Genomic DNA, 109,501 nt, shown 5'->3' on the forward strand with positions numbered 1-109,501 from the left:
GCCTCGAAATGCACGGCGGCGAAGCAGGCGACGTAATAGAGGACCGCCGGGATCAGCGCCCAGATCACCACCTGGCCGTAGGACACCGACAGGAACTCGGCCATGACGAAGGCGGCCGCCCCCATGATCGGCGGCATGATCTGGCCGCCCGTCGAGGCGACCGCCTCGACGCCGGCGGCGAAATGCGCCTTGAAGCCGGTCCGCTTCATCAGCGGGATCGAGATCGGCCCGTCGACCATGACATTGGCGACGGCGCTGCCCGAGATCGTGCCGAACAGGCTCGACGACACCACCGAGACCTTGCCCGGCCCGCCGGCCGTATGCCCGGTCAGCGACAGCGCGAAATCCATGAAGAGCTGGCCGGTGCCGGTCCGCTCCATGAAGGAGCCGAACAGCACGAAGATCATCACATAAGCGGCGGAGACGCCGAGCGGCGCGCCGAAGACGCCTTCCGTGGTCATGAACAGCTGGTCGAGCAAACGCATCGGCTCGACCCTGGCGACGAAGAGCCCATAGGCCAGGAAGACGATCGCGGTCAGCGGCAGCGCCCAGCCGATCAGCCGGCGCGTCGCCTCGAGCAGCAGCACGATGAGGATGACCGCCATCGCCATGTCGACCGGCGTCATGTCGTCGACATAGTAGATGCGGTTGACGATGTAGTCGTAGTTCCAGAACAGATAGGTGATCGGCGCCATCGCCAGCGCGAGCAGGCCGTAGTCGAGCAGCGAGGGCGCCGCATCGCTCCCGGCCCGCCGGTAGATCAGGAAGGTCAGCGTCAGCGCGAAGAGCAGATGCGTGCCGCGGAAGATGATCGCTTCCGGCGTGCCCTGCCCGCCGAGCGCCGGCGGCAGGATCACCCACATATGGTAGAGCGCCATCGCGACCGCGATCGCGGCCGTGACGAGCCGGATCACCCCGGCATGGCTGAAATCGAACCTGAATTCGGGCTTGGGAACGCTGATATCCACTGGCATGTCCCGGCTCTGGAACCGATCCGCGCACGGCGTGCGCGCCCGCACGGGGCGCGTTGGATCGGTGGCTTTAGGAGCGCGCGCCGGAGGCTCCGGCGCGCCGGGTCAGTCGGTTCGGTGAAGGAGCCGGCTGCCGCTCACTTGGCAGCGACGGTGATGCCCTTTTCCTTGTAGAACCGTGCCGCGCCGGGGTGGAACGGCACGCCGACATCCTCCGCCATGATCTGCGGCGTCAGGCCGGCCATCGTCTTGCTGGTCGCCGCCAGCGCCGGGACATTGTCGGCGATCGCCTTGGTCATCGCATAGACCTGGTCCGCCGGCAGCTTGCAGGAGGCGACGACATGGGTGGCGTAGCCGATCACCTTCACGTCCTCGCCCTGCTTGGGATAGGTGCCCTTCGGCACCGTCACCAGCGTGTAGCCGGGGTTGAGCTTCCTCATCCCGTCGAGATCGGCCGAGAGGTCGAGCAGTCTGATGTCGCGGGCCGAGGCGAGGTCCATCACCGCGCCGGACGGGATCGCCGTGCCGAGCGAGAAGGCCTGGGCGTGGCCGTCCTTCACCTGCTCGACCGAGTCGGTATAGGACACGAACGAGACCTTGACGTCGCTATAGCTCATCCCGTGCACCTTCAGGAGCTGGCCGGTGATGAGCTCGCCCGTGTTGCCGCGCGGCTGGGTGGTGATCGCCTTGCCCTTCAGGTCCTTGACCGTCTTGATCCCTGAATCGGCCGGCACCAGCATCTGGAAATACTGCGGATAGAGCGAAGCGATGTTGCAGATGTTCTCGTGCTTCTTCGGGAACGGCGCATTGCCGGCGAGCCCGTCGACGGTCGAGATCGAATTGCCGAAGCCGACCTCGGCCTTGCCGTCCTCGATCGCCCGCACATTGGCGATGCCGGCGCCCGGCAGCGACTGCACGGAAAGGCCGGGAACCGCCTTCTCCCACATGTCCTTGAGCTGCCCGCCCAGCGGCACCCAGACGCCGCCCTGCGGCCCTGTCATCAGACGCATCTCGGCAGCGGCGGCGGGCGCGGACAGCGCCGTCGCGGCTGCGAGACACAAAGTTGCACTGCTCAGTCTCGTCATCGTTTTTCCTCCCTTTTGAAACGATTGAACCTCGCCGCCTCTTATGGACGGTCGGGCGAACGCCGGCGGAACCGGCGCGACAATCATCGGGTCAAAGCTAGCGACTGAGGGCTGGCTGGCAAGTGCGGATATGGAAGTGCTCGCCGGCAAGCCGCCCGCCGATGCCGGCTTCGCGGTAGAGTGGAATTGGTGCCGTCGGCTTAAACTTTTCGAAATGGCGGCCGATCCATAACCTCATCGCCTTTCGCCAACCGCCGCAAAGTCTTCCGTGACCCTGGACTACCATTCGCTGTTGACGGCTTTTGCTCTTTCCGGCTGTGGATTGGCGATCACCTTTTTCGTGAGCTGGCTCGTTTCCAGGACCGAGCGCTTCCTGATCGCCTGGACCCTCGGCGTTTCGTTCATGGCCCTCGGCGTGCTGATCTATGCCTGGTACGCCCAGACGATGGATCCGGCCCTCGGCGCGCTCGGATACACGATCCTGCTGAGCGGCCTCGCCTTCGTCTACGGCGCCGGCCGGGAATTTCGCACCGGCATTCTCCCCTGGCGCAGCATGGCCGTCATGGCCGTCGCGTCGTCGGCCGTCATGGCAGGCCCCATGCTCGCCGGCTACAACGGCGTCGCCATCGTGATGCTCAATATCGCGGCGACGGTCATCCTGCTGGTCACGGCCTGGGACTACTGGATCGGGCGCGCGGAAGCCCGGCTGACGATCACGCTCCTGACGGTCCTCTACGTCGTGACGGGATTATCCTTCGTGCCCTGCGCGGCCGTGCTGCTGCAAGCCGGCGAATGGCACCTGTCCGCGGCTCCGTCGAACTGGGCCGAAGATCTCAATATCGGCATATGCCTGACCACGCTCGCCGGCATCGGCGCCCTTTCGCTGGCGCTCAACCAGGTGCGGCTGGCGCGCGGGCACAAGCGCGACGCCGAAACCGATCCGCTGACCGGCCTGCTCAATCGGCGCGCGCTGCTCGGCCGGATCGCGAGCGAGATCGAAGGCCCTGCCGCACTCGTCATTTTCGACATGGATCACTTCAAGACGATCAACGATGTCCATGGCCATCCGGCCGGCGACGATGTGTTGCGAGCCTTCGGGGAGATTCTGGCGCTGTCCTGCCGATCGCAAGGTCTGGCGGCGCGGCTCGGCGGCGAGGAATTCGCGCTGCTGTTGCCGGGGGCCTCGCTGGTCACGGCGGCGATCCTGGCCGATGGCGTGCGCACGCGCCTTGCCAAGCGCCATTTCACCGGACATAGCGGCTCGTTCAGCAGCACCGTCAGCGCCGGCGTTTCCTGTTCCGGGGAAACCGCCATCGATTTCGACGCGCTGCTGCGCGATGCCGACAATGCACTCTATGCAGCCAAGCGGAACGGCCGCGACCGGGTCGCCGTCAGTTCGGACGATATGGAACTCCTGGCGGACACCCGGTCGATGCCGGACGGTCAGCGCGGTCCGATCGATCTCGTCAGGCTCAAGAGCGGCTGAAACACCGACCGAAAGTGGCTGCTGGGCCAGGCCCGACTGCGTCTTGTTTCCGATGCGCTTCGATGCTTGCCAGCGCCGAGATCGGCCTCATCGGCAGATATCGATGTTTGGACCGATATCTGGCACCACGGTCCTGCCATCACTTAAGGCAGCGCGAAACTCGATCCTGCCCGCGGAGCAATTGATCGACTTGGGAAGCATGAGGACAAAACCGATTTGCTGCCGCTCAAGATCAGGCCGCGCCCACGACCTGGCGAGCGCTGGCCGCCTGCGCTTTACGGGATCGAGAATGAGAACCTGGCCGTTCTGGATGGCAGCGACGTGAGCACCCAAAGTCGGCTTCTCGAGATCGACCACATAGCCGCGAACAATCGACGTCCCGTCCGTCATCCGCTCGACGGCGTCGATTTCGGCCCTCAGAGAGGGCGAGACGGAGGGTTTGGCGGTCAAGACAATCCGATGAGCCTGCTGCATCGCAGCCCGCTTCTCCCGGGCGACGAACTCGGACACGACCGCCACTCCACAAAACGCAGCGATGAACCCTATGGCGGCTAGTCGAGCTCGACGATCGGACGCTCGAGCTATCATGCGCCGCGACCAACGATGAATACCAAGATCGAGCTGCGCCAGGACGAGCGAAAGCGCGACAGACGCAGTGATCCCGCCCAGCCAAACCGCCAGCGCTGGCATGCCAGGCAGGAGGACGATCATGAGCAGCCACATCAACGGCATATGGCAGAGGTAGAGCATGTAGCTCGCATCGCCGAGGCGCTCGCCGATCCGCCCCAGTACCGACTCTGGAGCCGTTTTCGGGAGGCAGATCGCGGCGGTCACGGTCATCACGCCAAGGAGGATGATCTTGAGACCGAGTTCGCCGGGCAGAATGTAGCCGGCAGCCAGAATTGGGGGGATCGCGATCAATATTGGCCGAGCTGGCAAGAGCCGGCGCCGCGCAAGGTCAGCGAGGATAAAGCCCAGGATGAAGGGCAAATTGATCGCCTGGAGAGGAAGCTCGCTTGCGATCGGCAAGGAGTCGTTGCGACCGACGCCATTCGTCCAAATTGCTAGTGTGACAACGGCCAACCAAGCGGTTGCAAACCAAACAGCTTGCCGGCGCAGCCCCAGAAAGGACAAAGCGGCAAGAGCGACGTAATAGCTCATCTCGTAGATGAGGGACCACTCGACAGCCAGAAAGTAGTCCCGGGCGCCAACGGGCGCGAGCGTCAAGCTTAGAAAGTCGATACCGCGCGTATGCCCGGCGGCGAAGAACGCCGCCCAAAAGAGGGCCACCACCAGCAGCATCGGCGGATAGATCCTTGCGATGCGTGCGATCAGAAAGCGAGCGGGATCATCCCTCTGGATCAGTTCTCCCATCAGATAGCCTGACAGCGCAAAGAAGACCGAGACGCCGTAAGCGCCCCACTGGCCACTAAAGACCTCTAGAAAGCTGTTTGAGCCGGTCGAGCGCTCGACGATGACGGATGCGTGGAAGAACAGCACGGCAAACGCCGCAATCGCGCGGGTATATTGCAGGCGCACGTTCCGCGCGATGCTTGCGGTCACGACGGGAGAGGTCGTATCGCCGCTTACGGGGTAACGGGCAGTGAGGCTCATTCGCAATCTGATCGGTTCGCAATGAGACGACGATAGACCACGAGCGGGCGCCAGAGAAAGCATATTTGGGCGCAATTGCGATCGCGCCTGCAACGATCCGGCAGCTCATTCGCTTGGTTTCGGGGGACGGCGGACCATCCCGCCACCGCCGTTCCCATCGCATGACGGCATCGCAGATCGCCATGCCGCAGGCACCTGTCAAAACAGCCGAGCTGCCGAGCTCGAACGGCGACAGGTCGAAGACCCCCATTCAGCGGGCAAAGCCCGAACAAATCTTTCCCACTTTCGAGCCGGGTTACAGGAGTGGGAAAAATCACGCGAAAAGCGAAATAAGATCAATGGCGACGGGAGTAGATGGTGGGCCGGGCCGGACAAATCTGCGAACACGTATGTTATTGAAATTCCACGATAATGCTTTGGATATTTATATCATCTGCGCAGCGAACCGGTCGCGAGTTGCTGTTACGATCCGCGCTCCCGTGAAGGAGCGACTCTGCTTGGCGATGGGGGGTTCATCGGTGGTGCCGTTTCGATCCGCGCTCCCGTGAGGGAGCGACCCTCCATCGGGTTGCGATGGGACGGACTGTGAATTGTCTGGAGGCGTCGCGCCTCGCCCGCAACGGGCGGGACTGGCATCACCTGATCGACCTTTGCGCCCTCTCTGGCGCCCTCGTCATTGATCTCGACGGCGTCTACGATCCGCGCCACGTCAACGACCGTCTCCTGCTGGGATTGAAGGGCAGCATGTCGGAGTACGAGCTCAGCCTGATGCGCCAGCGTGGGCTCGCCGCCCGCGACGCCAAGGCCGGCCGGGGCGAGCTGCGCTTCACGCTTCCGCCGGGCTATTGCTGGAGCGAGGCGGGGCGCATCGAGATCGACCCGGACGAGCATGTTGCCGAGGCGATCCGCCTGGTGTTCGCCAAGTTCCGCGAGCTCGGCAGCGCCCGACAGGTGTTCCTATGGGCGCGTCAGATCGGCATGCGGCTCCCGGTGGTTCGGCGCAACCTGACGCTCTGCCGGATCGAGTGGCGGCCGCCGGCCTATCACAGCGTCGTGCAGATACTCCACAGTCCCATCTACGCCGGCGCCTACGCCTTCGGACGGCGGGGAAATCGCATGCAGGTGGTGGAGGGACGGGCCCGCAAGACCAGCGGCCACCGGCGCGAGCGGAAGACCTGGAACGTGCTGATCCGCGACCATCACGAGGGCTACCTGAGCTGGGCCGAGTTCGAGGAGAACCAGATCATGATCGGCGAGAACGCCCACATACAGAAGCGCGCCGAACGCAAAGCGGCACGCGGCGGCCGAGCTCTGCTCACGGGGCTCGCGCGATGCGGCGCGTGCGGGCGCATGATGCGGGTGTTCTACGGTTCGCGTCCGAGCCATGCCCACCGCTACCAGTGCCGGGGCGACGATGCTCATGTCGGGTCAGGCTTGTGCATCGGCATCGGCGGTGGCCGCGTCGGTCGCGCCATCGCGGCGGCGATCCTCGAGGCCGTGTCGGATCGTGCGGTCGAGGCGGCGCTGCTGGCTGCCGACATCGCGGCCCAGGCCGGCGCCGAGACGGGCCGCGTCATCGAGCGCGAGCTGGAGGCGGCGCGGTACGAGGTGGAAATCGCCGCTAGACGTCACGAACTGGTGGACCCGGCAAAGCGCCATGTGGCGCGCGAACTTGAGGCGCGCTGGAACACGGCGCTTGAGCGCGTGGTGGCGCTGGAGCAACGACTCGCCGAACGGAACCGCGCCGTCTATGCGGCGCCAGCGGTCGATCGGGACGCGCTTTTGGCCCTCGCCAGGGATCTGCCGACGGTGTGGAATGCGCCCGCGACGGACGCTCGCATCAAGCAGCGCCTGGTCCACGTGCTCGTGCGGGAGATCATCATTAGTCTGGACGAGGCCGCGAATGAGGCGGTGCTGGTGGTGCATTGGTCCGGCGGACGCCACACCGAGCTCAGGGCGGCGCGTGTTCGAACGGGACGCTATCAGCCCGAACGCACTGCAGATGCGGCGGCGGTGATGCGCAAGCTGGCCGGCCGCTGGCCTGATCGCGAGCTTGCCGTAACGTTGAACCGCATGCGCTGCCGTGCGCCCGACGGCGGCACCTGGACTACGGTGCGCGCCAGAGAGCTGCGCGAGCGGCTCGCCATCGCACCGTTCGACGTCGCGGCCGCCGCCACGACGATCAGCGTCGACGCCACCGCGCAGCGCTTGGGCATCTGCGTCCTCTCGGTGCATCGTCTGATCCGCGAAGGCATCCTTCCCGCGACGCAGATCATGCCGGCGGCACCATGGCAGGTGCCGGTCGAAGCACTCGCCACCGAGGCCGTGCAGATAGGCGTACGGGGGGTGATCGCCAGACGTCCAAAAAATATCGAGCTATTACAATGGACTGACCTGCCGCAGCTGCCCGGCTTCTAAAGGAGACGACGCACAATGAAACGAGATCGCCGCGGCGCCCTCGGAAACAGAACAGATGTCCGCTCAGCGGATCACGGCGAAGCACTTCCTGAACCTGGAGCGACAAGCCCGGAAAGCCACGGCGCATGTCCGTGTAACCCGTCGCAAGCCAGACCCGCACCCCCGGCGGAACCGGGATTATCGCAGCGTCTCCAGGCCGCGTACAATCCGAAGTAACGCATCGACATCAACGCTTCCGTCGACGATGACACGCCGCCCGTTCGCCGTCACGATCTCGATCCGGCTGCCATCCGCCATCGGCGGGCTGGTCGTCGCCGCAACCTCCGGCACGATCACAGCCGGAATAAATCCAGCGTTCGAAGCCGGACCAAGCCGCCCGGCCCGTGCGGCATCGCGCCAGTCGTTCAACTGCGAGCGCGTGATCGCGTACTTGCGGGCTGTCGCCGAGCCCAGTCGCCGACCCGAATAGCTCTCCTCAACGATCCGCAGCTTCGCTTCATCGCTAAAGCGCCGCCGACCGCCCCTCTCAACGATCTCAAGCCGACTGATCGGTGTGTCTGTATAGACGTCCATACAGACACATTCTCACCCCCAAGCATCAATCCTCAAGGCGGCCGAGCTCGTAGGGATACCCTGGTAGCCTGCGGCGTCGTATAGCAATCCGCCGAGCGCCGAGCGTGATGGCGTGATCTGTGTCATGACCTTCCGCGAGGGCATCGTCGGCGTCATCGCCAAATGGATCAAGAAGCCGCTCTAATCTGAACTTATGGCTGCGGGACCCGATGGTAGACCTTAGGATGATCAAACGCGGTCGGCGATGACCATATCTGAAGCCTTTTCCGCTATCATCATCGTGGCAGCGTTGGTGTTGGCTGACGGAATGTTCGGCATCACAGAGGCATCTGCAATCCGCAGCCCGGCGGTGCCGACAACCCTGAGCTGCGGATCGACGACGGCGAAGCGGTCGTGAACGGGGCCCATCCTGCAAGTCCCCGTAAGATGAAACACGGTCGAGCCGCGCTGCCGGGCGAAGTCGAGCAATTCGTCGTCACTCTGGGCCTGCACGCCGGGTAACTCCTCGCAGTCAAAATATGGCCTGAGCGCTTCCGTGGCGAGAAATCGCCTTGCCATGCGGATGCCGGCGACGAGCACGCGGCGGTCGATCTCGTGGTGCAGATAATTTGGCTGCACGATCGGCGCATCGGCGGGCCGAGGTGAGCGCAGCCTGACATGGCCCCGGCTCTCCGGCCGCTGCTGCCAGGCCCCGCAGGTCACGCCCGGAAAATCGTCGAGAACCCCGACCGAACCCTCGCGATAGCTCGCCGGCGTGAAGGTGAACTGGAGATCGCTGTCGTCGAGCAGCGGGTCCGACTTGCCGAAGACATAGGCGAGAGACGGGTTGAGCGCGAGCACGCTCGGCCGGCGCAGCAGCCAGCGCGCCACTTCCGCGAACAGGCGCGGTCCGCGCGCCCGGTCATTGATCGTGTCGATGCCGCGCACGCGCGCCACCATCCGGATCGCGAAATGGTCCTGGAGGTTCTCGCCGACACCCGGGAGCACATGCGTCACCGGGACCCCGAGTTCGTGGAGAAGCGGCGCCGGGCCGATGCCCGACAATTGCAGCAGACGGGGCGAATTGATGGCGCCGCCCGACAGGATCAACTCGCGCCTGACGGCGACGCTGCGCGTCTCCTGCCCGCCCTCGCCCTGGGCATAGACGAGACCCGTCGCCCTCCCGTCTTCCAGCACGATACGCAGCGCGCGGGCATGGGTGCGCACCGTCAGGTTGGCTCGTGCCCGGATCGGGCGCAGAAAGGCACGCGCCGAACTGACGCGCCGGCCATGCTCGATCAGGCGCTGATAAAAGCCGACACCTTCCTGGCGTCCGCTGTTGTAATCGGGATTGAGGGGAACGCCGAGCGCGGCCACCCCGGCGACGAACGCGTCGCAGAGGGGATGGCTCCAGTCGATATCCGTGACCGGGAGCTGTCCTGCCTGGCCACGGCCAGCCATGCCCACGCGCCGCTCGCTGCGGTTGAAATAGCCCAGGACGTCGTTATAGCCCCAGCCGGTATTGCCCTTCTGCGCCCAGGTGTCGAAGTCAGCCCTCTGCCCACGATTGTAGACATGACCGTTGATCGAGCTCGATCCGCCGAGCGTCTTGCCGGCCTTGACCGCGATCCTGCGTCCGGCCGTCGCTTCGGACGGCTCGGTCGGAAAATCCCAGGTCAGCCGGGGATTGGTGAGCGTCTTGATGAAGCCCGCCGGAATGTGGATGTAGGGATTTCGGTCGGGCGGCCCGGCCTCGAGAACGCAAACCGAATAACGACCGTCCTCGCTCAGGCGGTTCGCCAGCACGCAGCCGGCCGAACCTGCACCGACGATCACATAATCGAAGCTCTCGCTCGCATCGCGCATCGTGTCGCCGCTCGCCGCAATCAGCCGGGAGTCTTCACGTCCGGGCATTCGCTGCGCGACAGCTGCTTGGTGGCATCCTCGGCCGGGACGGTGGCGAGAACATTGTAGTAGTCCCACGGCCCCTTCGAGTCCGCCGGCTTCTTGACCTCCAGCAGATAGTAGTTCTGCATCACCTTCCCATCGGCCCGGATATGGCCGTTCTTGATCAGCGGGTCCTTGATCAGCATCTCGCGCATCGCGGCCGAAACCTTGGCGGCATCGGTGCCGCCGGCCTTCTCGACCGCTTTCAGATAGTGCGTCACCGCGCTGTAGACCCCCGCATGATACATGCCCGGCGCACGCCCGTTGTTGCGCTCCATGAAGCGACGCCCCCAGGCGCGCGTTTCATCGTCGAGGCCCCAGTAGAACGACTCGGTCAGCAACGTGCCCTGAGCCGCCGGCAGCCCGAGCGCATGAACATCGCTGATGAACAGGACGAGGGCGGCCATCTTGATGCCCGCAGTGTTCAGCCCGAACTCCCGTGCCTGGTTGATCGAGCGCACCGTATCGCCGGTGCCGTTCGCTAGGCCGACGACATTGGCGCCAGCTGACTGCGCCTGCAGCAGGTGGGAGGCGAAATCCTGGTTGTTCAGGGGATGCCGCGCGCTGCCGACGACCGTGCCGCCCGCCTCCTTCACCGCCGCGGTCGCGTCGCGCTCCAGCGCATGGCCGAAGGCGTAGTCCGCAGTGATGAAAAACCACTTGTTGCCGCCGGCCTTGACCAAGGCGCGGCCAGAGCTCGACGCCATGGTGTAGGTGTCCATGGCCCATTGGGTCGCATAGGGCGAGCAGGCCGTGCCGGTGAAATCGGAGGATGCGCCGGCCGTGTTGAGGAAGACCTTGCGCTTCTCCTTGGTGAGAGCCTGGATGCCGAGCCCGACCGAGGAGACGGGCACGTCCACGATCGCATCGACACCTTCGGTGTCCAGCCAGGCACGCGCGATCGAGAGGCCGATATCGGGCTTGGCCTGATGGTCGGCGGTGACGAGCTCGATGGGCTGTCCGAGTGCCTTCCCGCCGAAATCCTCGACGGCCATGCGGGCAGCGACGACCGAGCCTGGCCCGGTGATGTCGGCATAGACGCCGCCCATGTCGCTGAGGACGCCGATCTTGACCTTGCCGTCCGCCGCCAGCGCTGCGCCTGGCAAGGCTGCACCAGGCACGGCCGCCAGCACAAGGCAGGCCGAAACAAATGAGGCTTTCATCGTCGTTCCCTCTCGCGTCCACCCAGGATCGACGGAGAATGCCAAGCCACCCCGTCGTTATGTTTCGAATAAATAGGCGTCAACGTCTCCGAGCTGTCAAGCCGATTGACTGGGGCTGCCCATTTTATTCGGCTTTTATGTCGGAGGAGCGCCAGGCACCCGCCGGCGGGCGTTGGTCGCTAAGCGCCGCGAGCCACGACGACCTTCGCGACCGACGGATGACGCGCGAGCCGTGCCGCGATGACATCGCGCCCGATGCCCTGCGGCGCCGCGACGACAAGCCTAATATCTGCCGAGGAATCGGGGCGGCTGGTGGCCTGCAGTTCGGTCAATGTCCAGCCGAAGCGCTGTGCATCGACCAGCAGCCGGACCAGGCCATCATAGGCGTCATGCACCGAGATCGAGAGTTCGACGCGGTCGGTCGACGGCAGCATCATCTCAGCATGTCCTTTTTGATCGCCGGCACCTCAACGCCGCATTTGACGGGCGTAGCAATCGCCACGCGACGAGCCAGCAACGCTGGGGCGCCAGCTTCATAGTATATATTCGAATAATATAACTTGGCGTCCCCCGATCAAGCGGAAGGCAGGCGCAGACCTGCAAACGAGATGCGGCCGGGACGCGCCGTTCAGGGGATCAGGATGGTCGAACCCGTGGTTTCTCGCGCCTCCAGCGCCCTGTGCGCTTCCGCGGCGTCCGTCAACGGCAAGCGCAACCCGATATCAACAGCCAGAACGCCGTCGGCGAGAGCCTCAAAGGTCTCGGACGCCAGCCTGTGCCGCCTCGTGGCGTCCCGCAAATAGTGGAACACGATCGGCCGCGACAGCGCGTTCGACTTCGCCGCGAGTTGCGAGACCTCGAAGGGAGGCACGGGTCCGGAGGACTGGCCGAAGTTCACGAGTCGGCCGAAATCGGCCAAAGCGGCCAGCGAGATCTGGAAACTGTCCCGGCCGACGGAATCATAGGCTACCGACACGCCACGCCCGCGGGTGATCTCGTTGATCCGCGTCGCCAGCCCTGCATCCTGGCTGGTCAGGACATGATGAGCGCCGCAGGCCAGCGCGATCGCTTCCTTGCGGGCATCGCCGACGGTCGCGATCACTGTCGCGCCGAGATGCCGCGCCCAGCGGCAGAGCAATTGGCCGACTCCGCCCGCCGCCGCGTGAATGAGCACGGTGTCGCCTGCTGCAACAGGGTATTCGTAGCGCAGCAGCATGCAGGCGGTGAGACCCTTCAGGATTCCGGCCGCGGCGATCTCGTCGCTCACGCCGGCAGGCAGCCTGAGGGCCAGCGAACTCGGCAGGTTCCGGGCCGAGGCATAGGCGCCGTAGCTGCCCGTGACGTAGCAGATGCGGTCGCCTTCCGCAAAGTCCGCGACACCCGGCCCGACGGCCTCAATCACGCCGCTCGCCTCGATGCCCGGAATGCCCGGCAGCGGCAGGGTGCGGTAAAGACCCGATCGCACATAGACGTCGTGGAAATTGACGCCGACTGCGGTGTGCCGGACGCGCAGTTCGCCGGGGCCAGGGTCGGCCAGCGCGACCTCCTCACAGCGCAGCCGTTCCGGGCCACCAAATTCGCGCAGGACAATTGCCGTAGCCATGGTTCGCAGCCTGCAATTTGTGAGGAAATTTCGTCGGCACCGAGACGCGGCCCGGAACCGTCATTCGCCTCAACCTGTAATCTTTATGCCGGTGCGGCGGGAGATTTCGCGGAACCTCGCGTTTTCCGCAACGACGATCTCGCGCGTGCTCTCGGGCGTGTTGACACCGCTCCAGGGCTCCATGCCCGCCTTCAGGAAGCGCTCGCGGGTGACCGGCTGGGTCATCGAGGCGGCGCTGGCCTTGTTCAACCTGGCCAGCACGTCGCGCGGCAGGCCGGCGGGCGCATGGATAAGGTAGTAGATGTTCAGCTCCATCTCCTTCAATCCGAGCTCGGTGAAGGTCGGAATGTCGGGAAACTGCGGGAAGCGCTTGGGGCTGGTTACCGCGAGCGCCCGCAGTGCGCCGCCCTCGAGCAGACCCGTCGCCGAACCGAGCGACGCCACTCCCCAGGCGGTCTCGCCGGTCGATACGCTGAGCACGGCCGGCGCACCGCCACGATAGGGCACATGACGCGACTGGTTGCTGGAGCCAACGACATTGCGCAGCAACTCGCAGCCGATATGCGGGATCGAGCCGGCACCGGAACTGGAATAGTTCAGATCGACCGATTTGGGCGAGCGCAGAACCTCCAGCGCCTCGGCGACCGTTTTCGCGGGGAAATTCGGGCTGACGATGAAAACCATCGGCGCGGTACAGACCGTCGCGACCCAATCGAAATCCTTGACGGGGTCGTACTTGATCCCGGTCTCGTGCATCGCCGGCCAGATCGCGAAGGACGACGATTCCGAGAGGAGCATGCTGTAGCCGTCCGGCTGCTGGCGCGTCAGCCAGGCCGCCGCCACAGTGCCGCTCGCGCCCGGCCTGTTCTCGACGACGATGCGCTGACCGCCCAGATCGGGCGTCATGCCCTCGACCATCAGCCGGGCCGCGACATCGGTCGAGCCACCCGGCGGATAGCCGTTCGACATGATCGGCGAGCGCGTCGGGAAACCCTGCGCAAGGGCATCGCCTGCCGAAAAAGCAAAGGCTGTCAGTCCGAGAACGCATTCGCGACGATTCATCAGGTCCCTCCCGAGAAAGGGTCGGCTGTTTGCCAACCTCGTTTTATAAGTTCGAATGATATAGAGCATGCCCTCCACGTCAACCCGTCCGGGCGCAAGCCTGCAGGCTCCGCCCGGACGGCGCCGCGCGTCTTCAGCCGCCGTGCTTGATCGCGATCATCTTCATCGAGGCAAAGCCGTACAGCGCCTCGAAGCCCTTCTCGCGGCCATGGCCGGACGCCTTGACGCCGCCGAAGGGCATCTCGACCCCGCCACCTGCACCGTAGTTGTTGATGAAGACCTGGCCGGACTTGATCCGCTTCGCCAGCCGAAGCCCGCGTCCCATATCGGCAGTCCAGACACCCGCCGCCAGGCCGTAGGGCGTACCGTTTGCGATCGCGACCGCATCGTCCTCATTCTTGATGCGGATCGCGACGAGGACCGGCCCGAAGATCTCCTCCTGCGCCAGCCGGTGCTCCGGAGGCACATCGCCGATCAGGGTCGGCCGGACGAAGAAGCCGTTATTGTCCGTCCGCGCGGCGATCTCCGTCTCGGCGAGGATGCTGAGCCCATCCTTGCGCGCGAGCGCGATATAGGCTTCGACACGCTCCTTCTGCTTGGCATTGACCAGCGGGCCGAGGTCGAGGTCGTCGGCACCCGCGCCGACACGCAGTTCACGGAAGCGCTTCGCCAGGTCCGCGGTGAAGCTGTCATAGATGCTGTCCTCGATAAGGACGCGCGAGCCGGCGCTGCAGGTCTGGCCCGCGTTCTGGGTGATCGCCTTGACGATGGCGGTCGCCGCATCAACGAGCGCCGCGTCCGCGAAGACGATCTGTGGGGACTTGCCGCCGAGTTCCAGCGTGACCGGAATGGTGTTGCGGGCGGCTGCGGCCTGGACCAGCATACCGACCTCGCGCGAGCCGGTGAAGCTGATATGCGAGATGCCGGGATGGGCGGCAAGCGCGGCGCCCGCCTCCTCTCCCAGGCCGGTCACGACGTTGAAAGAGCCCTGCGGAAAACCGGCTTCCTCCGCCAGCTTCGCCAGGGCGATCGCCGTCAGCGGCGTATCCTCGGCCGGCTTGAGGACGATCGCATTGCCCATCGCCAGCGCCGGCGCGACCGAGCGCCCCATCATCTGCAGCGGATAGTTCCACGGCACGATATGGGCGGTGACGCCATGCGGCTCGTAGATCGTCATGACGAGGTGGTCGTTGAGCGAGGGAATTGTCTCGCCATGCACCTTGTCGGCCGCGCCGGCATAATATTCGAAGTAGCGCGCGCAGGAGGTGACATCGCTGCGGGCCTGGCTGACCGGCTTGCCAACATCGTCGCTCTCCAGCCGCGCCAGCGCCTCGGCATCGCGGGTGATGAGTTGCGAAAGCCGCAACAGCAGGCGCCCGCGCGCGGTCGCGTTCAGCTTGCCCCACTCTCCGTCCAGCGCAGCCTGCGCCGCGCTTACCGCTGCATCGACCTCGGCGGCACCCGAGCGCGGAATTTCGGCGAGCTTGCGTCCGTCCGATGGACTGATCACGTCGATCATGCGCGCCGCCGATGTCCAGGCGCCGCCGATATAGTTGCTGTGCATGTTCATCCTGGTGTCCTCGTCCTGCGCCGTCTGAAAAGTCCGTGGCTTGCTATCGTTCGCCTTAGGCGGCCTGATCCATCGCCCTGCGAAAGGTCTTGGGCAGGCCGGCGCGGCTGATGCCTCCCGAGAAGCGCTCACCCGGCAGCCAGCCCTCGACCCTCCCGCGCAAAGCGATGAGAGCCGTGATGTCGACCCCGGTATCGAAACCCAACGCCTCGAGCATGAAGGCGGTGTCCTCGGTGTTGATGTTGCCCGTCGCACCCGGCGCGAACGGGCAGCCACCCAAGCCGCCCAGCGACGCATCGAAGCGGCGCACGCCGGCGTCCAGCGCGGCGGTGACATTGGCGAGGCCGAGGCCGCGCGTGTCATGGAAGTGAGCGGCGAGCGGCAATGTGCCGAGCGCGGCGGCGAGGCCATCGAACATTCGCCTGACCTGCCGGGGACTGCCATAGCCCACGGTATCGGCCGCCATGATCTCGTCGGCCCCATCGCGGGCCAGACTCTCGGCGATCTCGATCACCCGCTGTTCCGACACCTCGCCCTGAAGGGTGCAGCCAAAGGCGGTCGCGATGCCGCAGCCGAGAACGACCTGCCCGTCGAGCCCGCGTGCCTTGCGATCCGCCACGATCAGCCGGAACTCCGCCAGCGCCGCATCGGTGCTCCGGCGCGCATTGGCAAGGCTGTGCGCCTCGCTGGCCGAGACGACATAATTGACCTTGCGCAGGCCGGCATCGAAGGCGCGCGCCGCGCCCTTCAGATTGACGACGAGCGCCGAGATGGTCGTCCCCATCGGCTTCAACAGACCGGCGGCAACCTCAGCGGCATCGGCGAACTGGGGGATGATATGCGGTGGCACGAAGGAGGTCGCCTCGATCTCGGGCAGCCCGGCTGCCGCGGCCGTGCGGGCGAAATCCAGCTTGTCCTGCGTCGAGACGATGGTCTTCACCATCTGGAGCCCGTCGCGCAGGCCAACCTCGCGGAGAATGACCGGCTCGGCCATCGCGCTCACTTGCCCTGGAAGCGCGGAGCGCGCTTCTCGTTGAAGGCCAGCACGCCCTCGTGACGATCCTGGCTCGGCACCATCCGCGCATAGGCTTCGATCTCGAAGGCGAGCCCGTCGCGCAGCGACATCTGTAGCCCGCGATGGATCGAGAGCTTGGCCTGCCGGGTCGCGATCGGCGCATTGCCCGCGATCACTGCTGCCGTGGCCCGCGCCTCGACCAGCAGATCCGCCAGAGGCAGCACGCGGTTGACCAGCCCCCAGGTCTCGGCCTGAACGGCGCTGAAAGGCCGCCCGGTCAGAATCAGCTCCTTGGCCCGCCGCTCGCCCATCGCCCTCGGCAGCGTCTGGGTTCCGCCGCCGCCGGGCATGATGCCCAGCGTCACCTCCGTCTGCGCGAAGCGCGCATGGTCGGCGGCATAGAGGAAATCACAACAGACGGCGATCTCGCAGCCGCCGCCATAGGCCGCTCCGTTGACCGCGCCGATGATCGGCACCGGGCAATCCAGCAAAGCGCGCACCATGCGCTCGAACACCGCATGCTGGCGCTGCCATTGCTCGTCGGTCATGCCGCGCCGCTCCTTGAGGTCGCCGCCGGCGCAGAACGCCTTTTCGCCTTCGCCGGTCAGGACGATGCAGCGCAGATCCACCGGATCGAGCGCGATCGCCTCGAAGACTTCGACGAGATCGCGCCCCATCTGCGTGTTCAGCGCATTCATCACGCCGGGGCGGGCCAGCGTGACTTCCAGGATATGCGGCTCGGCGCGGGACAACCGCAGCGTTTCGAGATCCTGTGCGTGTATGCCTTGGGCGGTCATGCGTGAGCGATCCTTGTCCTGCGATCCGCGAAAGCGGTCAGCCCTGCGCCACGCCGTCGCGTAGCCGCATGAGCCAGCCCTCGATATTGGCGTGGCTTGCTAGGTTCTTTCCCTCATCGAACAGCGCCGCAGTCACCTGAGAATCCAGCTCCGGACACGCCCGTTGCAGGCAATCGACCCATTTCGCCTTGAGCTGCGGCGGCGTCAGCGGGTCCTGCTGCGAACCGGGCGAGGCGATGATCGTCCGCGACAGCGTCCCGCCCTGGCGCGGCGTCAGCGTCACCGTGACCGGCGCGCTGCCGAGATCGCTGCCCGTCTGCGCCTCGCCAGCCGCTTCCACCACGACGACGTCGCGCAGGCGCGCCTGGATATCCGGACGCAGGACCGCCGCATCCGCGAAGCTCTTGAGATCGATACGGCCATCGGCGAGGCTGGCGGCCACCGCATAGGGCGCGCTGAACAGGGCGTTGAGGCCATTCCTCGGGAAGGGATGGATCAAGGGCTTCGTGCCGCCCGCCGGCATGTCGACGCGCATGCTCTTGACGGAGGCCAGGTCGAGCCCGGTCTCATGCCGCAGGCAAAGCGTCGCCTCGATCATCTTGTGGAGCATGTAGCAGCAGGGATAGCGCTTCTGCTCGAAACCCGGCTCGACGATGGCGAAAGGCTGGCCGAGAACGAGACCGGCCGGCCAGCGATCGGTCTCGCCGCCGGAGAAGGCGCTGAGGAAGCCTTCGTCCTCGAACGGTTCGGCCGAGCCCTCGACCCCCGCCGCTGCAAGCCGCGCCGCCTTCAGCCCATTGGCAGCGGCGATGCCGACATGCAGCGACTTCACCATCGAGCCGAAATTCTTGCGCAGCCCCGAGGACAGGCTCGCAGCGATTGCGAGCGCATGCCGCGTGCGAGCCTCGTCGAGCCGCATCAGGCGGGCGCAGGCCGCCGCGGCGCCGACCGCGCCCAGTGTCGCCGTGGCATGGAAGCCGAGCGCATAATGCCGGAAGCCCATCGCCTGGCCGAGCCGGATCAGCACCTCGGTGCCGATGGCGAAGGCCTCCAGCAGGACGGCGCCGGACACGCCCTCCCGTGGGGCCGCCGCGAGCAGGGCCGAGAGCACCGGCGCGCTGGGATGGCACACCGTGAGCATGCTGACATCGTCATAGTCGAGCATATGGCTCGACATGCCCAAAAGCAGCGCCGCGTCATCCGAGCGATAGCCGGCTTGCGTCCAGAAAGACGGCACCGCCGTGGGCCGGGGATCGGGATCGAGCGAGGCCTTCAGCGCGCGCGCGCCGGGCTCGACACCGCCGGCGATGGTGACGGCAAGCGTGTCGAGCACGGCGCGGCTCGCCTGGGCAAGCACGGCCTCGTCCGCCCGTGCCGACATGACGAACCGCATGATCTCCTGCATCGCCGAGGAATGGATCGGCGCATCGGCCTGCTTGGTGAGTGGCATGGACATCGCAATCCCTCCGAGGAGTCTGGAATTTTGATCAATAGGAACGCGGCATCCCGAGCGCGTGCTGGGCGACCTGCGCCAGGATGAGGTTGTTGGAGATCGGCGCCGTGCGGAACAGCCGGGCCTCCTTCCATTTGCGCTCGACATGATACTCGTTGGCGACGCCATAGCCGCCGAAGGTGGTCATGCAGGCCTCGCCGGCCTCCCAGCTCGCCTCGGTGGCGAGATACTTGGCCATGCTCGTCTCGGTTCCGCAGGGCTTGCCCTGGTCGAACAGGGCCGCGGCGCGGTTGCGCATCAGTTCGGCCGCCTCAAGATTCATATGCGCCTTGGCGATCGGAAACTGAATGCCCTGGTTCTGGCCGATCGGCCTGTCGAAGACGCGGCGCTCGCTGGCATAGCGCGAGGCCTGATCGACGAACCATTTGCCGTCACCGAGCGCCTCGCTGGAGACCAGAAGCCGCTCGGAATTCAGCGAGTCGAGCAGATAATGGAAGCCCTTGCCCTCCTCGCCGACCCGGTCCTCGTCGCTCACTTCGAGATTGTCGATGAAGACCTCGTTGGTGTGGTGGTTCATCATCGTGCGGATCGGCTTGCCCTTGAGCGAGGCGCCGGCCTTGGCGATGTCGACGAGGAAGAGGCTGAGGCCCTCGGTTTTCTTCACGACCTCCTCGATCGGCGTCGTGCGCGCGATCAGCAGATACATGTGCGACTGGAAATAGCGCGAGGTCCAGATCTTCTGGCCGTTGATCACATAGCCGCCCGGAACCTTGCGCGCGAAGGTCTTGATCTTCAGCGTGTTCGAACCGGCATCGGGCTCGGTGACGCCGAAGGCCTGAAGCCGCACGCTGCCATCGGCGATGCCCGGCAGATATTTCTGCTTCTGCTGCGCGCTGCCATGTGCGAGCAGCGAGCCCATCGTGTACATCTGGGCATGACAGGCCGCGCCATTGCCGCCGGAGCGATTGATCTCCTCGAGGATGACGCAGCCTTCCATCACGCCCAGGCCGGAGCCGCCATAGGCTTCCGGGATCAGGGCAGCGAGCCAGCCGGCATCGGTCATCGCCTGGACGAAGGCCTCGGGATAAGCGCCCGCTTCGTCGCAGCCGAGCCAATAGCCCGGGCCGAATTCGCCGCACAGCTTGCGAACCGCCTCGCGGATCTCCTGCTGGGTGTCGGTGTAGTCGAAGTCCATGACTCGTCTGATCCCTATCGCCTGTTCAGCCGATGATTCCGCTTTCGCGAAGATGCGCGACCTGTTTGGCCTCGACACCGAGTTCCGCCAGGATGTCGGCGGTATCCGCGCCGAGACGCGGTGGCGCGCTCATCGCGCCACCGCGTCTGCCGTCGAGCTTGAGCGGCAAGGCCACCACCTGGTGATCCGGAGCATTCTCGATCGGCATGCCGGCGATCATGCCGGACGCTTCCACCTGCTCGTTCTCCAGCATCTGCGAGACGTCGTGCATCTCGCTGCAGGGCGCACCGCTGCGGCGCGAACGTGCGACGATCTCCTTGGTTGGAAGCGTCGAGGTCAGCGCCGTGATCGCGCCGCGCAGCGCCTCGCGATTGGCGACCCGCAAAGGATTGGTCAGGAAGCGCGGATCATCCGCCAGCGCCGCCTGCCCAAGCCCCTCGCAGACGCGGCGAAACAGCCCGTCATTGCCGGCGGCGATGAAGACATGGCCATCGGCCGAATGGAACAGCTCGTAGGGCGCGGTCATCGCCATCGCCGAGCCGAGCTTGCGCGGCAGCTTGCCCGTGGCGAGATAGCTCGCGACGAAGACAGTCATCCAATTCACCCCGGTATCGAGCAGGCTCGCCTCGACCGAGAGCCCCTGCCCGGTGCGCCCCCGCTCGATGATGCCCGCGAAGATGCCGAGCGCCGCCCACATGCCAGTGCCAATGTCGATCAGCGAAACCCCGACCCTGACGGGATCGTCCCCCTCGCTGCCGGTGACGCTCATGACGCCGGTAAAGGCCTGCATCAGCGGATCGTAGCCGGGCAGGTTCTTCAACGGCCCGGATTGCCCGAAGGCGCTGATCGCGCAGTAGATCAGGCGCGGATTGACGGCCTTCAGATCCTCGACGCCGAAGCCACGCGCCTCGGCACTGCCCGGCTTCATCGAATGAATGAAGATGTCGGCGCTCGCAGCCAGATCCTTGAGCAGCGCCACGCCGTCTGGCCTGTCGAGATCGATGCAGACGCTGCGCTTGTTGCGATTCAGCGCAACGAAGGTGGAGGACTGCCCGCCGATTTCGGGCGGGCGCCAGTCGCGCGTGTCATCACCACGCCCCGGTCGCTCGACCTTGATCACTTCGGCGCCGAAATCGCCGAGCACCTGTGTGCAGAACGGTCCAGCGACGTTCTGCGTCAGATCGATCACCCGCAATCCGGACAAGACGGTTTCGATCATGGGTCTTCCTGTCGTGGCCGCCTAGCGCTAGCCTCGCACGGGGAGGCTCCATTCATTCGACGAATAAGATCGCGCGGCGCAGAGATCAAGTGAACAATCGCATGATTGTCATTATAGTCGAATGAATATGGAACGGCGCCTTCCGCGCATGCCCCCCCATGGCGGACGCGACGGGGCCATCGGCGCAAATGCGCAATATGTCTGCTTGCCCCGCTTTGCTTTTCGTCCCCAGCCGCCTAGCATCGCGCTTTGGGGCAGCAAATCATTCGTCGTTATGGATCAACAGCAGCATTCGGGTTCACGGCACGCCGCGCTTGCGGCGGCATTGACGGAGGAGATCGGCCGCGCCGTTTATCCTCTCGGCTCCCGCTTCCCGAGCGAGCATGACCTGCAGGAACGCTTCGGCGTCGGGCGACACACGATCCGCGAGGCGCTCAAGGCGCTGACCGAGCAGGGCCTGCTCGGCCGGCGGCGCAAGACCGGGACCGTGGTGCTCTCGCACCGCCCGGTGTCGCATTACGTGCACAGCATGCGCGACATCCGCAGCCTGTTCGATTTCGCGCAGAGCACGACGCTCGATATCCGGCATGAGGGCTTCGTCTCGATGTCCGGCCAGAACGCCGAGGAATACGCGCAATTGCCCGACAAACGCTGGTTCAGGGTCGCGGGCCTGCGCTCGACCCGCCATGACGGCGCGGCGCTGTGCTGGTCGGAGGTAGCCGTCCCCGAGCGCTTCGCGCCCGACCGGGACGACGTTCATCGCGGCGACCGCGCCGTCTATCAGATCGTCCTCCAGCAATTCGGACTGAAGCTGGATCATGTCGAGCAGGCGATCACGGCCGCGACGCTTTCCCCCAAGCTCGCGACCTTGCTGAACGCACAGCCCAACAGCGCCGCGCTCGTGGTGAAGCGGCGCTATGTCGCCCACCCCAACACGATCTTCGAAATCTCTCACAACATCTATCCGGCCGACCGATATTCGATGCACAGCATCATCCGGCAACGGGCCTGACCGCCTTCAGGCGGAGCGGCGATCCTGGAGGATCATGTCCGCCGCCTTCTCGCCGATCATGATCGTCGGCGCATTTGTGTTCCCCGTCGTCAGGCAGGGCATGATCGAAGCGTCCGCGACCCGCAGGCCCTCGATGCCGTGCAGCCTCAGTTGCGGATCGACCACCGCCATCGCGTCGATGCCCATGCGGCATGTGCCGACAGGATGATAGATCGAGGAGCCCTCGCGGCGGGCGAAGCTCTCGATGTCCTCATCGCTGACCATGTCGCGACCTGGCCTCAGCTCGGAGACGTAATAGGGGGCGAGCGCCGGGGCGGAGAGGATCCTGCGGGCATGGCGCAGGCCGGCGCAGGTGACCCTCACATCCTCGGGGTCAGTAAGATAGCCGTAGCGAATTGTCGGTGCCACACCCGCATCGGGCGACGCGATCATGACCGAGCCGCGGCTCGCCGGGCGAGCGGCGCAGATCGCGACGGTCATGCCCGGCTCCCGTTCCAGCGCCAGCGCCTTCCCGAAGACGTAGCTCGCGGGGGTGAAGGAGAGCTGGATGTCGGGACTCTGCAAGCCTTCGCGACTGTGGCAGAACACCATCGCGCTGGTGACGCCGAAGGTCAGCGCGCCCCGTCCGGTCAGCGCGAACCTAGCCGCCTCGCGCATTAGCCGCCAGCCATGCGCCAACTCGTTGATCGTTGTCAGGCCCCGCAAACGGCAGACGATGCGCACCGCGAAGTGATCCGCCAAATTGGCGCCGACGCCCGGCAGGTCGAGCACGGGTTCAACGCCGAAAGAGCGCAGATGCGCTGCCGGGCCGACACCCGATATCTGGAGGATCTGTGGAGAGCCGATGGCGCCCGCCGACAGGATGACCTCGCCGCGCGCGCGGACCACGCCGGGCTGACCATGCAGGCGGTACCGCAGCCCGGTGCATCGGCTGTTCTCGATGACCAGGCCCTCGACCAACGCGCCGGTCAGGATCGTGACGTTGCGACGAGCCTCGGGCCGGGCGAGGAAGGTTCGGTAGGTCGAGCCGCGAAGCCGTCCGCGACGCGACATCTGCGCATGGCTCACTCCGTCCTGGCAGGCCCCGTTGACGTCGTCGTTGAAGGCAAAGCCCGCCTCCTGCGCCGCGGTGACGAAGCAATGGGTGAGCGGCAGGACGGTGCGATAGGGCTCGACCGGCATCGGCCCGCCTTGGCCGCGAAAGGCCGACCCTCCGCCGGTGCGGCAGGTCTCGGAGCGCTTGAACAGCGGCAGCACGTCGTCATAGCTCCAGCCCTGGCAACCGGCCTGCGCCCAGGCATCGTAATCCGCCGGATTCCCGCGGACATATAGCATGCCGTTGATCGAGCTGCTGCCGCCGAGCACCTTGCCGCGCGGCGTGTGGATCCGCCGATCGTTCGTGCCGGGCTCCGGCTCGGAGGCATACATCCAGTTATGCTTCGGATTATAGAGCTGATGCCCCACGCCGGCGGGAATCTGGATCATCGGATCGCGGTCGCCGCCGCCGGCTTCGAGCAGAAGCACGCTCGCGCCAGCCTCCGACAGCCGCGCGGCGATCACGCAGCCGGCCGAGCCCGCGCCGACCACGACATAATCCGCTTCCATGCGTCCGCCCTGCTGATTTCTTCTCGTTCTTTCGGCAGAATTGTTCAGGCGGGCAGGTCCCTGTCAAGCGCGGGGCGGCCCGCTGCAACACTATGAGTCGGTAGAAACCATCGAGCCGGGGAACGGCCTCGATGATTAATTCGACCTTTATGTGAAATTCCTTGCTTACGCCCCTGGCGCTTTGCTACGGATCAGACGCTTCCCCGTCGCCAACGGATGACCGGGAGGCAGGGACAAACAATTCAACCGCGCCAGGACGCGCGGAAACAAGCCCGCTAGAACGGGTGCGAACGGCGAGGAGACGCGATCATGACGATGACCATATCCGCCACCAATCCCGCGAGACCGCTGGGGAAGGCGCTTTTTGCACTGTCACTCTCCGCCGCCGTATTGATAGGCGGATCGAGCTGGGGACAGACCAAGGAGACGTTCAAGATCGGCATGCTCAATGAATGTCGGGCATTGTCGCGGACCTTTCCGGCCCCGGGACCCTGACGAGCATAAGGATGGCGATCGAGGATTTCGGCGGCAAGGTCCTCGACCGGCCGATCGAACTGGTCAGCGCCGACCATCTCAACAAGCCCGATATCGGCATCGGCCTCGCGCGCAAATGGTACGATGAAGACGTGCACGCGATCTTCGACATCGGCATCACCAGCGTCGCCATCGGCGTCCAGAACCTCGCCAAGGAGAAGAACAAGGTTGCGGTCTTCATCTCTTCGTCAAGTTCGGACCTGACGGGCAAGTATTGCGGTCCCAATGGGATCCACTGGCATCACAACAATTTCAGCCAAGCCTTTGGCGTGGTGAAGGCTGCCATCGATGCCGGCGGCAAGGACTTCTTCTTCATGACGGTGGACTATGCGTTCGGTCACAACATCCAGCGCGACACCACTGCGATGATCGAGGCCAACGGCGGCAAGGTCCTCGGCGCGACGCCCCACCCGTTCGACCGGACGGACTACTCGTCGGACCTGCTCAAGGCGCAAAGCTCCCGCGCCAAGGTCATCGCGCTGGCGACGACGAGCGTCCATGTCCCCAGCATCGTCAAGCAGGCCGACGAGTTCGGCATTCGCCCGGCGCAGATCGTCGCGCCACTCAGCATGACGCTCCACGATGTGAAGTCGATTGGACTCCAATCGGCGCAGGGCCTGATGGAGACGACGAGCTATTATTGGGACCAGAACGACGAGACGAGGACCTTCGCAAAGCGCTTTCAAGAGCGGTTCAAGAAAATGCCGAACATGAACCACGCGGCCGCCTATGGCGCGGTGATGCACTATCTCAAAGCCGTCCAGGCAAGCGGCACGGGCGACGGCAATATCGTCATGGCGAAGATGAAGGAAACGCCGATCAACGACTTTATGACCAAGAACGGCCGCATCCGTCCAGATGGCCAGGTTATGCGCGACCAGTATCTCTTGCAGGTCAAGACCCCCGTCGAATCCAAAAGCGAGTGGGATCTTTACAAGGTGCTCGCGACGGTGCCCGCTGAAGTGGCCTTTCAGAAGGCGGATCCGGCGGCTTGCTCATATGCCAAGTGATCACAGACATCCTGCGAACAAAAACGTCGGCGTTCGCTGCTGTGGCAGCGGGCGTCGCCTTCGGCGACGGCGTAGATGCCCCCATCCCGAGACCCCTGGGCCTGCTTACCGAGCACGGGGCAGGCTCTCAGCCCGATGCCTTTGCCATATCGAAGAGACCACTCGAAATCAGCTTTTCATAGGCGGAGAAGACATGCTGCGGCACTGCCTGCGGCCCGTCCTCGCCATAAGCGTAGCGGCGGCTGAGATAGCCGCGCGCGCCCATCAGCACATGCACGATGACCTCGAGTTCCTCGTCCGTGTAGTCGCCGACCTGCCCCGGCCGCCGCGCGCGCTTGAGCAGCCGGACATAAGCGGTTGAGATGTTGTCGAGATGGTGCCGGTAGCCTGTCGGTGCGAAGACCTCGGCCTCGTTCAAGATGCGCAGGAATTCGGGTGTTTCCTTCAGGAAATCGAAGAAGGCGCGAAACCGAGTCACCTCCTTGCCGAACTCCGAATCCGCCTTGTCGATCCGCATGCGGATGAAGGCGACCATCTGCTGCCCGATGACCGGCAGGAGCTGGTCGAGCAGCTCCTGCCGGTTCTCGAAATGGTTGTAGAAGGTGCCCTGGGCCACCCCGGCGGCGTCGGTGATCCGCGCGACCGAGGCATCGGCATAGCCATGGCGGCCGACCATCTTGGCGGCAGCCTCGAACAGACGACGTTTGACGTCGTCATTCTTCTCGCTGCGCGTCAGTTTCGCCGGGCGGTTGGCGGTCGCTGCCTTGGAGGTGCTGATGGCCATGCGTGCTGCGGGCTCGCTATCGGTGTACTGCTTGAACTAAGACCGAATTTCGTCGCGGAGAAGCCTTTTTAGGATCTTGCCGGACGGGTTTCGCGGCAGGCTTTCCCGAATGACGATCTCGCGCGGCGCCTTGAAGGCCGCGAGCTTCGCCCGGCAATGGCGGGTCAGCGTCTCCAGCGACAATTCGGCACCCGGCTCCAGCACGACGAAGGCCACCGGCTTCTCGCCCCAGCGCTCGTCGGGCGCGCCGATGACCGCGACCTCCCGCACCTGCGGCAGTTCGAAGATCACGCGCTCGACCTCCGACGAGGCGATGTTCTCGCCGCCTGAGATGATCATGTCCTTGAGCCGGTCGGTCAGGAAGAGAAAACCGTCCTTGTCGAGATAGCCCATATCGCCGCTGCGGAACCAGTCGCCATGGAACGCGGCCTCGGTCTTGGCCGGGTCGTTCCAGTAGCCGCGGGTGATCTTGGGCCCGCGCAGGCAGATCTCGCCGGTCTCGCCGGCCGGCAGCGCCCGCCCCTGCTCGTCGCGGATCGCGATCTCGACATGCGCCAGCGCCCGCCCGACGGAGCCGATCTTCTCGATCTCGCGCCCGGCCTCCATCAGCGTGTCGCCGCTGCAGGTCTCGGTCAGGCCATAGGCGTCGATATAGCGTGCGTTCGGGAAGCTCGCCGTGAAGCTGCGGATGCGCGCCTCCGGCGTCCGCTCGCCGCCGCCGATGACCCAGCGCAGGCTGCTCAGATCGAGCCCGCTCGCAGGCGCCGCGACCAGCATCGCGCTGGTCATCACCGGCGCGAGCCAGGCGCTGTCGAGCCGCTCGCGCGCGATCGCCGCCAGCGCGGCCTCTGCCGAGAAATCGCGCTGGATGCAGAGCATGCCGCCCATCCACAAAACCGCCAGGCCCGGCAGGTCGAAGGCGCCGACATGGTAGAGCGGGCCGGTGACGAGCAGGCGGTTCTCGGCGCCGAGCCCGAGCGCGAGGATATGGTCGCTGCACTTCCAGTAGAAATTCTCGTAGCTGTGCATCACCCCCTTCGGCCGGTCGGTGGTGCCGGAGGTGTACATCAGGCGAAACAGGTCGCCGGGCTTGCGCACCACGCGCGGCGCAGGCGCGGCGGCGGGCCCCGCCCGCGTACTGTCGGCCTGCGCGGCTGCATCGAGCAGCAGGACGGCCCCTGCCAGCGCGGCGGCGCCCGCGAGTTCCTCATCCGCGATCAGGAGCTTCGCGCCCGCATCCTCGACGATGTAGCGCACCTCGTCGGCCGAGAGCCGGAAGTTGATCGGCAGGAAGACGGCCCCGACATGCCCGACCGCGATGGCGATCTCGACGAAGGCCGCGCTGTTCTTCATCAGCACCGCGACGACGTCGCGCGCGCCGATGCCGCGCTCCGTCAGCCAGCCGGCCGTGATCGCGACGCGGCGCGCGAGCGTGGCGTAGCTGATGCGGGCCTCGTTGAAGATGATCGCGAGGCGCTCGGGCGTACGGCCGGCGTGAAAGTCGATGAAGCTCGAAAGATTGATCATTCCCGCCTGCCGCCTGCCCCGACTTCCACCCTGGCGCCAGCCCCTCGCAGCGGCCGGTCAAATCATTTTCTGGTTCATGACCCGTAATTCATTTTTCGCTTGACGTCACCACCCGTCGTCACGACTATCGCCCGCAACAGGGCCGGCAGCGAGAGCCGCGGCCCATAAAGCATGCCCGCCGCGCAAAGACGGAAAAGGGCCAGGGCGGAAGCAGGGAGAACATCATGAGCAAGCCATCATCGACCGCAATGAATCGGCGCGGTTTCCTCGCCGCGGGCGCCGTCGCCGCCGGCACGGTCTCGATGCCTTGGGTCGCCGGTGCACAGGCCAAGGTCGTCAAGGTCGGCTTCCCGACGATCCTGTCGGGACGCGTCGCGCAGGTCGGCACCTCGTCGCGCAATGCCGCCCAGATGGAGGTCGAGAAGGTCAACGCCGCCGGCGGCCTCGCCGGGCGGCCGATCGAGCTGGTTGTCCGCGACAGCAAGGGCCAGCCGCAGGAGGCCGCCCGCGTCGCCCGCGAACTGGTCAATTCCGACGGCTGCGAGATCCTGATCGACGCCGAGGCCTCGACCGGCGCCTTCGCCGTGCACGAGGTCGCACGCGATCTCGGCATCCTCTGCATCCACACCAACTCCGAAACCTCCTCGCTCACCGCCGATCCCAAGCTCAGGCTGCCGAACGCCTTCCGTTGCGCCCGCCAGGGTATCCACGATTCGGTCGTCGGCGGCAGCTACGCGGCCGAGATCGCTACGGCGAAGAACCTGACGCGCTGGGCGACCTGCTCGCCGGACTATGCCTACGGGCGCGACACCACCGGCGAATTCGTGATGTATCTGAAACAGTTCGCGCCGAAGGTCGAGGTGATCAGCGAAGCCTGGCCGAAGATCTTCCAGCCCGACTACACCGAGGCCATCACCAAGATTCTGCAGGCGAAGCCGCAGGCGCTCTATTCCTGCTTCTTTGGTGGCGACCTGACCTCCTTCATCGACCAGGCCGCGATCTATGCATTGTTCACGCAGATGCAGTTCTACGCCGTCAACATGGCCGACTACACGGCCCTGACGGTCGTGAAGAACCTGCCGGCCGGCATCCATTCCGGCAACCGCTACATCAAGACCTTCCCCGCGACGCCGCAGAACGCGGCCTGGGGCGACGCCTATCGCGCCAAATACGGCGAGTATCCGACGAACTGGGCCTGGCAGAACGCGCTGGGCGTCAACTTCCTGGCCGAGGCCGCGAAGAAGGCAAACTCGGCCGACGGCAAGAAGATCGCCGAGGCGCTGCGCGGCCTGAGCATCAAGTCGCCCTTCGGTGCCGACGGAATGGTCACGATGCGCGCCGAGGACCAGACGATCATCGGCTACGCCGTCGGCTGGGGCACGACCATCCCCAAGGAGCCCTATGTCCCGGAGATGAAGAGCGTTCCGTGGCAGCGCATCTTCGAGCTCGAGGCCGAGTGGAAGAAGGGGAAGGGCTTCGCCTGAAGCCCGGCCTCGGCGGCGGCAGCCGCCGGCTGCTCTTTCAAGACCAGTCAGGCTGCGTTCGCGCGCGGCCTGACCGCCCCTCTGTTGACGAGCGCGTGATGGATCTCAACGCCCTGACGGAATGCCTGTCCTCGACCTCCTGCATGGTCACCCAGGCGACCAGCGGCTTCATCATCGGAATGCTGCTGTTCCTGGTCGCGGTCGGGCTCACGCTCATCTTCGGCGTGATGAAGATCGTGAACTTCACGCATGGCGCCTTCTACATGATCGGCGCCTATCTCGCGATGACCGTGTTCCAGATGACCGGCAGCTACACGCTGGCGCTGCTCGGCGCGGCGGTCGGCGCCTGCCTGTTCGGGGTCGTCGTCGAGCGCTGCTTCATGCAGCGCATCTATGGCGGCAACGTCCTGATGCAGCTTCTGGTCTGCTACGCGCTCGTGCTGATCCTCGACGACCTCGTCCGCATCGTCTGGGGCCCCGAATTCAAGTCGATGGGCATGCCGGACGCCTTCCGGGTGCCGCCGCTCTTCATCATGGGCGGGGTCGTGCCGCCCTTCTATCTTTTCCTGATCGCGGCGGCGCTATCGATCGCGGTCATCCTCGGCCTCGCCCTCGCCCGGACGCGCTTCGGCAAGACGATCCGCGCGGCAGCTCACAACCCGGCGATGGTCTCGGTGCTCGGCATCAACACCGGCCTGCTCTTCACCGGGGTCTTCGCGCTCGGCTGCCTGCTGGCGGGGCTCGCGGGCGGGCTCGCCGCCCCGGTGCGGTCGCTGACCCCCGGCATGGGCTTCTCGATCCTGATCGAGAGCTTCATCGTCACCGTGATCGGCGGCATGGGCTCGATCCTCGGCGCGCTGGTCGGGGCGCTGCTGATCGGTCTGATCCGGACCTTCGGCGCGCTCGGCTTCCCCCTCTTCACCGAGGCGCTGATGTACCTCGCCATGGCGATCGTGCTGATCGTCAAGCCGTCGGGCCTGTTCGGACGCGAGGCTGCCTGAGATGACGCGCCCTGCCCTCCGCGACGGCCTGTTCGGCCTCGCCGCCTTCCTGATCCTCGCCGCGCTGCCGCTGCTGACGACGAGCAGCGCCCTGGTCGATTTCGTGATCCGCTGCGCCGCGCTCGGCCTGTTCGCGACCTCGCTGAACCTGCTCGTCGGCTATGGCGGCATGGTCTCCTTCGGCCACGGCCTGTTCTTCGGCATGGGCGCCTACAGCTTCGGCATCATCATGCAGCGGACGGGCATGCCGATCCCGCTCGCTATCCTGCTCACGATGGCGGTCGCGGCCGTCGCCGCGCTGGCGGTCGGCGCAATCTGCGTCAAACTGAAGGATATCTATTTCACCTTCGTCACGTTGGCGTTCCAGATGCTGGTCCACAGCATGATCATCGCCTGGGTGCCGGTCACCGGCGGCGACCAGGGCCTGCGCGGCGGCATTCCGCGCCCCTCGTTCCTCGGCATCAATCTCGCCGACCAGAAGCAGCTCTATCTCTTCAGCGCCGCCCTGCTGGTGCTGGGGCTGCTGGCGATGCGCCACATCGTCTCCTCGCCCTTCGGGTACACGCTGCGCCTGGTGCGCGACAACCCGACCCGCGCAGTCTTCCTCGGTGTCGACGTTTACCGCACCCGCCTCACCGCCTTCGTCCTGGCCGGCGTCTTCGCCAGCCTCGGCGGCGTCGTGATGAGCCTGTTCGTCTCGGGCGCCTATCCCGAATTCGCGTTCTGGACGATGTCCGGCGAGGCGGTGTTCATCGTCATGCTCGGCGGCACGGCGGCCTTCCTCGGCCCGATGGTCGGCACGGTGCTGCTGCTCCTGCTCAACGACTTCGTCACGCGCGTCGCGGAGCACCACGGCCTCGTGCTCGGCACGGTGATCCTGCTCTTCGCTCTGGGCCTGCGGAAGGGCCTGCTCGACTTCGTCATGGACTGGCGTGCGGCGCGCCGGACCCGTGCCCAGGCCGATGCCGACAGGATCGCGGGCACGAACACGATCGCCGGCACGGACAAGATCGAAAGGGTTGCAACATGAGCGAGGCGATGATCGCCGTCGTCACCGGCGGAGCGAGCGGTATCGGCGCAGCCTGCTGCCGCGAGTTGGCGAAGCGCGGACACAAGGTCGTCGTCCTCGACCGCGATATGGCAAGGGCCGAGAGCGTCGCCGCCGAGATCGGCGGCCATGCGCTGCTCGGCGATGTCGGCGACGAGGCTGGCCTCAAGGCCGTGGCCGCCCGCATCGAGGCCGACATCGGCCCGGTCGGGATCGTCGTCAACAGTGCCGGCGTGCTGCAGCCGCCGCTGCGGCCGACCGAATTGCCGATGTCGGTCTGGGACCATGTCGTCCATATCGACCAGCGCGGCACCTATCTCGGCTGCGTCGTCTTCGGCGCCGCGATGCTTCCCCGGCGCAGCGGCAGCATCGTCAACATCGCCTCGATCGCGGGCTCGCGCTCGATGGCGCTGCATGCCTATGCGCCGGCGAAGGCAGCCGTGATCTCGATGACCCGCTGCCTCGCGGCCGAATGGGGCCCTGCCGGCATCCGCGTCAACTCGGTATCGCCCGGCTTCACCCGCACGCCGGCACTTCAGGAAGCCATCGACAAGGGCGAGCGCGACGTCACCAACCTCGTCGGCAGCGTGCCGATGGGCCGCCTCGTCGAGCCCGACGAGATCGCCCGCGTCGTCGCCTTCGTGGCCTCGCCGGAAGCCTCCGCCCTGTCGGGCATCGACGTGCCGGTCGATTGCGGCTGGATGGCCGGCACCTCCTGGCACACCTATGGCGGCTTCCGCGATCCCGGGAATGGCCCTCATGCTTGAGATCACGAACCTCGTGAAATCCTTCGGCGGCGTGCGCGCCACGGACGATGTCACCATGACCTTCGAGACCGGCTCGCTGACGGCGATCATCGGCCCCAACGGCGCGGGAAAGAGCACCTTCTTCAACCTGCTCTCGGGCGCCTTCCGGCCAGACAGCGGCGATATCAGGCTCGACGGCCAATCGATCATCGGGCTGAGCATCGGCGAGATCGTGCGCCGCGGCATCGGCCGGGCCTTCCAGGTCGCCAGCATCTTTCCGTCGCTGACCGTGGAGGAGACCATGCTGGCGGCGGTCTCGGCCCATCATGGCCATGCGAGCCGGCTCGGCTCGCGCTTTCCGCTGGCCTCGACCCGCGCCCACGCGGCCCATTGCATCGAGATGGTCGGGCTCACGGCCAAGCGCGACACGCTCTCCTCGAACCTGTCGCATGGCGACCAGAAGCTGCTCGATATCGCGCTCGCGCTGGTGCTGGAGCCGAAGGTCCTGCTGCTCGACGAGCCGACGGCGGGCATGGGGCCGGAGGAGCGCTGGCGCGTGATCGAGAAGGTGCGCGAACTCTGGGAGCGCCAGAAGATCACGGTCGTCTTCATCGAGCACGACATGGACATCGTCTTCAAGATCGCGCCCTCGATCCGCGTGCTGAGCTATGGCCGCGTGCTGGCGCAGGGCACGCCGCAGGAGATCCGCACCAACCCCGCCGTGATCGAAGCCTATCTCGGCACCGAGCACGAGGCCGCAGCATGAGCGCCGGTTCAGTCCAAAGACCGGCCGTCATCGAGGTCGCCGGCATCGACGTCTTCTACGGCGCGAGCCAGATCCTGTTCGGCGTCGAATTCGCGGTCCAGGAAGGCCAGACCATGGCCCTGCTCGGCCGCAACGGCGCCGGCAAGAGCACGACGATGAAGGCGATCGCCGGTCTCGCCCCGCCGAAGCGCGGAGCGGTCAGGCTGTTCGGCGAGGACCGCACGCGACAGAAGCCCTACGAGATGGCGCGCGCCGGCCTCGGCTTCGTGCCCGAGGACCGGCAGGTCTTTCCCGAGCACAGCGTCGAGGACAATCTGCTGATCGCCCGGAAACCCGGCCCCGACGGCCGCGACGAATGGAGCCTGGAGCGCATCTACGAGGTCTTTCCGCTGCTGACACCGCTGCGCCAGCGCATGGCGGGGCGGCTCTCGGGCGGCGAGCAGCAGATGCTGGCGATCGCGCGCATGCTGATGGGCAACCCATCGGTGCTGCTGCTCGACGAGCCCAGCGAGGGGCTCGCCCCGATCATCGTGCAGCGCATCGGCGCACTGATCCGGACCTTGCGCGAGACCAGGGTGACGATCCTGATCGCCGAGCAGAACATGCATTTCTGCCTCGGCCTCGCCAGCGACGCGACCGTGATCGACAAGGGCCAGATCGTCTTCCGCGGCTCGATCGCGGAGCTCAAGGCCAATGACGACGTCCGCCAGCGCTACCTCGCGCTCTGACGTCTCGCACTCAGCTTCTGCCAGGGAGACCGGCCATGCCGACACTGACCCAGGATATTGCCCGTTTCGTCGCCGGACTGGAGGCGCAGAGCCTGCCGGCCGAGGTCACGGCGAAGGCGCGCGCCTGCCTCGTCAATGCGCTGGGCATGGCCGTCAACGGCTTCGATACCGCTTACGCCCCCGTCGCGCGCAGGGCGGCGATCGCGCTGGACGGAGAGGTCCCGAACGGAGCGACGCTGTTCGGCGACGGCCGGCGCAGCACCATTGGCGCGGCCTGTCTCGCCAACAGCGCGCTGTTTCACGGCCGCGCCCAGGAGGACACCTGCGGCGCCGCGCATTTCGGCACCATCCTGATCCCGATGCTGCTCGCGATGACGGAGGCGCGCGGCTACCCGCTCTCGCGGCTGATCCCGGCGCTCGTCGCCGGCTACGAGACCGGCGGGCTGTTCGAGAACGCCTTCGCCGGCCGCACGACACCAGCCGGCTTCCGCTCCTCGGCCGTCTATGGTTGCGTTGCGGCAGCAGCCGCAGCGGGCCGATTGATGGAGTTGAACGAGGACCGGCTCGCGGCCGCCCTGGCCAATGCCGTCTCGTTCACCGGCGGCGTCCTGCAGCCCTTCGCCGACGGCACCGACGAGTGGCGCTATCAGGTCGGGGTCGTCGCCCGCAACGGGCTGGCCGCCGCGGAACTCGCGGCCGCGGGCTCGGTCTCGGCGCCCCACGCCTTCGAGGGCCGCGCCGGCTTCATCCGCTGCTTTGCCGGCACGGAAGCCCCGGCCGATCTCGCCTCCCGCCTCGGACGGGACTGGTCGATCCTGCGCGTGACCTTCAAGCCTTATCCTGTCTGCGCCTTCAACCAGACGCCTGTGACCGGCGCGCTGGCCCTGCGCCGGGAGCTCGCCGGTCGGGAGATCGCGGCCGTCAGGGTGCGGATGAACCCCTACGAGACCGGCTATGCCGGCATGGACGCGGCCGGCCCGTTCAGCTCGATCTCCGGCACGCTGATGAGCATACCGTTCTGCATCGCGACGACGCTCGTCCATGGCGTTCCGAGCATGCGGCACATGACGACCTATGACGACGCCGCCGTGAACGGACTGGTCGCGAGGACGACGCTGGTGACCGATCCGGGCGTGCCGGTCCTGAGCGCCGTCATCGAGGCGGATACGGCCGACGGCGCGACGCATCTCCACGAGCAGAGAATGACCCCGGCCGACTACGCCTTCGATCGCGCGACGCTGCGCGAACTCCTGACCCGGACAGGTGCGGAGCAGGGGCTCGAAGCCGGGCTCTTCGAGCGGATCGAACGTGCCGTCGACGCGCTGCCGAACGGCAGGATCGAGGATGTCGTCGGGCTGTTCACGGCGATAGAGCCGCGCCGCGTCGCGGCCTAGGCGGTCGCAGGATCAAACCCGCCCTGTGACGACGATCTCTCTTTGCATAAAAATGAATTATGACTCATTACTCATATCATGGTAGTTCCGTGGCGTGGAATCGAGAGCCTCATGAGTGAGCCAACGACGCCGGGCCTGGCCGGCACCGGGCACAACGCTGCAGCGGAGCTGCTCGCGCTCTATCGCTCGCTGGTGCTGATCCGGCGCTGCGAGGAGCGGCTGAGCACGATGTTCGCCGATGGTGAGGTGCCGGGCTTCATCCATCTGAGCATCGGGCAGGAGGCCGTCTCGGCCGGCGTCATGGCGGCACTGACGCCCGAGGACACGATCGCCTCGACGCATCGCGGCCATGGCCACGCCATTGCCAAGGGGCTCTCGCTCGACGGCTTCTTCGCCGAATTGCTGGCGCGCGACACCGGGCTCTGCCGTGGCCGCGGCGGCTCGATGCATGTCGCGGACATGTCGGTCGGCATGCTCGGCGCCAACGGCATCGTCGGGGCCGGGCTCTCGATCGCGCTCGGCAGCGCGCTCGCGCACAGGACGCTGAAGAACGGCGCGATCGCAGTCGCCTTCTTCGGCGATGGCGCGCTGGCCGAAGGGCTGATGCATGAGTGCCTGAACATGGCGGCGCTGTGGAAGCTGCCGCTCCTGTTCGTCTGCGAGAACAATGGCTGGGGCGAGTTCCTGCCGACCTCGAAGCAGCTCTCCTTCACGCTGAAGGACCTCGCCGCCGCCTATGGCATTCCCCATGTCGCGATCGACGGCAACGACGTCGCGGTCGTCGCGGCGCATGCGGCGCGGATCGCAGCCGAGGTGCGCAGCGAGGGTCCCCGCGTGCTGGAATGCCTAACCACGCGGGTTCGCGGTCACTTCGAGGGCGACGCCCAGAAATACCGCGATCCGGACGAACTGGCCGCGCTGAGCGAACGCGACCCGCTGCACGTCGCCGCGAGCCGGTTGGCCGCGATGGGCGTGGGCGAAACCGCCCTCTCCGAGATCACGACCGAGATCGCGGCGAGGATCGAGGCTGCGGTCGCCGCGGCCCGCGCCGCGCCCGCGCCCTTGTTCGAGGCGGCGATGGCGGATGTCTACACCGGCGCCCAGCCCGTGCAGGGAGGCGTCTGATGGCCGAGATGCGCTATCTGCGGGCGATCAACCAGGCGCTTTCCGACGCGATGGCGGCCGATCCGAGCGTGATCCTGATCGGCGAGGACATCTCGGAGGCCGGCGGCGCCTTCGGCGCGAGCCGTGGCCTGCGCGAGCGCTTCGGCGCCGAGCGGGTGATCGACACGCCGATTTCAGAAGCCGCGCTGGCGGGTGCCGCCGTCGGCGCCGCCCTGAGCGGTCTGCGGCCGGTGGCCGAGATCATGTTCATGGACTTCACCACGCTGGTGATGGACGCGCTGGTGAACCAGGCGGCCAAGGCCCGCTTCATGTTCGGTGGCCAGCGTTCCGTGCCGATGGTGCTGCGCACCCCCCATGGCGGCGGCCTCGGCGCGGGCCCGCAGCATTCGCAATGCCTCGAGGCCTGGTTCGCGCATGTGCCGGGGCTGAAGGTGGTCTGCCCGTCGGACCCCGCCAGCGCCTATGGGCTGCTGCGCGCTGCGATCGCTGATCCCGACCCGGTCGTCTTCATCGAGCACAAGGCGCTCTACGCGATGAAGGGCGAGGTGCCCGACGATCTGCCGGTGATGCCGCTCGGACAGGCCGGCATCCTGCGCCAGGGCCGCGACGTCTCCATCGTCGCCTATGGCGCGGCGGTCCACACCGCGCTGACGGCTGCGACGCAACTGGCCGATGAGGACATCGAGGCCGAGGTCGTCGATCTGCGCAGCATCCAGCCCTGGGATGAAGCGACCGTGCTCGCCTCGCTCGCGCGCACGCACCATCTCGTCGTCGTGCACGAAGCCGTCGAGGCCTTCGGTGTCGGCGCCGAGATCGTCGCCCGCATGGTCGATATCGGCTTCGACGAACTCGACGGCCCGATCCTGCGCGTCGCCGCGCCGTTCATGCCGGTGCCGTTCTCCAAGGGGCTGGAGACGGCCTATCTCCCCTCCCCGGAGCGCGTCGCCGCCGCTGTGCGCCGCACGCTGGCCTGAAGGAATCCGTCATGTCTGGAACAGCCGAAAAATCGGACGCCATCCTCTACGAGCGCCGCGATGCCGTGGCGCTGATCACGATCAACCGCCCTTCGACGCTCAACGCGCTCGACATGGCGACGCTCGCGGCCCTCGATCAGGCCGTGGCGCGCGCGGCCTCGGATGAGGCCGTGCGGGTCGTCGTCTTCACCGGCGCGGGCGAGCGCGCCTTCGTCGCGGGCGGAGACATCGCCGATCTCGACAGCCGGCAGGGCCTGCCGCACTACCTCGAACTCGGCGAGCGGCTGCACGCGGTCTTCCGCCGGATCGAGACGCTGGACAAGCCGACCATCGCCGCCGTCAACGGCTGGGCGCTGGGCGGCGGCACAGAACTGCTGCTCTGCATCGACATCCGCATCGCCGCCGCCTCGGCCAAATTCGGCCTGCCCGAGATCAATCTCGGCCTCTTCCCGGGCGCCGGCGGCTCGCAACGCCTGATCCGCCAGATCCCGCTCTGCAAGGCCAAGGAGCTGATGTTCACCGGCGCACGCATCGATGCGGCGGAAGCCGAAAAGCTCGGCTTGATCAACCGCGTCGTGCCCGATGCTGAAGTTCTGTCTCAGGCGCTCGCCCTGGCCGGGACGATCGCGGCGAAATCCCCGCTCGTCCTTAAGCTGCTGAAGCGGACGATGTCGGACGGCCTCGACATGCCGCTGCCGTCGTCGCTGCGCCACGAGCAGGCGATGATCGGCCTCGTGCTCGACACGCAGGATGCGCATGAGGGTTGCAAGGCCTTCCTCCAGAAGCGCCCCGCCCAGTTCAAGGGCGCCTGAGATGACCGGGCCCGCCGCGATCGTCATGCCCAAGCTCGGTCTGACCATGACCGAGGGCCTGCTCGCCTCCTGGCGGGTCGGTCCGGGCGATACGGTCGCGACCGGCGACGTGCTCTTCGTCATCGAGACCGAGAAGATCGCGACCGAGATCGAGGCCCAGCATCCCGGCCGCATCGGGGACATCCTCGTCGCCGAGGGCGAAACCGTGCCGGTCGGAGCCGCGCTCGCGACCTGGGCGGATGGCGAGGACGCAGCACCCCCGATTCACGCTGCGGCCACGGCTGGTCCACACGCAGCGACCACGGTTGCACCGACGCCGCCCGCCACCCGACCCGCCGAGTCGCCCCGCCGCGACGCTGGCATGCGCATCGTCGCGACGCCTCTGGCCCGCCGGGTCGCCCGGCAGAACGGGATCGCGCTCGACCGGCTCTCCGGTTCGGGGCCGCATGGCCGCATCAAGCTCAAGGATGTCGAGGCGGCCCTGGCTGCGCCCGAAGCAATTCCCGCAACCGCGCTCTCACCGGGCCGCAACGCCGGCAGCCAGCGTCGCCCCGCCACGCCGATCGAGCTGGTGGTGGCGCGCCGGCTCTCCCAGGCCAAGCAGACCATCCCGCATTTCTACGTCCTGGCCGAGTCCGACATCACCCGCCTGCTCGCGATGCGCGAGGAGTTGAACGCGGCAGGCAGCCCGCAGCGCTTGAGTATCACCCATTTCATCATGGCCGCGGTCGGCCGCGCACTGGTTGCGCTGCCGCAGATCAATGCGGTCTGGGACGAAGGCGACATCGTCACGCTCGGCGGCAGCGATGTCGGAATGGCGGTGGACAGCCCCCGCGGCCTGATGGTCCCGGTCCTGCGCGATGCCGGCGCAAAGCACCTCGACGCGGTCGCGCACGGTTGCGTCGACATCGTCGGCAAAGCGCGGGACGGCCGGCTGACGACGGCCGACTGCGATGGCGGCGCGATCAGCGTCTCCAATATCGGCATGTATGGCGCATCGCATCTCGTCTCGATCATCAATCCCGGACAATCGGCGATCCTGGGGGTGGCCGCGACCAAGCCGGTCTTCCGGCCTGATGCTCAAGGCCAGCCGGTGCTCCGCCAGGAGCTCGGCCTCGTCCTGTCCTGCGACCATCGCGTCATCGACGGCGTGCGCGCCGCCCAGTTCCTCGACCTCGTCGTCAAGACGCTCGAACACCCGTTGCCGCTGCTGCGCCAGCCGACGCCCCAAGGGAGCCCGACATGAATTTCGATCGCAGCGACGAGCAGACCATGCTCGCCGACACGGCGCGGCGCGTGGGCGAGAAGTACGGCCTCGACTACTGGCGCGAGCTCGACGCCACGAAGGCCTTTCCGACGGCGATCTGGCAGGAGATCTGCGATGCCGGCCTCTGCGGCATCGCGGTTCCGGAGGAATATGGTGGCGCCGGCCTCGGCATGACCGAGATGGCTATGGCGATCGAGGCGCTCTGCGCCGCCGGTGGCGGCTCGACGCTGAGCCAGATGTTCATGTGCAATCCCGTCTTCGGCGGCGTCACCATCAGCACCTTCGGCACGCAGGCGATGAAGCGCGAATTGCTGCCCGACCTCGTCGCCGGCAAGGCGATGTTCGCCATGGCGCTGACGGAGCCCGACGCGGGAACCAACACGCTGGCGATGAAGACCTTCGCCAGGGCCGATGGCGATGGCTGGCGGATCAACGGGCAGAAGATCTGGATCACGGCGGTCCCGCAGGCCACGAAGATGCTCGTCGTCGCCCGGACGAAGAAGCTCGAGGAGGTCGGCCGCAAGACCGACGGCATCAGCCTCTTCCTCGTCGACGTCGCCCGCGACGGGCTGAGCCACCAGGCGATCGACAAGGTCGGCACCAACACGCTGCCGTCGAGCTCCGTCTTCTTCGAGGATGTCCGGGTCGAGCCGCACGAACTCGTCGGCACGCTCGATGGCGGCTTCCGCGAGCTGCTGGACGTGCTGAACACCGAGCGCATCGTCACCACGGCCGGCCTCGTCGCGACTGCGCAGCTCGCGATCAGGCTCGCCGTCGACTACGCCCGCGAGCGCAAGGTCTTCAACAACGCGCCGATCGGCTCCTATCAGAGCATCCAGTTTCCGCTGGCGGAGGCGCAGATCCAGCTCGAATGCGCGCGGCTGATGAACCACAAGGCGGCCACGCTCTATGACCAGGGCAAGCCCTACGGCTCCGAGGCCAACATGGCCAAATATCTCGCCGGCCATGCCGCCGGCCTCGCCACCGACCGCGCCATCCAGACGCTCGGCGGCATGGGCTACGCCAAGGAATACCATGTCGAGAGGCTGTGGCGCGACGCCCGCCTGTTCAGGGTCGCTCCCGTCTCCGAGGAGATGATCCTGAACTACGTCGCCCAGCATGATCTCGGCCTGCCCCGGTCCTACTGACGATGGCCGAGCCGAACAAAGCCGGGGCCGAGCCCGCCCTTCCTCTCCTGCTGCAGCCGCTGGCGCTGCGCGGGCTGGTGTTGAAGAACCGCATCGTCGTCTCGCCGATGGCGACCTACGGCGCCGTGGACGGGATGGCGAGCGACTTCCATTCGTACATCTGAGCCGCTTCGCACTGGGCGGGGGGGCTGGTGATGACCGAGGCGACGGCCGTGACCGAACAGGGCAAGATCACGCCCGGCTGCCGCGGCCTCTAGCGCGACGAGCAGATCGCGCCGTTCCGCCGTCTGACAGACTTCGTGCATACCCATGGCGCTGCCGCCGGCATCCAGCTCGGCCATAGCGGCGCCAAGAGTGCAGGCCAGCGTCCCTGGAACTACTATGGCCCAGTCGGCGAGGCTGACCTGCGCCGGCTTCGGCGAGAAGAGCCCGGAGCGTCTTGACACGGCGGTCACGGTGATGATGACCCTTTGGCGCATCGCCCAGACTCGCACGCCATCAACCGGAGCGGAATCCCCATCGGAATTCTTCAGTCGCCTTTAATCTACTAGGTTTCTAATGATGCGCCTATGTCTGCGTCACTGCAATAGTGGTGCGCAGTTGTGGCTGGCGATGTGTCACCTATATGAGGAAAATAGCTTCGGCCTTGCGCTGGTGCGCCAGGAAACGCTGAAGTTCGATCGGCGATGGCACCGTGAAATGACGAGAAAATGCCCCCGATCGAACAATCGATGCCATGTCCGGTCTCTCGACAGTCGGGTTCGCCGTCGAACTGTCTGTCTCGAACGCAAGGTCGTTGCCGGCCTGCCGGCGGAGCTCGGCCAGCGCACCGGTGGTGACCAATCGCAGCAATCCTCCTGCTAACATTGGGCGGTGGCCTATAGCGAACTGGTAGCAACGACGAAGGCCCTTCATCGCGAGGTTGACAGAGCAATAGCACATTCGGAATAGCGTACGCATGACACGCCCACCGCCCGATCAAAAAAGCTCGCCCTCTTCGCTTGGGTCACAGAGCTGGTTCGAGTTGGCGCGCGAGGTCAGTCAGGCCGCAGCAGGCAAAGGCTATGGCGGCCATGAGGAGGTCTACGCGGCCTTCGCCGCCGACCGGAAGCTCCACATCCAGTCGATCCGTCGGGCGCTGACCGCCTTGACCGGAATCAGCAAGGTCGCGGCCCTCGACCCCGGCCGCGCGGGGCGCTTGCGGGATCTGCCAGTCACCGTCGTCAACACGATCGCGCGCTGGATGGAGTACGACCGCAGGGCCGCCTTCGAGGCGATGGATCGCTATGAGGCCGGCGTCATCGGCACGCGCCAGATCGACATCGAGGAGCGCGAGGCCCGCAAGCGCAATGCGGACTTCTTTGCCCACATCACCCGCTATGAGGGCCTCTACGAGCTCGACGCCTTCGACACAGCCTTCGCCCATCTGCTGAAGGATTGGCGCAGCGAACCGGCGGGGCCCTTCGACGCGACGGGCAAGGGGCCGTTCTCGCGCTGCTTCCGGCATCGCCAGCGCGACGAGCGCTGCCTTCTTCTCGTCCCAGGACCATTCCCTCAGCCACGCGACTGGGAGAACGAACGCAACAGCATCATGCTGCAGGCCCAGGGTGCCGTCTCGATGGGGTACAGGGTGCTGATCGTGGTGCCGGCGGCTAACGGCATCAAGTCCACGCTCGAAGGCTGGCTGAACACCTTCGGGCTGACCGGCGACCGCATCGAGATCCTGGAGACGGAACTGCGTCAGTTGCCAAACGAGCCCGAGGACGCCGGCGCTCCCGCCCCGTGACGAACGCCATAGGACGGAGCGTCCGCCTGCGGCGCACCACCCTCGCCTGCGGCCTGCCTCCGGGCTGCCATCTCCTGCATCCGCTGCGCGCCGAACGCGAGCGGATCGGACTCGGGCTGGTTCTGGGCCTCCGGCCGCACGGATGAAGCCTGCACGTCGGGGGGCTGCTGGACCTGGCGATCCGCCGACGTCGCATCGTCACCTCCCTTCTGCGTCTTGTCATCCGCCGTCTCGCGCGGCTCGGCCGGCTCGATCACCGTGCGCGCAGCCGACGGCTGCAGCTTCGGCTTCTGCCTGGGCGGGGTCGCCTTCTTAGCTCCCCTCGCCGCCGCATCCACAGCTCGGCCGCGCCTCAGCAAGGCGCGCAGAACCTTAAGGTTATCCTCGGTCGCACCGCCCTCGATCTCGGCGGCCAGCACGGCCACAATCTCCTCGTCGCCGTAGTTCTTGTCCCGCAGCTCGGCGAGCAGCGAAGCGAGCGCTTCGCCCATCAGACGGTGGTCATAGGCGCGCGGCACGCCCTCCTTGAGCTTGAGGCTGGCGCGCTCGAACGCCTCGCGGTCGAACGTGAAATGGGCGGTGCTGGTACGGGCCATGGTGATCCTCACTTGGCAGATGCGATTTGTTGCTATTATCATTGCTCGCAACGATTCGCTAGCCCATCGACTCGTCACCGTTTCCGACATGGACCGGAACCGACAGGGGAACACAGGTATGAAGAAAGAAAGGAGGGGGCAAGCAATGCGTTTTGTAAACAAAACGCGGTCGTCGCCTGCGGCTGACGAGGCGGACGGTCGCAAGGCTCCTGGTCCGGTCAACAAGAAGATCGCAACCGAAGTCATCGGTACTCGGGTCGAAATCGGCCTTCTCAAAGCCATCCAGGACAAGGCGCGCCGCGATGGCGTCTCGCTGAGCGCCGCAGCTCGGGACGCCCTTCGCCTCTATGTCGATCACGCGCCGGCCACCTCGGATCGGCGACAGCGCGCAGCGTTACTCGGCGAGCTCATCCAGTTGCGCGCGAGCCTGAAGCAGCTCGTCGACCTGCATGAGCAGGACCGGCGTCAGGGTCTCCAGACAGATCCGGACGTCGAAAAGGATCTGATCCTCACAATCCAGGCGATCGAACAAGCGGTGCGGAGGCTTACCGCATGATCGTCGCGAAAATCCTCCGATCAGCTGGATTCGCAGACGTCATCAGCTACGTGCTGGGGCCAGACAAGGGTGTGAAGCCCGGGCAGTTTCAAGCCCGCAATATCGTCGATATCGGGCGCGCAGCACCGGAGATGGAGCTGATCGCGCGACGCAATCACAGAGCCGTCGATCCCTGCTGCCACATCATTGTGTCCTGGTCGAAGGACGAGGACGTCACGATTCCCCGACAGCTTCAGGCCGGACGTAAACTGTTGCGCGCGCTCGGTCTCTCCGACCACCAGGCGCTGATCGTGCCGCATTATGAACCCAAGGACGGCATCGTTCCAGGCCCGGACGGGCGCCACTACGAGATGCATATCGTCGTCAACCGGATCCATCCCGACGGCCATGCGGATCGGATGCCGCATTCGTTTGTGCGTGCCGAGAGGGCCGCCTATCGAATCTCTCAAGAAACGGGATTCGCCACCGTCCCGGGGCGGTTCAACAGCATCGGCATCGAGGGAGCCGGGATCGACAAACCCGGCCTCGGCGCCAAGATCGGCAGCATCAAGGGGCAGACGGGGCGGGCGACGCTGGCGGATGAGCTCCGCGATCGGCCCGGCGTGCTCGACCTGTTGCGTACCGCGCGGAAGGACAACTGGGTCTCGCTGCTGCGCGCATTCGCGGCGCAGGGAATTGTGATTGCAAGGCCTCCGGAGGACAATCGGGCGGCCAAGATGCGGGCTGGCCGCAGTCTGAAGCGCGCCGAAGAACTCGGCCCTGAATTCGCCTTCAAGCGCGGCCTCGTCATGATGGACGCTGCCGATCCGAGCCGGCACATCAAGCTTTCGTCCCTGGACAGCCCTTATGAAAAATGGGGCGAGACGGCGCTGGTCAAGGAACTCGGACCGGTCCCCGATGGGATGTTGGCAGCTGCAGCTGACGATGCGCGCCGGAAAGCGGCGGCCAAGAGAGTGCCAAGCGAACTGCGTGACGTTCCCGGACTGAACCCCCATCCGGTCGGCTATCGGGATTTCGCCATCGCAGAGCAGAAGGCCAAGCGACAGCTGGAAGAACAGATAGCTGCCGATCGCGTGAAGCGATCTGCAATCTATCAGGGCGCCAAGCAGCAGCGCGACAGCGCAATGCTCATCGCCCGCATGCGCCGCCTGATGCTGCGCGGGTTCTTCGGCCGCCGATCGCTCGTCGCGTCAGCCATCAACGCTCTTCTCGATCAGCGCCTCGACCTCAAGCTCGCGGCGGTTCGCAGCGAGCGCGACACCGCGCTGACAGCCCTGAAGGAAGCCGCGGCTCGGGAGAGGGTGGCCGTGCCGCGCTGGGCGGACTGGCGACGTCAGCCGCAGAGCGTCCAGCAGCCAGAAATCCCGCCCATACAGGAGCAACCACACACAGCCGCCACCTCTCCAGTGCGGCCTCGGCCAAATCACAAGCCTCCCGTCTTCGGCGCTGCGAACGTTCCATATCGCCGTCCGACATTCAAACCCGCGACACCACCCTCCCGTCCCAGGCCCACGCCCGGCCGGTGATCTCGTCAACCATAGGAGATATCCGAATGAACACGCAGAATCTTCCTTCCAGGCCCGGTCCGATTACGGTTTGCGCGCAACTCGGAGACGCCGCGCGCGTGATGCCGCCTTATCTTCAGTTCCAGACCCAGCCGAAGCGATACCGCGGCAGGGTGGCCACGCTGTCCGTATTCGGCGGAAACCGGGCGCTGGATGATGCGCTACGCAACGTCTGTCAGGACCGCGTCGTCGTGATCGATGCTCAGAGCCAGACCCTGACCTCGTTCTTCGGCCAGGCGCAGCTCGGCCACGCACTCGCCGGCAAGGTCCGCGCGATCGTCCTGTTCGGCGCGATCTGCGGCCCGAGCAAGCTGAAGGAGGCCGTCATTCCCATCATCGCGATGGGAATAACGCCCAGAATGGCACCATCCGGCAGTGGAACGCTGATCCGTCATCATTTCATGACGGAAATCGGCCCCATCCAGGATGAAGGCCCCGACAACGGCCAGCCCGGCGACTACATCGTCGGATCGGAAAACGGCCACGTCATCTGTAAAACCACCGACTATGCAAGGGTGTTCGGCCAGAACGCCCTGTAGTGGTGGTTGTCCTGCTCGGCCAAGGCGATTGCAAAGGTCCTTGGGCCGACGGCGCTGACCCAGCTGGATTCAGACCTGTCCGACGAGCCCGTCTGATCGCCCGTCGCGCGAAGCCAGGCCAAGAGGGGCAGATGGATGATGGGCGGAACCCAGTGAAGGGAACCCCCGGGGAACTGATGCAGACTCGTTTCGTGAGCAAGCGCATCGCCGGGCCTGACCACCCGACGATGGATGTCCTCTATGACCGATTACTCCTTGCCGCCCGGCGACGACGCGCGCCCCGAGGCCGACGAATTCGCCCTGTACACGCGAGCCTACCTCCAGCGGCATGCGCCAGCGATCCTGTTCAACATGTGGCGGCGCGCTCTGGCCCACGCCCTGCTGCTCGAAGCCCAGCCCGAGCGGGTCTATCCCGAGCACGGCGGCTTGAGCGCTCTGCAGCTCGGTGAAGGCGCGCGGGTCGCGGCCCGGCGCATGGCTCTTCTGCTCGCCGAGGCGCCGACCGAGATCGAGGCCGTCCTCGAGCTCAAGATCGCAAGCTACGAGACGATGGCCTTCGACGATCACGAATTCGCCCGCAGCCATACCGCGGTGATGATGGAAACGGCGATGCACCGCGATGCGGCGAAGATGGGCATCGGGCTCGGCAAGGTCCCGTTCGACAGCGTCGACCGGCACTGAGGAGCGAGCGATGTCCAACCTCCTGTTCTTCGATCTCGAGACCTCAGGTCTCGCTCCCGCCTGGGATGTCCCCCTCCAGGCCGCGTTCGTCCGCACGGATGCCGATCTCACCATCCACAGCGAGACCGTTCTGCAAGCTCGCCTGCCGGCTCATATCGTGCCGAGCCCCGACGCCCTCCTGATCACCGGGCTCGATCCCAACGCGGTCGAAACCGCGCCTCTGTCCCAGCTCGCTCTGGCACAGGCCATCGCGCGTCTTCTCGTCGAGACCGGCCCGGCGACCATCCTCGGCTTCAATTCGATGGCGTTCGACGAAGAAATCCTGCGCCACAGCCTCTTCCAGACGCTTCACCCGCCCTACGCCACCTCGCAGCCGGGCTTCCAGCGCGCCGACGTGCTGATCATGCTGCGCGCCGTCGCCATGCTCGAACCCGACGCGGTCACGATTCCACTGACGAGGGAGGGCAAACAGACGATGCGGTTGGGCCCGGTCTGCCGCGCCAACGGCATCGCCTTCGACGAATCCGACGCGCACGACGCCCGCAACGACGTGCATGCCACGATCGCGTTGTTCAAGCGCCTGCGCGAGCGTGCGCCGGCACTCATCGCCGCGATGATGAAAAACGCCCACAAGAACGGGCCCTCCGCCATGCTGAAGCAGACCGAACCTCTCGGCCTGGGCGTGTTCGGCAGCATGATTCCGGTGACGGGGATCATGCCGGTGCCGGGCAATGCCGCTTCATGGGCGGTCGCCGACCTGTCGGTCGAGCCGGACTATCTCGAAGCGACCGCCGAGGAGCTCGGCGAACGCCTCTTCGCCAAGGGCATACGGCCGATCCGGCTCGTCAAGACGAACGCCCAGCCCTGCCTGCTGCCATGGGAACAGGCCCATATCGGCGCGAGGGGGACGATGCCGTCGTCCGCGCTCTGCCGCGAGCGCCTGAACCGGATCCGTGCAGACGCACGGTTCCGCGAGAACCTCACGCTGGCACTGGCCGGCCGGTTCGCCGACAGGCCGCCCAGCCCCTATCCTGACGCCACTCTCTACAGTGGCGGCTTCATTCCACGCGAGGACGCCATGACGTCGCGGCGTTGGCATGAGGTCGGCTGGGATCAGCGCGTTGCCCTGGCCCGCGGTCTTCTCCAGGACGAGAGGTTGAAGGCTTTCGCCAATCGGTGGGCCTATCTCGAAGCCCCGCAAGCGCTGTCTTCAGCAGAACGACATCGCGGCTCGCAGTGGCTCGACCACCGACTCAACACCACCGACGACGTCCCCTGGCTGTCCCTCTCCGCCGCGCTCCAGCGCGTGGCGTCGCTGAAGGCCGCCACCGACAGTAGCGACCTGAAAAAGCACAGACAGCTTGCGGTCATCTCGCGCTGGCTGACGGACCGGGGCCAAGCGGTGCGCCGCGCAGCTTAAGGCGTCGAGCCTGACGTCGTCGTCGCTGGCATGCACTGGCGCGCTCTAATGCGCTGGGGTCGAAAAGGTCTGACACTGATCCCGGAAAATCCACCCATCGCCGACGAGGCGGTGCCGACGGGCGCCGCCTTTTCGATTCTGGAGGCGGCCGCGGGCCGGAAACGATCAGGGAGAAAACAGGAATGCGTCTGCCTGGAGCAGATCACCCCGATGAAACAGGACGATCAGTCATGAAGACCAAAGCCTCGAAGACCAAGAGCTCGAAGACCAAGACCTCCCGCCCGAACGCGACGCTGGGCACCATCGCCCGCGACGCCAACCAGTATCTCGTCACCGACGATCTCGCCGGTCTGGAACAGCTGGTCCCCGACGCTCCCAGCGAACGCGAGCAGTTCGCCATCTTCCGCGCTCAGCTCCCGGCGCTCCTCGACCTCCGCGGCCGTGGTCAAGCTCATACGATCGCGGTCGCGCAACTCATCAAGCTCCTGTCCAAGGAGCCCCATCTCGTCGAAGCCTGGATCGATGTCGCCAACGCCCTGACCATCCTGACCAACAGCGCGCATCTCGCGCTGATGCTGCTGCCCGTTCGCAGCGACGATGACGCCTGGACGCGTGAGGACTTCGGGCGCCACCTCCTGAATCGCGCGCGTGCGCATGGCGATCGTGACGAGCTCGCTGCGACCCGGCGCGCTGTCGGCAAGCTGCCGAAAGCTCCGACCCTGAACCTGCTTCGCGATCCTGAAGGGGTCATGAAGATGATCACCACGATGGCGCGACGCGCCGCGGCGCTGAACCCGCCCCCGAGCGGACATGACGAAGCGGGACGCCCAGGCGTCTACACGCTCCAGCAGGCTGAGAGCCTCGAGGCCTTCTTCGATGCCAGCCCAGACCTCGGCGAACTGTTCGACCAGGCACGTGCACTCGTCATGCGCATCGATGGGTGGCAGGCCGACGGGGTCCGTGACGAAGCTGACGACGCCGCCATCGAGGGCGCGCAGATCCTGGCCTATGCCCGGCTCATGCGCGTCGCCCTGTGGCCGGCACGTAGCGATGCCGACGTCACCACGAAGATCGCAGCCCGCAACCTCGTCGCAGCGCGCGACACCGATCCCGATCGCTTCCGCGCCCTGTGGGAGCTCGCCTTCGGCCAGGGAGAAACCATCGCGGGGCAGAGCGATCGCTTCCGCCGGGTCGGCAAAGCCGACTGAGAGCCGCGACGCCGACCGGCCAACGCTGAGATCGAAGGGGCGCACCCGGCTGGCGCGCCCCTTTTTCATGTCGGTCGACGGGCGGAAAGACCAGGCCGCTCCCCCACAACCCTCCCACTCCAAGACCGAGACAGAATGAACATGACGACGAAAACCAGGCACGGCGCGAGCGACGACGAGGCCGAACAGATCGGATTCGCCGACAGCACGAAGCCGGGCACGTCCGACGCCAAACCGATTCCCGGCAGCACCGTTGCGATATTCGATCCCGGAGCAGTGAAGACCCAGCTGCGGCTGGGTGCCTGCACGGCAGACGAGCCCGACGCAAGCTGGAACGATCAGCCGGCGATAACGTCCTCGTCGCCGGAAGAGCAGAGCAGGCTGGAACGACTGCGTGCTCTCATCTTCACCGACCCGCGGCGCCGGCTTCTCCACGCTGACACCGCCATGCGCAACACGCTGGCTTTCTTGCGCGACGAGTGTCCCGCCTTCATCGCCGTCATCGATCTGATCGATCGGGCGCTTGCCCTGTCTCACCTGTCAGGCACCGGCATCGCGTTTCCGCCGATCCTGCTCTGCGGCGCGCCCGGCATCGGAAAGACCCACTTCAGCCGACGGCTGGCCGACGCGCTCGGCACAGAGCAGCATCAATTCTCATGCGGCACGAATTCCGACGCTCAGGCCCTGATCGCCGGCCACCCGCCGAGCTGGAAAGGCGCCCGGATGGGGTCCATCACAGAAGCCCTGCTGGGCGGCGCGATAGCCAACCCGCTGATCGTCCTCGACGAGGTCGACAAGTTCGTCACCCATGCCAGCGAGAAGCCCTACAACAGCCTTCTCGCGCTCATCGAACCAGAAAACGCGGTCGCGCTCGTCGACGAATATCTGCGCATTCCCTTCGATCTGTCGCACTGCCTGATCCTGGCGACCGCCAATGACGTCGATGTGCTCCCCGAGTTCATCCGCGACCGCTTCCTGATCGTCGACGTACCCGCGCCGAGCGGAGCCGGGCTGCTCGCCGTCACCCGGCGCATCGCGCGCACCATCATCGCCGGACACGGCAACGCTTTCGCCGAGCCCGACGAGACCGTCATTACCAGGCTGGCACGCGCTCATCCCCGGCGCATCCGTCGCGTGCTGACGCTTTCGCTCGGCTACGCCGCGGCCGCCGGTCGAAACCATCTCATCGTCGCCGACATCGATGCAGCCGAACAGATGGCCGCAGGCACGAGAACCGCCATGCCCATCGGCTTCATCCGCTCAACGGAGGCGTGAAACCGGGCCGCCTGCGGTCTCTGGGCGGATTCAGGATCAGTCCTGTGGCGTCGAGGCAGACAAAAGCTCCGCAAGAAAACGTGAATTCGAGGGTTTGAGGGAATGCCCCCGAGAAGCCGCTCACGACCAAGTCAAATCGAGACCAAGATGATCAAGACCAAGACCAGCGCCGCATCCCGCGTCGACCGCCCCACCAAGCGCGCCCGCGCCTCGCGCAAGATCGGCACGACCGCGCCCGGCCTGCGCCGGATCAAGCCGCAGCACAGTGCCGCCGCCGTCACCGAATACCTGCCGACGCCGTGGCCGGCTCTCGGAGACGACAGGCAGGGTCCGCTGCCGGACGACGCGTTCACCGCAAAGGCCTTCACCAGCCGCTTCGAGCCCGGGTTCAAGGCCTACGTCTACGCCGCGGGCTGTGGTCAGAACTTCCGCAACCCCGCCCAGGCTGGCGGCCTCCTCGGCGTCGCCCGCGACCTCAAGCTGCCGCTCTACAAGATCTCGGCGACGCAGGGGGACCTCCGCGACAGGCTCGACGAGGTCAGCACCGATCGGTACGCCTCCGAGACGAACGGCGCGGACGGGCCCGTCTGCCAGGTCGGCTTCGATGCCTACACGGCCCAGGTGCTGCGTCCCGATCGGCGCCCGCTCGATGGCTCGCCGGTCGTCGTACAGACGCGCTGCCTCGAGGTGCATCTGCCCGCCTCGCTGTCGCTGCGCGTCTTCGAAAAGGAGCTTCACGCGGCGATGTCCCGATCGAGCCTCAACCGCTGGCTGGACTCGCCCGACGGTCGCCGCCACTGCGACATGCTGGGTCTCGTCGCCGCCGACCAGAAGCGCTTCACGACCTACGCCTTCGGCGCCGGGCACCGCCGCAGCGAAGCCCAGGAGATCTACATCGCAAGGCCCAGGGGTCGCGATGCCGGCAGGCTGATCGCCATCGTCGAGCGCATCGTCCATGACGCCGTCATGCCGGGAGAGCGCCGCATGCGTCACGGATGGCGTTGCCGCAGCCAACGCTAGAAATCCCCCCTATGAGAATGGGCGCTGGCTAGCGCAGCCGGCGCTCATTCTCTCTGCATCGCAAGCATACCCCAATATCCCAAACGCAATATTCCTAAAATTTTATCGTTCTGGCTGAAATCCCCTCTTGCGTTGCTCCATACGCGAACAATCCGACATCGTGTACAATCACTATCGGTGATTCGGCTTGAGGGATAAGCGTATGAGTTGGCGTAAAGCATGGGGTAAGCGGCCCCGCCTGGCGTCTGCTGATCTTCGGAATGTGGCGCCGTGGCGGGACTATATTGCGATCCGCTTTCGGGCATCGCAACTGCTCGACCTCAACCCGTTCAGCGGCGGCAAGCGCGGCCAGCGGCATCGAACCGATGTGCAGACACATCTCAACAACGCCCAGGCGCTGCGGATCGCGGACCTCTACACGCTCGTCAAGGCCCTCAACGAAGTGCGAAAGGCGGGTGCTTCCCCAAATAGGCCCGTCAAGGCGATCGACGTCGACGAGCTCCTTCGCTCCGTCTTCCTCGGGCCATCGTCATGGCAAACGCTGCTCAAGCAGGGACAAGTGCTGGCTCGTCAGCGTGACGAAGCCTTCGGATATGCCCACCGCGCCTATCTCACTCCGGCACTGGCATCGCGCCTGTCGGCGTCGGGACATCAAGCGGCTCTCGCCGACTTGATCGCGAGCGAGACGCTGGCAATCGATCTGATCGGGCGCGGTCTCATGGCGGCGCAGGCCCATACATCGGGCCTGCGCAATGTCTTCAAGCAGCTGTGGCGGCGGCGGCGGCCCAGGGATGAGACCATCTCGCAGGACGTCATCGATTCGGTACCGCGTTTCTCGGTCGGCGAGATGGCTAGCCTGTCGTTCGCCAGCGCCGTCAACGCGTCGCTGATCTGGAACGACCATTTCGGCGACACCACCAAGGTCGGCTATTTCTACCTGCACGAGTTCGCCATCTTCGCCGGTCGGTTGGCTCGCGGTGAACCGGCGCAGCTGACAGAGGAACTCGCGCAGTACATCCAGGCCGAACGCCTGTCGGCCGGTGCCGACGATGTCGCCCGCCGTGAAGCCTACATGAATATCATGCCCGCCCATCATGCCTTCCTCGCCATCTGGGATCAGATCGTCACGGTCTACGACCGAGCGACCTTCTCCGGGGAGGTCAGGGAGTGCATTATGACAGGGGAAGCCAGAACGCTTCGGATCAGGGGCTTTAGCGCCTGAATTCGACAAAAATCGCTCTGTCCCTATTGGATTCCTGTCGGTTCTACCGGCGGCAGGCCAGCGTCTCCCTCGAAAGGAGACTTTGGCATGACGAGGCGGGCGATTGGGGCGCGAGGAGAGGGGAAAGGCGCTTCAGCGCGCTCTGACCGCCCCTGCGCTGCATCCGCCCGTCCAAGAGCGAGATCCAATCGACGCGGTCTCAAAAATAATGCGGCTGAAGCCGATATCCTGCTCGAAAGGATCGATCCGTCGTTCATCGGCACAGCCGAACTCGACGCCCTAGAACAGTTCTTCGGCGATATCGTCTCGCGCGCACTGTCCCGTTAGTATCCACTCGAAGCGCGGCAGGCACGACATCCCCTCCCTTCCCTCTGGCAAACTCACCCTTACATCACGAAGCAGCAGGAACTGGCAGGATCTCATGGCGCGCCGCCGACGCAACATCACTCCGCTCGCTCCGCGAGCCGATCGCGTGGTACTCTATATCCGCGTCTCGACCGACAAGCAGGCCGAAAACCGGCTCTCGCTCGAGGAGCAGGAACTCCAGCTGCGTGACCACTGCGAAAGCAAGGGACTGATCGTCGTCGGCGTCTATTGTGATGCCGGCGAGAGTGCGAGCTCGCTCAATCGACCCGAACTGCAGAAGATGCTCGCACGATGCAAGGACGGCACCCACTCGGTCGATGCCGTGCTCGTGCACTCGATCTCCCGCGCATTCCGGAATCTCTTCGAACAGGAGGTCACCGTCCGCGAGCTCGCCGCCCATCGCGTCGGCATCCGTTCTCTTTCCGAAAACATCGGCGACAAGCGATCCAGGCTGATTCTCGGGCTTTCCAACGAGTGGAAATCCGACGATGCGCGCATCGGCACGATGCGCGGAATGACCGCGACCGCCAGGCGCGGCTACTCCAACGGAGGGGCGATTCCGTTCGGATACAGATCCGTCGAAGCCGACACGATCGGTCGAACAACGAAGCGCAAGCTGGCCATCGATGCCGTCGAGGCCGATATCGTTCGCACCGTGTTCCAACTCGCGCTCGCCGGGACCGGCTCGTCTGGGCCCATGGGTGTCCGCAACATCGCCCGGCACCTGAACGCAGCCGGTCATCGCACCCGCGCCGGCGGAGAATTCTACTCGAGCACCATCCATGAGATGCTGATCCGCGAAGCCTACGCCGGCACCCGATCCTGGAACGTCTTCGACAAGAACGGCAACCAGAATCCAGACGATCAAATCATCGATTACGAGGTGCCTGCGATCCTCGATCGCGAAACGTTCGACGCCGTGCAGTCTCGGCTCGGCGAACGGCAGCCTCGCCAGCGTGGGCCTCGCCTCGACAGCGCTCCCTCTCTGTTCGGCGGCCTGATCCGCTGCGGATGCTGTGGCGGCGCGATGTCGCCCTCAACGGGGACCGGCCGCAAGGGCGTGGTCTATCGCTACTACAAATGCGCCATCTCGATAAACAAGGGCGCAACCGCCTGTGACCTGAAACCCATCAGCCGTGATGTGGCGGAGCAGCGTGTCATGGCCGAGCTGAGCAACTGGCTCATGGTGCCCGGGCGCCTCGCAGGGATCCTGGCGGCTCTCCATGCGCGCAAAGCATCCCGCCAAGCGTCGGTTCACCAACGTATCGCACAGTTGCAGCGGGACGCGGCAGAGACTGAGAAAGCGCTGGCCAATCTCTACCGCGGCATCGAGGGCGGCACCCTGGACCCGGCCGAACCCACCCTGCAGGCTCGCGTTCAGGACCTCAGCGCGAAACGCGACCTGGCGCGAACAGCCCTCGAACGCGCCCAGGCCAATCTCATCGAAGCGCCCGCGATAGACGCCCCTGTCGTCGAAAAATTCGCCAGGGAGCTCGTCGCACGCCTTGTCGATGGCCCGGTCGAAGCTCGCAAGGCCTGGCTCACCGCCATCGTCGACGCCATCATCGTCGAGCCCGGATCAATCCGGCTCGTCGGCAGAAATGACAACTTCGAGAGAAACCTGCGAAGCCATGCCGCTGGGCGCGGCGTGGTTCGCAGTTCTGATCGGAAATGGTGGGCCGGGCCGGACTCGAACCGGCACCGGCGCTGTTATGAGCAGCGAGCTCTAACCATTGAGCTACCGGCCCGGGGCAGGCCTAGCATTCGCCGCGCCGGGCGGCAACGCCCTCACGCCCCGCCGATCAGGATGCCCGCCGCCAGCACCAGCGCGCCGCCGAGCACGACCTTGGAAAGTCGCGCGGGCGAAGGGCGTTTCCATATAGCGGTTCTGGATCCAGACGATCGCCCAGAGCTCGATGAAGACGACCACCAGCGCGATCGCCGTCGCCGTCCAGAAGGACGGGATCAGATAGGGCAAGGCATGGCCGAGGCCGCCGAGCGCGGTCATCACCCCGGAGGCCAGCCCGCGCTTCAGCGGCGAGCCGCGGCCCGAGAGCTTGCCGTCGTCATGCGCCGCCTCGGTGAAGCCCATCGAGATGCCGGCGCCGACCGAGGCCGAGAGGCCGACCAAAAAGGTGGTCCACGGATTTTGCGTCGCGAAGGCGGTGGCGAAGATCGGCGCCAGCGTCGAGACCGAGCCGTCCATCAGCCCGGCGAGGCCCGGCTGCACCCAGGTCAACAGGAACTGCCGGTGCGCGGCGGCATCTTCCGTCGCGCCGGCCTCGCCCGCGAGATGATCCTTGGCGAGTTCCTCCGCTCTGCTCTCGTGGCCGGCCTCCGCCCGCGCCAGATCGCCGAGCAGGCTGCGCGTCTGCGCATCCGTGCTGCGGCCGGCAGCGGCAATGTAGAAATCGCGCGCCTGGCGCTCCATCGCCGCCGCCTCCTCGCGGATGCGCTCGAGCCCGAGCGTCTCGACCAGCCAGACCGGCCGGCGCTGATAGAAATCGGCGACATGCTCGCGCCGGATCGGCACCACCACCTCGCCGAAGCGGCGGCGATAATCGTCGAGCAGGCGGCGGCGATGCTCGTGCTCCTCGCCCGCCATGCCGTCGAACACCGCAGCCGAAGCCGGATAATCCTTGCGTAGCATCTCCGCATAGACGGCGTAGATGCGCCCATCTTCCTCTTCCGAGGCGATCGCCAGTGCCAGGATCTCCCGCTCGCTCAGGCTGTCGAAGCGGCGCCGGCCACCGAAGCCGGCCGGCAGGAACGAGGATAGCATCGCGATCTCCTTTAGAATGATTCTAAATAGAGATCATGCCGCGCCGGCACAATCTGCGCCAAACGCAACGCCCCCCGCCTTGCGGCGGAGGGCGTCGTGAATTCCGGCGATGCTGCCGCGTGTCGGGCTGTCAGGCCGCCCTGGCATGCTCGTGACCGTGCTCGGCCGCACCGCCTTCACGGAAGCTGAAGCGCGAGATGTGCTCCTTGAGCGCGCGGGTCTGCTCGTCGGTGAGCGCCAGCGCGGCATTGGTCTCCTCGACCAACGCGGCGTTCTGGTGCGCCATGGTGCCGATCCCGTCGATCTCCTTGTTGATCGTCGAGACGTCGCTGGCCTGGCCGCGCGCCGTCTGCGAGATGCCGTTCATCAGCGCCGAGAGATCGTTGACCGAGGTCAGGATCGAGCCGAACACGGCCGAGCTCTGCTCGACCAGGCCGACGCCGACCTTGACGTCGCCATGGGCGGCCTCGACCAGCTTCTTGACGTCGTTCGAAGCGTCGGCCGAGCGCTTGGCGAGGCTGCGCACCTCGCTGGCGACCACGGCGAAGCCCTTGCCGGCGTCGCCGGCGCGAGCCGCCTCGACCGCGGCGTTGAGCGCCAGGAGGTTGGTCTGGAAGGCGATCTCGTCGATCATCGAGATCACCTCCGAGATCTTGCTGGAGGAGGTGCGGATGCGCTGCATCGCTTCCAGCGCCGAGGCGACGACCTGCTCGCCCTGCTGGGCGCGCTCCTCGGCGCTCTGGGCCATGCCGACGGCGTCGGCCGCATCCTTGGCGGTCTTCTGGACATTGGTCGCGAAGGCGCCGAGCTGGTTGGTCGCCACCGAGACGGCGTTGCTCTCCTCGGAGGTGCGCTCGGCGAGATCGGTGACGCCGTCGAGGATCTCGCTGGTCGCGCTGCGCACGGCCGAGACGGTTTCCGACAGGCGTGCCAGCGTGTTCTCGAACTCGCCGGCGAGGCTGTTGGTGCCGTTCTTGAGCTCGGCGAAGGCGCCCTGATAGCGACCCTCGACGCGGGCGACCAGGCGGCCGTCCGAGAGATGGCCGAGCACCTCGCAGGTCTCGGACAGGCCGGTCTGCACCGTCTCCAGCAGTTCGTTGACCGAGCCTGCCAGGGCGTTGAGCTCGGCATCGGCGAAGTTGGCGTCGACGCGCCGGCTGAAATCGCCCTGCGCCGCCGCGGCGACGACGACGCCGAAGGCCTCGCCGAGCTCGGCCATCATCTGGCGGCGCTGTTCCTGGGCGCGCTCCTCGTCCTCGACCTTGGCGAGCTCGGCGGCACGCAGCGCGACTGCATTGTCGCGGAAGAGCAGCACGCTCTTCGAGATGTCTGCGATCTCGTCATTCCCCTTGGTCTCGACGGCCGTCTCGAGCTGGCCATCGGCGATCGCCTTCGTCGCGGCCCAGAGCCGGTTGAGACGGCCGACGATCTGGCGGCGGACATAGAACAGCGACAGCGCCAGCGCGACGAGGAGCGAGCCGAGACCTATCGCGCCGAGCCAGAGCTTGCTGGTCTCGATCAGCTCCTGGGTCGAGCCGACGGCGGCTTGCGCCTCGCCGCGCGCGCTTTGCACCAGCGCGTCGACCTCGCGGCGCAGCTGGGCCGCCGCCTGGTCGACTTCCTTGAGGCCGCGCGCGATGCCCTCGCGGGTTGTGATGTCGCGGTTGCGGATGTCGACGAGGCCGTCGCTGCCTTCGCCGACCGCGATCAGGTCCTCGACCGTCTTGGCCCGCGCCTTGTTGGAGGTGATCTTCTCGGCGTCGGCCAGCAAGGTCCGCAGCCGGTAGGCGATGCCGTTGAAGCGCTCGCGAGCGAGGCCGAGCTTCTCCTTGTCGTTGATCTGGGCGATCTCGCGCAGCACGCCGACCATCTCGTTGACATTGGCCTGCAGCGTGCGCGCCAGGTCGAAGATGGCGAAGTCGCGGTCCATCAGCGTCTTGACCGCGCCGGTCAGCGCGTCGCCCGAGAGCACGGCGAGATCATCGAGCCCGAAGGTCACCGCGAACTTGGCCTGCTCGGCCTCGCCGCTGGCGGCCTTGACGAAGGCCTCATAGGCGGTGCCGAGCTTCTCCAGCGCGGCGCCCGCTTCCGCGGCGTTGCGCAGGCGCTCGCCGGTCAGGTCGTTGATGTCGTTGATCTGGCGCGACAAGCCGTCGAGCGCGGCCTGCGCCTTCTTGTTGTCGACATTGCCCTGCTCGCCGATCTTGCGGACGAGGTCGAACTGCCGGGCCTCGACCTTGTCGAACTCGCCGGTCAGCGCGGCGCGCTCGCGCACGCTCTGCACCTCCATGAAGCGCGGCGCCAGCGCGGTCGAGGCCGTGGCGGCCTGCGAGAGCTCGAGCGCCAGCTCGACCACCGGCATCTTGCGCTCGACCATGTCGGCGACCGTGCTGCCGACCCGGCCATAGGAGAACCAGGCGACCAGCGAGGCCGCGATCGTCAACACCGTCAGGACGCCGAGCGCGGCATAGATGCGTGCTGCGATCCCGACACGCGAGCCCTTCTGGCGCGCTGGCTTCTTGGTCTTCGACATCGACGCGGTACTCCTGAAGGCGGCCCGGCAGCGCGGCGCTGGCCGGAAACGGACACGGACAATGGGGCGGGAGCGGCTGACGAGGGTCAGCCGCGGAACGGGTGTGATCGCGATGCTGAGCGACGACGGCTCGTCGGCGCGGCGCCATGGTCCGGCGACGGCGCGAGCCGAGTTTCATGCGCCGGCAGATGACGGCGGCCGATCATGCAGGACCTCCCAGCCCCTGGCAGACCGGCCCCGATGGACCGATCTGCGGCAGAATTGCGGAGCTCCGCTTAAAGAACGTTTAAGTTGCCGGATTCTTCTGAATCACTCGGCGATGGGGTGGGTTTACGGCCTGTTAGGAAACGGAGACGACGCCGAGAAGGCTCACGCGCCATTCGCGGGTCGTCCCGGGCGACCGCAGGAGACCCGGGACCCATTCCGGAACCTCATTCGGAAAGGCTCAGGAATGGATCCCGGATCTCTGCTGCGCTGCGTCCGGGATGACGCCGTAGTTGGTATTCCCTCACTCCGCCGGCAGCGGCGGCACCGGGCGCGGCCGGCCCTCGTCGTCGATCGCGACGAAGGTGAAGCTCGCATCGGTGACCTTCTCGTGCAGCGTCGTGCGGAAGCGCTTGGCCCAGGCCTCGACCTGGATCTTCATCGAGGTCCGCCCGACCGATTTCACCGAGGTGTAGACGCTGAGCACGTCGCCGACCTTGACCGGGCGGATGAAGGTCATCGCCTCGACTGCGACCGTGACCACGCGGCCCTGCGCCCGGTCGACCCCGGCGATGCCGCCGGCCTGGTCCATGCGCGACATCACCCAGCCGCCGAAGATGTCGCCATTGGCGTTGGTGTCGGCCGGCATGGCGATGGTGCGCACGGTCAAGGTGCCGCACGGTTCGTCGGCAGGTGTCACGCCCGGCTCAGTCATCGTTGGTCTTCCCTTCTTCGATGTGGAAGGAGTGGAGCACACGATGCAGGATCGGCGCCAGCACGAAGCCGGTGGCGATCACCACGAACAGCCCCGAGAAGATCGCATAGAAGCCGGCGAAGAGCTTGCCACCCGCGGTCTTGAGCTCGGCCACCGGCCCCATGCCGGAGAGGATCATCGCCGCATTGACGAAGGCATCGACCGCGCTCATCCCTTCGCTGGCGCCATAGCCGATCATGCCGATGCCAAGCCCGGCCATGGTGAGGCCGAGCCAAAGTAGTACCGCCCGGCTCATGCGCCGGAAGAACAGCCGGACCGGGATCAGCCGCTCATGGCGACGTTCGAATTGCAGCATGGATTCGCCCCGACCGGCCTTGAGCCCAGCTTGGCGTGCCCGCATGCTGCGTCAAGCACCGCAATGCAGGAGAAGCGCGATGACCAGCAAGCCGCCGATGATCTGCATCTCGCTGCGCTATGCCGATGCGCCGCGCATCTATGACTGGCTGATCGCCGCCTTCGGCTTCGAGAAGCACGCCGCCTACTACTCCGAGGACGGCAAGACCCTGCTGCATGGCGAGCTGCGCATGGGCGACAGCTTCGTCATGCTCGGCTCGGCCGAAAACAACGAGTTCGGCAAGCTGGTCTCGCGCCCGGCCGAGCTCGGCGGCACCACCGCCTCGCCCTATATCGCGACCACCGGGATCGACGCGCTCTGCGAGCGGGCCCGTGCAGCGGGCGCGGAGATCTGCATGGAGCCCCGGGACCAGCCCTATGGCAGCCGCGACTTCATCTGCAAGGACCCGGGAGGCCATGTCTGGTGCTTCGGCACCTACCGGCCGGGCGCCGAGCCGGGCTGACCTCTCCCGTCATTGCGAGGCGCGCAGCGACGAAGCGATCCAGGGGCGGCAGAGCTCTGCGTTCCCCTGGATTTCTTGCTGCGCGCGCAATGACGTGAAGCCTCAAGCCGCCGCCAGCTTCGGCCGCGCCTTCAGCATCAGCCAGCAGACGATCGAGAGGTTGATCAGGTTCCAGGCGAGGCCGTTCAGGAAGGCGAGCCGGTAGGACGCGGTCGCGTCGAAGATCAGGCCGGAGACCCAGCCGCCGAAAGCCATGCCGAACACCGTCGCCGACATCACGACGCCGATGCGCATGCCGGCTTCGCGCGGCGGCATGTAGTCGCGGATCACCACCGCATACATCGGCACGATCCCGCCCTGGAACAGGCCGAAGATGCCGGTGACGACGAAGAGCGAGCTCAGCCCGTCGAACCAGAGATAGAGGAAGAGCGCCATGCCCTGCATCAGCGAGGACAAAGCGAGCGTCGCCGTGCCGCCGATCTTGTCGGCGACGAAGCCGGACGAGATCCGGCTGACGATGCCGAGCGCCATCATCACCGTCAACATCTCGGCGCCGCGGGCGACGCCATAGCCGAGATCGCTGCAATAGGCGACGATGTGGACCTGCGGCATCGACATCGCGACGCAGCAGCAGAAGCCGGCGACGACCAGCAGCAATTGCAGCTGGTTCGGCGACAGCCCGAGGCTGCCGCGCGCCCCGGCGCTGGTCGCCTCGGCCGCAGCCATGCTCGCCGCGTTCGGCCGGCGCCGGAACAACGGCGCCAGCGGCAGCATCACCAGGAGGCAGGCGATGCCGAGCCACAGATGCGTCGTGCGCAGGCCATGCGTCTCGACACCCCAGTTGATCAGCTGCGGCCAGAACATGCCGGCGAGATAGCTGCCGGAGGCGCCGAAGACGACGGCGAGGCCGCGATAGCGCCGGAACCAGTGCGAGAGATCGGCGATCAGCGGCGAGAAGCCGGTGGCGGCGCCGAGCCCGATCAGGAAGCCATGCGCCAGCGCGAACTGCCAGAGCGAACCGGCGATGGAGGCGAGCGCATAGCCGCCGCCGAGCAGAAAGGCCCCCAGCACGATCGGCGCGGCGATGCCGACACGGTCGGCCAGCCGGCCCATGGCGATGTTGCCGATGCCGAAGCCGATCATGGCGCAGGTATAGGGCAGCGAGGCGTCGGCCCGCAGCACGCCGAATTCCTGCTGCACCGCCGTCACGACCACGACCGCGGACCAGGAGCCGACACAGGCGATCGTCCCGACCAGCAAGGCGAGCGCCAGCCGCATCCAGGCGTAAGGCGAATCCGGCGCGTAGCGCGCATCCTGGGCGTTCATGTTTCCTCGCCGCGCTAGAGCCGGATCGGATCAGGTTGAAGCAACCTGATCCGTGAAGCCGTCTCTCATTTTAAGTCTAGAGACCGTTTTGCCGATCAGTCTGCAGAGCAGGCTGATCGGCACGGGCTCTAGCGGAGAACGATTTTCTCTCTGCCCGAGCATTAGGCAGCGGGCCTGTTCGCCACAAGCGCATGAGCGGCGGGCCGATGCAGCGCGGATGTGGGGGCATCCTGCCCGCCAAGGACGACTTGCATCGCCCTCCGGGACGGGCATGCTCGGCATCCTGCTGGAGGCGCGATGGCGAGAATCTGCATCTATGGCGCTGGCGCGATCGGCTGCTATCTCGGTGGCCGTCTCGCCGCCGGCGGGGACGAGGTCGGCTTCGTCGGCCGCACCGGCATCGGCGAAGAGCTCCGGCAGCATGGCCTGACCCTGACGCAGTATGACGGCCGCGACTGGCGCGTTCCGCCGGAAGCGATCGCCTTCTCGACCGAGCCGGCCGCTGCCGCCGCAGCCGAGCTGATTCTCGTCACGGTGAAATCCGGCGGCACGGCGCAAGCCGCGGCCGAGCTCGCCGGAGTGGTTCAGCCGAGCGCCGTCGTGATCAGCTTCCAGAACGGCATCGGCAATGCCGATGCCCTGCGCACCGCCCTCCCCGGCCGCAGCGTGCTCGCCGGCATGGTCCCGTTCAATGTCGTGAAGCGAGCTCCCGGCGCCTTCCATCAGGCCTCGGAGGGCGAGCCCGAGGTCGAGGACTCGTCCACGCTCGTACCCCATCTGGCCGACTTCACCAGCGCCGGCTTCGCCCTGCGCCGGCATCGCGACATGCTGCCGGTACAATGGGCCAAGCTGATCTTCAATCTCAACAATGCCGTCAACGCCCTCTCCGGCCTTCCCTTGCAGCAGGAGCTGGCGCAACGTGACTATCGCCGCTGCCTCGCTCTCGCCCAGACCGAAGCGCTGATGCTTCTGGCCCAGGCCGGCATCCGGCCCGCCCGGCTGACGCCGCTGCCGGCGCGCTGGATACCGGCGTTGCTGCGCCTGCCCGATGCGCTGTTCGCCAGGCTCGCCCGGAAAATGCTGGCGGTCGACCCGCTGGCCCGCTCCTCCATGGCCGACGATCTCGCCGCCGGGCGCAAGACCGAGATCGACTGGATCAATGGCGAGGTGGTGAGCCTGGCGCAGCGGCTCGGGCAGCAGGCGCCGGTAAATGCCCGACTGACGGCTATCGTCCATATGGCTGAAAAGCAGAAGGCCCCACCGCGCTGGAGCGGCGAGGCCTTGCTGGCGGAGCTGCGCGAGGGCGCGCCGCAACCTTGAGAGGTCAGGCAGCCCGACGCTCGTGCCGGCCCTCGTTGACCTCCTCGATGATCTTGGCGACGAACGCCGGCAGATCGCCGGGATTGCGCGAGGTCACCACGCCTTTGTCGGTGACGACTTCGCTGTCTTCCCATTGCGCCCCGGCATTGACCAGGTCCTGCTTGATCGTCTTGTAGGAAGTCAGGCGGCGCCCCTTGGCGATGCCGCTGTCGATCAACAGCCAGGGCGCGTGGCAGACGGCCGCGACCACCTTCCCCTGCGCGAAGAAGTCCTTGATCAGCGCGATCGCCTTGTCGTTGCCGCGCAGCGTATCGGGATTCATCTGGCCGCCGGGCAGCACGATCGCGTCGTAGGCGTCGGCCCGTGTCTCATCAAGGCCCTTGTCGACCTTGACCGCCTTTCCCCAATCCTTCTTGTCCCAGCCCTTGATCTCGCCGCTCTCGGGCGATGCGACATGCACGGTGGCGCCGGCTTCCTTGAGCTTGGCGAGCGGTACCTCGAGCTCGGACTGCTCAAAGCCGTGCGTGGCGAGGATGAGGATCGATTTTCCGTTCAGCGAGGCCATGGCCTTCTCCCTGGTTGCTGCTTCAATCAAGGCAACCTTCGGGAGGGCGATCCGTTTCCGCGTCGGAACGACGCGGCGGGGGCGACAACGGCCCAGAGACATTCCGCGATCTGGAGGATTGCTCCAGCTCAGCTCTTGCGCCCGGTCAGCTCGGCATATTGCTCCGGCGGGAGCGGGCGGCCGAGCATGTAGCCCTGCATGTAGTTGCAGCCTTCATCGATCAGGAAGTCGAGCTGCTCGCGCGTCTCGACACCCTCGGCCACCACCTCGATGTCGAGCGCATGGCCGAGCGCGATCACCGCGCGGGTGATCGCGGCCGCCTCCGAGGCGACGCCGAGATTGGCGACGAAGCTGCGGTCGATCTTCAGCGTCGAGAGCGGGAACATGTGCAGATAGGACAGCGAGGAATAGCCCGTCCCGAAATCGTCGAGCGCGATGCGCACACCGAGCGCCTTGATCCGGTGCAGCACCAGCATGGTCCGGTCGAAATCGGTGATCATCACGCCTTCGGTGATCTCGAGTTCGAGCCGCTCGGGCTCCAGCCCGGTCTCGACCAGCACCTCGTCGATCAGCCCCGGCAGGTCGCCATGGCGGAATTGCAGCGGCGAGACGTTGACGGCGATGCGCAGCGGCGTCTCCCAGCTCGCCGCCTCGGCGCAGGCCTGGCGCAGCAGCTCGCGCGCCAGCGGCAGGATCAGCCCGCTCCCTTCGGCGGCGGGAATGAACTCGGACGGCGGCACGACACCGCGCTCGGGATGGATCCAGCGCGCCAGCGCCTCGAAGCCCGTGAGGACGCCGGCGGCCGAGAACACCGGCTGATAGTGCAAATGCAGCTGCTTGTTGGCGATCGCCGCCTCGAGGTCCTCGGCGAGATGGTGCAGCCCACTGGCGACGCCCGGCCCGGCCGGCGTCCCCGGGGTGACGTCGACCATCAGATTGATCGCACCGGTGAGCCTGCCCTGCGTGTCATAGAGCGGCGTCGGCAGCGGTACGAAGCGGACCCGGGTTCCGTCGGGCCGCTCGGCCAGCACCTCGACGCCGCGAACCTCGCGTTCCTCGCGCAGCGCCACCGCCATCGCGCATTCCTCGGGCTGCAATGGCGAGCCGTCGGTCCGGAACAGCTTGTGGCCGATGCACCAGCGGTCGCTGCCGAGCTGCGGCTCGCGCCCGACGAGTTCGGCGGCGGCCTGGTTGAAATAGTTTACACGCCCCTCGGCATCGGTCGCGTAGAGCGCGACGGGCAACCGCGCCACGACCTCGCGGAACCAGTGGTCATCGGGGCCCGAAGCCTCCGCACCCGGGGGATCTTCCGGCTTCGGGCCGCCGGGGGGATTGGGAGGCATACGAACGATCTCGACAGCGGCGAACAACGTGACGACATCAAAGCCGGAAAAACCGAATAAAGTTTTAAATGGCAGGAGTGAATCCAAAAACGCAATAAAATAACCCGCCAGACCAAAGGGCAAATGGCAAAAGTCGATGTATTATTTGTCTAAAATTTGTACAAATCCATCAAATTACCACCGGTGGTCCACGAATCTAAAATCTTGAATCAAGATCTATCCAATAATACCGAATTTATCGCTCTCAAGAGCGAGGGATTTGCCAAAAAAACTATTTTAACAAGCGTTCGCCTTGCTCGTCGATCAGCTGTTTTGCCTTGACGATCGCGAAGTCCGCCGCCTCCTCGGCGCCGGGGAAGCGGTCGGCCCGGATGAAGCGATGGCTCTTCATCTCGCCCTCGATCTCCTTTTCGATCACGCCGCAGAGCTGCTGCTGGCCGCCTTCGGCGAATGGCGTCGCATGGATGGTGAAGCCCTTGTATTCGGTGCTTTTCAGCGGTCCGGCGGGGGCAGCCGGCTTGGCGTCCTTGCGACCGAACAGGGATTTGAGGAAGGACATGGCGGGCTCCGTTTGATTTGCGCTGTATAGCCCAGATGCGGACCGCTTGGCCAAGCGCCGGATTCTGCCGCCCGACGATCCAACGAGCCTCTGGCGCATCGCCACCTGCGTCACCATGTCATCCTGAGACAGGGCGGAAAAGTCGAGCCCGTCCATCCCGATGCTCTCCTGGCCCGCTCTGTCGCAGGAGCAGCCATGATGCGCTTCTTCAAACTCTGCCTGCCGGTCTTGCTGGCCCTACCGCTCTTGTCCGCTGCAACGCAGGCGCAATCGCCCAATAGCGTTCCTTGCGCCGATCGCAGCATGGCGACCACGCAGCTTCATGAGCTCTATGGCGAACGCCGGATCGGCTATGGCCTTGCCGCCAATGGCAGCGTGATCGAGCTCTTCGCCGCGCCAAACGGCTCCTTCACCCTGTTCGCGACCTTGCCGCACGGAGTCAGCTGCCTGATCGCCACCGGGCAATCCTGGGAGCCGGCCCCGGAGGCCGAATACTACGCCGGCCGGTGATCTGCTCGCCTCGGCGAACGAACATCCGAGTTCGCACCCCGCCGGGTCCCCGCCATGCCCCAACGCCGACACGGCCGAAAATCAGCGCTTGCCTCCCACCAGAATAATACAGTACAGTATGGTATTATTCTGGGAGACCACCATGAATGCCTGGCTCGCCTTCGCCGCCGTGCTTGCGGCCGCCACCACCTTGATCCACGTCGTTCTCGGCGGACGGGAAATCGCCACGCCGTTGCTGGCGGCCGAGCGGCTGCATGCCGTGCCGAAGTTCACCCTGTATTATTGCTGGCATCTGGTGACGATCGTGCTGGCGGCGCTGGCGCTCGCCTTCGGCCTCGTCGCGACCGGCCATGGCAGTCGCGATCTCGCCCTCTTCGCAACCGCTGGCGCGGCGTTGTTCTGTCTCTGGGGCCTCGGCATGATCGGCCTGTTCCGCCTGCGGATCGCACATTTCCCGCAATGGGCCCTGTTCGCTGCGATCGCGATCAGCGGCATGATCGGCCTGTGGCAGTGACCTCCCCTCTCCCGCTCCGCTTTCGCCGGAGTGACTGGCTCGCCCTCGGCCTGACCGCGCTCGCCGAGCACGGCCCGGCCGGGCTGACGATCGAGGCGCTCTGCCGCCGCGCCGGCAAGACCAAGGGCTCGTTCTACGCACATTTCCCGGCGATCGAGGTCTATCTCGCCGCACTCGCCGGGCATTGGCGCGAGACCCATACGCATCGGTTGATGCAGGAGGTCGACAAGGGCGGGCCGGCGCCGGACCGCCTGATCGCGCTAGACCGCATGGCGCTCGCCCTCGACATTCGCGTCGAACAGGGCATGCGCCGCCTCGCCCAGCTCGATCCGGGTGTGGCGGCGACCTGCGCCGAGGTCGACCGCGAGCGCGTCGGCTATCTGGAAAAGCTCCATGGCGAGAGCGGGCGCTTCACCCCGCCGGAGGCTCTCGCGCTGGCCCGTATGGAATACGCCGCCTTCATCGGCTTTCAGCAGCTCGATCTCGGCCTGTCGCCGCAGGAGCTGCACGCCTGCTACGGCACCTTCATGCGGCTGCTCGTTCGGTCGAAGGGCGACTGACGACTCAGGCGAGGTGCAACACGACCTCGCGCCGGTGCGGGCTGGTACGATGCTCGAACAGGTAGATCCCCTGCCAGGTGCCGAGCGCGAGCCTGCCGCCGCTCACGGGGATCGAGAGCGAGACCGGCAGCATCGCCGCCTTGATATGCGCCGGCATGTCGTCGGGCCCCTCGGCGCGATGGGTGAGATAGGCCATCGCCGGATCGTCCGCCGGCGGCACCAGCCGGGCAAAGAAGGCCGACAAGTCACGCCGCACGTCCGGATCGGCATTCTCCTGGATCAGCAGCGAGCAGGAGGTATGGCGCACGAACAGCGTCAGCAGGCCGCTATCGACGCCCGCCTCGCGCACGAACCGGGCGACCGCGTCGGTGAACTCGTAGAGCCCCGCCTCGCCCGTTTCGATCGCGAGACGGGTCTGCCTGCCCGCCATTACCGTTCAGTGAGCGCGAGCTTCGCGCCGAGCGCGACGAAGGCGGCCGCGAAGGTGCGCCGCAGCCAGGCCATCACCGAAGGACGGCTCACGACATGGTCGCGCATCGCCGCGGCGAACAGGCCGTAGAGCGCGAAGACGACGAAGGTCATCGCCATGAACACGCCCGAGAGCTCGAGCATGCGCGCCATCGGGCTCGCCTCGTCGGCGGCGATGAACTGCGGCAGGAAGGCGACGAAGAAGATCGAGAGCTTGGGATTGAGCACGTTGAGCGCCAGGCCGTCGACCAGCACGCGCCAGGGCGAGCGCCTGTCGGCCGTGGTCTCGACGCTGAGCGCGCCCTGTTCCTTCAGCGTCTGCCAGGCCATCCAGAGCAGATAGGCGACGCCGGCATATTTGACGATGGCGAAAGCGAGCGCGCTGGCATGCAGCAGCGCCGCGAGGCCCATCATCGCGGCGAGCAGATGCGGCACGATGCCGAGGGTGCAGGCGAAGGCGGCGAGCACGCTCGCCTTGGCCCCGCGCGTCAGCCCGGCGGCGATGGTGTAGATCGCGCCCGTCCCGGGTGAAGCGACGATGATCAGCGAGGTCAGCAGGAATTCGAGGGACACGAGCTTCACTCCAGCTCCAGCGACGCTACCGGAGCCGCATCGATATCCCGGTCGCGAGCGCCTTGCTAGCCCAGCCCCTCGAAGATCCCGCCGATCACCGTGACGACCGCCTCGCCGGTCGCCACCACGGCGCTCCCGGCGCCCTCGACCACGGTGCCGACCACCTCGACCGCGACGCCGACCGCCTCGATCGTGACATTGCTGGCGACGTCGAGCACGCCGCTGACGAGGTCCCCGGCCGTCGAGCCTTCCTCCTCCTGCTTCTTCGCCTGAGGCGGAAGACCGGCTTGCAACGCCGCCTTGGCGGCTTCGATCTCGGCTTCGGTCGGAATCCCGGTCATCTGTGCTCCTCCAGGAGAAGCCTCGATTGTGAGGCTGACCTTAGCAGAACTGTGGCGGGCTGGGCCGATTCTGCTTGCCCTCTGCGCCGGTCGATCGTAAAGGCGGCGTTGCGTCCCCTGCGGACGGCCGTAAGCGTCTCACGTCAGGCAACGCATCCCCCGGCTCGGTGCCGCCAGGATGCCAGAAGGCCATGACGGCAGAGCCTGTCCTTACGGATGGTCCCATGAAACCCTCCCGCAAATTGCCGGCGCGCTACGGCGCGTTCGTCACCCCCTTGATCCTGTCTGGCCTGATGACCCTGATCGTCTCAGGGATCTCGACCCTGCGCGTGCTCGGCCCGACGCCGGCCTTCCTGCAAGGCTGGCCCGTCGCCTGGGGCCTATCCTGGCTGATCGCCTTCCCGGTGCTGCTGCTGGCCCTGCCGGCGGCGCGTAAGCTCACCGCGATGCTTGTCGCGCCGGCGGGGTGAGGCAAAAGAAAAGGGCGGCTGACGCCGCCCTTTTGACTGGATCGATCTTCGATCCCTCAATTGTCCAGGAAGCTCCTGAGCTTCCGGCTCCGGCTCGGGTGCTTGAGCTTGCGCAGCGCCTTCGCCTCGATCTGGCGGATGCGCTCGCGGGTGACGCTGAACTGCTGGCCGACCTCTTCGAGGGTGTGGTCGGTGTTCATGCCGATGCCAAAGCGCATGCGCAGCACGCGCTCCTCGCGCGGGGTGAGCGAGGCCAGCACGCGCGTCGTGGTCTCGCGCAGATTGCTCTGGATCGCCGCGTCGATCGGCAGGATCGCATTCTTGTCCTCGATGAAGTCGCCGAGATGCGAATCCTCCTCGTCGCCGATCGGCGTTTCGAGCGAGATCGGCTCCTTGGCGATCTTCAGGACCTTGCGCACCTTCTCCAGCGGCATGGCCAGCTTCTCGGCCAGCTCCTCCGGGGTCGGCTCGCGTCCGATCTCATGCAGCATCTGGCGCGAGGTCCGGACGATCTTGTTGATCGTCTCGATCATGTGCACCGGGATGCGGATGGTGCGGGCCTGGTCGGCGATCGAGCGAGTGATCGCCTGCCGGATCCACCAGGTCGCGTAGGTCGAGAACTTGTAGCCCCGGCGGTACTCGAACTTGTCGACCGCCTTCATCAGACCGATGTTACCCTCCTGGATCAGGTCGAGGAACTGCAGGCCGCGGTTGGTGTACTTCTTGGCGATCGAGATCACGAGACGCAGGTTCGCCTCGATCATCTCCTTCTTCGCCTGCCGCGCCTCGCGCTCGCCCTTCTGGACCATCAGCACGATCTTGCGGAACTCCTGGATCTCCAGGCCGGTCTCCGAGGCCATCGTATGGATGTCCTCGCGCAGATCCTTGATCCGGTCCTTCTCCTGCGCGACGAATTCCCGCCAGCCGCGCGAGCCGAGCTTGGAGACGCGCAGCACCCATTTCGGGTCGAGCTCGCCGCCGATATGCTGCTTCAGGAAGTCGTCGCGGGCGACACCATAGCTCTCGGCGAGACGTAGAAGTCTCGTTTCGTGAGAAATCAACCGCTTGTTGATGTCGTAGAGCTGCTCGACCAGCGCCTCGATGCGGTTGTTGTTGAGCGAGAGCGACTTCACCGAGACGATGATGTCGTCCTTCAGCTTCTTGTATTTGCGGTCCTGCGACGGCGAGAGCTTGGCGTTCTCCAGCCGGCCGGCAATGTCCTGGTCCTGCAGGCGGCGCAGCTTGGTGTAGTTGCTGGCGATCGAGTCGAAGGTCTCGAGCACGCGCGGCTTCAGCTCGGCCTCCATGGCCGAGAGCGACACGTTGTTCTCCATGTCGTCGTCGTCCATGCCCTCGGGCGGAGTCTCGCCTTCGGGCGCAGCCTCTTCGGCCGCCTCGGCCCCTTCTTCGCCCTCGCCGGCCATCTGCTCGGGATTCTTGCCGTCGGGGCCGGCATAGGTCGCTTCGAGGTCGATGATGTCGCGCAGGAGGACCTTGCCCTCGTTGAGCTCGTCGCGCCAGATGATGATCGCCTGGAAGGTCAGCGGGCTCTCGCAGAGCCCGGCGATCATCGCCTCGCGGCCGGCCTCGATGCGCTTGGCGATCGCGATCTCGCCCTCGCGCGAGAGCAGCTCGACCGAGCCCATCTCGCGCAGATACATGCGCACGGGATCGTCGGTGCGCTCGGTCGGCTCGAGATTGCGCTTGGTCTCGACCGGCAGCGCCGTGCGCTGCGCCTCGACGAGATCGCCGCCCTCGGCCTCGTCCTCGTCGCCATCGCCCTTGCCCCGGGCCGCGCGCTCTTCGCCGGCCGCTTCAGGATCCTCGTTGTCGACGACGTTGATGCCCTGCTCGCTGAGCTGGCCGAGCACATCCTCAATCTGCTCGGAGGAGAACTCCTCCGAGGGCAGGACCTCGTTCAATTCGTCATAGGTGACATAGCCGCGCTTCTTGGCGAGCTTGATCATCCGCTTGACGGCCTGATCGGTGAGATCGAGGAGCGGGCTGTCCGTGCTCGGGGGCGCTTCCGGGGAACCCGCTTCGGACTTGTCCCGCTCGCTCACTTTGGTCGCCATCAATCAGCGCTCCACCATTTTGCGCGCCGGTGCTATGGCTCCGACGCATAAAAGGGCGCCGCGGCAACCGTCGCTGCCGCGCACCCACCCAACTCATCCACTGCAGATAGCGCCGACCATCGTTGATGAATCGTGCACCATCCTCAATGCCGTCCTCGTCTCTGCCGACGAAAGCAACGCACCAGCCCGGTCATTTCTCAGGATTGGCCTCGGTCCCCTCGATCGTGTCGAGACGGCCCTTGACGTCCTTCATCCAGGCAAAATTGGCTTCCGTTGGTTCGTCAGCCAATGCGCGTTCGGCTGCCTTCAGCTCGCTATGTAGCGTGCGTGCGCGATGATGCAAGACGAGAGCCTGACGAATCGAATCAAAAACCGATTCCGGATCAGCCGTTTGCGCCAATTTCAGCCGCTCGGCCGGCTGGGTGACGGAAAGCAGCGCCGCCTGCGCTTCCGCGACTCGTCCCTGCTCCAGCCGCCGGCCGAACGCCTCCTGGTCGAAGGCGCCGTCGATCGCCGCATCGAGAAGCGCCTGCCGGAAGCGCTCCGCCGCCGGCCCGTCGAGCGAAAGCTCGGCGATCTCGTCGACGCAGCGCATCACCAGGTCGGGATGGCTCGCCAAGGCGAGCAGCACGAAGGCCTCGCGCGGATTCTCGCCATGCCGGCGCTGCATCAGCGGCGAGCTGGCGAGCTGCGGGCTCGGCCGCACCAGCGAAAGCGGCGGCCTGTCCTGGCCGCGCTGAAATCCACGCCCGCCACGCGCGCCGCCGGAAAAGCCGTTCTGGCGCCGCCCTTCAAAGCGTTCCTTCTGGGGCGGCGCGAAGAGCAGCCCGATGCGCTCGTCGATCTCGCGGCGATAGTGCCGGCGCGTCGCCTCGTCGCGAATCAGGCCGAGCGGCTCCTTCAACCGTCGTTCGAAGGCAGCGCGTCGCTCGGGCGTGTCGAGCTGGCTCGCCTCGAATTCGCGCGCCCAGAGCATATCGACGAGCGGCTTGGCCGAGCCGATCACCTCGGCCACGGCGGGCTTGCCGCCCGAGCGGGCGAGATCGTCCGGGTCCTGGCCCTCGGGCAGCAGCGCGAAGGCGAGCGAGCGCCCCGGCTCCAGCATCGGCAAGGCGAGATCGATCGCCCTCCCCGCTGCCTTGCGGCCGGCCTTGTCACCGTCGAGGCAGATCACCGGCTCGCCCGACATGCGCCAGAGCAGCGAAAGCTGGTCCTCGGTCAGCGCCGTGCCGAGCGGGGCCACCACCTGCGGGAAGCCGGCGAGCGTCATGGCGATGACGTCGACATAGCCCTCGACCACGATCACCTGGCCGGTATCGTGCGCGGCCTTGCGGGCGTTGTGGTGGTTGAACAGCAGCGCGCCCTTATGGAAGAGCGGCGTCTCCGGCGAGTTCAGGTATTTGGCCGGCACGTCGGCGCTCATCGCCCGGCCGCCAAAGGCGATCACCCGCCCGCGCGCGTCGTGGATCGGGAACATGATCCGGTCGCGGAAGCGGTCATAGGGCACGGCGATCTCCTCGCCATGCACGAGGAGCCCCGTCTCCATCATCGCATCGGCGCCGACGCCCTTAGCCGCGAGATGGTCGCGCAGCGCGAAGCGGTCAGGCGGCGCATAGCCGAGGCGAAAGAGCTTGCGCGCCTCCCCTTCCAGCCCGCGGCCCGAGAGATAGCGCCGGGCCAGCCCGCCGCGCTCCGATAGCAGCTCGGCCTCGAAGAAGCGCGCCGCCAGCTCGACGACCTCGTGCAGCCCCTTGCGCTTCTCCTCCTGCGCCTGCGCCTCGAAGGAGACCTTCGGCAAGGTGACGCCGGCCTCGGAGGCGAGCTTCTCGACGGCTTCCGGGAAGGAGAGCCCCTCGGTCTCCATCACGAATTTGAAGATGTCGCCGTTCTTGCCGGAGGAGAAATCGAAGAAGGAGCCCTTCTGATCGTTGACGAAGAAGGACGGCGTCTTCTCGGCGTTGAAGGGCGAGAGCCCCTTCCATTCGCGGCCGGCCTTGGCGAGGCGCACGCGCTTGCCCACGACCGCCGAGACAGGCAGCCGCGCCTTGATCTCCTCAAGGACGGAGGGCGGGAACTTCATGGCTTCCTATCTGGCCGCTGCAGGCCTGCTTGCCAACCGCGGAAACCGCCATTGCCGAGCTTATGGTCCATATCCACAGCAAGCCCCATATGATAAAGAAAATCGCGGAAAAGGAAGAAAGCCGTGGCGCTCAACATCAAGGACCCGGAGACCGAGAAGGTGGTGCGCCAGCTCGCGCGCCGGCGCGGGCTCAGCCTGACAGAGGCCGTGCGCATGGCCGTCAGGAGCGAGCTCGACAAGGACGAATTGTCCGAGGAGGAAAAGGCGCGGCGGGTGGCTGCTGCAAGACGTAAATTGGCAGCCCTTCACAAGAAGTACGACATCGTCCCGACCAATCACGTCATGACCAAGCAGGAAATGGACGAGGCCATCGGCTACGATGAGAACGGCTTCTGGTGAAACTCGTTGTCGATACCTCGGTGATCGTAGCCTGCCTGGTCGGCGAGCCGGAAGCAGGGCGCTTCGCTGACTTGGTCGAACTGGCCGACCAGCGCATCATATCGGCCGTCAATGCTCTGGAAGCGCGCCTGGTCATCGCGTTCTCCAAAGGCATGCGCGTAGAAGCTGTTGAAGACTTTCTATCGGACTACGATGTCGCAGTTATCCCCTTCGACGAGGATCTCTCCAATCTCGCCTTCGACGCCTATCGCCGCTACGGCAAGGGCCGCCATCCCGCCAAGCTGAACATGGGTGACTGCGCCGCTTACGCTCTCGCCAAGTCGCGCGGCTGGCCGCTGCTCTACAAGGGCGAGGATTTCACGCAGACCGATATCGAGCGGGCCTGATGCCGCCCGCGGTCGAGACGCGGCTGCTGCGCCAGTTCATCGCCGTCGCCGAGGAACTCAACTTCCACCGCGCCGCTGAGCGTCTGCATATGGCCCAGCCGCCGCTCAGCCAGGCGATCCGCAAGCTCGAGGATACGCTCGGCTTGTCTCTGTTCGAGCGCAGCAACCGCAGCGTCGCATTGACGCCCGCCGGCACGGCCTTCCTCGGCAGCGCCCGGCGCGTCCTCGCCCAGCTCGACGAGGGCATCAGAGAAGCGCAGGCCGTCGCCGCCGGACAAGCCGGCCGGCTTGCGATCAGCTTCGTCGGCACCGCCCATGACCTCTTGCCGGCGGCGCTGCGCCGTTTCCGCGCCGAATATCCCGGCATCGAGCTCGTCCTGCGCGAGGCGACGACGGGCGAGCAGCTCGCGGCGATCACCGCGGGCGAGGTCGATATCGGCCTGATGCGTCAACCCGGCATCATGATTGCCCAGCTCGCCAGCGAAATCCTGCTGCGCGAGCCGATCCTGGCCGCATTGCCGGACGACCACCCGCTCGCAGGACAGGAGACGGTCCCCCTCGCCGCCCTTGCCGACAGCGATTTCATCGGCACGCCGCGTCAGCTCGGCATCGGCTTCCATGACCAGATTATCGGGCTCTGCCGCCTCGCCGGCTTCTCGCCGCGCATCGTCCAGGAAGCCCGCCAGATGCAGACCGTCGCCAGCCTGGTCGCGAGCGGGCTCGGCGTCGCCCTGATCCCGGGTTCCTTGGCGCTGATGCCACGCGCCGGCGTCGCCTTCCGGCCGATCGCGATCGAGGCGCCACCTCAAATAACGCATCTCGAGCTGATCGCCGCCTGGGACGCGACGCGTCTTTCGCTGGCGCGAGACAACTTCCTCGCCGTACTCAGGCAGGCCTCCAGCGATACGCTGTCAGTATCAAACTAGAACGAACAATATATTTTACCGCGATCCGTGTGGCTGGCAGCTTCTCCTCGACAGCAACAGCGAGGGAGTCTTCGCCATGCAAGACCGCCTGCGACGATGGGGCCTGACCGCCGCGACCCTGACCGCGGCCGCCCTTTTCACCATCCCGACATCAGCAACGGAACGTGCGACCATGATCGAGCAACTGCGCATCTACGAAATCTTCGAGAGCAACAAGGACGCCTTCCACGCCCGCTTCCGCGACCACGCCGCCCGCATCATGAAGACCTACGGCTTCGACATCGCGGCGATGTGGGAGGCCAAGACCAAGGACCGCACCGAATTCGTCTATGTCCTGCGCTGGCCGGACGAGGCGACGATGCGCGAAAGCTGGGCCCGCTTCATGCAGGACGCGGAATGGTCGAGGATCAAGGACAGCAGCGCCGCCGAGCATGGCCGCATGGTCGGCGCGATCGAGGAGCGGGTGATGCAGCGCACCAGCTATTCGCCCTGAGCGGCCAATCCTCTACGGGCACTGCAGCGGATCGCCCGCCAGGGCCTTCGCCGCGCCTTCGGTCGGCAGCAGGATGGCGGCGTCGCCGGCCCGCAATTCGATCCGCTTCGCTTCGCGTAAGGCCGCTACAACTGGCTTCATCTGCGCGGCGCCGAAACCGCCGTCGGGCTTCCAGGTCAATTCAACCTCATCGATACCCGCCTGCGCCGTGACCGGCACGCGCGTCGCCTTGCCATCGGCCACGATCTCGATCGATGACGGCAGGGCGTCCTTGAGCTGCGTCTTGGGCAGGACGGCGATCAGATAGGGACCGCTCGCGATCGCCGGGTTGGCGCGGGCCGCTGCCGCATCCCCGCAATAGAAGGTGAGCCGCGTTCCATCGGCGCCGCTCACTCCGGCAAAGGAGGTGCCCATCTGGTAGCCGGTGCCCCAGCCTTCGGATTGAGCGAGCGCTGCCGGGCCTTGCAAGGCCAGCCCGAGCGCGAGGACAGCGATAGTAAGCTTCGGCATCGATCTCCTCCCTTGCTGAAAACGCTGCCGCTCACGCGGTCAGAGTAGACTTGCCATTGCATCTCGTTTTGTATATACAGAAGCAGCCAATGCTAACAGAGCATCAGACTCTGAAGCCAACCAGGGGCATCGAGCCGAGTTGGACTGACATCAGGAGCCGGTGGTTAACCGGCCGCGCGGAGCGTCTGAGACATCCGCGGCAGGCATTGGGGACAAAACCAAATGCTCGACTCGACTTTGTACCCCACTCAATTTGAGTGGGACGAAGCTAAGCGGATTTCTAACATTAGGAAGCATGGAATCGACTTCATCACTGCTACCCTCGCTTTCCAGGATAGAAGGAGCTTCGAGTATCGCTCCTCGATCGGTGAGCACGAGCAGAGATGTGTTCTAATTGGATGTGTGGAAGGCCGCATCATCGCAGTGATTTACACGGTACGAAATGAATCAATCCGTCTGATCTCTGCGAGAAAGGCCCGCCCGAAAGAGCGCGAAAAATGGGCACTGAGCGAATTGTCAAACTGATCGGCCAATCGCCCAGCGGAGAAGCGGTCATCGAGCATGAGGACGGCCGCCTCGAGCGCGTGAAGGATCGCACTGACTGGGCGCGTATCGATGCACTCACCGATGATGAGATCGAGCAGGCCGCACGTTCCGATCCTGATTGGGACGGGTTGCTCGATATCGATTGGTCGCAGGTCGAGATCACACGGCCCGCACGCAAGCAGCCGATCTCGATTCGGCTGGACGAGGATGTGCTGGATTTCTTCAAGCGCGGCGGCACCGGCTACCAGAAACGGATCAACGCCGTCCTGCGCTCGTATATGTCGGCCTCGAAGCAGCGCGCGAAGGCAAAGTCGCCCGCGCGCCGCCGTTCCGGCTGATCAGCCGCCCAGCAACTGCTTCACCATAGGGGAGACCTTGGCGAAGTCCATCTGGCCGGCGTAAGCCGCACGCAGCGCGCCGATCACCTTGCCCATGTCCTTGACGGCGGACGCGCCAACCTCGGCAATGACCTCCTCGATCGCCGCCTTGATCTCCTCGTCGCTCATCTGCTTGGGGAGGTAGGAGGAGATCACCGCGACCTCGGCCCGCTCGCCCTCGGCGAGCTCGGGGCGGCCATTGGCGTCGTAGATCGCGATCGATTCCTGGCGCTGCTTGATCATCTTCTGCAGCAAGGCGAGAATCTCGTCGGGCGTCGCCTCGCCCTTGCCCGCGCCGCGCGCCTCGATGTCCTTGTCCTTCAGCGCCGCCTGGATCAGGCGGATGGCGGCGACCTTGCCCTTCTCGCCGGCTTTCATCGCGGTCTTGAGGTCGGCGGTGAACTGCTCGCGCAGGCTGGACATGATGGTACGAACCTTCTTCATTCATTGACGGGGCACGGTCAGCCGATTAAGGCTCGCGCTCCAGACCGGCCGCGCCACTACGCGCGCAGCCTTCACGCTTGCCGCAGCTTCCAGCGGCCTGGACGAGACATAGACATGACCGCTCACGAAGGAAACCCCGCCTCTCAAGGCAGGCAAGACGGCTGGGCTGAGCCGCGCGCGACCGCGGTGCTGGTGCTCGCCGACGGCACGGTGCTCGAAGGCTTCGGCCTGGGAGCCATCGCCGAGGCGCCCGGCGAGGTCTGCTTCAACACGGCGATGACCGGCTATCAGGAGATCCTGACCGACCCGTCCTATGCCGGGCAGATCATCACCTTCACCTTCCCCCATATCGGCAATGTCGGCGTCAACGAAGAGGACACCGAGACGGTCAACGCCGCCGCCTCCTCCGGCGTGCGCGGCGTTGTGCTCCACGCCGAGGTGACCCAGCCCTCGAACTGGCGCGCCGCCAAGCATCTCGACGCCTGGCTGAAGGCCCGCAACATCGTCGGCATCTGCGGCGTCGACACGCGAGCGCTGACCGCCCTGATCCGTGAGAACGGCATGCCCAACGCCGTCATCGCCCATGACCCGGCCGGCAATTTCGACATCGAGCGCCTCAAGAAGGAGGCCGCCGCCCTGCCCGACATGGCCGGGCTCGACCTTGTCCCGCTCGTCGCCGCGACCCAGCGCTATGATTGGGACGAGACGCCCTGGCAGTGGCCGCGCGGCTACGGCAAGCGCGAAGCTGCGGCGCATCGCGTCGTCGCCATCGACTACGGCGTCAAGCGCAACATCCTGCGCCTGCTGGCCAAGGCCGGCTGCGAGGTCGAGGTCGTGCCTTCGACCGCATCGGCCAAGGACATCCTCGCGCTCAATCCCGACGGCGTCTTCCTGTCGAACGGCCCGGGCGACCCGGCCGCGACGGGCGAATACGCCGTGCCGGTGATCAGGGAACTGCTCGACCGCAAGATCCCGACCTTCGGCATCTGCCTCGGCCACCAGATGCTGGCGCTGGCCATCGGCGGCCAGACCATGAAGATGAAGCAGGGCCACCACGGCGCCAATCACCCGGTCCAGGACAAGACCACCGGCAAGGTCGAGATCGTCTCGATGAACCACGGCTTCGCCGTCGATCCGGCGACCCTGCCGGCCAACGCGACCGAGACCCATGTCTCGCTCTTCGACGGCAGCAATTGCGGCATCGCCCTGAACGACCGCCCGGCCTTCAGCGTCCAGCACCATCCGGAGGCTTCGCCCGGGCCGCAGGACAGCCACTATCTCTTCACCCGCTTCGTCGAGCTGATGGAAGCGGAGAAGGCCAAGAAGGCCGCCTGACCCGGCCATTGACAGCAAGGATGGCGCGCGCTTTATGCGCGCCATGACCTTCGCCTGCCTGCTCGCCCGCAACTATTACGCCCCGTCCTCATAGAGGCGGTGGCATTGACATGTCTCAACCGCCGCGCTGGCGGTTGAAATCAGGCAGTCACCCGGCATCGCGGCCCCTCCTCGAAGGACCCAGCGATGCTTACCCCGAACACCACCAATCCCTCCGTCGGCCTGATGGGCTTCGGCGCCTTCGGCCGCCTGATCGCCCGTCACCTCAAGCCGCATTGCCGACTGCTGGCGTTCGATCCGGCTCTGCCGGTCGATGCGGCCTCAGGCGGCATCATCGCCGCCCACCCGGCCGAGATCGCCGCCTGCGATATCGTCATCTTGGCCGTGCCGGTCTCAGCCCTTTCCGAGGCGATCACGACCTTGCGGCCGCATCTGAGTCGCGGCGCGATCGTCGTCGATGTCGGCTCGGTCAAGATCGGCCCGGCCATGACCATGCTCGCCGAGCTGCCCGAGGACGTCGAGATCGTCGGGACCCATCCGCTCTTCGGCCCGCAGAGCGGCCGCGACGGCATTGCCGGCCTCAAGATCGCGATCTGCCCGATCCGCGGCGCCAGCGCCTGGCGCATCGCCGCCTTCCTGCGCCGCGTGCTGCACCTGAAGGTCATCATGACGACGCCGGAGGCGCATGACCGCGAGGCGGCGCTGGTTCAGGGCCTGACCCATCTCATCGCCAAGATCCTGGTCCGCATGGAGCCGCTGCCGCGCCGCATGACCACGGCGAGCTTCGACCTCCTGATGCGCGCGACCGAAATGGTGCGCCATGACAGCCCCGGCGTCTTCATGGCGATCGAGCAGGCCAACCCGCATGCCAAGCCGGTGCGCGACCGCTTTTTCGCGCTGGCCGAGGAGATGCGGGCGCATCTGGATCGGGATGCCGCTCTGTCCTTCGACCAGCGAGACGCGGGAGCCCTCTCCTGGAAGGAGAGGGTTGGGTGAGGTGTTCGGACTGGAAACGTTGGCAGGAACCTGACCGCGCGGCCAAGCCGCACGGAGTTGGTCTGATCTCCCACACCTCACCCTGCCCTCTCCTTCCAAGAGAAGGTTCCCTGCGCCTTTCCCGAGCAAACAGCCGTTCAGGCCGCCTTCGCCTCCTGCCTGAGAAACCCCGCGAGCTTGCCGGCCGGCAACCCCGCCTCCGTCGCGATCCGTGTCGCCAGCGCCACCGCCGCCGGGCGCGGCTGGCCCATCGGCCGGTCGAGCCAATAGGAGACCGGGTTCAGCGCCGTGCGAATATCGGCCCTGACAATCCGCCCGGCATCGACCTGCGCCTGCGCCAGAGGCGGGCGCGACAGCGCGACGCCGAGCCCGGATGCGGCGGCGTCGAGCACGAGATTATAGTCCTCGAAACGCCGGTCCTGCTGGCGCGGCCGGAAATCCAGCCCCTGCGCATTGAACCAGGAGCGCCAGCCGGCGGCGTCCGAATCGTGGATCAGCGGCTGGTCGAGGAAGCGCTCGGGCCTGCCCTCGCCGATCGCACGCGCCAGTTCCGGCGAGGCGACGGGATAGCACCATTCCTCGAAGAGCTGCACCGAGACCCGGCCCGGCGCGCCGCCCCGGCCGCAGCGAATGGCGAGGTCGATCCCTTCCTCCTCGAGGTCGACCTTGCGATGATCGACCTGCAGCATGATCCGCACCGCGGGATCGCCACTCTCCAGACGCTGCCAGCGCGGCATCAGCCAGAGCGAGCAGACGGAAGGCGTCGCGCTGAAGCGCACCACCGCCGCCCCGCGCGGTTCGCTCCAGCGGTCGGAGGAATCGGCGAAGACCTGGAAGGCCTCCTGCGTGCGCTGGAACAGGCGCTGCCCCTCCGGCGTCAGCGCGACGCCACGCGCCTGGCGCTCGAAGACGCGCAGGCCGAGCCAATGCTCGAGCTTGGCGACCTGCCGCGAGACCGCGCCATGGGTGAGGTTCAGCGCCTCGGCTGCGGCCGAGAAACTGCCCGAGCGGGCGGCGGCCTCGAAGGCGCGCAACGTGTCCAAGGGCGGAAGTAGCGAGCTGTGATCCATGCTCACAGCTCGTCATTGAATTAGTCGTTTGTCAATCAGCTCGCCGAGGCGCTTATCGGAGACGAACCGTCATTCGCCCGAACGAGGCCCGTCATGACAACCGTCCCCTCCGCCGCGTCTTCCCGGCCCGGCTCCACGCTCGACGCCATGCTGCTCTTCACCATCCCCTTCACCGTGATCGCCTGGGCCTCCTCCTTCCCGGCGATCCGGGCCGGCCTTGCCGGCTTCGGCGCGCTCGAACTGGCGGCGCTGCGTTTTGCCATCGCCGGCCTCTTCGCGGCGCTCTTCCTGGTCGTGACGCGGCCGAAACTGCCCGAGCGCGCCGATGTCTGGCGCTTCCTCACCGGCGGCATCGTCTTCATCGCGCTTTATGCGATCTTCCTCAATCTCGGCCAGCGCGTCGTCCCGGCCGGCGCGGCGAGCTTCATCATCAACACCAACCCGATCATGACCGCGGCGCTCGCCATGCTGGTCCTGAATGAGCGCTTCAGCGCGCTCGCCTGGGCCGGTACGGCGCTCGCCTTCGCCGGCATCGGCGTGATCGCCCTCGGCAACGGGCTCGACCTCGATATCGGCGTCAGCGTTCTGCTGATCCTCGGCGCCGCCCTGTGCAACTCGGTCTCGACCGTGGTGCAGAAGCCGCTTTTCGCCCGCCACAAGCCGCTGACCGTCGCGGCCTGGAACATGGCGCTCGGCGGGCTTGCACTCACGCCCTTCCTGCCCGGCGCGCTGGAGCAGTTGCCGGCCGCCCCGGCGCAGGCGATCTGGTCGGTGGTCTGGCTAGCTCTGGTCTCCAGCGTCGTCGCCTACGGCACCTGGGCGATCACCCTGTCGCGCCTGCCTGCCGCCCGCGCCGCCAATTTCCAGTACTGCGTGCCCCCCGCTGCGATGCTGATCAGCTTCCTCTGGCTCGGCGAGGTCCCGACCATGCTCGGCCTGATCGGCGGCGCCATGGCTCTCGCCGGCGTGGTGCTCGTCAACCTGAAACGGTGAGTAATCACCCTTGTCGTCATGGTCGGGCTTGTCCCGACCATCCACGTCTTTGCCTCACTCGTCGCGTGCGATGTTCAAGACGTGGATGCTCGCCACAAGGGCGAGCATGACGGTGAGGGTCACTGCGCTGCCGGCCCCGCTTCACTGATCTGCTCTTCGATCCCCAGGATCAGCTTCCTGAGCAGCCCGGCCAGCGTCTCCCGCTCCCCCTCGTCGAGCGGCTCAAGGAACGCCAGCTCGCTCGCCATGTCCGTGCGAAAGGCCTGCTCGGCGAGTTCCGCTCCCGCCTCGGTCAGCGCCACCTGCACGCTGCGCCCGTCTTTCGGCGATTTCTCGCGCCGGATCAGCCCGGCCTTCTCCAGCCGGTCGAGCCGGTGGGTCAGCCCGCCCGAGGAGATCATCAACAGCGCGTACATCTCCGTCGGCGTCAGCCGATAGGGCGGGCCGGAGCGCTTCAGCGTCCCGATCACGTCGAACTCGCCGCGATCGAGCCCGAAGCTGGCGAAGGTCGCCTCGATGCTGGGCCGGACCAGGTTGCCGAGCCGGAAGGCGCGGCCGAGGATCGCCATCGGCTCGGTGTTCAGATCGGGCAGCTCGCGCGCCCATTGCCGGCGTAGCCGATCCACATGGTCCTCCATCGCGCGATCCAGATGCTGCGATTCGTCTGCCATTTCAGCGCCTTGGCTGTTGGATGCCCGGCAAGAAGACATACACGGCGCATCGACCCTCGCCAAGATATCTTGACACAAAGGTATTTATCTTGACGAGAAGATATCTCTCCGCTAGATATCTCCCCACGAAGATAAATCGCCCACGACCAGCCAGGGAGGCAGTCATGTTCAACGTCCCTCGGTCCGACGATCAGCAGCGCGGCGCCAATCGCACGGTGCGTTTCGAGGGAGAGAAGCTCGGCGGCCCGGTCTCGTTCTTCATCGTCGACGCCGAGCCCGGTCAGGGCTCGATGCTGCACGTCCATCCCTATTCGGAGACCTGGATCGTCCGGAAGGGCGAGGCCGAGTTCACCGTCGGGGGGCAGACCACCCGCGGCTACCCTGGCGACATCGTCGTCGCCGCTGCGGACATTCCGCATCGCTTCGAGAATGTCGGCGAAGGCCGGCTCGAGCTGATCTGCGTCCACCCGAACGGGCGGATCCTGCAGCATAACCTCTGAAATCCTCGGCAACCAGCAAGGAAGACCACCATGCCCAAGATGCTCTTCGTCAACCTGCCTGTCGCCGATCTTTCCGCCGCGACCCGCGTCTATGAGGCGATCGGCTGCAAGCAAAACCCGGATTTCAGCGACCACCAGGCTTCGAGCATGGTCTGGTCGGAAGCGATCACCTTCCATCTGCTGACCCGCGACTATTTCGCGACTTTCATCAGCAAGCCCGTCGCCGACGCCCATGCCGGGGCGCAGGTGCTGCTGGCGCTCACCTTGGAGAGCCGCGCCGAGGTCGACGCCATGGTCGCAGCCGCAGCGGCCGCCGGCGGCAAGGCTGATCCACGCCCGGCGACAGATCTGGGCTGGCTCTACAACCGTGCCTTCGAGGACGCCGACGGCCACACCTTCGAAGCCGTCTTCGCCGATATGGCGGCGATGCCGGCGGGGTGAAGTGGGGCGGCCACGAGAACCCTCTCCTCCTCCGTCATGGTCGGGCTTGTCCCGACCATCCACGTCTTCGCTTCCTTGATCGAATGCCGCGTTCAAGGCGTGGATGCTCGCCACAAGGGCGAGCATGACGGTCGGGCCAGCGGGGACAATTCCCCAATCAATCCCCGCCCCCGAAACCTGGCGTATGCTTGTCCCCGTCCCGCCCGAACCGAGGGGGCTTCGCGAGGCATCATGAGGCCGGGCGGGAGAGCGGTGTTTCGTGGCGACAGGGCCTTGCGAGCCTGAAGGAGCCCAGCTCCGCAAAGGTGCGACCCACTTTTGCGATCCGGGCCGGCTCCTTCCACCACGGAGGGGTTTTCGTCGATGGGAGAGGCCCTCCCAGTCCTGCCGGACGTAACCAGACGGCGAGAACAGCTGAAGAGAACCGCGCGCGGGGTTCGGGCAGTGGCCAGTGGCGCTGCTTCGACACATCGACATCGACATTCGGCACGCAGCCGTCGACTGCGACGCCGCCTGAACCCCGCGCCTCCCTCGGATGGCGTTCCCTGCAAACCCTCGCGGTGGAAGCCGGCGAGACGCTTTCTCTCGTCGGTCGGTCTCAGGCCTCCGCGAACAGCCGCCGCTGCAGTTCGTCCCAGAGCTCCGGCGTTTGCGCCGCCAGGATGCCGAAGCCCGGCTCGGCCGGTCTGTAGGGGCGCCCGTCGAAACGCGCGGCCCGGCCGCCGGCGCTCTTCGAGGAAGAGCGTGCCCGGTGCGTGGTCCCAGGGCAGGCCGCGCCAGAACATCACGAAATGCTGCTCGCCGCGCACGATAGCCGGGTATTCCTCGCCGGCGCAAAACATCCCCGGCAGGATAGCGGCGAGGTCCCGGCTATTGGCCTTGACCCGCGCCGTGATCTCGGCAGGCAAGAAGCGGGTTAGCACCCCGCCGCGCAGCCCGGACCACTGCGGCGATTGCCCGACCCTGACGCGCTCGCCATCGACCCAGGCGCCGGAGCCGCGCTCGGCGACGTGGAGCGTGCCGGCCGCCGGGCTCAGCATCCAGGACGCCACCGTCTCGCCCTCGCGCAGCAGTGCCACCATCATCGAAAAACATGGGCTGCCCTTGACGAAATTGGACGTGCCGTCGACGGGATCGACGACGAAGACCGTGCCCTCGCCGAGCCCCTGCAGCAGCTCCGGCCGGGCCGAGACCGCCTCCTCGCCGATCACCCGCGAGCCGGGCAGCAGTTCAGGCAAGCGGAGACCGAGCAGCCGCTCGGCCTCTTCGTCGGCGATCGTGACCTCCTCGCCCGGCGATTTCACCCGGACCTCGGCCTCCGCCAGCTTCCGAAAGCGCGGCATCACCACCTCGGCCGCGACCTCGCGAAGCAGGATCGAGACCTGCTCGATCAGCTCCTGTCCGGCCATCGTCAGAAGCCCCGCTTTTCCAGTTCGGCTTCAGCCTGCGTGATGTAGTCCCGGATCACCGGCACGGCGCTCTTGTGCGGGCCGAGCAGCAGCTGGAAGACCATATCGCCGCCGATGTCGAAGGAGATCGAGCAGGCGCTGAGGTAGAACTCCCACATCCGCGCGAAACGCTCGCCCAGCATCGTCACAACCTCCGGCCGATGCGCCATGAAGCGCTCGCGCCAGGCTTCCAGCGTCCAGTGATAGTGCCGGCGCCAGAACTCGCAGTCGGAATGCCAGAGCCCGGTCTGCTCGACCGCGGCGAAGACCTCCGACAGCGCCGGCGCATAGCCGCCGGGGAAGATGTACTTGTCGAAGAACGGGCCGGTGAAGCCGGGCGGGCCGACACGGCCGATGCAGTGGACGAGCGCGATCCCGTCGGGCGTCAGCAGGTCGCGAATCTTCCCGAAATACTCAAGGTAATGCGCGACGCCGACATGCTCCATCATCCCGACTGAGACGATCCGGTCGAACGTCCCGGTCAGCTCGCGATAATCCTTGTTGATGAAGCTGACGGCATCGCCGACCCCGGCGGCCTCGGCACGCTTCTGGGCGGCCGCCATCTGGTCGGGCGAGACGTTGAGGCCGGTCACCTTCGCGCCGCAGGCTTTGGCGAGATAGATCGAGAGCTCGCCCCAGCCCGAGCCGATATCGAGCACGCGCATGCCGGGCTCGATCTTCAGCTTGGCGGCAAGGTGGCGGAGCTTGGCCTTCTGCGCGTTCTCAAGGCCGACCTCTGGGCTGTGCCAATAGGCACAGGAATAGGTCATCGTCTCGTCGAGCCAGAGCCGATAGAACTCGGTCGGGATGTCGTAGTGATGCTTCACCTTATTGCCGGCGACACCGAGCGGGTTGTGCATCCGCCAGCGCCGGATCTTGAAGCGGATCTTGCGGATCGCCGCCTGCAGTGGGTGCTTGCGCAATTCGCTGCGCTGGATCCAGAACAGGGTCAGGAGGTCGTGGATGGTCGAGCCGTCCTCGAACTCGATGCGCTCATCCATATAGCCTTCGGCCAGCGCCAGTTCCGGGTTGAGGAAGAGCTCGCGCTCGATCCTGGTGTCCTTGAAGCGCACCGTCACCTCGCCGGCGACGACGGGCTTGCCGGCGAAGACGAACTCGGTCCGGCCCGGCCCGAAGACGTGCCGCTGTCCGTCCGGCGCGATCACGGTCAGGCGACCCTTGCGGATCGAGCGCTTCAGCAGTTTCGGCAACAGCAGCATGGTCGGGCAGGCTCCGGTCGGTCGCGCGCAAGCTATTGGTTCGTTCGAGGCAGCACAAACCCTGCGTGCAATCAACCTGACTCCATCGTCAGCACAGCCATGCTAGGGGGTGGCGCCAAGGCGCCCCGGCGCCACCCTCGAAACGGAAGCCCGATGTCCTGGCGTGATTTCTGGAATGGCGAGCATGCGATCTACGTCTCGAATCGCCACAAGACCCTGCACTATCGCCGCATCGCGCAGGACATTGCTGCCGCGGTCCCGTCGAAAAATGCCGTCGTGCTCGATGTCGGCTGCGGCGAAGCGTTCCTGGCCGATCTCGTCGCCGGCGTCAGCGGCCAGCTGATCCTCTGCGAGGCGGCACCGGCCGTCCGCGACAGGCTGGAGGCTCGCTTTGGCGAGCTCGCCAATCTCTCGGTGGTGTCTCCCGAGGAGGTCGAGGTTCTGCCGGGCGATTCGCTCGACCTCGTCGTCGCCAACTCGCTGATCCAGTATCTCAGCGAGGACGAGCTGAAGCAGGCGCTGGCGACCTGGCGCGCCAAGCTGAAGCCCGGCGGCGAGCTCATCGTCGCCGACGTCATCCCGCCCGACCTCTCGCCCCTGACCGACGCGACGGAACTGCTCGGCTTCGCCTGGCGCGGCGGCTTCTTCATCGCGGCGCTCGGCGGATTGGTGCGCACCGTCTTCTCGGATTACCGCAAGCTGCGCGCGCAGTACGGTCTCTCGACTTATAGTGCCGCCGGCATCACCACGCTGATCGAGACGGCCGGCTTCAAGAACGTCGCGCGCCGCACGAATTTCGGCCATAACCCGCATCGCATGGCCTTCTCGGCCCGCAAACCGACCACATCGGTGCAAAGACCGCTCGCGCTGGAGGTTGCCACGACATGACCGCGCTCGCGCTCGCGCTCACCGTCGTCACGCTGGCCCTGGCCGGCGCCATGGCAGGCTTCTTCTATGCCTATTCGATGTCGGTGATGTGGGCGCTCGACGCGGTCGATCCGAAGGCCGCGATCGCGTCGATGCAGAGCATCAACATCGTCGTGCGCAACGCGATCTTCTTCCCGGCCTTCTTCGGCACGCCGGTGGTCGCGCTGCTGGCGGCCGGGCTCTGGTGGAAGGAGGGGATCGGGCAGGTCGCCCTGCTGCTGGCGCTCGCCGCCATCGTCTATCTGGCGGGAACCTTCCTTGTCACCCTCGTCGCCAACGTGCCGATGAACGAGGCGCTCGCCATCGCCACGATTCCTGCCGATGCCGAGCAGGCGCGGACGCTCTGGCAGACCTATTCCCGCCCGTGGACGCTGTGGAACCATGTCCGGACGCTGGCGAGCCTCGTCAGCCTCCTGCTGGTCGGCTGGGCGCTCTACGCCGCCGGGCAAATGCCCTCGGCCCGAATCTGATCAGGCTTCTTCGCGCTCGGCGAAGGAGAAGAATTTGTGCCCGGCGAAGGTGAAGACCATCACGATCAGCGTGGTGACCACCTGCATCGGCAGATAGGGCAAACCGGCGACCTTGACGAAGAGGTGCATCAGCATGCCGGTGACCAGGAAGCCGACGAAAGCGATCAGGCCGAAGCGCCAGCTCGCCTCGCCATGCGTGCGCGTCGCCACGAAGGTGAGCCAGCGGTTCAGCACATAGGAGACGACGCCGCCGAGTACGAAACCGGCGAGCGACGCCAGGACGGGATCGACCCCGCCGAGCTCGACCAGGCCGATCAGCAAACTGTAATGCGCGCCCGCCGCCACCCCGCCCGAAAAGGCATAGGCGACGAGTTGCCTAGCGCGGCGGGGAAGATGGTTCAGCATCCGGAGCAGGATACACCCGGATACTGAACGGAACCCTACGGCCGATCAGCCCGCATCGCTGCCGGCGAGATTGGCCGGCATGCCCTCGACAGGCAGGTCGAGCGCCTGCTTCAGCGTCTCGAGATTGTATTCGCGGATGCGGCCATTCGTGGGGTCGCTGACATAGGCGCTGCCTCCAATCACCGCGAGCGACGGGGTCGGCGTCTTCGCGCCGTACTGACAGTCGAAGGCGGGCACGGCGTCGAAGCTGGCGATCTCTTTCCAGGCTGCGACATCGTAGACCCGCAGCTTGCCGTCCGGCGTCAGATTGGCGAGCCGCCTGCCATTGGCGGAGAGCTCGAACTGGCAGGCCGACTGGCCGCCCGGCACCGGCAGGACATCGGCCGCGGTCAGCGACTTTGCGGTCGGGTCGACCCTGAGCAGCCCGTCATAGGGTGAGGTCTTGCCGTAATTGGCGACCATGAACTTCGCGCCGGCTTTGGCCTTGATCGTGCTCAGCCGGCGCCCGTCGGGATAGGCGAGCTTGTGCGCGCTGAACTTCGCCCCGGCCTGCGACAGCACCAGCATGCCGCCGCCCTCCCCTTCGGCGCAGCCGAAGACATGGCGGCCATCGGCCGCGGCATGGCCGTGATAGAGCTTGCAGGAGGCGTCGGGCTTGGCCGGGTCGTTGAAACTGGCGAGCTTGGCCCAATCGCCCTTGGTCCGGTCGAGGATCTCGAAGCCGTTGGGCCGCGACGAGGCGCTCTTGTCCTCGCCCTTCACATAGACCGGGTTCGGCACCGACATCAGCCAGCGCCCCTCGCCGAGCGGCACGACGATGCCGTGCTGCGGCCCCGGGCTCGGCCATTCCGTCAGCGCCGGCTTGTCCTTGGAAAGATCGTTGATCGCGACCAGCACCGCCTTCGCCGTGCTCTGCCCGTCCCAGGGGCGGATGCCGTCATAGAACAGTGCGAGCTGGCCATGGCCGGAGATGACATGGGCCGGCTTCTGGCCGGTCAACGTCAGGTCGAGGAGCTTCACCGGCCCCTTCTCGATGTCGTTGTGGTCGCCATGCGACTCGATCGTCAGGCCGGTGTCGAGGAAGCGGATCGTGCCGGCATCGTCGCCGGTCTTGATCACCACGAAGCGGCCGCCCTGCGCCGTGGCGAAGCCGGGATTGGCCTTGGGCAGGTCGAAGCTGTGGGTGACCTCGCCGCTATCGAGATCGAGCACCCGCACGACCGGCTTCTCGTGGTCGGCGAAGACCAGACGGCCGCGCAGCACGGCATGGTCATGGGCGAGGGCCGGCAGGCTCGACAGCAAGGCGGAGATGGCGAGCGTGGACAACAAGGAAAGCGGACGCATGGTAGTCTCCAGGGCAGGCGGTAAGGGATGAAGGCTCAAGCAGCCGTCGCCCGGCGCCAGGCCGGGAACGGATCGGGCAGGTCGCGGTAGCGCTCGGGCTTGAAGGCGATGGTCGGCGTCTCGCCGAGCAGGCAGGCATCAAGGGCGGCGGTGATGGCGCCTTCGTCCATGTTCGCCCCGATGAAGACCAGCTCCTGCCGGCGGTCGCCCCAGACCGAATGCCAATGCCGGTTCAGGATGGCCTTCCAGTCCGGATGATCGGGCCAGCGCGGGCGCGGCACCGCCGCCCACCAGAAGCCCATCGCCTCGGTCCGGCAGATCGCGCCGGCAAGCGACATCTCGCCGACCCAGTCCGGCCGCGTCGCCAGCCAGAAATGGCCCTTGGCCCGGATCAGCCCCGGCCAGGTCCGGGAGAGGAAGGCGTTGAATTTTTCCGGGTGGAAGGGCCGGCGCGCCCGGTAGACGAAGGAGGAGATGCCGTATTCCTCGGTCTCCGGCACATGATCCTTGAAGCCGTAGAGCTCCTTGTGCCAGAGCGGATGCTCCTGCGCCTTCTCATGGTCGAACAGGCCGGTATCGAGGATCTGGGTAAGCGGCACCCGGCCGAAATCGGCCTCGATCAAGCGCGCATCCGGATTGAGCGCGCGAATGACCAGCTTCGCCTGCGCCACCGCCTCCGGCCCGGCGTCAGCGACCTTGTTGAGCACGACGACATCGGCGAACTCGATCTGCTCGACCAGGAGATCGACCAGCGTGCGCTCGTCGCCTTCTCCGGCTGTCTCGCCGCGCTCGCGCAGGAAATCGCGCGAACCGTAGTCCTTGAGCAGGTTCACCGCATCGACCACCGTCACCATGGTGTCGAGTCGAGCGAGATCGGAGAGCGAGAAGCCGTCCTCGTCGCGGAATTCGAAGGTCGCGGCGATCGGCAGCGGCTCGGCAATGCCGGTGCCCTCGATCAGCAGATAGTCGAAGCGGCCATCGCGGGCGAGCCGGCCGACCTCGGCCAGGAGATCGTCGCGCAAGGTGCAGCAGATGCAGCCATTGCTCATCTCGACCAGCTTCTCGTCGGTGCGCGAGAGATCGCCGCCACCGGCCCGCACGAGGTCGGCGTCGATGTTGACCTCGCTCATATCGTTGACGATGACCGCGACCTTGCGGCCCTCGCGGTTGTTGAGGACGTGGTTGAGCAGCGTCGTCTTGCCGGCGCCGAGAAAGCCGGACAACACGGTGACGGGAAGGCGGCCATCCATCTCGGATCTCATATTTGTTACGTTGTAACATTTCATAGCGAGAGCAGATTGCGGACGCAAGGCTGCGATTGAGCGTCAATATTCGATCGTGCTGCCATCCCGGACAGAGCGAAGCGGAGATCCGGGATCGATTCCGGAACCTCTTTCGGAAAAGCTCCGGAATGGGTCCCGGTTTCCCTGCGGTCGCCCGGGATGACTCGCGCGCTTTTTTGGCGTGTAGCGGTCCTGCGCTGATGAGCGCTTCAGAAGTCACCGAACCTCGCTAAGCTCGCGAGAAGGTACCGGGCTGGCGCGGAAAGCTGGCGGCGCTCGGCAGCCGGGCGGTGTTCGGCCCGGGGTGCCCGTGCTGCGGTTAGGCTGACCGCGATACTCCCGGTAGACGAGATTGGCGCGGGATCCCCTCTCCTGAAGGGCGAGGGGTAGGGTGACGTGCTCGGACTGACAGCGTTGGCCTCAGCCTAACCGCGCGGTGAGCGCTCGCGGAACTGGTCAAGCCGCCTACACCTCACCCTGCCCTCTCCTTCCAGGAGAGGGTTCCCCGCGCATGACGGACCTTTCATCACATTCTGGAAAACGTCTGGCGCATCGTACGATGCCGGGAACCGCTGGTCGCCCCGACCAAGACGGCGGAAGACCTCACATGACCAGCTTGATCCGCGGCACCGAGGGATCGCGCCGCGCCGTCTCGATCACGCTGTCGAGCAGGCCGGGAAAGCGCCGATTGAACTCCTCGCGGCGGATGCTGAGGAAACGCACCGTCCCCTCTGCCCGCGACCGCGTGATCCCGGCCTCGCGCAGCTTGGCGAAATGGTAGGACAGCAGCGAGGGCGAGGCGAGCTGGGTGAAGGCGCCGCAGCGCGCCTTGTCGACCTCGTCGCAATCGGCGAGCGAGACCAGGATGCCGAGCCGGATCGGGTCGCCCAGCGCCGCGAACACGTCGGCCGGCAGGACGTCCTCGATCTGCGGATGGAAGAGCTGCTTCATCACCTCAGGCTTAATTGCCTCGGCCGCTGCTGACAAGTTTCAATGATCCTTGAATTTAGGATTGACTCATGGTCGGCCGACGCCCATGATTCAACGATCATTGAAATTGTCGGCAACTCCCCACGGAGCGCTCTGCCATGGACATCCGTCTTCTCCTGTTGGCCGGCGGCGCCTTCGCCATCGGCACCGGCAGCCTCGTCATCACCGGCATCCTCCCCAATCTCGCCGCCGCCTTCGGCGTCAGCGTCGATACGGCCGGCCTGCTGATCTCGATCTTCGCCATCGCCTATGCCATCGGCTCGCCGGTGCTCTCGACCCTGTTCGGCAATCTCGACCGTAAGCTCGTGCTGGTCGGCTCGCTCACCGTCTTCACCCTCGCCAATCTCGTCGCCGCCTTCACCAGCGACTTCACCTGGCTGATGCTGGCGCGCATCGTCATGGCGCTCGGCTCTGGCGTGTTCATGCCGGCGGCGAACGCGGTCGCCGTGGCGCTCGTGCCGCCGGAGCGCCGGGCCCGCGCCATCGCGCTGGTCACCGGCGGCATGACTGTCTCGCTGATCCTCGGCGTGCCTCTCGGCACCGCCGTCGCGACGCTCGGCTGGCACTTTCCCTTCATCGTCGTTGCGCTGTTCGGCGCGCTCGCACTCGCCGGCCTGCTGTTCAAGATGCCGGCCGGCCTGCCGCGCGGCGCCAACACGCTCGCGGAACGGCTGCAGGTCGCGCGTCGCGGCGACGTCCTGCTGGCGCTCGGCACCACCGCGCTTTGGACCACCGGCGCCTTCACGCTCTACACCTATGTCGCGCCCTTCCTCTCGGCCCATGCCGGCATCTCCGGCCATTGGCTCAGCGCGACGCTGGTCGTCACCGGCATCGGCTCGGCGCTGGGCAACCAGCTCGGCGGCCAGGCCAGCGACCGCTTCGGCCCGGTGCCGACGCTGACCTTCGTGCTGACCCTGCTCGCAGCCTCGCTCGCCGCCGCCTCGCTGGTCGCTGTGACCTTGCCGCCGACGGTCGCGATCTTCGTCCTGCCGGTGATCCTGATGATCTGGAGCGGCGCCGGATGGGCCGGGCACCCCTCGCAGATGTCGCGCCTCGCCGCGATGGCGCCTGACGCCGTCGTGGTCGCACTCTCGCTCAACGCCTCGGCGCTCTATGTCGGCATCGCCGCCGGCGCGGCGCTTGGCCAGCAGGTCCTGCGCCACGGGGCCTCCTGGGAGCTCGGCTTCGTCGGGGCGGCCTGCGAGCTCGGCGCGCTCGGCCTGCTGCTGATCGCGACGCAGCGGCGCAAGGCGGCCGCTCGCGAAGCCGCGCGCGTCAGCGAGGTTGCGACCGTGCCGACTGCGCGTTGATTAGGACCCAGATGGTTGAATGCGGTTGTTCGAACGCTATGCTGTGCGCCGAATAGGAACCTATTGGCATGGCGCCTCGCGCAAAATCAGCACTCCGGCTAACTCGGCTCAAGGTCAGAAACTGGCGGAACTTTCGCGAGGTTGAAGTACGGCTTGGAAAGCGCGCGATCTTTGTAGGACCGAACGCGTCGGGCAAATCGAATCTGCTCGATGCGATTCGGTTCCTCCGGGATTTGGTTAAACCTGTGGGCGGTGGGCTAGCTGCTGCAGTCGAGGAACGCGGCGGCATACCAAAGCTTCGGTCACTCTACGCACGGGGAACGCGCACAGACGTAGTTATCGATGTCGATGTTGGAGATGACGAAGCCCCCTTGCAGTGGTCTTACCGGCTCAGCTTCACTCGGATTGGTAAGGACAATTTTGCTAGCGTCACCGAGGAAGTCGTCAAGCGGAACGGAGAGGAAATTGCCTCTCAACGCCGCAGCAACGCTGATGACCAACAAAAGCTGGCACAGACTTTAATTCAGCAAGCTGGTCAGAATGCTCATTTCCGAGAGCTGGTCGAATTCTTTGAATCCATACGCTACCTGCACATAGTTCCTCAGATTATGCGCGATTCACGGCGGGCTCTGGAGAAAGGTGAAGACCCATATGGTGGAGACCTTTTGGAGCGAATAAATGCCACCCCTCCGAAAACGCGTAATGCTCGGCTAAGACGAATTTCGGAAGCTTTAAGGATTGCGGTCCCGCAATTCGTCAACCTTGAATTAGAGGTAGACAAACGCGGAAGTCCGCATCTGAAGGTCTTATTTAAGCATTGGCGACCGAATCCGACAACTCAAAACGAAAGTCAGCTTTCTGATGGGACGCTTCGTTTGATCGGATTTCTGTGGTCGACGAGCGAACGAGAAGGGCCTCTTCTTCTAGAAGAGCCTGAATTGTCATTGCATGAGGACGTGGCGCGGCAACTGCCCGCCATGATCGCTCGTATGCAGCGGCATTCAGGACGACAAGTTCTCATGACCACTCATTCCGAAGCGATTGCAGGCGAGCCCGGAATTGGCACTCACGAAGTGTTCCGCTTAGAGCCAGGGGAAAATGGCACTACCGCTGAGATGGCAGCAGACAACCAAGACGTTATGAATATGGTAGAAGCGGGTTTCACTGTTGGCGAGGCTGTAATGCCGATGGCTCGCCCAAAGAACATCAATCAACTTTCACTTTTCGACGTCGTCAGTGGTTAAGATAAATTTTGCATCCGAAGGGATAGTCGACGCTGCAATCGCGCGGCGACTAATTTCTCACGCGGGGGCTGAACCTGGTCTTGAAAGGCCCGCGCACGGAAAGCACAAATTAGACCCGTTGCTACAAAAATATCGAAGCGCTTCTGAACATGGCGCTCCATGGTTGGTTCTACGCGATCTGGATCGCGATTCGCTTTGCGCACCGGAGCTGTTGCGGCGCCTCGGTGTGCGACCGACGAACAATTTTTGTATGAGGATCGCGGTTCGAGAAGTCGAGAGTTGGATACTGGCAGATCGGCAAGGGCTAGCAGATTTTCTCAGAATCCCAGTTGCTAGAGTGAATCCTAGCCCAGAAGCACTCCCAAATCCGAAGCGTTATGTTATCGATCTGGCTCGCTCGTCTCGATCGCGAGACATTCGGGAGGCGATTGTTCCGCACGAAGGCAGCGGCCAGGAACAAGGGCCCGAGTATGCGGCTCAAATGGCTGGGTTCGCCGAGAACCAGTGGAATGTAGCACGCGCAATCAACGATGGGGCGGCAGCATCTTTGATAAAAGTGGATATTCGATTGAGAGAGCTTATCGCACGCCAAGGCTGACTGTGCCGCGCCTAATTAGCTTCGCCCTCATCTAAGCGCGGGAACCTGCAACAAGAATACGGACTTGCCTCGACCCGCTCGCTCAAAGAGCGCGCGGGTCCGTCGCCAACGTGACCAATCACAGAGACCACACTTCTTTTTTTGTCAGGCCCTGACCTCGAACACCATGTTGAACGGCGTCTCGGTGGCGCGGCGGAAGCGGGTGAAGCCGGCATCGAGCGCGACCTTGCGCAAACGCATCTCGCCAGCCTGCGCACCCAGCCCCAATCCGACCTCCTGCGCCATCGAGGCGGGCGTGCAGATCATCGTCGAGGCCCCATAGAAGATCCGGCCCACGGGATTGAGGTTCTGCTTGAGATTGTCATGGGCAAAGGGCTCGACGATCATCCAGGTGCCGCCCTCGGCCAGTGTCTCCTTCACGTGACGGCCGGCGCCCACCGGGTCGCCCATGTCGTGCAGGCAATCGAACATGGCGACGAGGTCATAGCTCGCCGCCGGGAAATCCTTGGCGCTCGCCCGCTCGAAGACGATGCGGTCGCCGACCCCGGCCTTCTCCGCCGCTTCCCTGCCCTTCTCGATCGAGGGCCCGTGATAGTCGAAGGCGTAGAAGCGCGACTTCGGATAGGCCTGCGCCATCAATATGGTCGAGGCGCCATGGCCGCAGCCGACATCGGCGACGACTGCGCCCGCTTCGAGCTTGGCTTTGACGCCGTCCAGCGCCGGGATCCAGCTGCTCACCAGATTGGTGTTGTAGCCCGGCCGGAAGAAGCGCTCGGTGCCGCGGAACAGGCAATTGCTGTGCTCGTGCCAGCCCAGGCCGGCGCCGGTCTTGAAGGCCTGCTCGACCTTGGGCTCGTCGACCCACATCGACTGGACGATCTCGAAGGCGCCGGCGAAGAAGGCCGGGCTGCCCTCCTCGGCGAAGGCCATGGCCTGTTCCGGCGACAGGCTGAAGCTGTCGATCGTCTCGTCATACTGCACGTACTCGGCGGCGGCCTGGGCCGAGAGCCATTCGCGGACATAGCGTTCCTTGAGGCCGGTCTTGCCGGCGAGTTCCGCAGCCGTGACCGCCTTGCCATCGGCCATCGCCTTGTAGAGGCCGAGCTGGTCGCCAAGGACGATGAGCGAGCCGGTGACGCAGGCCCCGACGTCCCCGACGAGACGTCCCACCAAGGCATCAAGCTTTTGCGGATCGGATTCACGCATGGCCAAGCTCCTCTGGTTGGGGAGGGCGTGGCCGGGGCCTGACGCGAACCGGCACGACGCCATCGCGGAAGCGGATGCTATACCCGGCCTGTCAGCGCTCAACTGCGCAAAGGGAGAAATACGCCAGCTGTGCGCGCAGGACCTGTGTGCGCATGACAGGAAGAAGCGCTTTCCGCTTCCCCCCGCCGCCTCCCCCGTCTATAGCGAGCGCCTAGCATTCATCTTCAGGCGCTCGCTGGCCCCCGCTCCTTTCGATCGGACGGGCTCTGCGCGCCCGCACGGAACCGGTCGAGCCCATGCCCAAGCGCACAGACATCAAGACGATCCTGATCATCGGCGCGGGCCCCATCATCATCGGCCAGGCCTGCGAGTTCGACTATTCCGGCACCCAGGCCTGCAAGACGCTGAAGGCCGAGGGCTACCGCATCGTCCTGGTCAACTCGAACCCGGCGACGATCATGACCGATCCGGAGCTGGCGGATGCGACCTATGTCGAGCCGATCACGCCCGAGATCGTCGCCAAGATCATCGAGAAGGAACGCAATGTCCTGGCCGGCGGCTTCGCCCTGCTGCCGACCATGGGCGGCCAGACGGCGCTCAACTGCGCCCTCTCGCTTGAGAAGATGGGCGTGCTGGAGAAGTTCGACGTCGAGATGATCGGCGCCACCGCCGACGCGATCGACAAGGCCGAGGACCGCGAGCGCTTCCGCGAGGCGATGACCAAGATCGGCCTCTCCACCCCGCGCTCGCACCATGTCAAGACGCTCGGCGCCGCGCTGGAAGCGCTGGAGGATATCGGCCTGCCGACGATCATCCGCCCGTCCTTCACCATGGGCGGCACCGGCGGCGGCATCGCCTACAACAAGAGCGAATTCATCGAGATCTGCGAGCGCGGCATCGACGCCTCGCCGACCAGCGAGATCCTGATCGAGGAGAGCGTCCTCGGCTGGAAGGAATACGAGATGGAGGTCGTCCGCGATAAGGCGGACAACTGCATCATCGTCTGCTCGATCGAGAACCTCGACCCGATGGGCGTCCACACCGGCGATTCGATCACCGTCGCCCCGGCGCTGACGCTGACCGACAAGGAATACCAGATCATGCGCGACGCCTCGCTGGCGGTGCTGCGCGAGATCGGCGTCGAGACCGGCGGCTCGAACGTTCAGTTCGCGGTCGATCCCGAGACCGGGCGCATGATCGTGATCGAGATGAATCCGCGCGTCTCGCGCTCCTCGGCACTGGCGTCGAAGGCGACCGGTTTCCCGATCGCCAAGGTCGCGGCCCGGCTTGCCATCGGCTACACGCTCGACGAGATCGAGAACGACATCACCGGCGGCGCCACCCCGGCCTCGTTCGAGCCGACGATCGACTATGTCGTTACCAAGATCCCGCGCTTCGCCTTCGAGAAGTTCCCGGGCTCCGAGCCGACGCTGACCACCGCGATGAAGTCGGTCGGCGAGGCCATGGCGATCGGCCGCACCTTCCAGGAATCGCTGCAGAAGGCGCTGCGCTCGCTGGAGACCGGCCTCGACGGGCTCGATGAGATCGAGATCGAGGGCATCGGCCAGGGCGACGACCGCAACGCGATCAAGGCGGCGCTCTCGACCCCGACGCCGGACCGCATCCTTCAGATTGCCCAGGCGATGCGCGCCGGCTTCACCGACGAGCAGATCCATGAGAGCTGCAAGGTCGATCCCTGGTTCCTCGAGCAGATGCGCGGCATCGTCGAGACCGAGGAGAAGATTCGGAAGCACGGCCTGCCGCAGACGCCGGTCGCCTTTCGCCAGCTCAAGGCGATGGGCTTCTCCGACAAGCGCCTCGCCGCGGTTGCCGGCAAGAGCGAGGCCGAGGTCCGCACCCTGCGCCGCTCGCTGCAGGTGCGCCCGGTCTACAAGCGCATCGACACCTGCGCCGCCGAGTTCGCCTCGCCGACGGCCTATATGTACTCGACCTACGCCATGCCGTTTGCCGGCGCGCCGGCCGACGAGGCCAAGCCGTCCGACCGCAAGAAGGTCGTCATCCTCGGCGGCGGGCCGAACCGGATCGGCCAGGGCATCGAGTTCGACTATTGCTGCTGCCATGCCTGCTACGCCCTGCGCGACGCCGGCTACGAGACCATCATGGTCAACTGCAATCCCGAGACGGTCTCGACCGACTACGACACCTCGGACCGGCTCTATTTCGAGCCGCTGACTGCCGAGGACGTGCTCGAGATCCTCGAGACTGAGAAGCAGGCCGGCATGCTGCACGGCGTCATCGTCCAGTTCGGCGGCCAGACCCCGCTGAAGCTGGCGCATGCCCTGGAGGAGGCCGGCATCCCGATCCTCGGCACCACGCCCGATGCGATCGACCTCGCCGAGGACCGCGACCGCTTCAAGCGCCTGCTCGACAAGCTTCATCTGAAGCAGCCCAAGAACGGCATCGCCTATTCGGTCGAGCAGTCGCGCCTGATCGCGGCCGAGCTCGGCCTGCCCTTCGTGGTGCGCCCGTCCTATGTGCTCGGCGGCCGCGCCATGGCGATCATCCGCGACGAGGTGATGTTCGAGGACTACCTGCTCGGCACCCTGCCCTCGCTGATCCCTTCGGAGGTCAAGGCCAAGTACCCGAACGACAAGACCGGCCAGATCAACACCGTGCTCGGCAAGAACCCGCTGCTGTTCGACCGCTATCTCTCGGACGCGATCGAGGTCGACGTCGATTGCCTCTGCGACGGCAAGGATGCCTTCATCGCCGGCATCATGGAGCATATCGAGGAGGCCGGCATCCATTCCGGCGATTCGGCCTGCTCGCTGCCGCCGCGCTCGCTCTCGCCCGAGCTGATCGCCGAGCTGGAGCGCCAGAGCAAGGCGATGGCGCTTGCCCTCGACGTCGGCGGCCTGATGAACGTGCAGTACGCCATCAAGGACGGCGAAATCTATGTGCTCGAGGTCAATCCGCGCGCATCACGCACCGTGCCCTTCGTCGCCAAGGTGATCGGCCAGCCGATCGCCAAGATCGCGGCGCGGCTGATGGCCGGCGAGAAGCTCGCGAGCTTCAACCTGAAGCAGGAGAAGCTCCAGCATGTCGGCGTGAAGGAGGCGGTGTTCCCCTTCGCGCGCTTCCCCGGCGTCGACGTCCTGCTCGGGCCGGAGATGCGCTCGACCGGCGAGGTCATCGGCCTCGACCGCTCCTTCGACGTCGCCTTCGCCAAGAGCCAGCTCGGCGCCGGCTCGAAGGTCCCGGTCAAGGGCACGCTCTTCGTCTCGGTCCGCGACGAGGACAAGCCGCGCATCCTGCCCTCGGTCGCGATCCTGGCCGAGCTCGGCTTCCAGATCGTCGCGACCGGCGGCACGCTGCGCCTGCTCCAGGACAACGGCATCCGCGCCAGCAAGATCAACAAGGTGCTGGAAGGCCGCCCGCACGTCGTCGACGCCATCAAGAACGGCGAGATCCAGCTCGTCTTCAATACAACCGACGGCCCACAGGCGCTGGCGGACTCGCGCTCGCTGCGCCGGGCGGCCCTCTTGCACAAGGTGCCCTATTATACCACCTTGGCCGGAGCGATCGCCGCGGCGGAGGGCATCAAGGCCTATTGCAGCGGCGATCTCGAAGTGAGGTCGCTGCAATCCTATTTCGCCCGCGCCGCCTGAACCGGCTGCGCGGCGAAGTAGTTTTCTGACGATCGGGAGCGATTCGGGCGCGTCGGCCCCAAGTTGGCGCGTGACCGATCGCTTTTCATAACTGGGACGGAACGATGGACAAGGTTCCCATGACGGCCGGCGGTTTCGCCGCCCTCGAAGTCGAGTTGAAGCAGCGCCAGCAGGTCGAGCGCCCGCGCATCATCACGGCGATCGCCGAAGCGCGCGCGCTGGGCGATCTCTCGGAGAATGCCGAGTATCACGCTGCCAAGGAGGCCCAATCGCTGAACGAGGGCCGCATCATGGAGCTCGAATCGCTCATCGGCCGCGCCGACATCATCGATGTCAGCAAGCTCGGCGGCGACACGATCAAGTTCGGCGCGACCGTCAAGTTGATCGACGACGATACCGAGGAAGAGAAGCTCTACCAGATCGTCGGCGAGCCGGAATCGGACGTGAAGTCCGGCAAGGTCTCGATCGGCTCGCCGATCGCGCGCGCTTTGATCGGCAAGAAGGTCGGCGATTCCGTCCAGGTCAACACGCCCGGCGGCGGCAAGTCCTATGAGGTCGTCAGCGTCGCCTTCCGCTGATCGGACGACTTGGCCAGTCCTGCGGCAGTCCCTAGATTAGAGATCCGACTGCCTGCCGGAGACCACGCCATGACCACGCGTCGCGCATTTCTCACCGGGTCCGCCGCGCTCGCTGCCGGCGGGCTCTTTTCGCTTCCGGTGCTGGCGCAGGGCATCGCTATCGGAGGGATTCGCGTCGATGCGCGCCTGCTCGGCCCGCAGGGCTGGGGCGAGAATGCGCCGCGGATCGGCCGCGCCCTCGAGCGGGAACTCGCTCGTCAGCTCATCTCGCTGCGCCAGCGCGGCGGCCCGATCCTGCTCGTCACCGTCAAAGGCCTCTGGCTCGCCAGCGCCGCCGGCGGCGGCATGGCCGGCGATGGCGGTGGCGGCAACAGCGACGATATGGACACGGTCGCTGATGTGATCGACCGCGGCCGCCTGATCGTCAGCCACAACATCCGCTCGATGCTCCCCTCCAATTCGGGAGGCGCCTGGTATCGGCCGGACATCGACGAGCGCCGAGTCGCTGCCCTGCTCGAGAACAACGCCCTGTGGATCAAGCGCTATCTCGGCGCCTGAGGCCATGCTCGTCCGCCGCGCCATCCTGATCGGCCTGGCCACGACAATGCTGGCGGGCTGCCAGACGATCGGGCAGACCGCGCCGCCGGTCGCGATCGGCACGATCCGCATCGACACCGGGCCGCTCGCCGCGAAGGGGCAGAGCGCCACCGCCGCCGAGATCAAACCGATGCTGGAGCGCGAGCTCGCCAGCCTCCGCAGCGCCCGCGGCGCAACCCTGCAGGTGACGGTCTCCGGGCTCTACCTGACGAGCTATGCCGGCGGGCAGGCCGCAACCCTGGGCAACGACACGCTCGAAAGCGAAGCGGTACTGGTCGGCCCGGATGGCCGGGAGATCGCCCGCTATCCGATCATGTCGATCATGGCGCCGAGCTTCAGCGGCGCCTGGTATCGGCCGGATATCAACCAGCGGCGGATCGACGCCTTGGTCGCGAACAACGCCCAGTGGATCAGGCGCTATATCGGCGGCTGACCGAATGCTCTAAAGCGGCGCGATCGGCGCGTCCTTGACCCGGTCGAGCGCCAGCGCCGTGCGGACATTGCGCACATTCGGCAGCGCCGTCAGGTCGGCGACGAAATCCTGGAAGGCCTTAAGGTCGGTTGCGACGCATTTCAGGATGAAGTCGATGTCGCCCGAGAGCGTCCAGCACTCGCGCACCAGCGACCAGTCGCGGATCCGCTCCTGGAAGGCGGCAAGGTCGGCCTCGGCCTGGCTGGCGAGATGGACGAAGGCGAAACAGACCACCTCGATGCCGAGCTTGCGCTCGTCGAGGAGCGCCCGGTAGCCGGTGATGACACCGGCCTCCTCCAGCGCGCGCACGCGTCGCAGGCAAGGCGGCGGCGAGATACCGACCCGGCTCGCGAGCTCGACATTGGTCATGCGCCCGTCGCTCTGCAGCTCCGTCAGGATGCGGAGATCGATCTCGTCGAGTTTAGAGCGCACAAATCCTCCTGAAAAATGGCCGCGCAGGTGTAGACGGGCCATCGACGCGTTACAAGGCGTCGATCCACGCCAATTCCGGGCCAAACCGTCGTGCCGACAGAAAAGACGCCTTCCCTCTGGGTTCTAACCGACGGCAAGGCCGGCGACGAGGTCCAGTGCCTCGGCGTTGCCGAGCGGATCGGCGTCGTCCCCGAGATCCGCCGGATCAATCCCGGCAAGCCCTGGAGCTGGCTGATGCCGCGCGGGCCGATCGATCCGCGCGAGGCGCCCGACCGGCCGGGCAGCCCGATCCGCCCGCCCTTCCCCGACATCGCCATCGCCTCGGGCCGGCGCGCCGTGGCCTATCTGCGCGCCGTCAAGAAGGCCTCGAACGGGGCGACCTTCACCGTCTTCCTCAAGGACCCGCGCACTGGGACCGCCGCCGCCGACCTGATCTGGGTCTCCGAGCATGACCGCCTGCGCGGGCAGAACGTGCTGGTGACGATCACCTCGCCGCACCGGCTGGCGCCGGACGTTTTGGCCGCGGCGCGGGCCGCGCCGTTGCCCGAGATCGCCGCCCTGCCCTCGCCCCGCGCCGCCGTGCTGGTCGGCGGCGACAGCCGCCACCATACGTTCCGGCCCGAGGATATCGAACGCTTCGCCCGCGAGCTCGACGCCCTCGCCGCCTCCGGCGTCGCATTGATGGGCTCACGCTCGCGCCGCACCCCGCCGGCGCTGGACGCCGCGATCGGGGAGGTCCTCCGCCGCCATGGCGGCTGGTGGTGGGACGGGACCAGTGCCAACCCCTATGTGCCTCTGCTCGCCAATGCCGATGCGATCGTCGCCACCGCCGATTCCACCAACATGATCGGCGAGGCCGCCGCGACCGGCGCACCGATCCTGGTGTTCGAACCGCATGGCGGTCACGGCAAGCTGGCCAAGTTCCTGGAAGCCCTGAAGCGCTACGGCGCTGTGCACCATTTCCAGGGCAAGCTTGAAGGCGCCCGCTACGACCCGCTAGACTCGACCGGAACGATCGCCGCAGCCGTGCTCGACGGCTGGCGGCGTCACAAGGCTGCAACGGGGCTGGACTGAAGCCGCTCCGATACCGATATCTCCGGCTCGTACCGGTTCAGGAACCAGACAGATGGCCCATATCCACGCCAAGGTGATGATCATCGGCTCCGGCCCGGCCGGCTACACCGCCGCGATCTATGCCGCCCGCGCCATGCTGGAGCCGGTGCTGATCTCCGGCCTGCAGGCCGGCGGCCAGCTCATGATCACCACCGATGTCGAGAACTATCCCGGCTTCGCCGACGTGATCCAGGGCCCCTGGCTGATGGAGCAGATGCAGGCGCAGGCGCAGCACATGGGCACCAGGATGGTCTCCGACCATATCGCCCGCGTCGATCTCTCGCAGCGCCCGTTCCGGCTCTGGGGCGATGGCGGCGACACCTATTCCTGCGACGCGCTGATCGTCTCGACCGGCGCCCAGGCGAAGTGGCTCGGCCTGCCCTCCGAGCAGGCCTTCCAGGGCTTCGGCGTCTCGGCCTGCGCCACCTGCGACGGCTTCTTCTTCCGCAACAAGCAGGTCGTCGTGGTCGGCGGCGGCAACACCGCGGTCGAGGAGGCGCTCTATCTCGCCAATCTCGCCGCCAAGGTCACGCTGGTGCACCGGCGCGATTCGCTGCGCGCCGAGAAGGTGATGCAGGAGCGCCTGTTCAAGCATCCCAAGATCGAGGTGATCTGGGATTCGGAGGTCGCGGAGATCCTCGGCGGCACGCAGCCGCCCTCCGTGACCCATGTGCGCCTGCGCAATCTGAAGAGCGGCGCCGTGCAGGACCTGCCCACCGACGGCGTCTTCGTCGCCATCGGCCACAAGCCGGCGACCGAGCTCTTCGTCGGCCAGCTCGCCATGCGCGATTCGGGCTATCTCGAGGTCGCCCCCGGCACGACGCAGACGAACGTGCCCGGTGTCTTCGCCGCCGGCGACGTCACCGACGAGCATTACCGCCAGGCCGTGACCGCAGCCGGCCTCGGCTGCATGGCGGCGCTCGATGCTGAACGCTGGCTGATGGCCCAGGAACTGGGCGTGCGCGAAGCAGCGGAATAGCCATAACCCGCATGCATCACTGGAATTGATCAATTCCAGCACGATATTAAGGGCTAAAATCAACGGTCCCGGCAAAGGAGTCGTTGACCGGACAACTCTATCCCCCCATCATGCGCTGAACGCATAACACGGGGGGAACGCGGTGGATTGGGACCGCATCCGAATCTTCTACACGGTTGCTGAATCGGGAAGCTTCACCAAGGCCGGCGACGGGCTGGGTCTCAGCCAATCGGCTGTGAGCCGCCAAATCGGCGCGCTCGAACGCGAATTGCGCGCGCCGCTGTTCCACCGCCACACGCGCGGCCTCATTCTCACCGAGCAGGGCGAACTGCTCTGGCGCGCCGCGCGAGAGATGACGCAGCGCCTAGAGCGGACGCGCGCCCAGCTCTCGGAAACGCGCGAGCATCCGTCCGGCGAGCTCAAAGTCACCGCGACCCGTGGCCTCGGCGGCCATTGGCTGACGCCGCGCCTGGCCGAGTTCCTGGACCTCTATCCCGACATCAAGGTCGAGCTCATCCTCACCGACGAGGAGCTCGACCTCTCGATGCGCGAGGCCGACATCGCAATTCGCCTACGCCAGCCGCAGCAGCCCGACCTGATCCAGCGCCGGCTCTTCACGGTGCACTTCCACGTCTACGGCGCGCCGGCCTATATCAAGCGCTTCGGCGAGCCGAAGAGCTATGAGGAGCTCGACAACCACCGGCTGCTCTCCTTCGGCGCCTCCTCGCCGTCCTATCTGACGGCGGTGCATTGGCTCGGAACACTCGGCCGCGACCAGCGCAATCCGCGCCCGATCCATCTCACCGTCAACAACATCACGGCGATGAAGCGCGCGGTCGATTCGGGCGCCGGCATCGCCATCCTGCCGGACTATCTGATCGAGGCAGGCTCGCCGCTCGTGCAGCTGATGCGCGAGACCGAGATGCCGCAGCTCGAAAGTTATCTGGTCTATCCGGAGGAGATGAAGTCGGTCGCGCGCGTACAGGTCTTCCGCGATTTCCTGATCCAGAAGGCACAGCGCTGGACCTATTGAAAAACGGGCAGACGCTGCTGCAAATCGCGGCAGCGTCGTGCCTCACCTCGGCTGCACATGCGTGCCACGCGCGGTCTTCTGGCAATTGTGACGAATTATAGCAATGAGTCATGTTGCCAGCGCATAACCGACCCGCCCTATGCTGCATTGCGAAAAGGCAGGGTCTGCCCGATATTTGACTCACGGTTGTTCGGAACGGGCTCCGCATCTCCTCCCGGCGTTGAGTTCGTTCCAGCCGTTCCCCTCTGAGATGTTTGGCGCTTTTGCGCTGGATGTTTCAAACTTCTAGGCCGGCTCCTTCGGGACGCCGGCCTTTTTTCTTTCAATCACTTGCCGTCCACTTCGAGGCACGCAGCCGAACCGCAGCACCGGATCGGCTGCTTCCGTTCAGCCGCCATGCATTTCGCCGGCGTCCTGTCGTTCGCGCCAATAGCGCGAGGCCAGCGGCCACAGATGCCAGACGGCGCCGGCGAGCAGCGCGAAGCCGAAAAGCATCGAGCGCCGTGCGCCGCTGGTCAGCGTCTCGGCGGTGTCGTCATAGGCGAGGAAAGTTTTTCCGCGGGAGGTCGCCTCGTAGACGAGCTGATGGTTCGGATCGACCAGGAAGCGGACCTGCTGGTCTCGGTCGAGCCTGTCGATGTCGTCGACCCAGAGGCCACGGGCGGGCCGGTAGAGCCGCCGGTAGTTGTATCGCCCGTCGTCGCGGATAGCCGCGAGCCAGAGGTCCTGCGTGCGATAAGTCGTCGTCCCGCGGCGCCCCGAGCTGACGCGGATCAGCGGCGTGCTGTAGCTCATCGGGCCGACATGGTCGGCGACCAGGAGATCGCCGCGTGCCAGCGGCAGGGTCCGCCAGCCGGCAACGAGCAGCCAGAGGCCGAGGACGAGGGAGATCGCGGCGCCGAGCCAGTTCCAGAAATCCGGCGGTTTCGCAGCCTCGGCCATCACATCTCCGGATCAGTTCTGCTCGATCGTAACACGCTCCTTGGCGGTGTCAGAGGCGGCATTGCCGGCACGCCGCTCGAGCATGAGCAGGGCAAGGCCGGCGGCGATGATCAGCGCGGAGCCGAACAGCATGGCCGAGCTCGGCCAGTCGCCGAAGACGAGCCAGCCGAAGACCAGCGCCCAGACGATCAGCGTGTACTGATAGGGCACGACGACCGAGGCCTCGGCCAGCTTGAGCGAGCGCGTCACGCAGAGATGCGCGACCATCGCGACGATGCCGAGGAGGCCGAGCAGGCCGAGATCGGCCAAGGTCGGCGTCACCCAGCCGAAGGGCAGCAACGCGACGCCCATCACCAGCGCGCCGAGCGTCTGCCAGAACACCAGCGTGACGTCGGGCGTGCCGCGCAGTTGCCGGCCGGTGATCATCATCGCCGCGAAGGAGAAGCTGCCGACGAGCGCGATGATCGCCGGCAGCGACAGGCTCTGCGCCGAGGGGTTGAGCGTGATCACGACGCCGACGAAGCCGGCCGCCACTGCGAGCCAGCGCCCGGTGTCGACGCGCTCTCCGAGCAGCAGCGCCGCCAGCACCACCGCCCAGATCGGCGCGGCCAGCCAGAACGTCATCGTGTCGGCGAGCGGCAGATAGGACACTGCCCAGTAGAACAGCGCGACCTCGCAGGAGCCGAGCGTGACGCGCAGCAGCTGCAAGCCGGGGCGCTCGGGCCGCAGCGTGCGGGCGACGCCCTGCTTCACCACGAAGGGGATGATCGCCAGCAGGGCTGCGGCCGAGCGCAGCAGCAGGACCTGACCGACGGTATAGGTCGCGACCAGCCATTTCCCCATCACATCGTTGAGCGAGAACAGCAGGATGCCGAGCAGCATCATCAGGATGCCGGCGAAGGTGGCGTTTCGGGAGGGCATGGTCTCGTCGGAGGCGGCGAAGGGGACGCCCTTCATGACCCGCCGCGACAGGGGCGGCAAGCCGGGTTGACGCAAGGGGCAGTCGCATCGCCGGCACGTGATTTTATTTTATGTTTGACTTAATTAAGTGATCAGCTAAATACAAAAACATGGATCGCTTCACCGCCCTCGCCGACCCGACCCGCCGCCGCATCGTCGAGATGCTTGGCCAGCGCGCCATGGCGGCGGGCGAGATCACCGCGCAGTTCGGCATGAGCGCGCCGGCGATCTCGCAGCATCTCAAGGTGCTGAAAGAGGCGGGGCTGGTGAGCGTCGAAGTCAGCGGTCAGCGCCGGATCTACCGGCTCGACCCCAATGGACTCGATGCCTTCGACGCCTGGGTCCGGCAGGTGCGCGGCTTCTGGAATGCGGGGCTCGACCGCCTGGAACGAGAACTCACGAAACCCGACGACGAGTAAGGAGAGAGATCATGAACGAGTATGGCGTGGTCCTGGAGAGCGGCGCGGTCCGCTTCGAGCGACTTCTGCCCGGTCCGCTCGAGCGGGTCTGGTCCTATCTCACCGAGTCCGAGAAGCGCGGCACCTGGCTGGCCTCTGGGCAGCTCGAGCCGCGCGTCGGCGGCACGGCCGATCTCCTGTTCAAGCACTCGCAGATCACCAGCGAGCGGCCGCCGGAACGCTATCGCGAGATGAACGACAATGGCTGGCCGTCCAAGGGCACGGTGACGCGCTACGAGCCGATGACGGCCCTGGCGATGACCTGGCCGGGCGAAGGCGACGCCAGCTCCGAGGTGACCTTCGAACTCACCCCCGAGGGCGACAAGGTCAGGCTGGTGCTGACGCATCGCAAACTCGCCGACAAGGCGGAGATGGTCAGCGTCTCCGGCGGCTGGCACACCCATCTCGGCATTCTGGAAGACAAGCTCGCCGGCAATCCGCCGCGCGGCTTCTGGTCGCGGATCGAGGGGCTGGAGGCGGACTATACCGAGCGCTTCGCCGATCTGCCGGGTTGGGGGACGGCCGACGCATGACAATGATTTCAAGAGGTACTTCTTGCCAAGAAGGTGCGGGTCGTCCCGGGCGAGCGTAGCTCGACCCGGGACCCATTCCGGAACCTTTCTCCGATATGCTCAGGAATGGATCCCGGATCTCCGCTTCGCTGCGTCCGGGATGACACCATAATGGATGTCGCAGCTTGGCCGGTTGAAAGCTCCGGCCTCAGGCGCGCCGCGGTGTTCTCGAATGGGCGCGAGACCCGCTCTCTCGCTCGTGACTTGGTGGGCGGGTGCCGGATCGACTAAACTTGCTCCATTGCCACGGAGTATGTCCGTCATGTTGATCAAGCGTCGCGCCGGCTGGGAAATGCCCGAGAGCCAGGCGACACCGGAAGCCGTCTTTCTCAATCGCCGGCAATGGCTCGCCGGCGGTGCCGGCGTGATCGCCGGTGCCGCCTTGCCGCAAGCCGCGGGCGCCCAGGGCGCCGATCCGACGCTCGACCTCTATCCGGCCAAGCGCAACGGCGCCTATACGCTCGACCGGCCGGTGACTGACGAGGAGCTGGCGGCGAACTACAACAATTTCTACGAATTCGGCACCTCGAAGGAGGTCGCTGCCGCCTCGAAGCGGTTGGTCACCCGGCCCTGGACGATCACGATCGACGGGTTGGTCGAGAAGCCCTTCGAAATCGGCTTCGACGACCTGATCCGGAAGGTCACGCTGGAGGAGCGGCTCTACCGCTTCCGCTGCGTCGAGGCCTGGTCGATGGCGGTGCCGTGGACCGGCTTCCCGCTGAAACAGCTGGTCGAGCTGGCGAAGCCGCTCTCGGGCGCGAAATACGTCCAGATGCAGACCTTTCTGAACCCGAAGATGGCGCCGGGCCAGTCGCAGCGCTGGTATCCCTGGCCCTATACGGAAGGGCTGACCATCGCCGAGGCGACCCATGACATGACGCTGATGGTGACCGGCATCTACGGCAAGCCGATCCCGACCCAGCACGGCGCGCCGCTGCGCCTGATCACGCCGTGGAAATACGGCTTCAAATCGATCAAGTCGATTAATAAGATCAGCTTCGTCGCCGAGCGGCCGAAGACCTTCTGGGAGGGCTTGCAGGCCTCCGAATACGGCTTCTGGGCCAATGTGAACCCGGAGGTTTCGCATCCGCGCTGGAGCCAGGCAAGCGAGCAGGTGCTGGGAACGCGCGAGCGCAAGCCGACGCTGCTGTTCAACGGCTATGCCGAGCAGGTGGCCGATCTCTACAAGGGCCTGGAGAAGGAACGGCTCTGGGCTTGAGCTGAGATTTTCCTCCGGGTGTCATCCCGGGGCGAAGCCAAGCGTAGACCCGGGATCCATTCCTGAAGCCCACCGGAAAAGGCTCAGGAATGGATCCCGGATCGGCGCGGCGTCGCCGCTTGTCCGGGATGACAAGCTGCCGGGGCGCAGGAAACGGGTGCCCTCAGGCAGTTCGCCGCGCTATCGTCACTCCATGCAGAACTTCTGTCTCTTCACCACCGCGATCGGTTCCTGCGCCCTTGTCTGGCACAGCGAGCGCATCGTCGCGGCGCAACTGCCCGAACGAGACGAGGAAGCCGCCCGGCGGCGGCTGGCGAAGCGCTTTCCGGAAGCCGCCGAGGCCGAGCCGCCGGCTTTCGTCCGGCAGGCGATCGACGATGTCGTCGCCCTGCTGGCCGGCAAGCAGCGCGACCTCGCTCATCTGCCCATCGACCTTTCTGCCACGCCCGAGTTCAACCGGCGCGTCTATGCGGTGGCGCTGGCGATCCCGCCCGGCGAGACATTGACCTATGGCGAAGTCGCGGCGCGGATCGGCGAGCCCGGCGCGGCGCGGGCCGTTGGCGTCGCGCTCGGCCAGAACCCGATCCCGATCATCGTGCCCTGCCACCGCGTGCTCGCGGCGGGCGGCAAGACCGGCGGCTTCTCGGCCGATGGCGGCGTCGAGACCAAGCTGAAGATCCTGACGATCGAGAAGGCGCGCACCAGCGCCGAGCCATCCCTTTTCGACGACCTGCCGCTGCAGGCGAAGCGCCGCTGAACCCAGCACGGGCGAATCGCCGTTCCGGCCGAGCAGGACGGGTACAAAAGTCACAGGCACCAGCCAGCAAGCCTTCGCGGCATGTCGGCGCCTTGACCCTGGCTGCCCTCGCAGCCATCGTGCCTGCAACGGATCCACGCCCCTGCCCGAGGCCCCCATGCGCCGCGTTTCGCTCTTCTCAGCCCTCACCGCCGCTCTCTGCCTGGCAGGCGCCTCCGCCCAGGCGGCCGGTGGCCGTTATGTCAGCCCCGCAGATCGCGCCGAAGAGCGCATCATTCCGATGTATGGCAATCTGCCGGCCTGCGAGGACCCTGCGGTGCTCGGCGAGATCACCAGCTGGTTCAACTCACGCGAAGCCAAGTTCTGGGGCCCGCTGCAGGCGGTCAGCTTCGACCGCGTCCGCCCGATCGCCTGGCGTCCCTGGGGCGAGGATTTCGTCCCGCGCCGCTTCTGCACGGCCCGTGTGCTGACCAATGACGGCGTGATGCGCCGCGTCGACTATTCGGTCCGCGAGAATCTCGGCCTGTTCGGCTACACCTGGAACGTCAATTGGTGCGTGTCGGGGCTCGACCGCCACCGCGCCTACGCGCCCGACTGCAAGATGGCCCGCCCCTGACCCGGGCACGATCATGATCCTGAAACGACTCGCCGTCGGACTGACGGCGTTCTGCGCCCTCGCCGGCTCGGCCTTCGCGCAAGGGCGCAACGATCGCGGTGGCACGCCCGGCGAGTTCGACTTCTACGTGCTCGCCTTGTCCTGGTCGCCCGGCTTCTGCGAGATCGAGGGCGATCGGCGCAACCGCGAGCAATGCGCCCCCGGCGCCAATCTCGGCTTCGTCGTGCATGGGCTCTGGCCGCAATATGAGCGCGGCTATCCGAGCGATTGCGGCCCCGGCCGCTCGCCTTCGCGAATCGCGATGGAGCAGGCCGAAGGCCTGTTCCCCTCGGACGGCCTCGCCCGCCATCAATGGCGCAAGCACGGGACCTGCTCAGGCTCGAGCCCGGCCGACTACTTCGCCGATGTCCGCCGCGCCCGCGAGAAGATCAAGATTCCGCCCGCCCTGCAGAAGGGCGACATCGAGCA

General features: G+C 66.0%; 110 protein-coding genes, 1 tRNA gene and 2 pseudogenes (2 of these 113 running past the window's edge). 62 read left to right on the forward strand and 51 right to left on the reverse strand.

Annotated features, from left to right (window positions below; genetic code table 11):
- Positions 1-974, reverse strand: the 5' portion of a protein-coding gene (locus tag BMZ69_RS07235; protein ID WP_092155909.1) for a TRAP transporter permease. 982 nt of this gene lie to the left of the window's left edge; only the first 974 of its 1,956 coding nucleotides appear in the window; the start codon lies at positions 972-974; its stop codon lies off the left edge, out of view.
- Positions 975-1,108: 134 nt separating this feature from the next.
- Complete coding sequence (locus BMZ69_RS07240) at positions 1,109-2,056, reverse strand: TAXI family TRAP transporter solute-binding subunit (RefSeq protein WP_092155910.1); 948 nt, start codon at positions 2,054-2,056, stop codon at positions 1,109-1,111.
- A gap of 340 nt (positions 2,057-2,396) precedes the next feature.
- On the opposite strand from BMZ69_RS07240, the gene BMZ69_RS07245 reads away from it, so the two are divergent.
- Entirely contained in the window at positions 2,397-3,542 is a 1,146-nt protein-coding gene (locus BMZ69_RS07245) for a GGDEF domain-containing protein (protein WP_139218991.1), read from the forward strand.
- Positions 3,543-3,629: 87 nt separating this feature from the next.
- Here BMZ69_RS07245 and BMZ69_RS07250 read toward each other — a convergent pair whose 3' ends face one another.
- The gene (locus tag BMZ69_RS07250; RefSeq protein WP_175506700.1) at positions 3,630-5,156 is read right to left on the reverse strand and encodes an acyltransferase family protein; all 1,527 of its coding nucleotides are present in this window, start codon (positions 5,154-5,156) and stop codon (positions 3,630-3,632) included.
- 573 nt (positions 5,157-5,729) lie between these two features.
- On the opposite strand from BMZ69_RS07250, the gene BMZ69_RS07255 reads away from it, so the two are divergent.
- On the forward strand, positions 5,730-7,574 hold the full coding sequence (locus tag BMZ69_RS07255) for a recombinase family protein (RefSeq protein ID WP_210188002.1): 1,845 nt from the start codon (positions 5,730-5,732) through the stop codon (positions 7,572-7,574).
- 25 nt (positions 7,575-7,599) lie between these two features.
- Here the strand turns inward: BMZ69_RS07255 and tnpB are convergent.
- The 13 genes and pseudogenes from tnpB to BMZ69_RS07320 form a co-directional block, all read right to left on the reverse strand.
- Positions 7,600-7,734: pseudogene (gene tnpB, locus BMZ69_RS31875) on the reverse strand (IS66 family insertion sequence element accessory protein TnpB); the annotation flags it as partial.
- A gap of 17 nt (positions 7,735-7,751) precedes the next feature.
- Positions 7,752-8,147, reverse strand: a complete 396-nt coding sequence (locus BMZ69_RS07265) for an IS66-like element accessory protein TnpA (protein ID WP_092155914.1) — start codon at positions 8,145-8,147, stop codon at positions 7,752-7,754.
- A gap of 228 nt (positions 8,148-8,375) precedes the next feature.
- Positions 8,376-9,992: a GMC family oxidoreductase gene (locus BMZ69_RS07270; RefSeq protein ID WP_092156136.1), complete on the reverse strand. Its 1,617-nt coding sequence runs from the start codon at positions 9,990-9,992 to the stop codon at positions 8,376-8,378.
- Positions 9,993-10,012: 20 nt separating this feature from the next.
- On the reverse strand, positions 10,013-11,236 hold the full coding sequence (locus BMZ69_RS07275; protein ID WP_092155915.1) for an ABC transporter substrate-binding protein: 1,224 nt from the start codon (positions 11,234-11,236) through the stop codon (positions 10,013-10,015).
- Positions 11,237-11,415: 179 nt separating this feature from the next.
- Positions 11,416-11,673, reverse strand: coding sequence for a hypothetical protein (locus BMZ69_RS07280; protein ID WP_092155916.1), 258 nt, complete (start codon positions 11,671-11,673; stop codon positions 11,416-11,418).
- A gap of 191 nt (positions 11,674-11,864) precedes the next feature.
- Entirely contained in the window at positions 11,865-12,839 is a 975-nt protein-coding gene (locus BMZ69_RS07285) for a quinone oxidoreductase family protein (RefSeq protein WP_175506701.1), read from the reverse strand.
- 69 nt (positions 12,840-12,908) lie between these two features.
- Positions 12,909-13,901, reverse strand: coding sequence for a Bug family tripartite tricarboxylate transporter substrate binding protein (locus BMZ69_RS07290; RefSeq protein ID WP_175506702.1), 993 nt, complete (start codon positions 13,899-13,901; stop codon positions 12,909-12,911).
- Positions 13,902-14,034: 133 nt separating this feature from the next.
- Positions 14,035-15,471 (reverse strand): aldehyde dehydrogenase family protein, encoded by a 1,437-nt coding sequence (locus BMZ69_RS07295; protein WP_092155919.1) that lies wholly within the window; start codon positions 15,469-15,471, stop codon positions 14,035-14,037.
- A gap of 55 nt (positions 15,472-15,526) precedes the next feature.
- Positions 15,527-16,465: a hydroxymethylglutaryl-CoA lyase gene (locus BMZ69_RS07300; RefSeq protein ID WP_092155920.1), complete on the reverse strand. Its 939-nt coding sequence runs from the start codon at positions 16,463-16,465 to the stop codon at positions 15,527-15,529.
- Positions 16,466-16,470: 5 nt separating this feature from the next.
- Positions 16,471-17,283: an enoyl-CoA hydratase/isomerase family protein gene (locus tag BMZ69_RS07305; protein WP_092155921.1), complete on the reverse strand. Its 813-nt coding sequence runs from the start codon at positions 17,281-17,283 to the stop codon at positions 16,471-16,473.
- A gap of 37 nt (positions 17,284-17,320) precedes the next feature.
- A complete protein-coding gene (locus tag BMZ69_RS07310; protein ID WP_175506703.1) occupies positions 17,321-18,739 on the reverse strand; it encodes an MmgE/PrpD family protein in 1,419 nt (472 codons plus the stop codon).
- A 31-nt stretch (positions 18,740-18,770) separates the two neighbouring features.
- Positions 18,771-19,931 (reverse strand): acyl-CoA dehydrogenase family protein, encoded by a 1,161-nt coding sequence (locus BMZ69_RS07315; protein WP_092155923.1) that lies wholly within the window; start codon positions 19,929-19,931, stop codon positions 18,771-18,773.
- 25 nt (positions 19,932-19,956) lie between these two features.
- On the reverse strand, positions 19,957-21,150 hold the full coding sequence (locus tag BMZ69_RS07320) for a CaiB/BaiF CoA transferase family protein (RefSeq protein ID WP_092155924.1): 1,194 nt from the start codon (positions 21,148-21,150) through the stop codon (positions 19,957-19,959).
- A gap of 325 nt (positions 21,151-21,475) precedes the next feature.
- Here BMZ69_RS07320 and BMZ69_RS07325 point away from each other — a divergent pair, with 325 nt between their 5' ends.
- On the forward strand, positions 21,476-22,162 hold the full coding sequence (locus BMZ69_RS07325) for a GntR family transcriptional regulator (protein WP_175506704.1): 687 nt from the start codon (positions 21,476-21,478) through the stop codon (positions 22,160-22,162).
- A gap of 6 nt (positions 22,163-22,168) precedes the next feature.
- On the opposite strand, the gene BMZ69_RS07330 is transcribed toward BMZ69_RS07325, so the two are convergent.
- Entirely contained in the window at positions 22,169-23,767 is a 1,599-nt protein-coding gene (locus BMZ69_RS07330) for a GMC family oxidoreductase (RefSeq protein ID WP_092155926.1), read from the reverse strand.
- Positions 23,768-24,042: 275 nt separating this feature from the next.
- Positions 24,043-24,399: a hypothetical protein gene (locus BMZ69_RS32055; RefSeq protein WP_244543281.1), complete on the reverse strand. Its 357-nt coding sequence runs from the start codon at positions 24,397-24,399 to the stop codon at positions 24,043-24,045.
- On the opposite strand from BMZ69_RS32055, the gene BMZ69_RS07335 reads away from it, so the two are divergent.
- On the forward strand, positions 24,280-25,311 hold the full coding sequence (locus tag BMZ69_RS07335; RefSeq protein ID WP_244543275.1) for an ABC transporter substrate-binding protein: 1,032 nt from the start codon (positions 24,280-24,282) through the stop codon (positions 25,309-25,311). The genes BMZ69_RS32055 and BMZ69_RS07335 overlap by 120 nt on opposite strands.
- 127 nt (positions 25,312-25,438) lie before the next feature.
- On the opposite strand, the gene BMZ69_RS07340 is transcribed toward BMZ69_RS07335, so the two are convergent.
- Together BMZ69_RS07340 and BMZ69_RS07345 are read right to left on the reverse strand one after the other, a co-directional pair.
- Positions 25,439-26,095, reverse strand: coding sequence for a TetR/AcrR family transcriptional regulator (locus BMZ69_RS07340; protein WP_092155928.1), 657 nt, complete (start codon positions 26,093-26,095; stop codon positions 25,439-25,441).
- Between the two features lie 36 nt (positions 26,096-26,131).
- Entirely contained in the window at positions 26,132-27,622 is a 1,491-nt protein-coding gene (locus BMZ69_RS07345; RefSeq protein ID WP_092155929.1) for an AMP-binding protein, read from the reverse strand.
- Positions 27,623-27,846: 224 nt separating this feature from the next.
- Here BMZ69_RS07345 and BMZ69_RS07350 point away from each other — a divergent pair, with 224 nt between their 5' ends.
- From BMZ69_RS07350 to BMZ69_RS31525, 13 genes are all read left to right on the forward strand, one after another.
- Entirely contained in the window at positions 27,847-29,106 is a 1,260-nt protein-coding gene (locus BMZ69_RS07350) for an ABC transporter substrate-binding protein (protein WP_092155930.1), read from the forward strand.
- Positions 29,107-29,204: 98 nt separating this feature from the next.
- Positions 29,205-30,107 carry a branched-chain amino acid ABC transporter permease gene (locus BMZ69_RS07355; RefSeq protein ID WP_092155931.1) on the forward strand — a complete coding sequence of 301 codons (903 nt, stop codon included), beginning with the start codon at positions 29,205-29,207 and terminating at the stop codon, positions 30,105-30,107.
- Position 30,108: 1 nt separating this feature from the next.
- Positions 30,109-31,137, forward strand: a complete 1,029-nt coding sequence (locus BMZ69_RS07360) for a branched-chain amino acid ABC transporter permease (protein WP_092155932.1) — start codon at positions 30,109-30,111, stop codon at positions 31,135-31,137.
- Positions 31,134-31,922 (forward strand): SDR family NAD(P)-dependent oxidoreductase, encoded by a 789-nt coding sequence (locus BMZ69_RS07365; protein ID WP_092155933.1) that lies wholly within the window; start codon positions 31,134-31,136, stop codon positions 31,920-31,922. Before BMZ69_RS07360 ends, BMZ69_RS07365 begins: the two co-directional genes overlap by 4 nt.
- The gene (locus BMZ69_RS07370) at positions 31,915-32,667 is read left to right on the forward strand and encodes an ABC transporter ATP-binding protein (protein ID WP_092156137.1); all 753 of its coding nucleotides are present in this window, start codon (positions 31,915-31,917) and stop codon (positions 32,665-32,667) included. The genes BMZ69_RS07365 and BMZ69_RS07370 overlap by 8 nt, the downstream gene beginning before the upstream one ends.
- Positions 32,664-33,395 carry an ABC transporter ATP-binding protein gene (locus BMZ69_RS07375; protein WP_092155934.1) on the forward strand — a complete coding sequence of 244 codons (732 nt, stop codon included), beginning with the start codon at positions 32,664-32,666 and terminating at the stop codon, positions 33,393-33,395. The genes BMZ69_RS07370 and BMZ69_RS07375 overlap by 4 nt, the downstream gene beginning before the upstream one ends.
- Before the next feature lie 35 nt (positions 33,396-33,430).
- Positions 33,431-34,789 carry an MmgE/PrpD family protein gene (locus tag BMZ69_RS07380; protein WP_092155935.1) on the forward strand — a complete coding sequence of 453 codons (1,359 nt, stop codon included), beginning with the start codon at positions 33,431-33,433 and terminating at the stop codon, positions 34,787-34,789.
- A 111-nt stretch (positions 34,790-34,900) separates the two neighbouring features.
- Entirely contained in the window at positions 34,901-35,914 is a 1,014-nt protein-coding gene (locus tag BMZ69_RS07385; protein ID WP_092155936.1) for a thiamine pyrophosphate-dependent dehydrogenase E1 component subunit alpha, read from the forward strand.
- Positions 35,914-36,888 (forward strand): alpha-ketoacid dehydrogenase subunit beta, encoded by a 975-nt coding sequence (locus BMZ69_RS07390; protein WP_092155937.1) that lies wholly within the window; start codon positions 35,914-35,916, stop codon positions 36,886-36,888. The genes BMZ69_RS07385 and BMZ69_RS07390 overlap by 1 nt, the downstream gene beginning before the upstream one ends.
- An 11-nt stretch (positions 36,889-36,899) precedes the next feature.
- A complete protein-coding gene (locus BMZ69_RS07395; protein WP_092155938.1) occupies positions 36,900-37,700 on the forward strand; it encodes an enoyl-CoA hydratase/isomerase family protein in 801 nt (266 codons plus the stop codon).
- Between the two features lies 1 nt (position 37,701).
- Complete coding sequence (locus tag BMZ69_RS07400) at positions 37,702-38,946, forward strand: dihydrolipoamide acetyltransferase family protein (RefSeq protein WP_092155939.1); 1,245 nt, start codon at positions 37,702-37,704, stop codon at positions 38,944-38,946.
- Entirely contained in the window at positions 38,943-40,115 is a 1,173-nt protein-coding gene (locus BMZ69_RS07405; RefSeq protein WP_092155940.1) for an acyl-CoA dehydrogenase family protein, read from the forward strand. Before BMZ69_RS07400 ends, BMZ69_RS07405 begins: the two co-directional genes overlap by 4 nt.
- Before the next feature lie 2 nt (positions 40,116-40,117).
- On the forward strand, positions 40,118-40,279 hold the full coding sequence (locus BMZ69_RS31525; protein ID WP_175506705.1) for a hypothetical protein: 162 nt from the start codon (positions 40,118-40,120) through the stop codon (positions 40,277-40,279).
- A gap of 457 nt (positions 40,280-40,736) precedes the next feature.
- Here BMZ69_RS31525 and BMZ69_RS07410 read toward each other — a convergent pair whose 3' ends face one another.
- Positions 40,737-40,958, reverse strand: a complete 222-nt coding sequence (locus tag BMZ69_RS07410; RefSeq protein WP_092155941.1) for a hypothetical protein — start codon at positions 40,956-40,958, stop codon at positions 40,737-40,739.
- Between the two features lie 115 nt (positions 40,959-41,073).
- Between BMZ69_RS07410 and BMZ69_RS07415 the strand changes: the two genes are divergently transcribed.
- Positions 41,074-41,901, forward strand: a complete 828-nt coding sequence (locus BMZ69_RS07415) for a hypothetical protein (protein ID WP_139218993.1) — start codon at positions 41,074-41,076, stop codon at positions 41,899-41,901.
- Here the strand turns inward: BMZ69_RS07415 and BMZ69_RS07420 are convergent.
- Positions 41,856-42,497, reverse strand: a complete 642-nt coding sequence (locus BMZ69_RS07420) for a hypothetical protein (protein WP_092155943.1) — start codon at positions 42,495-42,497, stop codon at positions 41,856-41,858. The two genes, BMZ69_RS07415 and BMZ69_RS07420, sit on opposite strands and share 46 nt — an antisense overlap.
- Between BMZ69_RS07420 and BMZ69_RS07425 the strand changes: the two genes are divergently transcribed.
- From BMZ69_RS07425 to BMZ69_RS07465, 10 genes are all read left to right on the forward strand, one after another.
- Positions 42,496-43,053 carry a hypothetical protein gene (locus tag BMZ69_RS07425; protein ID WP_139218994.1) on the forward strand — a complete coding sequence of 186 codons (558 nt, stop codon included), beginning with the start codon at positions 42,496-42,498 and terminating at the stop codon, positions 43,051-43,053. The two genes, BMZ69_RS07420 and BMZ69_RS07425, sit on opposite strands and share 2 nt — an antisense overlap.
- Positions 43,050-44,579: a relaxase/mobilization nuclease domain-containing protein gene (locus BMZ69_RS07430; RefSeq protein ID WP_092155945.1), complete on the forward strand. Its 1,530-nt coding sequence runs from the start codon at positions 43,050-43,052 to the stop codon at positions 44,577-44,579. Before BMZ69_RS07425 ends, BMZ69_RS07430 begins: the two co-directional genes overlap by 4 nt.
- A gap of 26 nt (positions 44,580-44,605) precedes the next feature.
- The gene (locus tag BMZ69_RS07435; RefSeq protein ID WP_092155946.1) at positions 44,606-45,157 is read left to right on the forward strand and encodes an RraA family protein; all 552 of its coding nucleotides are present in this window, start codon (positions 44,606-44,608) and stop codon (positions 45,155-45,157) included.
- Between the two features lie 240 nt (positions 45,158-45,397).
- Positions 45,398-45,838, forward strand: a complete 441-nt coding sequence (locus BMZ69_RS07440) for a hypothetical protein (protein ID WP_092155947.1) — start codon at positions 45,398-45,400, stop codon at positions 45,836-45,838.
- Between the two features lie 10 nt (positions 45,839-45,848).
- Entirely contained in the window at positions 45,849-47,258 is a 1,410-nt protein-coding gene (locus BMZ69_RS07445) for an exonuclease domain-containing protein (protein ID WP_175506706.1), read from the forward strand.
- Positions 47,259-47,306: 48 nt separating this feature from the next.
- Positions 47,307-47,492: a hypothetical protein gene (locus tag BMZ69_RS31030; protein ID WP_139218995.1), complete on the forward strand. Its 186-nt coding sequence runs from the start codon at positions 47,307-47,309 to the stop codon at positions 47,490-47,492.
- Entirely contained in the window at positions 47,489-48,466 is a 978-nt protein-coding gene (locus BMZ69_RS07450) for a hypothetical protein (protein WP_092155949.1), read from the forward strand. The genes BMZ69_RS31030 and BMZ69_RS07450 overlap by 4 nt, the downstream gene beginning before the upstream one ends.
- A 135-nt stretch (positions 48,467-48,601) precedes the next feature.
- Positions 48,602-49,741 (forward strand): AAA family ATPase, encoded by a 1,140-nt coding sequence (locus BMZ69_RS07455; RefSeq protein ID WP_092155950.1) that lies wholly within the window; start codon positions 48,602-48,604, stop codon positions 49,739-49,741.
- Positions 49,742-49,888: 147 nt separating this feature from the next.
- Positions 49,889-50,761, forward strand: a complete 873-nt coding sequence (locus BMZ69_RS07460; RefSeq protein WP_092155951.1) for a hypothetical protein — start codon at positions 49,889-49,891, stop codon at positions 50,759-50,761.
- A gap of 202 nt (positions 50,762-50,963) precedes the next feature.
- Positions 50,964-51,983: a hypothetical protein gene (locus BMZ69_RS07465; protein ID WP_139218996.1), complete on the forward strand. Its 1,020-nt coding sequence runs from the start codon at positions 50,964-50,966 to the stop codon at positions 51,981-51,983.
- 391 nt (positions 51,984-52,374) lie between these two features.
- Here BMZ69_RS07465 and BMZ69_RS32060 read toward each other — a convergent pair whose 3' ends face one another.
- From BMZ69_RS32060 to BMZ69_RS07505, 6 genes and pseudogenes are all read right to left on the reverse strand, one after another.
- Positions 52,375-53,217 (reverse strand): hypothetical protein, encoded by an 843-nt coding sequence (locus BMZ69_RS32060; RefSeq protein WP_244543256.1) that lies wholly within the window; start codon positions 53,215-53,217, stop codon positions 52,375-52,377.
- Between the two features lie 804 nt (positions 53,218-54,021).
- Positions 54,022-54,097: transfer RNA gene (locus BMZ69_RS07485), tRNA-Ile, on the reverse strand.
- A gap of 40 nt (positions 54,098-54,137) precedes the next feature.
- A pseudogene (gene mbfA, locus BMZ69_RS07490) lies at positions 54,138-55,131 on the reverse strand (iron exporter MbfA).
- Between the two features lie 130 nt (positions 55,132-55,261).
- Positions 55,262-57,664, reverse strand: coding sequence for a methyl-accepting chemotaxis protein (locus BMZ69_RS07495; protein WP_092155954.1), 2,403 nt, complete (start codon positions 57,662-57,664; stop codon positions 55,262-55,264).
- A 508-nt stretch (positions 57,665-58,172) separates the two neighbouring features.
- Positions 58,173-58,583: an acyl-CoA thioesterase gene (locus BMZ69_RS07500; protein ID WP_092155955.1), complete on the reverse strand. Its 411-nt coding sequence runs from the start codon at positions 58,581-58,583 to the stop codon at positions 58,173-58,175.
- Positions 58,576-58,938 carry a hypothetical protein gene (locus BMZ69_RS07505; protein ID WP_092155956.1) on the reverse strand — a complete coding sequence of 121 codons (363 nt, stop codon included), beginning with the start codon at positions 58,936-58,938 and terminating at the stop codon, positions 58,576-58,578. The genes BMZ69_RS07500 and BMZ69_RS07505 overlap by 8 nt, the downstream gene beginning before the upstream one ends.
- Before the next feature lie 79 nt (positions 58,939-59,017).
- Between BMZ69_RS07505 and BMZ69_RS07510 the strand changes: the two genes are divergently transcribed.
- The gene (locus tag BMZ69_RS07510) at positions 59,018-59,440 is read left to right on the forward strand and encodes a VOC family protein (RefSeq protein ID WP_092155957.1); all 423 of its coding nucleotides are present in this window, start codon (positions 59,018-59,020) and stop codon (positions 59,438-59,440) included.
- A 102-nt stretch (positions 59,441-59,542) separates the two neighbouring features.
- Here the strand turns inward: BMZ69_RS07510 and BMZ69_RS07515 are convergent, their stop codons facing one another.
- The gene (locus tag BMZ69_RS07515; protein ID WP_092155958.1) at positions 59,543-60,766 is read right to left on the reverse strand and encodes an MFS transporter; all 1,224 of its coding nucleotides are present in this window, start codon (positions 60,764-60,766) and stop codon (positions 59,543-59,545) included.
- A 297-nt stretch (positions 60,767-61,063) separates the two neighbouring features.
- On the opposite strand from BMZ69_RS07515, the gene BMZ69_RS07520 reads away from it, so the two are divergent.
- The gene (locus tag BMZ69_RS07520; RefSeq protein WP_092155959.1) at positions 61,064-62,086 is read left to right on the forward strand and encodes a 2-dehydropantoate 2-reductase; all 1,023 of its coding nucleotides are present in this window, start codon (positions 61,064-61,066) and stop codon (positions 62,084-62,086) included.
- A 4-nt stretch (positions 62,087-62,090) separates the two neighbouring features.
- On the opposite strand, the gene BMZ69_RS07525 is transcribed toward BMZ69_RS07520, so the two are convergent.
- From BMZ69_RS07525 to BMZ69_RS07535, 3 genes are all read right to left on the reverse strand, one after another.
- On the reverse strand, positions 62,091-62,651 hold the full coding sequence (locus tag BMZ69_RS07525) for a type 1 glutamine amidotransferase domain-containing protein (protein WP_092155960.1): 561 nt from the start codon (positions 62,649-62,651) through the stop codon (positions 62,091-62,093).
- A gap of 128 nt (positions 62,652-62,779) precedes the next feature.
- Positions 62,780-63,994 (reverse strand): putative bifunctional diguanylate cyclase/phosphodiesterase, encoded by a 1,215-nt coding sequence (locus BMZ69_RS32450; protein ID WP_175506707.1) that lies wholly within the window; start codon positions 63,992-63,994, stop codon positions 62,780-62,782.
- A 271-nt stretch (positions 63,995-64,265) separates the two neighbouring features.
- The gene (locus BMZ69_RS07535) at positions 64,266-64,553 is read right to left on the reverse strand and encodes an HlyU family transcriptional regulator (protein WP_092155961.1); all 288 of its coding nucleotides are present in this window, start codon (positions 64,551-64,553) and stop codon (positions 64,266-64,268) included.
- A gap of 198 nt (positions 64,554-64,751) precedes the next feature.
- Here BMZ69_RS07535 and BMZ69_RS07540 point away from each other — a divergent pair, with 198 nt between their 5' ends.
- From BMZ69_RS07540 to BMZ69_RS31535, 3 genes are all read left to right on the forward strand, one after another.
- Positions 64,752-65,063, forward strand: coding sequence for a hypothetical protein (locus BMZ69_RS07540; protein WP_139218997.1), 312 nt, complete (start codon positions 64,752-64,754; stop codon positions 65,061-65,063).
- Between the two features lie 142 nt (positions 65,064-65,205).
- Entirely contained in the window at positions 65,206-65,577 is a 372-nt protein-coding gene (locus BMZ69_RS31530) for a hypothetical protein (protein ID WP_175506708.1), read from the forward strand.
- A complete protein-coding gene (locus BMZ69_RS31535) occupies positions 65,574-66,137 on the forward strand; it encodes a TetR/AcrR family transcriptional regulator (RefSeq protein ID WP_175506709.1) in 564 nt (187 codons plus the stop codon). Before BMZ69_RS31530 ends, BMZ69_RS31535 begins: the two co-directional genes overlap by 4 nt.
- 4 nt (positions 66,138-66,141) lie before the next feature.
- On the opposite strand, the gene BMZ69_RS07550 is transcribed toward BMZ69_RS31535, so the two are convergent.
- The 3 genes from BMZ69_RS07550 to BMZ69_RS07560 all read right to left on the reverse strand — a co-directional run bounded on the left by BMZ69_RS07550 (position 66,142) and on the right by BMZ69_RS07560 (position 67,519).
- Complete coding sequence (locus BMZ69_RS07550; protein ID WP_092155964.1) at positions 66,142-66,567, reverse strand: secondary thiamine-phosphate synthase enzyme YjbQ; 426 nt, start codon at positions 66,565-66,567, stop codon at positions 66,142-66,144.
- Positions 66,567-67,178 (reverse strand): LysE family translocator, encoded by a 612-nt coding sequence (locus BMZ69_RS07555; RefSeq protein WP_092156139.1) that lies wholly within the window; start codon positions 67,176-67,178, stop codon positions 66,567-66,569. The genes BMZ69_RS07550 and BMZ69_RS07555 overlap by 1 nt, the downstream gene beginning before the upstream one ends.
- Before the next feature lie 65 nt (positions 67,179-67,243).
- Positions 67,244-67,519, reverse strand: a complete 276-nt coding sequence (locus BMZ69_RS07560; protein ID WP_092155965.1) for a hypothetical protein — start codon at positions 67,517-67,519, stop codon at positions 67,244-67,246.
- A 224-nt stretch (positions 67,520-67,743) separates the two neighbouring features.
- Between BMZ69_RS07560 and BMZ69_RS07565 the strand changes: the two genes are divergently transcribed.
- Positions 67,744-67,989 carry a DUF2798 domain-containing protein gene (locus tag BMZ69_RS07565; protein ID WP_092155966.1) on the forward strand — a complete coding sequence of 82 codons (246 nt, stop codon included), beginning with the start codon at positions 67,744-67,746 and terminating at the stop codon, positions 67,987-67,989.
- A 56-nt stretch (positions 67,990-68,045) separates the two neighbouring features.
- Here BMZ69_RS07565 and rpoD read toward each other — a convergent pair whose 3' ends face one another.
- Both rpoD and dnaG read right to left on the reverse strand, forming a co-directional pair.
- A complete protein-coding gene (gene rpoD, locus BMZ69_RS07570; protein WP_092155967.1) occupies positions 68,046-70,064 on the reverse strand; it encodes an RNA polymerase sigma factor RpoD in 2,019 nt (672 codons plus the stop codon).
- A 190-nt stretch (positions 70,065-70,254) separates the two neighbouring features.
- On the reverse strand, positions 70,255-72,144 hold the full coding sequence (dnaG, locus tag BMZ69_RS07575; RefSeq protein WP_092155968.1) for a DNA primase: 1,890 nt from the start codon (positions 72,142-72,144) through the stop codon (positions 70,255-70,257).
- Positions 72,145-72,267: 123 nt separating this feature from the next.
- On the opposite strand from dnaG, the gene BMZ69_RS07580 reads away from it, so the two are divergent.
- The 4 genes from BMZ69_RS07580 (at position 72,268) to BMZ69_RS07595 (ending at position 74,348) form a co-directional block, all read left to right on the forward strand.
- Positions 72,268-72,543, forward strand: coding sequence for a type II toxin-antitoxin system VapB family antitoxin (locus BMZ69_RS07580; protein WP_092155969.1), 276 nt, complete (start codon positions 72,268-72,270; stop codon positions 72,541-72,543).
- Positions 72,540-72,929, forward strand: a complete 390-nt coding sequence (locus BMZ69_RS07585) for a type II toxin-antitoxin system VapC family toxin (RefSeq protein WP_092155970.1) — start codon at positions 72,540-72,542, stop codon at positions 72,927-72,929. The genes BMZ69_RS07580 and BMZ69_RS07585 overlap by 4 nt, the downstream gene beginning before the upstream one ends.
- Positions 72,929-73,855, forward strand: coding sequence for a LysR substrate-binding domain-containing protein (locus tag BMZ69_RS07590; protein ID WP_092155971.1), 927 nt, complete (start codon positions 72,929-72,931; stop codon positions 73,853-73,855). Before BMZ69_RS07585 ends, BMZ69_RS07590 begins: the two co-directional genes overlap by 1 nt.
- Before the next feature lie 76 nt (positions 73,856-73,931).
- Positions 73,932-74,348: an NIPSNAP family protein gene (locus tag BMZ69_RS07595; RefSeq protein ID WP_244543257.1), complete on the forward strand. Its 417-nt coding sequence runs from the start codon at positions 73,932-73,934 to the stop codon at positions 74,346-74,348.
- 12 nt (positions 74,349-74,360) lie between these two features.
- Here BMZ69_RS07595 and BMZ69_RS07600 read toward each other — a convergent pair whose 3' ends face one another.
- On the reverse strand, positions 74,361-74,858 hold the full coding sequence (locus BMZ69_RS07600; RefSeq protein WP_092155972.1) for a hypothetical protein: 498 nt from the start codon (positions 74,856-74,858) through the stop codon (positions 74,361-74,363).
- A gap of 222 nt (positions 74,859-75,080) precedes the next feature.
- Between BMZ69_RS07600 and BMZ69_RS07605 the strand changes: the two genes are divergently transcribed.
- Together BMZ69_RS07605 and BMZ69_RS07610 are read left to right on the forward strand one after the other, a co-directional pair.
- On the forward strand, positions 75,081-75,383 hold the full coding sequence (locus tag BMZ69_RS07605) for a BrnT family toxin (protein ID WP_092155973.1): 303 nt from the start codon (positions 75,081-75,083) through the stop codon (positions 75,381-75,383).
- A complete protein-coding gene (locus BMZ69_RS07610) occupies positions 75,356-75,742 on the forward strand; it encodes a BrnA antitoxin family protein (RefSeq protein WP_092155974.1) in 387 nt (128 codons plus the stop codon). The genes BMZ69_RS07605 and BMZ69_RS07610 overlap by 28 nt, the downstream gene beginning before the upstream one ends.
- On the opposite strand, the gene BMZ69_RS07615 is transcribed toward BMZ69_RS07610, so the two are convergent.
- Positions 75,743-76,204, reverse strand: coding sequence for a GatB/YqeY domain-containing protein (locus BMZ69_RS07615; RefSeq protein WP_092156141.1), 462 nt, complete (start codon positions 76,202-76,204; stop codon positions 75,743-75,745).
- 135 nt (positions 76,205-76,339) lie between these two features.
- On the opposite strand from BMZ69_RS07615, the gene carA reads away from it, so the two are divergent.
- Both carA and BMZ69_RS07625 read left to right on the forward strand, forming a co-directional pair.
- Entirely contained in the window at positions 76,340-77,560 is a 1,221-nt protein-coding gene (carA, locus tag BMZ69_RS07620; protein ID WP_092155975.1) for a glutamine-hydrolyzing carbamoyl-phosphate synthase small subunit, read from the forward strand.
- Between the two features lie 186 nt (positions 77,561-77,746).
- Entirely contained in the window at positions 77,747-78,556 is an 810-nt protein-coding gene (locus BMZ69_RS07625) for a prephenate dehydrogenase (RefSeq protein ID WP_092155976.1), read from the forward strand.
- Between the two features lie 137 nt (positions 78,557-78,693).
- Here the strand turns inward: BMZ69_RS07625 and BMZ69_RS07630 are convergent, their stop codons facing one another.
- Positions 78,694-79,626 carry a LysR substrate-binding domain-containing protein gene (locus BMZ69_RS07630; protein WP_092155977.1) on the reverse strand — a complete coding sequence of 311 codons (933 nt, stop codon included), beginning with the start codon at positions 79,624-79,626 and terminating at the stop codon, positions 78,694-78,696.
- A gap of 93 nt (positions 79,627-79,719) precedes the next feature.
- On the opposite strand from BMZ69_RS07630, the gene BMZ69_RS07635 reads away from it, so the two are divergent.
- The gene (locus BMZ69_RS07635; RefSeq protein ID WP_244543258.1) at positions 79,720-80,619 is read left to right on the forward strand and encodes a DMT family transporter; all 900 of its coding nucleotides are present in this window, start codon (positions 79,720-79,722) and stop codon (positions 80,617-80,619) included.
- A 119-nt stretch (positions 80,620-80,738) separates the two neighbouring features.
- Here BMZ69_RS07635 and BMZ69_RS07640 read toward each other — a convergent pair whose 3' ends face one another.
- Positions 80,739-81,290, reverse strand: a complete 552-nt coding sequence (locus BMZ69_RS07640) for a MarR family winged helix-turn-helix transcriptional regulator (RefSeq protein WP_092155978.1) — start codon at positions 81,288-81,290, stop codon at positions 80,739-80,741.
- Between the two features lie 164 nt (positions 81,291-81,454).
- Between BMZ69_RS07640 and BMZ69_RS07645 the strand changes: the two genes are divergently transcribed.
- Both BMZ69_RS07645 and BMZ69_RS07650 read left to right on the forward strand, forming a co-directional pair.
- A complete protein-coding gene (locus tag BMZ69_RS07645) occupies positions 81,455-81,790 on the forward strand; it encodes a cupin domain-containing protein (RefSeq protein ID WP_092155979.1) in 336 nt (111 codons plus the stop codon).
- Positions 81,791-81,820: 30 nt separating this feature from the next.
- Entirely contained in the window at positions 81,821-82,231 is a 411-nt protein-coding gene (locus tag BMZ69_RS07650; protein ID WP_092155980.1) for a VOC family protein, read from the forward strand.
- A gap of 92 nt (positions 82,232-82,323) precedes the next feature.
- Here the strand turns inward: BMZ69_RS07650 and BMZ69_RS32075 are convergent, their stop codons facing one another.
- Entirely contained in the window at positions 82,324-83,640 is a 1,317-nt protein-coding gene (locus BMZ69_RS32075) for an inositol monophosphatase family protein (protein WP_244543259.1), read from the reverse strand.
- 2 nt (positions 83,641-83,642) lie between these two features.
- Entirely contained in the window at positions 83,643-84,899 is a 1,257-nt protein-coding gene (locus BMZ69_RS07660) for an SAM-dependent methyltransferase (protein WP_092155981.1), read from the reverse strand.
- Between the two features lie 153 nt (positions 84,900-85,052).
- Here BMZ69_RS07660 and BMZ69_RS07665 point away from each other — a divergent pair, with 153 nt between their 5' ends.
- Together BMZ69_RS07665 and BMZ69_RS07670 are read left to right on the forward strand one after the other, a co-directional pair.
- Entirely contained in the window at positions 85,053-85,787 is a 735-nt protein-coding gene (locus tag BMZ69_RS07665) for a class I SAM-dependent methyltransferase (protein ID WP_092155982.1), read from the forward strand.
- The gene (locus BMZ69_RS07670) at positions 85,784-86,296 is read left to right on the forward strand and encodes an anthrone oxygenase family protein (RefSeq protein ID WP_092155983.1); all 513 of its coding nucleotides are present in this window, start codon (positions 85,784-85,786) and stop codon (positions 86,294-86,296) included. Before BMZ69_RS07665 ends, BMZ69_RS07670 begins: the two co-directional genes overlap by 4 nt.
- Here the strand turns inward: BMZ69_RS07670 and BMZ69_RS07675 are convergent, their stop codons facing one another.
- The 4 genes from BMZ69_RS07675 to BMZ69_RS07690 form a co-directional block, all read right to left on the reverse strand.
- Entirely contained in the window at positions 86,297-86,701 is a 405-nt protein-coding gene (locus tag BMZ69_RS07675) for a GtrA family protein (protein WP_092155984.1), read from the reverse strand. It lies immediately after the preceding gene.
- 45 nt (positions 86,702-86,746) lie between these two features.
- Positions 86,747-88,045, reverse strand: a complete 1,299-nt coding sequence (locus tag BMZ69_RS07680; RefSeq protein WP_092155985.1) for a YncE family protein — start codon at positions 88,043-88,045, stop codon at positions 86,747-86,749.
- Between the two features lie 35 nt (positions 88,046-88,080).
- Complete coding sequence (gene zigA, locus BMZ69_RS07685) at positions 88,081-89,295, reverse strand: zinc metallochaperone GTPase ZigA (protein WP_244543260.1); 1,215 nt, start codon at positions 89,293-89,295, stop codon at positions 88,081-88,083.
- A gap of 636 nt (positions 89,296-89,931) precedes the next feature.
- The gene (locus BMZ69_RS07690; RefSeq protein ID WP_244543261.1) at positions 89,932-90,315 is read right to left on the reverse strand and encodes an ArsR/SmtB family transcription factor; all 384 of its coding nucleotides are present in this window, start codon (positions 90,313-90,315) and stop codon (positions 89,932-89,934) included.
- Positions 90,316-90,416: 101 nt separating this feature from the next.
- Between BMZ69_RS07690 and BMZ69_RS07695 the strand changes: the two genes are divergently transcribed.
- Positions 90,417-91,628 carry an MFS transporter gene (locus tag BMZ69_RS07695; protein ID WP_092155988.1) on the forward strand — a complete coding sequence of 404 codons (1,212 nt, stop codon included), beginning with the start codon at positions 90,417-90,419 and terminating at the stop codon, positions 91,626-91,628.
- A gap of 68 nt (positions 91,629-91,696) precedes the next feature.
- Positions 91,697-92,872, forward strand: a complete 1,176-nt coding sequence (locus BMZ69_RS07700) for an AAA family ATPase (RefSeq protein ID WP_092155989.1) — start codon at positions 91,697-91,699, stop codon at positions 92,870-92,872.
- 742 nt (positions 92,873-93,614) lie between these two features.
- On the opposite strand, the gene BMZ69_RS07705 is transcribed toward BMZ69_RS07700, so the two are convergent.
- Positions 93,615-94,676 (reverse strand): class I SAM-dependent methyltransferase, encoded by a 1,062-nt coding sequence (locus tag BMZ69_RS07705; protein WP_092155990.1) that lies wholly within the window; start codon positions 94,674-94,676, stop codon positions 93,615-93,617.
- Positions 94,677-94,972: 296 nt separating this feature from the next.
- Here BMZ69_RS07705 and carB point away from each other — a divergent pair, with 296 nt between their 5' ends.
- From carB to BMZ69_RS07725, 4 genes are all read left to right on the forward strand, one after another.
- Entirely contained in the window at positions 94,973-98,305 is a 3,333-nt protein-coding gene (carB, locus tag BMZ69_RS07710) for a carbamoyl-phosphate synthase large subunit (protein WP_092155991.1), read from the forward strand.
- Between the two features lie 104 nt (positions 98,306-98,409).
- Positions 98,410-98,883: a transcription elongation factor GreA gene (gene greA, locus BMZ69_RS07715; protein ID WP_092155992.1), complete on the forward strand. Its 474-nt coding sequence runs from the start codon at positions 98,410-98,412 to the stop codon at positions 98,881-98,883.
- A 69-nt stretch (positions 98,884-98,952) separates the two neighbouring features.
- Positions 98,953-99,441 (forward strand): twin-arginine translocation signal domain-containing protein, encoded by a 489-nt coding sequence (locus BMZ69_RS07720; protein ID WP_092155993.1) that lies wholly within the window; start codon positions 98,953-98,955, stop codon positions 99,439-99,441.
- Between the two features lie 4 nt (positions 99,442-99,445).
- Entirely contained in the window at positions 99,446-99,913 is a 468-nt protein-coding gene (locus BMZ69_RS07725) for a hypothetical protein (protein WP_092155994.1), read from the forward strand.
- Between the two features lie 9 nt (positions 99,914-99,922).
- Here the strand turns inward: BMZ69_RS07725 and BMZ69_RS07730 are convergent, their stop codons facing one another.
- The gene (locus BMZ69_RS07730) at positions 99,923-100,384 is read right to left on the reverse strand and encodes an Lrp/AsnC family transcriptional regulator (protein WP_175506710.1); all 462 of its coding nucleotides are present in this window, start codon (positions 100,382-100,384) and stop codon (positions 99,923-99,925) included.
- A gap of 90 nt (positions 100,385-100,474) precedes the next feature.
- On the opposite strand from BMZ69_RS07730, the gene BMZ69_RS07735 reads away from it, so the two are divergent.
- The 3 genes from BMZ69_RS07735 to BMZ69_RS07745 all read left to right on the forward strand — a co-directional run bounded on the left by BMZ69_RS07735 (position 100,475) and on the right by BMZ69_RS07745 (position 103,509).
- Positions 100,475-101,458 carry a mitochondrial fission ELM1 family protein gene (locus BMZ69_RS07735; RefSeq protein WP_092155996.1) on the forward strand — a complete coding sequence of 328 codons (984 nt, stop codon included), beginning with the start codon at positions 100,475-100,477 and terminating at the stop codon, positions 101,456-101,458.
- Positions 101,459-101,510: 52 nt separating this feature from the next.
- The gene (trxB, locus tag BMZ69_RS07740; RefSeq protein WP_092155997.1) at positions 101,511-102,476 is read left to right on the forward strand and encodes a thioredoxin-disulfide reductase; all 966 of its coding nucleotides are present in this window, start codon (positions 101,511-101,513) and stop codon (positions 102,474-102,476) included.
- Between the two features lie 142 nt (positions 102,477-102,618).
- Positions 102,619-103,509, forward strand: coding sequence for a LysR family transcriptional regulator (locus BMZ69_RS07745; protein ID WP_092155998.1), 891 nt, complete (start codon positions 102,619-102,621; stop codon positions 103,507-103,509).
- Positions 103,510-103,896: 387 nt separating this feature from the next.
- On the opposite strand, the gene BMZ69_RS07750 is transcribed toward BMZ69_RS07745, so the two are convergent.
- Together BMZ69_RS07750 and BMZ69_RS07755 are read right to left on the reverse strand one after the other, a co-directional pair.
- Positions 103,897-104,451 carry a hypothetical protein gene (locus BMZ69_RS07750; RefSeq protein ID WP_092155999.1) on the reverse strand — a complete coding sequence of 185 codons (555 nt, stop codon included), beginning with the start codon at positions 104,449-104,451 and terminating at the stop codon, positions 103,897-103,899.
- Between the two features lie 12 nt (positions 104,452-104,463).
- Positions 104,464-105,408, reverse strand: coding sequence for a DMT family transporter (locus BMZ69_RS07755; protein ID WP_244543262.1), 945 nt, complete (start codon positions 105,406-105,408; stop codon positions 104,464-104,466).
- Between the two features lie 113 nt (positions 105,409-105,521).
- Here BMZ69_RS07755 and BMZ69_RS07760 point away from each other — a divergent pair, with 113 nt between their 5' ends.
- The 6 genes from BMZ69_RS07760 to BMZ69_RS07785 all read left to right on the forward strand — a co-directional run.
- Positions 105,522-105,830 (forward strand): ArsR/SmtB family transcription factor, encoded by a 309-nt coding sequence (locus BMZ69_RS07760; protein ID WP_092156000.1) that lies wholly within the window; start codon positions 105,522-105,524, stop codon positions 105,828-105,830.
- 11 nt (positions 105,831-105,841) lie between these two features.
- Complete coding sequence (locus BMZ69_RS07765) at positions 105,842-106,402, forward strand: SRPBCC family protein (protein ID WP_092156001.1); 561 nt, start codon at positions 105,842-105,844, stop codon at positions 106,400-106,402.
- 301 nt (positions 106,403-106,703) lie between these two features.
- Positions 106,704-107,660, forward strand: coding sequence for a protein-methionine-sulfoxide reductase catalytic subunit MsrP (gene msrP, locus BMZ69_RS07770; RefSeq protein WP_092156144.1), 957 nt, complete (start codon positions 106,704-106,706; stop codon positions 107,658-107,660).
- A 193-nt stretch (positions 107,661-107,853) separates the two neighbouring features.
- On the forward strand, positions 107,854-108,417 hold the full coding sequence (locus BMZ69_RS07775; protein WP_092156002.1) for a methylated-DNA--[protein]-cysteine S-methyltransferase: 564 nt from the start codon (positions 107,854-107,856) through the stop codon (positions 108,415-108,417).
- Positions 108,418-108,574: 157 nt separating this feature from the next.
- Positions 108,575-109,033 carry a regulator of G-protein signaling domain-containing protein gene (locus tag BMZ69_RS07780; protein ID WP_092156003.1) on the forward strand — a complete coding sequence of 153 codons (459 nt, stop codon included), beginning with the start codon at positions 108,575-108,577 and terminating at the stop codon, positions 109,031-109,033.
- A gap of 13 nt (positions 109,034-109,046) precedes the next feature.
- Positions 109,047-109,501, forward strand: the 5' portion of a protein-coding gene (locus tag BMZ69_RS07785) for a ribonuclease T2 family protein (RefSeq protein WP_092156004.1). The gene runs 208 nt beyond the window's last position; the window shows 455 of its 663 coding nt (coding positions 1-455); it begins with the start codon at positions 109,047-109,049; the stop codon falls past the right edge of the window.

Source organism: Allobosea sp. CRIB-10 (genome assembly GCF_900112185.1).
Taxonomy (GTDB): domain Bacteria; phylum Pseudomonadota; class Alphaproteobacteria; order Rhizobiales; family Beijerinckiaceae; genus Allobosea.

What these genes read in the sequence shown, in the direction of transcription:
- BMZ69_RS07240 (WP_092155910.1), bottom strand. Translation starts at nt 2,056, where the DNA reads ATGACGAGACTGAGCAGTGCAACTTTGTGTCTCGCAGCCGCGACGGCG.
- BMZ69_RS07250 (WP_175506700.1), bottom strand. Translation starts at nt 5,156, where the DNA reads ATGAGCCTCACTGCCCGTTACCCCGTAAGCGGCGATACGACCTCTCCC.
- BMZ69_RS07255 (WP_210188002.1), top strand. Translation starts at nt 5,730, where the DNA reads ATGGGACGGACTGTGAATTGTCTGGAGGCGTCGCGCCTCGCCCGCAAC.
- BMZ69_RS07265 (WP_092155914.1), bottom strand. Translation starts at nt 8,147, where the DNA reads ATGGACGTCTATACAGACACACCGATCAGTCGGCTTGAGATCGTTGAG.
- BMZ69_RS07270 (WP_092156136.1), bottom strand. Translation starts at nt 9,992, where the DNA reads ATGCGCGATGCGAGCGAGAGCTTCGATTATGTGATCGTCGGTGCAGGT.
- BMZ69_RS07275 (WP_092155915.1), bottom strand. Translation starts at nt 11,236, where the DNA reads ATGAAAGCCTCATTTGTTTCGGCCTGCCTTGTGCTGGCGGCCGTGCCT.
- BMZ69_RS07280 (WP_092155916.1), bottom strand. Translation starts at nt 11,673, where the DNA reads ATGATGCTGCCGTCGACCGACCGCGTCGAACTCTCGATCTCGGTGCAT.
- BMZ69_RS07285 (WP_175506701.1), bottom strand. Translation starts at nt 12,839, where the DNA reads ATGGCTACGGCAATTGTCCTGCGCGAATTTGGTGGCCCGGAACGGCTG.
- BMZ69_RS07290 (WP_175506702.1), bottom strand. Translation starts at nt 13,901, where the DNA reads ATGAATCGTCGCGAATGCGTTCTCGGACTGACAGCCTTTGCTTTTTCG.
- BMZ69_RS07295 (WP_092155919.1), bottom strand. Translation starts at nt 15,471, where the DNA reads ATGAACATGCACAGCAACTATATCGGCGGCGCCTGGACATCGGCGGCG.
- BMZ69_RS07300 (WP_092155920.1), bottom strand. Translation starts at nt 16,465, where the DNA reads ATGGCCGAGCCGGTCATTCTCCGCGAGGTTGGCCTGCGCGACGGGCTC.
- BMZ69_RS07305 (WP_092155921.1), bottom strand. Translation starts at nt 17,283, where the DNA reads ATGACCGCCCAAGGCATACACGCACAGGATCTCGAAACGCTGCGGTTG.
- BMZ69_RS07310 (WP_175506703.1), bottom strand. Translation starts at nt 18,739, where the DNA reads ATGTCCATGCCACTCACCAAGCAGGCCGATGCGCCGATCCATTCCTCG.
- BMZ69_RS07315 (WP_092155923.1), bottom strand. Translation starts at nt 19,931, where the DNA reads ATGGACTTCGACTACACCGACACCCAGCAGGAGATCCGCGAGGCGGTT.
- BMZ69_RS07320 (WP_092155924.1), bottom strand. Translation starts at nt 21,150, where the DNA reads ATGATCGAAACCGTCTTGTCCGGATTGCGGGTGATCGATCTGACGCAG.
- BMZ69_RS07330 (WP_092155926.1), bottom strand. Translation starts at nt 23,767, where the DNA reads ATGGAAGCGGATTATGTCGTGGTCGGCGCGGGCTCGGCCGGCTGCGTG.
- BMZ69_RS07340 (WP_092155928.1), bottom strand. Translation starts at nt 26,095, where the DNA reads ATGGCCATCAGCACCTCCAAGGCAGCGACCGCCAACCGCCCGGCGAAA.
- BMZ69_RS07345 (WP_092155929.1), bottom strand. Translation starts at nt 27,622, where the DNA reads ATGATCAATCTTTCGAGCTTCATCGACTTTCACGCCGGCCGTACGCCC.
- BMZ69_RS07350 (WP_092155930.1), top strand. Translation starts at nt 27,847, where the DNA reads ATGAGCAAGCCATCATCGACCGCAATGAATCGGCGCGGTTTCCTCGCC.
- BMZ69_RS07355 (WP_092155931.1), top strand. Translation starts at nt 29,205, where the DNA reads ATGGATCTCAACGCCCTGACGGAATGCCTGTCCTCGACCTCCTGCATG.
- BMZ69_RS07360 (WP_092155932.1), top strand. Translation starts at nt 30,109, where the DNA reads ATGACGCGCCCTGCCCTCCGCGACGGCCTGTTCGGCCTCGCCGCCTTC.
- BMZ69_RS07365 (WP_092155933.1), top strand. Translation starts at nt 31,134, where the DNA reads ATGAGCGAGGCGATGATCGCCGTCGTCACCGGCGGAGCGAGCGGTATC.
- BMZ69_RS07370 (WP_092156137.1), top strand. Translation starts at nt 31,915, where the DNA reads ATGCTTGAGATCACGAACCTCGTGAAATCCTTCGGCGGCGTGCGCGCC.
- BMZ69_RS07375 (WP_092155934.1), top strand. Translation starts at nt 32,664, where the DNA reads ATGAGCGCCGGTTCAGTCCAAAGACCGGCCGTCATCGAGGTCGCCGGC.
- BMZ69_RS07380 (WP_092155935.1), top strand. Translation starts at nt 33,431, where the DNA reads ATGCCGACACTGACCCAGGATATTGCCCGTTTCGTCGCCGGACTGGAG.
- BMZ69_RS07385 (WP_092155936.1), top strand. Translation starts at nt 34,901, where the DNA reads ATGAGTGAGCCAACGACGCCGGGCCTGGCCGGCACCGGGCACAACGCT.
- BMZ69_RS07390 (WP_092155937.1), top strand. Translation starts at nt 35,914, where the DNA reads ATGGCCGAGATGCGCTATCTGCGGGCGATCAACCAGGCGCTTTCCGAC.
- BMZ69_RS07395 (WP_092155938.1), top strand. Translation starts at nt 36,900, where the DNA reads ATGTCTGGAACAGCCGAAAAATCGGACGCCATCCTCTACGAGCGCCGC.
- BMZ69_RS07400 (WP_092155939.1), top strand. Translation starts at nt 37,702, where the DNA reads ATGACCGGGCCCGCCGCGATCGTCATGCCCAAGCTCGGTCTGACCATG.
- BMZ69_RS07405 (WP_092155940.1), top strand. Translation starts at nt 38,943, where the DNA reads ATGAATTTCGATCGCAGCGACGAGCAGACCATGCTCGCCGACACGGCG.
- BMZ69_RS31525 (WP_175506705.1), top strand. Translation starts at nt 40,118, where the DNA reads ATGGCCGAGCCGAACAAAGCCGGGGCCGAGCCCGCCCTTCCTCTCCTG.
- BMZ69_RS07415 (WP_139218993.1), top strand. Translation starts at nt 41,074, where the DNA reads ATGACACGCCCACCGCCCGATCAAAAAAGCTCGCCCTCTTCGCTTGGG.
- BMZ69_RS07425 (WP_139218994.1), top strand. Translation starts at nt 42,496, where the DNA reads ATGGTGATCCTCACTTGGCAGATGCGATTTGTTGCTATTATCATTGCT.
- BMZ69_RS07420 (WP_092155943.1), bottom strand. Translation starts at nt 42,497, where the DNA reads ATGGCCCGTACCAGCACCGCCCATTTCACGTTCGACCGCGAGGCGTTC.
- BMZ69_RS07430 (WP_092155945.1), top strand. Translation starts at nt 43,050, where the DNA reads ATGATCGTCGCGAAAATCCTCCGATCAGCTGGATTCGCAGACGTCATC.
- BMZ69_RS07435 (WP_092155946.1), top strand. Translation starts at nt 44,606, where the DNA reads ATGAACACGCAGAATCTTCCTTCCAGGCCCGGTCCGATTACGGTTTGC.
- BMZ69_RS07440 (WP_092155947.1), top strand. Translation starts at nt 45,398, where the DNA reads ATGACCGATTACTCCTTGCCGCCCGGCGACGACGCGCGCCCCGAGGCC.
- BMZ69_RS07445 (WP_175506706.1), top strand. Translation starts at nt 45,849, where the DNA reads ATGTCCAACCTCCTGTTCTTCGATCTCGAGACCTCAGGTCTCGCTCCC.
- BMZ69_RS31030 (WP_139218995.1), top strand. Translation starts at nt 47,307, where the DNA reads ATGCGCTGGGGTCGAAAAGGTCTGACACTGATCCCGGAAAATCCACCC.
- BMZ69_RS07450 (WP_092155949.1), top strand. Translation starts at nt 47,489, where the DNA reads ATGAAGACCAAAGCCTCGAAGACCAAGAGCTCGAAGACCAAGACCTCC.
- BMZ69_RS07455 (WP_092155950.1), top strand. Translation starts at nt 48,602, where the DNA reads ATGAACATGACGACGAAAACCAGGCACGGCGCGAGCGACGACGAGGCC.
- BMZ69_RS07460 (WP_092155951.1), top strand. Translation starts at nt 49,889, where the DNA reads ATGATCAAGACCAAGACCAGCGCCGCATCCCGCGTCGACCGCCCCACC.
- BMZ69_RS07465 (WP_139218996.1), top strand. Translation starts at nt 50,964, where the DNA reads ATGAGTTGGCGTAAAGCATGGGGTAAGCGGCCCCGCCTGGCGTCTGCT.
- BMZ69_RS07495 (WP_092155954.1), bottom strand. Translation starts at nt 57,664, where the DNA reads ATGTCGAAGACCAAGAAGCCAGCGCGCCAGAAGGGCTCGCGTGTCGGG.
- BMZ69_RS07500 (WP_092155955.1), bottom strand. Translation starts at nt 58,583, where the DNA reads ATGACTGAGCCGGGCGTGACACCTGCCGACGAACCGTGCGGCACCTTG.
- BMZ69_RS07505 (WP_092155956.1), bottom strand. Translation starts at nt 58,938, where the DNA reads ATGCTGCAATTCGAACGTCGCCATGAGCGGCTGATCCCGGTCCGGCTG.
- BMZ69_RS07510 (WP_092155957.1), top strand. Translation starts at nt 59,018, where the DNA reads ATGACCAGCAAGCCGCCGATGATCTGCATCTCGCTGCGCTATGCCGAT.
- BMZ69_RS07515 (WP_092155958.1), bottom strand. Translation starts at nt 60,766, where the DNA reads ATGAACGCCCAGGATGCGCGCTACGCGCCGGATTCGCCTTACGCCTGG.
- BMZ69_RS07520 (WP_092155959.1), top strand. Translation starts at nt 61,064, where the DNA reads ATGGCGAGAATCTGCATCTATGGCGCTGGCGCGATCGGCTGCTATCTC.
- BMZ69_RS07525 (WP_092155960.1), bottom strand. Translation starts at nt 62,651, where the DNA reads ATGGCCTCGCTGAACGGAAAATCGATCCTCATCCTCGCCACGCACGGC.
- BMZ69_RS32450 (WP_175506707.1), bottom strand. Translation starts at nt 63,994, where the DNA reads ATGCCTCCCAATCCCCCCGGCGGCCCGAAGCCGGAAGATCCCCCGGGT.
- BMZ69_RS07535 (WP_092155961.1), bottom strand. Translation starts at nt 64,553, where the DNA reads ATGTCCTTCCTCAAATCCCTGTTCGGTCGCAAGGACGCCAAGCCGGCT.
- BMZ69_RS07540 (WP_139218997.1), top strand. Translation starts at nt 64,752, where the DNA reads ATGCGCTTCTTCAAACTCTGCCTGCCGGTCTTGCTGGCCCTACCGCTC.
- BMZ69_RS31530 (WP_175506708.1), top strand. Translation starts at nt 65,206, where the DNA reads ATGAATGCCTGGCTCGCCTTCGCCGCCGTGCTTGCGGCCGCCACCACC.
- BMZ69_RS07550 (WP_092155964.1), bottom strand. Translation starts at nt 66,567, where the DNA reads ATGGCGGGCAGGCAGACCCGTCTCGCGATCGAAACGGGCGAGGCGGGG.
- BMZ69_RS07560 (WP_092155965.1), bottom strand. Translation starts at nt 67,519, where the DNA reads ATGACCGGGATTCCGACCGAAGCCGAGATCGAAGCCGCCAAGGCGGCG.
- BMZ69_RS07565 (WP_092155966.1), top strand. Translation starts at nt 67,744, where the DNA reads ATGAAACCCTCCCGCAAATTGCCGGCGCGCTACGGCGCGTTCGTCACC.
- rpoD (WP_092155967.1), bottom strand. Translation starts at nt 70,064, where the DNA reads ATGGCGACCAAAGTGAGCGAGCGGGACAAGTCCGAAGCGGGTTCCCCG.
- dnaG (WP_092155968.1), bottom strand. Translation starts at nt 72,144, where the DNA reads ATGAAGTTCCCGCCCTCCGTCCTTGAGGAGATCAAGGCGCGGCTGCCT.
- BMZ69_RS07590 (WP_092155971.1), top strand. Translation starts at nt 72,929, where the DNA reads ATGCCGCCCGCGGTCGAGACGCGGCTGCTGCGCCAGTTCATCGCCGTC.
- BMZ69_RS07595 (WP_244543257.1), top strand. Translation starts at nt 73,932, where the DNA reads ATGCAAGACCGCCTGCGACGATGGGGCCTGACCGCCGCGACCCTGACC.
- BMZ69_RS07600 (WP_092155972.1), bottom strand. Translation starts at nt 74,858, where the DNA reads ATGCCGAAGCTTACTATCGCTGTCCTCGCGCTCGGGCTGGCCTTGCAA.
- BMZ69_RS07605 (WP_092155973.1), top strand. Translation starts at nt 75,081, where the DNA reads ATGCTCGACTCGACTTTGTACCCCACTCAATTTGAGTGGGACGAAGCT.
- BMZ69_RS07610 (WP_092155974.1), top strand. Translation starts at nt 75,356, where the DNA reads ATGGGCACTGAGCGAATTGTCAAACTGATCGGCCAATCGCCCAGCGGA.
- BMZ69_RS07615 (WP_092156141.1), bottom strand. Translation starts at nt 76,204, where the DNA reads ATGTCCAGCCTGCGCGAGCAGTTCACCGCCGACCTCAAGACCGCGATG.
- carA (WP_092155975.1), top strand. Translation starts at nt 76,340, where the DNA reads ATGACCGCTCACGAAGGAAACCCCGCCTCTCAAGGCAGGCAAGACGGC.
- BMZ69_RS07625 (WP_092155976.1), top strand. Translation starts at nt 77,747, where the DNA reads ATGCTTACCCCGAACACCACCAATCCCTCCGTCGGCCTGATGGGCTTC.
- BMZ69_RS07630 (WP_092155977.1), bottom strand. Translation starts at nt 79,626, where the DNA reads ATGGATCACAGCTCGCTACTTCCGCCCTTGGACACGTTGCGCGCCTTC.
- BMZ69_RS07635 (WP_244543258.1), top strand. Translation starts at nt 79,720, where the DNA reads ATGACAACCGTCCCCTCCGCCGCGTCTTCCCGGCCCGGCTCCACGCTC.
- BMZ69_RS07640 (WP_092155978.1), bottom strand. Translation starts at nt 81,290, where the DNA reads ATGGCAGACGAATCGCAGCATCTGGATCGCGCGATGGAGGACCATGTG.
- BMZ69_RS07645 (WP_092155979.1), top strand. Translation starts at nt 81,455, where the DNA reads ATGTTCAACGTCCCTCGGTCCGACGATCAGCAGCGCGGCGCCAATCGC.
- BMZ69_RS07650 (WP_092155980.1), top strand. Translation starts at nt 81,821, where the DNA reads ATGCCCAAGATGCTCTTCGTCAACCTGCCTGTCGCCGATCTTTCCGCC.
- BMZ69_RS32075 (WP_244543259.1), bottom strand. Translation starts at nt 83,640, where the DNA reads ATGGCCGGACAGGAGCTGATCGAGCAGGTCTCGATCCTGCTTCGCGAG.
- BMZ69_RS07660 (WP_092155981.1), bottom strand. Translation starts at nt 84,899, where the DNA reads ATGCTGCTGTTGCCGAAACTGCTGAAGCGCTCGATCCGCAAGGGTCGC.
- BMZ69_RS07665 (WP_092155982.1), top strand. Translation starts at nt 85,053, where the DNA reads ATGTCCTGGCGTGATTTCTGGAATGGCGAGCATGCGATCTACGTCTCG.
- BMZ69_RS07670 (WP_092155983.1), top strand. Translation starts at nt 85,784, where the DNA reads ATGACCGCGCTCGCGCTCGCGCTCACCGTCGTCACGCTGGCCCTGGCC.
- BMZ69_RS07675 (WP_092155984.1), bottom strand. Translation starts at nt 86,701, where the DNA reads ATGCTGAACCATCTTCCCCGCCGCGCTAGGCAACTCGTCGCCTATGCC.
- BMZ69_RS07680 (WP_092155985.1), bottom strand. Translation starts at nt 88,045, where the DNA reads ATGCGTCCGCTTTCCTTGTTGTCCACGCTCGCCATCTCCGCCTTGCTG.
- zigA (WP_244543260.1), bottom strand. Translation starts at nt 89,295, where the DNA reads ATGGATGGCCGCCTTCCCGTCACCGTGTTGTCCGGCTTTCTCGGCGCC.
- BMZ69_RS07695 (WP_092155988.1), top strand. Translation starts at nt 90,417, where the DNA reads ATGGACATCCGTCTTCTCCTGTTGGCCGGCGGCGCCTTCGCCATCGGC.
- BMZ69_RS07700 (WP_092155989.1), top strand. Translation starts at nt 91,697, where the DNA reads ATGGCGCCTCGCGCAAAATCAGCACTCCGGCTAACTCGGCTCAAGGTC.
- BMZ69_RS07705 (WP_092155990.1), bottom strand. Translation starts at nt 94,676, where the DNA reads ATGCGTGAATCCGATCCGCAAAAGCTTGATGCCTTGGTGGGACGTCTC.
- carB (WP_092155991.1), top strand. Translation starts at nt 94,973, where the DNA reads ATGCCCAAGCGCACAGACATCAAGACGATCCTGATCATCGGCGCGGGC.
- greA (WP_092155992.1), top strand. Translation starts at nt 98,410, where the DNA reads ATGGACAAGGTTCCCATGACGGCCGGCGGTTTCGCCGCCCTCGAAGTC.
- BMZ69_RS07720 (WP_092155993.1), top strand. Translation starts at nt 98,953, where the DNA reads ATGACCACGCGTCGCGCATTTCTCACCGGGTCCGCCGCGCTCGCTGCC.
- BMZ69_RS07725 (WP_092155994.1), top strand. Translation starts at nt 99,446, where the DNA reads ATGCTCGTCCGCCGCGCCATCCTGATCGGCCTGGCCACGACAATGCTG.
- trxB (WP_092155997.1), top strand. Translation starts at nt 101,511, where the DNA reads ATGGCCCATATCCACGCCAAGGTGATGATCATCGGCTCCGGCCCGGCC.
- BMZ69_RS07750 (WP_092155999.1), bottom strand. Translation starts at nt 104,451, where the DNA reads ATGGCCGAGGCTGCGAAACCGCCGGATTTCTGGAACTGGCTCGGCGCC.
- BMZ69_RS07755 (WP_244543262.1), bottom strand. Translation starts at nt 105,408, where the DNA reads ATGAAGGGCGTCCCCTTCGCCGCCTCCGACGAGACCATGCCCTCCCGA.
- BMZ69_RS07760 (WP_092156000.1), top strand. Translation starts at nt 105,522, where the DNA reads ATGGATCGCTTCACCGCCCTCGCCGACCCGACCCGCCGCCGCATCGTC.
- BMZ69_RS07765 (WP_092156001.1), top strand. Translation starts at nt 105,842, where the DNA reads ATGAACGAGTATGGCGTGGTCCTGGAGAGCGGCGCGGTCCGCTTCGAG.
- msrP (WP_092156144.1), top strand. Translation starts at nt 106,704, where the DNA reads ATGTTGATCAAGCGTCGCGCCGGCTGGGAAATGCCCGAGAGCCAGGCG.
- BMZ69_RS07775 (WP_092156002.1), top strand. Translation starts at nt 107,854, where the DNA reads ATGCAGAACTTCTGTCTCTTCACCACCGCGATCGGTTCCTGCGCCCTT.
- BMZ69_RS07780 (WP_092156003.1), top strand. Translation starts at nt 108,575, where the DNA reads ATGCGCCGCGTTTCGCTCTTCTCAGCCCTCACCGCCGCTCTCTGCCTG.